Below are 112,640 nucleotides of genomic sequence, written 5' to 3'. Positions count from 1 at the left end.
ACCGACTCGGACCGCGACGGCACCGTCCTCGTCGCCGAGCGGATCGAGGAGCGGGAGCCGGAGGGGACCACGACCGCATGGACATGTGGCCCCCGGCTGTCCCGACCGTGAGGACCGGGCTCTGAAAACGCGTACAACTCGTCTCATAGTAAAAAGCTATAATCCCCGGTCCCGTTCTTCGGTACATGACTGACGATCTCCGGGACACGCTCGACCGCGTGGGGGACCGATTCAACCTCGGCGAGTACGAGATTGACGCGTACCTCGCGGTGTTGGAACACGGCGAACTGACGGCGAGCGACATCGCCGACCGGACCGAGATCCCGCAGCCGCGGGTGTATGACACGGTCCGGAGCCTCTCGGACCGCGGGCTCGTCGAGCTCCGCGAGTCGCGGCCGATGAAGATCGTCGCCGTCGACCCCGAGGACGCCTTCGGCGATCTGCGGTCGTCGTTCACGGAGATGGTCGACGAGCTGGAGGCGCGGTACACCGCGCCGACGCGGGAGACGGAGGCGGTGTCGCTTGTCAAGTCGCGCTCGACGATCCTCCGGTACCTCGAAGAGGTGATCGCGAACGCGGAGTACGAGCTCGCGCTGTCGCTCACCCCCGGCCTCCTGCGGCGGTTCCGGGACGAACTCGCCGCGAAGGTCGCCGAGGGCGTCACCGTCGAACTGCTCGTCACGCCGGCGTCGAACGCGCCCGACCCGACGGAGTTCGACTACTTGGAGGTCGCGACGATCGCCCGCGCGCGCCGCGGGATCACCACGCCGGTCCTCGCGGTCGGCGACGGCGAGTACTCCGTGTACGCAACGCAGGACGCGCTGCGCGACGACCGCGAGCGCTACGGTGTCATCTTCAACCGCTCCGCGCTCGGCTTCCTCGTCTCCGGCTTCTTCGGCACCGTCCTGTGGACGACCGCGGAATCGCTCGCCGCCGACGGCGAGGACCGGCCCTTCCCGCGCCGCTACGCCTCCATCCGTCGGGCCGTGAAGGACGTCCGCGAGTTCGGCGACGAGGAGTTCTACGCGACCGTCGAGGGCCGCGACATCGAGACCGGCGAGGAGGTCACTGTCCGCGGGAAAGTCGTCGACGTCGCGTTCGTCGACACGGAGGAGGTGGCGTCGCTGGTCGTCGAGACCGAGAACGGCCGCGTCGAGATCGGCGGCCGCGTCGCCGCCTTGGAGGACGTGGAGGGCCAGGAGATCGTGATCGGCCGCGGCGAGCCGCCGGCGCTGTGAGGTGCGCTCGGGTCGTCCCGGCGTCGCCGTTCAAGTGCGGGCGGACCGAAGCGGACCCGTGACCGACGACGCGCGTCCCGACGACGAGCGAGACGCACCGACCGTCGCGTGCGAGCGGTGCGACCGGGAGTGGGTGCTCGACCGCGAGGTCGACGACCTCGACCCCGGGAGCCACGCGATCGAGCAGTTCGCGCTCGACCACGAGCGCCACACCGGCCACTACCCGGACGGCGTGACCCCGTGGGTCGCCCGGTGCGACCGCTGCCCGGACGGGGAGCGCTTCCTCGCGGAGCGTCCGGCGCGGCGCTGGGCGGAGACGCACGCGCGCCACACGCGTCACACCGTCCGGCTCGAACCGCCAACGGGAGCGGTCGAAGCCGTCTCGCCGCGAGACGACGGGGACCGGTCGTAACACCGCAGCCGCTTCCCCTCCGCTACGGACCGAGCGCCGCGATATCGGCTCCGACCGCCGCGCGGGCGTCGGCCGGGTTCGGGTCGCTGTCGGCCAGATGCGTCCACTCGCAGGCGGGTAGCGCGGCGATGCGGTCCCGGATGGCCGGCCGGTACGGTGCGGCCGACGCGATCCCGTCACCGCTGCCCCAGATGTCGTCGATGACGGTCCGCGAGTCGATCCGGACCTCGACGGCCGCAGGGTCGCAGCGCGCGGCCAGCGCCTCCAGTCCGAGGTGGAGCGCCGCGTACTCCGCGGTGTTGTTCTCGGCGCGAGCCCCGACGGGTCGGCCCAGCCGAACGAGGGGGTCATCGTCGACCAGCAGCACGGCCCCCGCGCCGGCCGGTCCGGGGTTTCCGCGCGAGCTCCCGTCGACGTAGAGAACGATGTCGTCGGCGGACTCGCCGCGGTCGTCGCCCGATCGCGGCGGGTCGGCGGCGAGGACCGACTCGACCGCGGTCCGGATCTCGGCGTCGGTCGTCGTCGGGCCGAACAGCCCGCCGTACCCGGTCACCGCGTCGTCGATGGCGTCGATCGCCGGTCGTATCTCGTAGCCGTACAGGGCGAGGACGTCGTCGACGCGGCTCGCCAGCGGCGAGAGCCGGTCCGTGGGAAGTCGGTCCATGATGTCTCACGCGGCCGAACTGCGGTCCACAACGGTTCATTCGAGAGCGCAGGGAAAAATGCGCTGGCGGTGAGCGCGGTGAGCCGAGCCGCCGCCGATCGGCGGTCAGGACTGAGTGAGAGTGACGACTGCGACCGACCGAGAGCGAGGGCCACACCGACAGCGTATTTACGCCCCCAACCCCTCCGACCCGACATGACGCTCGTCGTCGTCCCGGTTCGATTCCCTCCCTCGTCGCACTCGGCGGCGACGCTCCGCGAGGCGGCCCGCGTCGCCGCGGAGCGCGACGCTGACCTCACGGTCCTCCACGTCGACTTATACCAGCGCTCGGGGGGCGTCTCGCGCAGCGACCTCAAGCGCGCCGTCGAGGAGCGGATCGGCCGGATCGACCGGGCGCGGTACGTCGTCCGTCGGGGCTTCCTCGTCGAGGAGACGATCCTCGAAGAGATCGTCGCCGAGGGGGCCGACGTGGTCGTCATCGGGTCGAAACAGGCGGGGCGGTGGCGCCGGATGGTCCAGAAGTTGCTCTCCGACCCCGACATCGACTCGTTCCTCCGCAGCCAACTCGACTGTACCGTGATCACCGTGGACGCGGACGGAGAGACCACGACGAACGACGCCGACGACGACGCCGCGCCGCTCCCGGACGACTAGTTCTCCCCGCGCCGCGACCCGTCCCGCGTCGCGACCTCGTACCGCCGCTCGTACTCGATGACGGTCGCCGCCCGGTCGGCGACCGACTCGCCGAACTCGCGCTCGACGACGTACAGCGCCAGATCGATCCCGGAGGTGACCCCGCCCGCGCTGAGCACGTCGCCGTCGTCGACGACCCGCGCGTCGACGACCTCCGCTCCCGACTCCCGGAGCTCCTCGACGGCGGAGGCGTGCGTGACGGCCCGGCGGCCGTCGGTGACGCCCGCCTCCGCGAGCAGCATCGACCCGGTACACACCGAGGCGATCCGGGTGTCCGCCGCGTGGTACGCGGCGAGCGCGCGCGGCACGTCGCCCTTCTGCGCCTCGGCCCACGCGCTCGCCTCCTGGTTGCGCGCGTTCCACCCGCCCCCGGGCACGACCAGCAGGTCCGGGGCGTCCTCTCCTCCCGGGCCGGGGAGCGTTCCGTCCACGCCGACGCGGGTCCCGTGGCTCGCGGTCACCGTCTCGCGCTCGTCGAGCGACACGTATCGGACGCGGCCGCCGTCGTCTCCTGACGCCCCGTCGTCCCCTGTCGTCCCGTCGTCCCCTATTGCCCCGTCGTCCCCTGTCGTCCCGTCGTCCTCCTCGGCGGCGTAGCCGAGCGCGTAGTCGAACACCTCGTACGGGCCGATACCGTCCAGTTCGTCGAACCCGTCGTACACCAGAATATCGACGTTCATGCCGGGCCGAACGAGCGGCGCGGGCTTGTGCGTTCCCCTCCGATCGGGCGACTCCCGGTGACCCGCAGCGCCGATCCGTCAGCCCCGGTCGCCGCGTCACTCGTCGGCGAACGCCGACGCAACCCGCTCGATGTCCGCGACGACGCGGTCCCGGTCGACCCGCTCGCCGCGGTAGGCGCGCTCGACGATCCCGTCGGGGTTGACGAGGAACGTCACCACCATGTGCGTGAAGTCGTACCCGGGGAGGCGCTCGCTCTCGGTCGTCCGCTCGAAGGCGATCCCCAGTCGGTCCTCGACCACCGTCTTCGCGCGGGCCGGCGTCTCGGGCCGGAGGTACAGCCAGTTGCCCGCGTCGAGGTCGGCGCCGACCGACGCGGCGTTCTCGCGGAGCGCGGCCGCGTCGTCGCGTTCGGGATCGAACGTGATCGGGAGGAAGTACACGTCCTCCGTCAGCCCCGCGTCCGCGACGCGGCCCTGAATCCGAGCCCACTGTCGGAGCAGGATCGAACACTCCGCGGGGCAGAAGGTGAACACGCCCGTCACGAGCGCGGTCCGGTCGAGCGCGTCGCTGTCGAACGTCTTCTCCGCGAGCGGGGCCGACAGCTCGAACGACGGCAGCGGCTGGCCGTACGCGGGGTACGCGAGGTCCTCGCTGTCCGCGATCTGGTCTTCCTGCGGGTCGAGCACGACGCCGTCCGGCGTCCCGCCGAACAGACGCGACGTACAGCCCGCGAGGGAGCCGGACGCGACCGTTCCGGCCCCGGCGAGCAGCGTGCGGCGATTCATACCCGTGTGAAGGGCCGAGCGGCGCATAACGCGTCTGGTGCGATCGACGAACGGGCGGCCGCGGCGGGTGGGAATTGGGATATTGGGTGCGCGGGCGCCCGGGGCGCTGTCGATCCCTCAAAACGGCGTGTAGTACGGGATCGGCGGATGCGGCAGCGGGACGCCGAGCGTCGCGAGCCCGTGCTGGAGCGGGAGGTAGCCGAGCGCGACGAACGCGACGCCGAGGACGCGGTGGAACCGGAGCCGGGTCTCGAGGCGCATCGACTGGAAGGCCGTCCCGAACAACAGGAGCGCCGGAACCGTCCCGAGGCCGAGGACGCCCAGCGAGACGGCGCCGCCGAGCGCGCTCCCCTGAACGAACGCGTACAGGAACGCCGGGTACAGCAGCGGGCACGGCAGGAATCCGTGTGCCGCCCCCAGCCCGAGGATGCGCCAGTCGCCGACCCACGCGTCGACGCGGGCGACGATCCGGTCGCTCACCGCCGCGGCCGCCCGGTCGAACCCCGGTATCGGGAGCGACTCGAACTCCAGCCGGAGCGCGTAGCGCGCGCCGAGGGCGACGATCACCCCGCCGACCGCGATTCCGGTGAGCGCGTGGACGTCGTCTGCGAGGGTCGTGACCGTCCGCCCCGTGACGAACGCGAGGCTCCCGGCGAGGCCGAAGAGACCGCCGAGCGTCGCGTAGCTCGCGGTCCGTCCGAGGTTGAACAGCGCGTGCTGCCGGACCTGCCGCACGGTGAGGTCGTCCCGCCCGTCGCGTCCGCCGGCCTCCGCGGACCGCATCCGGTCGGCGTAGGTGCCGACGAGCGGACCGCACATGCCGAGGCAGTGGGCTCCGCCGAGCAGCCCGATGAGGAGGAAGACGCCGAGGCCGAGCGAGTCGGTCGCGTACAGGGAGCCGGTCGGCTCGCACGTCGCGCCGCCGCCGGTGGCGACGAGCGCTCGGAGCGCGCCGAGGCTGGAGAGGTCCATATCGGACGGAGGTGCCGGAGACCGCTAACCGATCTGGTGCGATCGGCGAACGGGAGCGGTTCGCGCGCGGCGTCGGTCCGGGGGGAGCCGCCACCCGGTCGGCGGCGTCACCCGTCGGCGTCGAAGAGCGAGTCGACGGTGCGGACGAAGCGGTCGACGATGCGGTCGGGGAGCGACGGCGACACCTCGTCGAGGAGCGCGGCCGTGCGGTCCGGCCGGGCGAGCGAGACTGTCATCGGCCGGTCGGGGGACTTCTCGACGATCCCGTGGTCGGCGAGCGTCGAGACGTGCCACGACACCGTGCTCCGCGCGAGGTCGAGGTCGTCCGCGAGCGCCGACGGCCGCGTCGGTCCCGCGGCGTGGAGGCGGACGACGATCTCGCGGGCCGTCTCCCGCCGGAGGAACGCGAGGGTCCGTCGGTCCCACGGGTCGACCGTCGGGTCGAAGTAGTGTGCCCGCCCGCCGATCCGCTCGACCGCGAGCTCGCCGTCGCGGACGAGCCGGCGGAGGTGGTACTGCGCCTGCCCGGTCGCGATCTCGAGGTCGCGACCGATCCGGTTGAAGTGGACGCCGGGCGTGTCGCGGACGTGGCGTCGGATCCGGGCTCTGGTGTCCGACATTCCTGACTGTCCGTTCTACCCGCCTCTGGGATAAAAGGCGCTCGTGCGGTCCCCCCGTCTGGGAACGGCGAACGGGAACGTCTTCTTATCCGTCCCCTCCCAAGGGCGACCCGTGACGCAGTCGATCCCGGGGGAGGTGCCGGCGCTCGCCGGCTGGTCCGTGGAGGGATCGCTCCCGATCCTGGCGGTCGTGGTCGCCGCCGGACTCGGGACGAGCCTCCTCTTCGCCGTCAGCCTCGCCGCGTACCGCCGCCGCCGCCGAGCGCAGTACCGACTGATCTCCCTCGCCGTCGGCGCGCTCTTGGCCCGCTCGGTGGTGGGCGTCGGGACCGTCCTCGGGGTCGTGCCGATGCCGGTCCACCACCTCCTCGCGCACAGCCTCGACTTCCTGATCGCCGCGCTCGTCCTCTACGCGGTGTACGCCCACGCGCCCGGGGCGATCGGTGACGACGCGGCCTCGAAGTGAGTCGACCGGCCGGCTTGCTTCAAGTCGATTCGACCGACCGGCTCATCGGTCGAGCCGCGCGCGGAGGTGCTCGACCGCGACGTCGACGCGGGGACCGAGCGCGATGGCGGCGACGGCCGCGACGCCCCCGACGACGGTCCACCCGACGAGCGAGGCCACCGCCCGCCCGGTGTCGACGAACCCGCCCTCCGGCGCGAAGGAGACGCCGATGACGTGCTCGAAGACGAGTCCCCTGAACGCCCCGTTCGGCGAGAGGGCGAGCGAGCCGGCGATCCCGCTCGGCGACGCCCCGGCCGACAGCGACCGGAGCACCCCGAGGTCGCCGCCGAGGACGCCGGCGAGCAGCGCGAGGAGGCCGAGCGCGAACGCGCTCCGCCGGGTCGTCGCGATCGTCGACACCGCAGCCGACAGCGATAGGTACGCCGCGCCGAACGGGACGACGAGCGCGAGGAAGCGGAGGAACAGCACCGGCGAGTCGACGCCCGAGTGCGTCGCGAAGATCCCCGTGTCCGGCGCGGCGGTGAGCCACACGTACGCGCCGACGAGCGCGAACGGCCCGCCGACGAGGACGACGAGCGCGGCCGTCCGCGCGAGCAGCACGCCGACGACGTACCCGGCCGCGCTCACCGGGTACGTCCGGATCACGCCGAGCTCCCCGCTCGCCGCGTCGGCGAACAGCGCGCGGTAGCCGAGCACGACCGCCAGCAGCGGCACCAACACTTCGGTCGGTAAGAGGAGGTCGACGACCGCGGGCACGAACCCGGTCGCGCCGCCGCCGCCGACCGCGACGAGCCCGCCGAGGACGACGAGGAGGCCGACCGCGAGGACGGCGTACCCGGGCGTCCGCCGCACCGTGGCCAGTTCACGGCGGAAGACGACCCAGACCCCGCCAAGTCGCCGGTTCATCGCTCTGACACCCCCGTGACGTGGACCTCGCCGTCGTCCCGACCCCCCTCTCCGTCGTCCGCTAACTCGCTTTCGGCGGGCGAGGCCGGCGGTTCGGCGCCGCCCGCGACCGCGCGGTACAGCTCGGCGACGCCGTCGACCCCGTGGTCGTCGAGGAGCCGGTCGCGCGCCCCCGCCGCGGCGACCCGACCGCGACGGAGGACGACGACGGCGTCCGCGTGCGCGTCGACGAGGTCGAGGTCGTGCGAGCTGACGACGACGGCGGCGTCGTCGCCCGCGCGGGCCGCCGCCCGGAAGGCCCGCTCCCGCATCTCCGGGTCGAGCCCGCTCGTCGGCTCGTCGAGGACGACCACGTCCGGGTCGCCGAGCGTCGCCTGCGCGATCCCGAGCAGTCGCCGCATCCCGCCCGAGAGGGCTCCCACCCGCTTTCCGGCCGCGTCGGACAGCCCGACGCCGGCCAGCGCCGCGTCCGGGTCGCCGCCCGCCAGCGCCGCGTAGAACCCGAGCGTCTCCCGGGCGGTGAACCCGTCGCGGAACGGCACCCGCTGCGGCAGGTACCCGACGCGCTTCTCGGACCCGGCGCGCGGGCCGCCCTCGGGGTACCGGACGCTCCCCGCGGTGGGCTCGACGGCACCCGAGAGGATCCCGAGGAGCGTCGACTTGCCGGACCCGTTGGGGCCGACGACGGCGGTGACGCCGGCCTCGACCGACAGCGAGACGCCATCGAGGACCGGGACGCCGCCGTAGGTTCGGGTGACGCCGTCGACGGCCGCGAGCGTCGGCTCGCTCACGCCGACCCCTCCGCGGTCGCCGTGGCGTTTCCGGCGGGCTCGCCGGCGGCCCGCCAGTCCGCTCGGACCGGTCCGTCGGCGTCGGCGCCCGCACCGGTGACCGCGTCGACCCGCTCGGGGTGGTACGGCGCGGCCGCCGGCGCGGGGTCGATGATGCTCCCCGAGCGGGCGCCGGGGACGGTCCCCCGGAGGGCGTCGAGCAGCCGCGCCGCGGGCGACTCGCGCACCGCGGCCGCGCTCACGTGGCGGTGGAGCGCGGCGTCCACGGGCGAAGTCGGACGATACGCCCGGCTCCCGGGAGCGTGCGGGCCGACGCTCGCGCCGTCCCAGTAGTTCCCGCGGTCGCCGTCGGCCCACACGCGGAGCGCCCCGGCCCCGGCCGTGGCGTGGTCGCCGTTGCCGACGAAGTCGTTCGCGACGACCCGGCTGGAGGGGACCACGGTCGTCGCCCGCGCGCCGAGCTCGTTGTCGACGACGACGTTGTGTTCGTACAGCGACCCCCGGGCGCTCGTCGAGAAGCCGAGCTCGTTCCCGACCAGCGTGTTGTACCCGACGTACGTCCGCGTGCCGGACGCCTGGATCCCCGCGCTGGAGTTGCGGACGTCGTTGCCGACGATCGCGTTGCCGGCCGGCCGCGTCATCACGGTGACTCCGGCGAACAGCTCGTTCCGGAAGGCGTTGTCCGCGACCAGCGCGTCGCCGGTGTACATGAGGTGCGTCCCGTACCGGTTGTCGACGAACGTCGAGTTCCGCACGATCGAGCCGTCGGCGCGGTGGAGGTAGATCCCGTCGCGTCCGCCCTCGAACCGGCTGTTGGTGACGGTGACGCGCGACTTCATCCCGGCGACGCCCATGAACCCGTCCTGCCACTCGTCGGTCCCCTCGACGAGGAGTCCGCTCGCGGTCGCGTGCGACCCGTCGCGCAACAGGATCCCGCTCGCCTCCGTGTCGACGGCGACGTCGTCGACGACGAGCCCGGGCGCGCCGACCGCCTTGATCCCGGCGTCGCCGTAGCCGTAGCCGAGCTGGATGTTCGTGTCCCACGTCCCGCCCTCGCTCTCGCGGGACGCGCGGGCCGCCTCCGGGTCGCGGGTGCGGTTCCCCGTGCCCGCGATCTGCAGCCCCGTGACCGCCACGTCGCGCGCGTGAACGGTGATCACGGACCCGTTCCCGTCGCCGACGACGCGGGTCGCTCCGGGGCCGGTGCCGCTGCCCGCGCCGGCGATCGTCACGGACCGGTTCACCGTCACGGTCTCCTCGTAGGTCCCGGGCGGGACGCGGACCGTCGTGTTCGGCGGCGCGGCCGCGACCGCGGCGCCGATCGTGGGGGCGTCCTCGCCGACGACGACGGAGGCCGGGCGGTCCGCGCGCCGCTCCGCCGCGGCGATCCGGTCGTTCGCCGTCCGCCAGCGGTCCGGGGCGAGCGCCCGCACGGTCGCCGCGGAGTCGATGTCGAACGACCGACTTCGGACCGCCGCCCAGCCGACGACGGAGCCGCCGTGTTCGTCGGCGAACGCCGCCGCGGCGTCGCGGCTCGCGAATGGGACGACGACCGGCCCGGCCGGCGTCCGCGCGTCGCTGTCGACCACGTACCGCGCTTCTCCGACGGGCGTCCAGCCGCCCGCGCCGCCCGCGGCGAACAGCCCCGACTCGGTCGTGCCCGGGTCCCGATGGTCGAACGTCTCGACGTACGCGACGAGCGGATAGCCGAACTGGCGCTCCGTCCGCCCATCGCGGCGCGAGTCGACAAACGAGGCGATCCCGTTGTACCCGACGACGTACTGGAGCTGCGAGTAGAACACCTGGACGCGCGGGAGCGTCGCGTCGCCGGCCATCAGCGCGTCCGTCTCCGAGGAGAGCCCCAGCTCGACCGCGTCGTCGAACCGCACCGGCTCGGGTACCGACTCGCTCGGGTCCGCGGCGAACGCGCCCGCGGTCGCGACCGCGGCGAGCGCGACGAGCCCGAGGAGCGCGAGCCGGAGGCGACGCGACCGGGCGGTAGCGGGGTCGAAAACTGCCACGCGTCCGCTTCGATCGGCAGCGACTTAGAACGTCTGGTTCGTTCCTCGAACGAACCGTTGAACGCGTCCAGAGGGGCTAATAGCCCGGTATTCCAAATACAACTATGACGAGCAACAACCAGCCGACGAGCGCACCCGACCGACGCGAGAACATCCCGCGGCGACGCCTGCTCGCCGGACTCGCCGCCGGCGGCGCCGCCGCGGTCGCCGGCTGTGCCGGCGGAGGGTCGGAGTCCGTGTCCCCCGTCTCGATCGACGACGACCAAGCCTGCGACCAGTGCGGGATGATCGTCGCGGACCACCCCGGAACGGTCGGGCAGGTCCACTTCGAGGACGACGAGCCGGAGGGGGGGCGCCCGGCGCAGTTCTGTAGCGGCACCTGTACGTACACCTACCGGTTCGACGCGGCGGACGCGGGACGGACGCCGGTCGCGACCTTCCTCACCGACTACTCGGCGGTCGACCAGGAGGTGTTCGAGGAGGGCGGCGACACGATGTTTTCCTCGCACGTCGAAAGCGAGGCGTTCGCCCGCGAGACGACCCTCACGGTCGTCGCGCGCAGCGAGGTGATCGGCGCGATGGGGCCGGACTTGGTCCCGTTCACCGACGAGGACGACGTGGAGGACTTCGTCGCGGAGTACGGCGGCGAGGCGATGCCCGCCACCGAGGTGGACCGCGCGACGCTGGAAGCGTTATAAACAGCCAGCGGGAGCGGCCGCACTCGGGCTCGTTCCAACTACTCGCGGCCCCACTGCTCGACGCGCTTCGGCCGGTCGGAGACCGCCATCACGTCGAGGTCGTCGCCCGCGCGGTCGAGGGCTTCGAGCGCCGCCTTCGCGGAGGCGTGCGTCGAGAAGTAGGTGATCTCCTCCTCGACGGCGACCTCCAGCAGGTCACGCTGCCGCGAGACGATGAGGTCGAGCTCGCCGCGCTTGGCCGCCTCGATCAGGTCCGTCGCCTCGCTCAGCTCGAAGTGCGCCGCGTACCCGTCGACGAGCGCCTCGCCCGCCTCGGTGCCCGGGTCCGGGAACTCCTCGGCCGAGAGGTCGACGACGGCTGTGCCGGACTCGGGGATCGGCTTCCCGGTCGAGTCCTGCGCCTTGTCGTACGCCTTGCCGAAGGAGGTGGCCGTGCCCATCACCTCGCCGGTGGACTTCATCTCGGGGCCGAGCCGCGGGTCCGACCCCGGCAGCCGGTCGAACGGGAGGACGACCTCCTTCACGCTGCGGTGTTCGGGGATCTGCTCGGCGGCGTCGAGGTCGGCGAGCGTCAGGTCGTCGGTCATCACCTTCGCCGCGAGCTTGGCGATGGGGACGCCCGTCGCCTTCGAGACGAACGGGACGGTCCGCGAGGAGCGCGGGTTCGCCTCCAGCACGTACACCTCGCTCTCGGCGTCGGGGTCGTCGACCCCCGTCACCGCGAGTTGGACGTTGAGCAGTCCGACCGTGTCGAGCGCGCGGGCGATATCCTCGGTGACCTCGCGGACCCGGCCCAGCGTCTCGTCGCCGAGCGAGCGCGGCGGGATCATGCACGCGGAGTCGCCCGAGTGGACGCCGGCGCTCTCGACGTGTTCCATCACGCCGCCGAGGAGCACGTCCTCGCCGTCCGCGACCGCGTCGACGTCCAGCTCGACCGCGTCGTCGAGGAACTGGTCGACGAGGATCGGCTTGTCGGGGGAGACGCGGACCGCCTCCTCGATGTACTCCTCTAACTCCGCGTCGTCCTCGACGACGCGCATCGCGCGCCCGCCCAGCACGTAGGAGGGGCGAACGAGGACCGGGTAGCCGATCCCGTGGGCCAGTTCGAGCGCCTCCGCCTCGCTCGTCGCGGTGCCGCCCTCGGGCTGGGCGACGCCCAGTTCGTCCATCAGGACGTTGAACCGGTCGCGGTCCTCCGCTAAGTCCATCGCCTCGACGCTCGTCCCCAGGATCTCGCAGTCGAGCCCGCGGCGCTCGATCTCCGCCTGAAGGGGTTCGCCCACGTTCACCGAGGTCTGCCCGCCGAACTGGACCATCACGCCGTCGGCGCCGGTCGTCTCGATCACGTCGGCGACCTCCTCGGCGGAGATGGGCTCGAAGAACAGCCCGTCGGAGGTGTCGTAGTCCGTGGACACCGTCTCGGGGTTGTTGTTGATCACGTGCGCGTCGATGCCGAGCTCGCGGAGCGCGCGCACCGCGTGGACCGCGCAGTAGTCGAACTCCACGCCCTGTCCGATGCGGATCGGGCCGCCGCCGACGACCACGACGCTCTCCACGTCGGGGTCGACGCGGACCTCGTTCGCCGCGCCCGCGGTGTCGGCGCCCCGGAGGAACTCCGGCAGCCGCGCGGAGTAGTAGTACGGCGTCGAAGCCTCGAACTCGCCCGCGCAGGTGTCGACCTGCTTGTAAGTCCGGTCCGGCACCGCGCTCTCGACCTGCCCCACGTCGGCGTCGACGCCGGCGGCGGCGGCGGTCGCCGCGATCTCCGCGTCGGTGCGGCCGACCATCGCGGCCTCGGTGAAGTCGCCCTCGGCGGCCGCCGCGGTCCCGGCGGCGATGCGCTCGAAGCGCTCGACGTACCAGCGGTGGATGCCGGTGAGGTCGATCACGTCGTCGACGTCGTAGCCGCGGTCGAACGCCTCGAACATCGCGTACGGGCGGTCCGGGCTCGGACGTTCGAGGTACTCCGACTCTAGCTCGTCGTCGCTCACCGTCTCGAAGTCGACGGCGGGGTCGTACTCGGAGGAGCGCAGCGCCTTCACCATGCTCTCCTCGAACGTCCGCCCGATCGACATCGCCTCGCCGGTGGACTTCATCGCCGTGCCGAGCTCGAAGTCCACGTCGTCGAACTTGTCGATCGGCCAGCGCGGCACCTTCGTCACCACGTAGTCGATGGCGGGCTCGAAGGCGGCGGTCGTCTCGCCGGTGATCTCGTTGTCGATCTCGTGGAGCCGCTTTCCGAGCGCGACCTTCGCAGTGACGCGGGCGATCGGGTAGCCCGTCGCCTTGGACGCGAGCGCGGAGGACCGCGAGACGCGCGGGTTCACCTCGACGACGCGGTACTCGCCGCCCGGGGTGCCGTCGTCGTGCCACGCGAACTGGATGTTACAGCCGCCCTGAATGCCGAGGTCGCGGATCACTTCGAGCGCCGCGTCGCGCATCTCCTGGTGGCCGTCGTCGGGGATGACCTGCGAGGGGGTGACCACCGTCGACTCGCCGGTGTGGATCCCCATCGGGTCGATGTTCTCCATGTTACAGATGATGATACAGGAGTCGTCGGCGTCCCGCATCACCTCGTACTCCAACTCGACCCACCCCGAGATGGACTCGGTGACGAGGACCTCGCTGTTGCGCGAGAGGCGGAGCCCCTTGCGGACGCGCTCGACGAGCTCCTCGAACTCGTCGACGACCCCGGAGCCGGAGCCGCCGAGGGTGTAGGTGGTCCGGGCGATGACCGGGAGGCCGCCGACCGCGTCGACAGCCTCCTGGACGCGCCCCCGGAACGCCGCCTCGTCGAAGTCGGTGACCGACTCGCCCTCGTCTAAGGAGATGGTCGTCGACTTGGGGACCGGCTGGCCGAGGTCCTCCATCCGCCGGCGGAACAGGTCGCGGTCCTCCGTCGCGTAGATGGTGTCGAGCGGCGTCCCCATCACCTCGACGTCGTGTTCTTCCAGAATGCCCTCCTCGGCGAGCTCGGCGGTGACGTTGAGCCCCGTCTGCCCGCCGAGCCCGGCGATGACGCCGTCCGGCTCCTCGATCCGGATGACCTCCGCGATCGCCTCGGGCGTGATCGGCTCGATGTACACCCGGTCGGCCGTCTCGGGGTCGGTCATGATCGTCGCGGGGTTCGAGTTCACTAGGACGACGCGGGCGCCCTCCTCCTGTAGGGCGCGGCACGCCTGTGCGCCGGAGTAGTCGAACTCGGCCGCCTGTCCGATCTGGATCGGTCCGCTGCCGATAAGGAGAATCGTCCGGTCTTCGCTCATTACGCGGACGGAATACGGTCATCGTAATAAGGTCGGCGGTAGAGTACGAATCTCGCAGTAGATTTGCGATTTTCGCAAGCTATTCCGTATCACGGTGAGTGTTACGACATCTCACGATAGCCGACACCGCCGTCAGGAACCGAGTCACGACGCCCGGCTCGTACGACGCGTCACCGCCGGCGTAACGGCCTGAGCCGCCCATCGCAAGGAATTTACCGAGATGTCGGGAACTCCCGGACGACATGCCCTGTTCCCGCCGCCGTGCCCTCCAACTGCTCGGCACCGCCGGCGCGACCGCCGCGACGGCCGGGTGCCTGAGCCCCGGCAGCCTCGACTCGTACGCCCTCATCGGGGACGAACTGGACCTCTCGTCGATCGGACCCCCCTACCTGTGGCCCGATCCCACGGTCATCGACGCCACCACCCGCGTCGACTTCACGACCGAAGCCAAGACCGCGTCCCTCTCCGCGCTGTTCGAGACCGGGACGGTGACCGTTAGACAGTGGCCGCTGGTCGGTCGAGACGAGTGGGGGACCGAGACGCGCCCGCGGCCGACGTTCCTCCGCCGGGACGAGACCTTCTACGAGGTCCGGATCACCGACGAGCGCGTCCTCGAACGCGAGCGCTGGCACTTCGCGGTCGACCGGGTCGACGAGACGCCGCCCGACGGCGCGGCGGTCGCGGAACCGCCCTTCGACCTCTCCGACCAGGACGAGCGCGTGCTCGACGCGGCGCTCGACGCCGTGTACGCGGGCAACGACGGCTTCCTCGGGGACCCGGAGTTCGACGAGCTACAGACCGTCGAGTTCCATCACGGGTTCGACGCCGATGCGAGCGCCCTCGTCCCCTCGCCCCCGTTCGAGTTCGTCGAGTACGAGGACGAGTACTTCCGGGCCGTGACGGAGCGCCGGACCGTCGAAGTCCCGGAGTGGACGTACGCGATCGGCGAGGTCAGCGACTCGCGGGCCGATTTTATCGCGTACGCGCGCGACGCCATCGTCGAGCGCAATCTCACCGACGCCGGGCTCTCGCAGGCCGCTCAAGGGGTCTTTGACGGTGCGATCGCCGAGGAGCCCCGCCGCTACGAGGAGGGTGCGCCGCCCTCGGACGAACTCAGCGAGGCCCTCGGCGCGCTCGGTATCGCCGAGGACCTCGAACCGATCGACAGCTACGAGGAGCGCGTCGACTTCCGGAACGTCGTCGTCGAGTACCGTGACGGCGTCTATCGGTTCGATCTCATCGTGACGCCGTAGCACGCTCGCGGGCTCAGCCGAACGATCGCACGCCCGGCCGCAGACAGTTGCCTTCCGGGCCTCCGGCCGCCCCTCAGGTCTCCAGCCGGTACCGGTACGGTTGGCCCGCGATGACCTCGACCTCGCCGCGCTCGGCCCGTCGCCCTAACACGGTGGCGACCCTGTGCGGGCTGTCGATCGCCTCGCACTCGTCGCACTCCTCGACGAGCGCGAGGATCTCCCGGGCGGTCAGCGGCTCGTCGGCCTCGGCGAGCACGCCGCGAATTCGGTCGTACCGGTCGTATTCGCCGGCGCTCATACGTCTTACGTAGGGTCTCCGAACATATAGGGTTCAGTGAGACAGGAGTCGGACGACTGTCAGACGCAGGCATCGAAGCGGCCGCGTTCCGGGGGCTGAGCGATTCTCGCGGTCGTCACCGCGGTGGGTCCGACGCTCAGGCGTAGGGGTCTTCGGCTTCGAGGTCGCGCTCCGCGCGGTACTGCTCGACGAACTCGCTCACGTCGAACTCGACCATCTCTCGTTCGAACGCCGACAGCGCCTCGTCGTCGTCGGCGTGGCTCACGGCGTGCTCCATCAGCTCGACCACCAGTTCGACGACGACCTCGTGGAGCCGGCGGGAGTCGAACTCGGTCACCCACACCATCGCGTACCCCACGTCGGCGTTCTCGCTGGCGTCGTGCGCGACGACCGCCTCGGGGAACTCCTCCAAGACGACGCCGAGGAGGTGCGGCGTGTCGAACTCCGGCATCTCCTCGCTGGTCGTTTCGATCGCCTCCCGGAGCACCTCGACCAAGAAGTCGGGGAGGAACCGCTCCGGGGGATGGACGTCCATCACGACTGCGTGGGTCTCGCCGCAGTCGCACTCGTACTCGCGCATCCCGAGGTCCAGTTCGCCGACGCCGATCGTCTCCCCGCAGGGTAGCTCCAGCGCGTTCTCGTCGCCGCCGGGGACGCGGGGCTTGGACATAGCTCTCTTTGGTCGCTGGCGAGGTTAAAAGAAGCGGAACGGGTCGGTGCGCCGGGGGGAGCGGCGGCGACTCGACGCCCGCTACTCGGAGTCCTCGTAGCCGGATTCTCCGCCGCTCTCGGCGGATTCGTCCTCCTCTTCGGCGGACTCGCCGTCTCCGCCGTCCGTCTCCACCTCCGCTTCGACCTCGATCTCGATCCCGTTCGCCTCGTAGGTCGCCTCGATCGACTCGGCGTCGTCGCGCTCGATCTCCAGTTCGTCCCGGTCGACCTCCACCTCGACCTCCACGTCGACGGTCACGTCGTCGGACATGAGCATCGCTACGCGCGCGACACTCAAAACGTCCCCGCAGGAGATCGACCGCCGGCCGCGTTACTGGAACCCGATCCGACCGCCGGTGTCGCGCAGCGACTCGCCGCCGCCGCCCTTGAACTGCTCTCTGACGTCCTCGTAGTACGCGAGGATGTCGTCGTTTATCGTCGGCCGCACCGACTCCATGGCGCGCCGGAAGTGCTTCATCTCGACCTCCTCGGCGTCGTCGTCGTCGCGCAGGGCCTCGATGGCGGCCTCGCGGGCGATCCCCTCCAGGTCGGAGCCGACGTAGCCGTCAGTGATCTCGGCGACCTCACGCAGGCTCACGTCGGGCGCGAGCGGCGTGTTCTCGGTGTGGATGTCGAGGATCTGCTCGCGGCCCTCCTGATCGGGCTGGCCGATCATCACGAGCCGGTCGAACCGGCCGGAGCGGAGCAGCGCGGGGTCGATCATGTCCGGGCGGTTCGTGGCGCCGATCACCATCACGTCGCCCATGTCTTCGAGGCCGTCGAGCTCCGTCAGGAGCTGATTGACGACGCGCTCGGAGACGTTGTTCCCCATCTCCTGGCCGCGCGAGGGCGCGAGGCTGTCGAGCTCGTCGAAGAAGATGATCGTCGGGCTCACCTGCCGGGCCTTCCGGAAGGTCTGCCGGATCGCCTTCTCAGACTCGCCGACCCACTTCGAGAGCAGCTGCGGCCCCCGCACCGAGATGAAGTTCGCGTTCGTCTCGTTGGCGACCGCCTTCGCCATCAGGGTCTTCCCCGTCCCGGGCGGGCCGTACAGCAGCACGCCCTTCGGCGCGTCGACGCCCATCCGGTCGAACTTCTCGGGAGAGGTGAGCGGCCACTCGACCGACTCCTGGACCTGCTGTTTGGCCTCTTCGAGTCCGCCGACGTTGTCCCAAGATATCTTCGGGAGCTCGACGAGCACCTCTCGCATCGCCGACGGCTCCACCTCGTTCAGCGCGCCCGAGAAGTCGTCGCGCTTGACGATCATCCGGTCGATGAGGCTCGGCGGCACCTCCTCTTCGTCTAAGTCGATCTCGGGGAGGTAGCGCCGGAGCGCTTTCATCGCGGCCTCCTTCGTGAGGCTCTCGATGTCGGCGCCGACGAAGCCGTGCGTCTCGTCGGCGAGGTGGTCGAGGCTCACGTCGTCCGAGAGCGGCATCCCGCGGGTGTGGATCTGGAGGATCTCCTTGCGGCCGACCTCGTCCGGGACGCCGATCTCGATCTCGCGGTCGAAGCGCCCGGGGCGGCGGAGCGCGGGGTCGACGCTGTCGACACGGTTCGTCGCGCCGATGACGATCACCTGCCCGCGGGTCTCCAGCCCGTCCATCATCGTCAGCAGCTGCGCGACGACGCGGCGCTCGACCTCGCCGGTGACGTCCTCCCGTTTCGGCGCGATCGAGTCGAGCTCGTCGATGAAGATGATCGAGGGCGACTCCTCCTTCGCGTCCTCGAATATCTCCCTGAGCTGTTGTTCGGACTCGCCGTAGTACTTCGAGATGATCTCGGGGCCGGCGATCGAGAAGAACGACGCCGAAGTCTCGTTGGCGACCGCCTTCGCGAGCAGCGTCTTCCCGGTGCCGGGCGGGCCGTGGAGCAGGACGCCCTGCGGCGGCTCGATCCCGAGTTTCGAGAAGATCTGCGGGTGTTTCATCGGCAGCTCGACCATCTCGCGGACGCGCTGGATCTCCGACTGGAGCCCGCCGATGTCCTCGTACGTAATTCCGCCCCCGGTCTTCTCGAACCCGGAGATCGGCTCCTCGCGCAGCTCGACCTCGGTGTCCTCCGTGATGAGACAGACGCCATCGGGCTCCGTCTCGACTGCGATCAGCGGGATCGCCTGCCCGGGCGACCGCATGAACGGGTGGTTCGTCGACGACATCACGGGGACGATGTCGCGCTCGACGACCGGCCGCTTGAGGATCTGGCGTTTCACCATGCCGGCGGCGTCGGAGCCGAACTGGACGGACGCCTCCTCGGGCGGGGCCAAGACGAGCTTGTCGGCCTTCTCGGCCTCCGCCTTCCGGATGGTGACGCGCTCGCCGATGCCGACGTCCGCGTTCTGGCGGGTGAACCCGTCCACCCTGACGGTGTCGGTGTTCCAGTCCTGGCGGTCGGCGCGCCAGACCTTCGCCGCGGTGGTCTCCGCGCCCTCGATCTCGATGATGTCGCCGGGCGAGAGCTTCAGATGTAACAGGGTATCGGGGTCGAGTCGGGCGATGCCGCGCCCCGAGTCGTTCGGGTACGCCTTCGCCACTTCGAGTTGGACTTCGTTCATAGTTCCTCGCGGGGGATGGTCGTATCTGGACCCGGTCCGGGAATAAGCCTGTTGCCCGTGCCGCCGCTCCGCACCGATCTGTCGGCGGCCGCGGCAGGTTGTGTTATCATATGGCACGGTTAGGCGTCCGTTCTTAAAACCTCGTCGTAAGCGTGCGTTTTCGCCGTGGATCTGCGGCGGCCGCAACGGACGTTTTTTGCCCGTTCGAGGTGACTTTCGGCCGTGTTCGACTCCCTCTCCGGCCCAATGCGGTCCCTCCTCGCTCGGCTCGCCTTCCTCGTCGCCGGCGCGCTCGTCGGGGCGGCGCTGTACGCGCTCGGCGTCGCCGGGATTCTGGCCGTCCCGCTCGCGGTGGTGGCGCTGCTGGTGATCGGCGAACTGTACCTGTTCGCGGCCGGCCAGGGGGTGTAACTCGCCCGACGCTCGCCGCCCGCCCGCGATCGAATCCGGAGGTATTTGTCCGGCAGTCGCGTCGGAACCAGCATGCGAACGCTCGTCTTCGACGGTCGGACCGGGGCCGCCGGCGACATGATCTGCGCCGCGCTGATCGCCGCCGGGGCGGACCCCGACGCGCTCGCCCCCGTGAGCGACGCGCTTCCGGTCCGGTACGCCGTCGGCGAGGTCGAGAAGAACGGGATCCGCGCGACGACGGTCGATGTCCTCGTCGATGACAGGACGGTCGAGACCGACGGAGACCACGACCACGGCCACGACCACAGCCACGACCACGGCCACGACCACGACAACGATCCGAGCACCTCCGGATCTGACGAACCGGCCGAGGGGGCCGGCGTCCACCGGAGCTACCGCGAAGTGGTCGATCTGGTCGAGTCGATGGGCCTTCCGCCGGCCGTCGAGTCGACCGCGCTCGACGCCTTCGAGCTGCTCGGCCGCGCCGAGGCGTCGGTCCACGGCACCGACCTCGACGAGACGCACTTCCACGAGGTGGGCGCGGACGACGCGATCGCCGACGTGGTCGGCGCCGCGCTGCTGCTCGCCGACCTCGGTCCCGAGCGAGTCGTCACGACGCCGGTCGCAGCCGGCGGGGGGACGGTCGAGATGAGCCACGGGACGTACCCCGTCCCGGCCCCGGCGACGACCGAGATCGCGAGCCGGGCCGGGTTCCGGATCGCCGGCGGGCCGATCGACCGCGAACTGCTCACGCCGACCGGCGCGGCGATACTGGGAGCGGTCGCCGACGGCTTCGACGCGGTCCCGGACCTCGCGGTCGAACGCGCGGGCTACGGCGCGGGCGACGCCGACTTCGAGCGCCACCCGAACGTCCTCCGCGCGCTCGTCGGCGACGGGAGAGAACCCGGACCTGACGGCGACCGCGAGAAACGCGACGATGACCGAGCCCGAGCCGGGCAGCCCGTCGACGGACGGCTCGCACACGACGACATCGCCGTCCTGGAGACGAACCTCGACGACGCCGCGCCGGAGGTGCTCGGCGGGCTTCAGGAGACGCTCTCGCGGGCCGGGGCGCGGGACGTGACGATCGTCCCGACGGCGATGAAGAAGTCGCGCCCGGGACACCTCGTGAAGGTGATCTGTAAGCCGGCGGACGCCGAGGCCGTCGCCGAGCGCCTCGCCCGCGAGACGGGGACGCTCGGGGTGCGCCAGTCCGGCGCGAGCCACCGCTGGATCGCCGACCGCGCGTTCGAGACGGCGACGCTCCGGGTCGACGGCGAGGACCACGAGGTCGACGTGAAGGTCGCCTCGACGACCGACGGGGAGGTGTACGACGTCAGCGGGGAGTACGACGACGCGGCCGCGGTCGCGGAGGCGACCGGCCTCCCGATCCGCGAGGTGCTTCGCCGCGTCGAAGCCGAGGTGCGGGAGCAGCTCCCGCGAGAATAGGCCGGGAGGTGACGCCCCGGCACCCCCGTCAGTCGGGGGGGTCGACCCGCTCGACGCGCTCGGGGTCGACGCCGAAGCCGTCGGCGAGGCGCTCGCGGACGCGATCGACGACGAACTCCTCGGCGTCCTCGTTGAGGCCCGCCTCCTCGCCGACCGCGAGGGTGGCGACCGCCTCGACCGTGGTGTCGTTGAGGCCGGGACGGAGGCCGGCGATCTCGATCTCCTCGACGCGGAGGCCGTCGATTCGCTCGATCTGTGCTCGTGCGCCGGCGACGAGGTCGCCGGTGGCCGCCTGCGAGACGCGGACGGTCACCGTGGCCTCGACCGACGGCGTGTGGATGGCTGCCGCCATACGCCCCCGCCGCGAGTCGAACGCGGTGCGGTCGGTCGGCCGCCCGGGGTCGCAACCCGGAACGCGACCGGTCCGCGGCCTCGAACGCGCCGGCGGCGAGGTCGCCGGCGGCAGCGCTCGCGAGAGCAACGGTCGTCCGGTTCGACCCGCGCGACGAACGCGGCGGCTGGAGAGAACGGGTGTGGTCCGTCCCGCGGGGAAACCTCCCCAGCCGACGCGCGTCACGCGGTCGGGCGGACGGACCGTGAGTTCGGAGCCGAATACCCGACCCCGATCCACCCGAGGGACGCGACGCTCACGGACCGCACGAGCGTCGGGAGGGTGGAACGGGTCATGGTCGGTCTCCGAGGCGCTGAATGCGCCGTCGTCCAACCCCAGTACCGGTTTCGTATTAAAATTATGTTAGTTATGCTACCTCATGACATGGCTAATTCGGTCCGGAAGCCGCCGATAATCCGCCGGAGCGGCCGCGGGCGACCCGTTCAGTCGCCCCCGAGACGACAGGCCTATGCCGGCCGCCCGACCAGTTGCGCGTAAGCAGCCACCGCCATGATCGAGCGAATTCACACGTCGGACGTCGAACCGGACGCGGACGAGGTCGCCATCGCCGGCCACGTCCACGAGATCCGCGACCTGGGGGGCCTCGTGTTCCTCATCGTGCGGGACCGCGAGGGGCTCATCCAGATCGTCTTCAAAGAGGAGCGCGAGCCGGAGCTGTTCGAGGCCGTTCAGGACGTCGGCGCCGAGGACGTTGTCCGCGTCGTCGGCGAACCGCTGGAGAGCGATCAGGCGCCCGGGGGCGTCGAGATCGCGCCGACCGAGTACGAGGTCATCGACGAGGCGGAGTCCCCGCTCCCGCTGGAGATCTCGAAGGACATCGAAGTCGACCTCTCGACCCGGCTCGACAACCGCGCGCTCGACCTCCGGAAGCCGGAGACGCTGGCGGTGTTCACTCTGCGCTCCGAGCTGATCACCGCGATGGAGGAGTGGTTCGAAGCCGAGGGGTACGTCGACATCAAGACGCCGCTGATCTCGAAGGGCGGCGCTGAGGGCGGCGCCGAGCTGTTCCCGATCCTCTACTACAACCAGGACGCGTTCCTCTCGCAGAGCCCCCAGCTGTACAAGCAGATGCTGATGGCCTCGGGCTACGAGGCCGTCTACGAGACGGGGACCGCGTTCCGCGCCGAGGACTTCGCCACCTCTCGCCACGTCTCCGAGATCGCGATGTTCGACGTGGAGCTGGCCTACATCGACGACCACGACGACGTGATGGACGTCCAAGAGGAGTCGCTGCGCTACGCGCTCCGCGAGGTCGCCGAGAACGCCGAGCGCGAACTCGACCTTCTCGACGTGGACCTGGAGGTCCCCGAGGACGACTTCCCGCGGATCACCTTCGACGAGGCGCTCGACATCCTCGAAACCGAGTTCGGCCACTTCCCCGACGACCCGACGGACCTCGACACGAAGGGCGAGAAGCTGCTCGGCGAGCACTTCGAGGAGCAGGGGCATCCGGCGTTCTTCGTCGTCGGCTACCCCGACGAGAAGTTCTACTACATGCAGGACGTGCCGGACGACGAGATCGCCTCCCGGAAGTTCGACCTCATCTACAAGGGCCAAGAGCTCTCCTCGGGCGGCCAGCGCGAACACGACGTCGAGCGCATGGTGGAGGTCATGGAGGCGGAGGGCGTCGAGACCGCGAACTTCGAGTTCTACATCGAGGCGCTGAGCTACGGCACGCCCCCCCACGGCGGCTACGGGCTCGGTATCGACCGCCTCGTCCAGAAGGTCGCCGACCTCGACAACATCAAGGAGGCGATCATGTTCCCGCGCGACCCCAACCGGCTGGAGCCGTAGTCGGTTCGAACGACGCCCACCCTGCCCGCCGCGCCCGCCGACTACGGTCCACGGCCGCGCCCCCGGTTACGATCCGCGGGCGCGTCGCCGATCTCGGCTGCCGGAGTTATCCTTTTATATACCACTCGCTGTTCAGGTCGATCTCCCGGTTTAGGCCGTCTTCTGCCGATTAAACCGAATTAAATCGGGCGTAATTCGGCTGAACGGCTTGGGGCATTAAACCGTGTAGCGCTCCGAGGATGAGTCGCAATGAACGCACTCCGAACGACGCTGCTCGTGGCGCTCGCCACGGTGGTACTGATCGGGACCGGCGCGGCCGCCGGTGCCGTCGCGGCGACGCCCGGCCCGGACAACGCCTCGGGCGACGCGGGCCCGCCGAGCGACCTCCCGGACCAAGTGCCGGACTTCGTCGGCGGGATCCTCGACAGCGTGAACGAGTTCCTCGGCGGCGGGGTCGATGATCTCGGCGAGACCGTGAGCGATATCGCCGGGAACGGCGCCGGCGAGGGCGACGGAACCGACGCGGAGAACGGGACGACCGCCGACGGAGCGGGGGGTGCGTGACGTGACTGACCGCGCGCCCGACCTCGACGCGCTCGACAGGCGCACTTACCTCAAGGCGACCGGCGCCGCCGCCCTCGGGGCGACGGGCCTCGCCGGCTGTGTCGGTCGCGCGACGGGAACGCTCGCGACGCAGGTGACCGACCAGCCCGCCGACATCGGCGACTTCGAGTCGCTCGTCGTCACCGTCGAGGGGTTCTGGCTCGGCCCGGAGGGCGCCGATCCGGAGGAAGGTGACGCTGACGGCGCGAACGAGACCGACCCGGACGACGGGAGCGACGACACCGACGCCGGCGGGAACGAGACCACCGACGGCAACGGGACCGACGACGAGGGGGACGCCGCCGAGGGTCGCGAGTACTTCGAGTTCGACGAGTCACAGGAGGCTGACCTCGTCGAACTCCAGAACGGCGAGACGCAGCTGATCGACGAGCGGGAGCTCCAGACGGGCGAGTACCCGTACCTCCAGCTCGACGTGTCGTCGGCCGACGGGACCCTCACCGACGGGAGCGACGCGGCCGTCGATCTCCCGGGTAACGCGCCGCTGAAGTTCAACGAGCAGTTCGAGATCCGCGAGAACGCGCGGACGACGTTCACCGCGGACTTCGCGCCGGTGCTGCGCGGGAACGGCCGCTACCTCCTCCGCCCGGTGCCGAGCGGGATCGAGGTGGAGTACGAGTCCGAGGCGTCGGAGGACGGTTCGAGCGGCGAGAACTCGACCGACGGCGACTCGTAGCGACGCCGCGCTCTCCCGGTCCCCCGTTGGAGTCGCGGCCGCGTCCGGCGCTCGCAGGGGCGAGCGCGGACCGCACCGCGGCTTCGGGGTCAGGGCTGGGTCGGTTCCCGGGATTCGGGGACCGGGGGAATGCGCGCGTCGCTGCGAGCGGTTCCCGACGCAGAGCACCCGTCTGCTGTCAGAGGCACACGGCCCGCACGACCGCCCGAGCGACGACACGCCCGGGCGGTCTTTTCGCTTTCTGCGATCCGTCCGCCGTATCGGCGCCCAGTGTCCGCCGAGTCAGACCGTCGTCGCGTCCGACCGGAGGAACGTCCGGTAGAGCGGTCCGGCGAGTATCAGCACGCCGACGGCGGCCATGCCGAGGACCACGGCCGGGTCGACGAGCGACCCGCCGCTCGCCGCAAGGCGGTCGAGCGAGACGCCGACGGCGACCCCGGCGAGGACCCACGGGAGTTCGCCGAACGCGGTACCGGCGATGAACGGCCGGACGCCGACGCCGGCGGCCGCGGCCCCGACCGTCACCGCGTCCGACGGGAGCGGCAGCAGGCGGGTCCCGGTCACGGCGCGCACGCTCCCTGACTCGGCCGCGAAGCGCTCGCCGGCGCGACAGAACCTGTCGGCGATTCCCGACGCGTCGCCCGCGTTGGCGCCGTCTCGGAGGCGGAATCTCCCCGCCCGGGCGAGCGCGTACGGGGGGAGCGCGGTGCCGACGACGAGCGCGAGCGCGAGCGGCGTCCCGGCCCAGCCGTACCCGAAGCCGACGGCGACGGCAAGCAGGGTCGTGGGCCACGCGAGGAGCGGCCTGACCGCCGCGAGCGCGACGATCGCGGCGCCGAACCGCAGCGGGTCTGTCGCGAGCCACCGGAGCCGCGAGAGCGCCGCCTCGGGGGAGACCGCGAGGGTCACTGCCGCCACCGCCGCGACGAGGACCCCGGCGACCGCGTACCGTCCGAGCGCCGACCGGCGATTCACGCTCCGGCGTCCGCGGGCGTCCGGTAAACGCTTTGTGGGTGCGTCCGGCCGCCGCCGGGCAGCCGCCGGCTCAGGACAGCTTGCCGAGCGCCTCGAAGAAGTCGGAGGGGGGACCGGCGATCCGTATCGGTGGCGCGGCGCGTTCGACGGTCACTTCGGTCGGCCCGTCGAGCGCCGCGGTGTCGCGTCCGTCGCTGACGACGGTCGCCCCCGCGTCGTCCGCGACCGCGACGGTTATGCTCGCGTCGGCGTCGACGACGAGCGGTGGCATCCCGTCCTCGGCGACCATCTCGTTGACGATCAGCCCGTTCACCTCGGGGTGGACGAGGGGCCCGCGCTCGGAGAGGTTGTACGCGGTCGACCCGGTCGGCGTGGCCACGAGGACCCCGTCTGCGTGCCCCCCGGCGTACCGCGACCCGTCGACCCGCACCTCGTAGTCGATCCCGCCGCCGGGGCCGCGTCGGTCGCCCTGAATCACCACCTCGTTCGCGGCCGGCGTCGACGTCCAGCCGCCGGCGCTGGCGGCGAGCCGCGGGGCTTCCCGGACGTCCAGCCCCCCGTTCCGGAACGCCCGGACCTCGGCGCGGAGCGCCGCCGCCGCGTCGGCGGGCGGGACCGCGTTGAGGAACCCGACCTCGCCGAGGTTCACCCCGACGATGGGGGTGTCGCCGGCGTTGCGCGCGACGAACAGGAACGTGCCGTCGCCGCCGACGGCGACGACCAGGTCGCAGTCGTCGAACGCGTCGACCGCCCGGGCGTCGTCGCCCGCGTCGAGCGCGGCGGCGGTCTCCGCGTCGAGCCAGACGCTCTCTCCTTCTTCGGTGACGATGTCTCGGAGAGTCGCCGCGAGCGACGCCGCCCGCTCGCTGCCCTTTCGCGCGACGATGCCCACTTCCATGCGGAAGCCATCCCTGTCCCCGGATAAAAGCGTGCGGACATCGGGGAGCCCGATCGAGTTCTCAACGCGCGGGAGTTCGCCGGAAAGTTTCAAGCCGCTCGGTCGCGTTGCTCGGCTCATGCCGAACCCCCACGGGCGGCGGAAACGATGAGCGAGGAGGACGATTGGTTCGAGCGCGCGCTGCGCGAGACCGACGAGGAGTCCGACGAGCGGCCGGTGGGCGACGCGGAGCGCGGATCCGACGGCGGGCCCGGGGAGTCGGATGATGCGCAAGAGCGGGATGACGCGCCGGACGAGCCGGAGGACGCGACGGCCGGACAGGAGAACGCGGCGGGCGAGCCGGAGGACGCGACGGGAGTACTGGACGAGTCCGACGCTCCCGGCGACGGGGGTGCGGAGCGGGAGTTCGACGACCCGGCGGTCGAACTCGGCGCATCGAGTGACGACGCCGAGCCCGCGGACCCCTTCGGCGGGAACCGCGGGGAATCGGACGCCGACGCGGGCGACGGGGACCCGTTCGGCGGTGCGACCGATGACGGCGAGGCGCGCTCCTCCGGCGACACGGCCGACGACGGTGACCCGTTCGGAGGGACCGACGAGCCGAGCGGCGACCGGTCCGGGGGCGACCGGTCCGGTGACGACTCGACGGCAGACGGCGTACCGGCGGACGCGTTCGGCGATGTCGGCGGCGGCGGAGAGTTCGGGTCGTTCGGTGCGGACGACCCCTTCGGCGGCGGGAGCGACGCCGGCGCGAGCGAAGCGAGCGCTCCCGACCCGGACGCCGGTTCCGGGGGCGGGACGGACTCGTTCGGTGCTGACGACCCCTTCGGCGGGAGCCGCGGGGCAGCGGGAGTAGCGGCGGTGCGGACGGCAGCGCGGGGGTGACGGCGGGGCGGCGGGGGCGCCGACCCGTTCGGCGGCTACCGCGGCGCGCGAGCGCCGGCGACGACGACTTCGGGTTCGGGGACCTCGGCGGCGAGGCGGGCGGCGGCGGAACGACCGACTTCGACGTCGACCCGGAGGAGTTCGAGTCGGAGATCGAGCGGACCGACATCGGGATCGAGGGGCTCGACGACATGATCCTCGGGGGCGTCCCCAGCCGGTCGCTGCTGTCGGTCATCGGCGGCGCCGGAACCGGGAAGACGACGTTCGCGCTCCAGTTCCTCAACCACGCGCTCGAATCGGGGGAGAAGGGGATCTACATCACGCTCGAACAGACCCGGGAGTCGATCCTCGACACGGCGGCCGAGAAGGGGTGGTCGTTCCGCGAGCACGCGGCCGAGGACCGCCTCGCGGTCGTCGCCATCGACCCGATCGAGATGGCCAACTCGCTGTCGTCGATCCGGAACGACCTCGTCCGGCTCATCGCCGAGTTCGAGGCGGACCGGCTGGTGCTCGACTCCGTCTCGCTGCTGGAGATGATGTACGACCACCCCGCGAAGCGCCGCTCGGAAGTGTTCGGCTTCACGCGCTCGCTCAAGGAGGCGGGCGTGACGACCCTGCTCACATCGGAGGCGAGCGAGGAGACGCAGTACGCGTCCAGACACGGGATCGTGGAGTACCTGACGGACGCCGTCTTCGTCCTCCAGTACGTCCGCGCGTCGGACTTCCGCGAGACGCGGCTCGCAGTCGAGATCCAGAAGATCCGCGACGCGAACCACTCCCGCGAGACGAAGCCGTACGACATCACCGACACCGGCATCTCAGTGTACGACCAGGCGAACATCTTCTGAGCGGCCCGGGCGACGAGGTATCTAAACCGACACGCGTCGCCGCGGCGATTGCTTATACATGTCCGGAGTACCGCGGTAGCGCGCGCCTCCGAGTGGCCGCACCGGCGGCCGCGAGGAGCGCGTGCGAGGGAGTCACTCGCCCGGAGCAACGCGGAGGGCGACTGACGAGGTCGGCGAGGGGCGCGGTGCGGGGGATCTCATAGTGGTTACGATAAATCTTTACCAGTAAGATACGGCCAGATATTTGGTTCGGTGATTGCGCTCAATCCTCGTGTCATGTAGTCTTTCAGCGTTGAGAGATCTGGAACAAGGCGGTACTTGAACCACTCTTGGAGCTGATCCCAACATCCTTCGACGGCGTTCAATTCGGGAAGCTTTGACGGGAAGTACCACACTTCAAGGTCGTCTCCACGCACGCACGAGACCGAACTGTCTCCGACAGTTTCGGTCTCTCGCTCACCGCTGACGTGTTCCCAGAGATCCCTCGCGTAGAAGTAGCCCGCTCGGTCCAGAAACCCACTAATTCATCACCAAACTCGTCTTTCAATGCCTCTAACAGCGAATTCCGTGGATCTGGTCAGTTCTCTTCCGTCCAGCAAAAGAGGCTGTCACCGTCGTCGGTGACAGCGCCCAGCACTGTCACCGACTTCCAAGACGTTGCGTCTCTATCGTCGGATTTGACCCGATTGGGTACCAGCCACGCCGCTGGACAGTTCCGACGTTTTGGTGAACTGATCGACGACAACGACCTTTTTTCGCTCAATTCGGGCTGTTTTTTTCGACTGTCTCTTGGAACTCGGCCTTCTCCTCGGGTCAGCTTCGTGGTGTCGGAGCCGTGCTGTCCGCAAGGACAGTCCGGCCTCTCTCAACAACTCGTACGCGTATTCTCGTGGTATTCGACGCCATACTCTTTTTTGACGTGGTGGAGCAAGAGCTTCGCGACCACGCTTGCTGGTCGTAGCCGAGTTCAGTCGGTGGCTGTTGTAGCTGTTCGAAAGCTGTTCACGCTCTTCTCCTGGATTTTTGCTGGTCTTCCTGGTCGAGGTGTGTCGTAGGGAGCTTGCTCGATCGGTTCTTTTTCGAACCGATCGAGCCAGTTGCGGATCGTTTTCTCGACGACGCCATGGCGTTCAGCAACGTTCCAAGTGATCGCCCTGTTTGCGTCCGATCGCCGCGAGAACACGTTCTCGGGCTTCCCTTCGTCGATCTGCCCTTTGAGTTCGTAGAGTTCCTCAAGCGTGACCCCGTCGAGCCGACTCATTACCAGCTCTACTACGCATAAAGGTAAATATTTTCTTTAATCACTATCAAAGGGGCAGCCGGGAGGACGACGCAGGCGACGCAAGCGCCGCAGGAACGAGCGAAGCGAGCGTGCGTCGTCCTCCCGGTTGGGACTTTGGAGGTGTTCACCGCAGATCCGCGGTCGGTTATTTTTAAACGAACGTGTGTATAAATGCGCTATAACCCGGGATCAGTGCCCGGAGAGGAAGTGATCGTTCGGTACGGGGCCAAACAGGAGAGTATCGGTGTTACCGTACTGCTTCAGTGACCCATTTCACGCTGTAGCGCCGCGGGAAATGCGGAAGACAGCCGCGTAAGCGTCCGGATGCACCGTCCGGGAATTGAACCCGGGCTATTAGCTTGGGAAGCTAATGTCCTACCACTGGACCAACGGTGCTCAAATCGAGATACCCGACCGTCCCACTTGAACGTAGCGTTTCACCGGGCGGGGCTCACTTCGCCGCCGCCCAGTGCCGCGAGCCACAGTCTTAAGCCGTCACCGACGGAGGCACGCCCATGGCCGAGGACGCAGCAACCGAGAGGCGAACCGACGCGGTCGACCGTGTGCGCGACCGCGCCGCGGAACTCGCCCCCGCGTTCGGATCGACGTGGACCGACGACGAGCCGTGGCGGTTCCTCACCGACCTCACGGCGATCGGGAGCCGGATGGCCGGCAGCGAGGGCGAGGCCCGGGGCGCCGACCTCGTCGCCGACGCCTTCGAGCGCGCGGGGCTCGCGGACGTTCGCACGGAGCCGTTCGACCTCCCGGCGTGGGAGCGCGGGTCGGCGTCGCTCGACGTGACCGTCTCCGGTCGGGGCGGCGAGCCGACCACGCGGTCGTTCGAAGCCCTCGCGCTCCCGTACTCGCCGGGGGGCAGCGTCTCGGGCGAACTCGTCGACGTTGGGTACGGCACCCCGGCGGAGATCGACGAGCGCGACGTGGCGGGCCGGATCGCGGTCGCTTCGACGACCACCCCGGAGGGCGGGCGGTTCGTCCATCGCATGGAGAAGTTCGGCTACGCGGTCGACGCGGGCGCGGTCGGCTTCGTGTTCGTCAACCACCTCGACGGGCAGCTGCCGCCGACCGGGTCGCTCACGTTCGGCGAGGAGGCCGAGGCGGTCGCGGTCGGCGTTTCGAAGGAGACCGGCGCGTGGCTCCGCGAGTACGCGGTCGGTGGCGGGGGGGCCGGACCGAGCGGCTCCGGCGCCGTCGCGCAGGCCGAGCTGTCGGTCGAGGCGTCGACGACGCCGGGCGAGAGCCGCAACGTGATCGGTCGCGCCGGTCCGGACACCGACGAGCGCGTCCTCCTGCTCGCTCACTACGACGCCCACGACATCGCGGAGGGGGCGCTCGACAACGGCTGCGGCATCGCGACGGTCGCGACCGCGGCCGAGATCATCGCGGGCGCCGACCTCCCGCTCGGCGTCGATGTCGTCGCGGTCGGCGCCGAGGAGGTCGGCCTGCTCGGCGCGGAACACCTCGCCGAGCGCGTGGATCTGGACTCCGTGAAGGGCGTGGTCAACGTCGACGGCGCGGGACGGTTCCGCGACCTGATCGCGCTCGCACACGCCTCCACGGCGGCCGCGTCGGTGGCCGAAGCGGTGTCGGCCGCGACGCGCCAGCCGATCGAGGTCGACGCGCAGCCGCACCCGTTCTCCGACCAGTGGCCGTTCGTGCGCCGCGGCGTACCGGCGCTCCAGCTCCACAGCGACTCCGGCGACCGCGGGCGCGGGTGGGGCCACACCCACGCGGACACCCGCGACAAGGTCGACGACCGGAACGTCCGCGAACACGCGATGCTGACCGCCCTGCTCGTCGCCGAGTTCGCGGCGCCCGAGCGCGACCTCCCCCGCCTCGACCGCGACGAACTCGTGACCGCCTTCCGCGAGGCCGACTTCGAGACGGGGATGCGCGCGGCCGACCTCTGGCCGAGCGACTGGGACTGAACGGGGCGGCGTAGGCCGGTCCCGACCGCTCGGTCACTCCATGTCCCCGTCCGGCGTCGGCGGCGGGAGTCGCTTGTGCGCCGTCGCGCGGTGGCGGGCGAGCAGGTCCGCGACGAGGTCGCGGTCGATCCCGGCGAGTACGGCGGTGGCGGAGCCCTCGCCGCCGTCGTCGTCCGCAGTTCGGTCGACCTCGGCGACGGTCGCCGCGATTCGCTCGGCGACCGACTCGGAGTCCAGTCCGCGGTCGACGCCGAGGTGGAGGACGGGGTCCACGACCTCGTAGGGCGCCCCGAGGTCGTCGGCGTCCCGCTGGCCCGGGAGGAACCCGGCCGTCGGTGGCTTCTCGACGACGAACTCCGGCACGTCGAGTTCGGCCGCGAGGGCACGGACGCCAGACTTGTACAGGTGTCCCAGCGGGAACACGTCGGCCGCGCCGTCACCGTGTTTCGTCAGGTAGCCTAAGAGCAGTTCGCTCCGGTTGGCGGTGCCGCAGACGAGGCGGTTCGTCGCGTTGGCGGCGAGGTAGGCGACGGTCATCCGGAGCCGAGCGACCGCGTTCCCCGATCGGACCGGTTCGTCGTGGAGGTCGAAGCGATCGGGGGCGACCGCGCCGAACTGCGCGAACAGCGGCTGGAGGTGAACCGTGTCGTGTTCGATACCCAGCGCCGCCGCGAGCGCCTCGGCGTCCCGTGCGTGGGGCGCGCCGACCTTGTTACACGGGAGTATCAGCCCGTACACGCGCTCGGGACCGAGCGCCTCCACGGCGAGCGCGGCGGTCACCGTCGAGTCGAGCCCGCCGCTCATGTTCACCACGACGCCGTCGGCGGCCGCGGCGTCGACCCGCTCGGCGAGGAACGACCGGACGCGGTCGCGTTCGACCGCGGGGTCCCGGTCCGGGAGCAGCGCGCGAGGCAGCGACTCGGAGCTCGGATCGGACCGAGTCACTTGTCGGGCACCCGCCTCCGCCGACCGACCGGCCGAGACGGCCCCGTCGGACTCGAACGCCGACTCGCGGTCAGCCATCGACGCCCTCCGCTCGGTCCCTCGTCCGCGTTCTCTGCCGATTTACACCGCCGGTGAGCCGTCGCGGAGTGACGGGGTGTCCCTGCGAGCGGTGACAAACGTCGCGTTGATTCGTCATCAGTCGCCCGCCGCTTCCGGCTTCGGCGGTAAATACTTGCGGTGTAGATAGTATAAGGAATTAGTACAAAGTTACTCTGAACGGCGCACAATCGACCATAATTACAAAAATAAAGAACTTCAACTGGGACAAGAATTAAAAATATTCGAGAATAGTATCTAGCGAGAGGTTGTTTTTCTGTTACCGCATATCTGAGGTAGTAATCGCAGTACTTTCCAGAAATAACACGTTTTAGTGGGTCTCGTAAGCATATAATGACGTTATATGCCAACATTTATCAGGAAGTTGCGCATCGAATTGTGTATGTCAGAAATCGAGTTGAGTTCAAGTCAAAGCCGGGTGCTCACTGCGCTCGTGAACCTTGCGGAAGGAGGGGACGACCCAGTACAGGGGCGAGAGATCGCTGACGCGATCGACCGCAACCCGGGGACGGTCCGGAACCGGATGGGTAGCCTCCGGACCCTCGGACTCGTCGAGGGCGTCGCCGGGCCGGACGGCGGATACATCCCGACCGACGGGGCGTACGACGCCCTCGACATCGAGCGGCTAGACGACGCCGCGACGACCCCGGTGGAGCGCGAGGGCATCCCCGTCGAGGACGTCACCGTCGCTGAGATAGACCTGTCGAGCGTCGCCAATCCGGAACTGTGTCGCGCCGAACTCGTGATCCGCGGTCCCGTCGGCCCGTTCGACGCGGGAGACCGCGTGACCGTCGGGCCGACGCCCGCCACCGGGCTGCGGCTCTCTGGCGTGGTCGACGCGACGAACGTCGACGGCAACACCCTGCTGGTCCGCGTCGACGGCATGGAGACGCCGGCGGGCGGATCGGCGGCCTGACGGCCGCGGCCTCGGCGGTCCGGATCGTCTCTCCACGGCCGCCGAGCTCACTCTTCCTCGGCGGCCGAGGACAGCCTGTCGCGGACCGCGCCGGTGGCGGCGGCGGCGTGACGCGCGTCGCGGTGTCGCTCGCCGAACGCGACCCGCGCGCTCCGGGCGGCCTCGCGGTCGACCTCGAACGTCACGTCGGGATAGCGCACGTCCCACAGCACGAGCGGTTCGGGCGGCGCGGGGCCGACCCCCCGCTCGCCGGGGATCGGGTCGGCGGCGAGCAGCCGTTCGATCCATGCGGGGTCGGCCGTTCCGCGACCCACGGCCCGGACCGCGGCGACGACCCGCCTGACGAGCGCCCGCGGGAACCCGTCCGTCGAGAGTTCGACGACGAGCGCGTCGCCCGCGCGGGCCGCCCGCGCGTCGAGGTCGCGGACCGTGCCAGTCTCGTCTGTCGTCAGGTTGTGGAAGTCGTGTTCGCCGTCGAACCGCGCGAGCGCGTCCCGGAGTCGGTCGTCGTCGACCGCGTGTTCGGGATCCGATCGCGCGGCGTCGGTCGAACCGCCCCCGTCGACCGCGGGGGCGTAGAGGTGGTACCGGTAGGTCCGGCGGACCGCGTCGTGCGTCGCGTGGAACTCCTCTCCGACGTCGGCGGCGGCCCACACGCGGACGGATCCCGGTAAGTGCCCGTTGAACGCGCGGGGGGTGAGCCACGTCGGCGCCTCGAAGGCGACGGTCTGGGCCACCGCCGAGACGCCGGCGTCGGTCCGCCCGGCCGCGGCGTAGCCGGGGGGCGTGGCGTGGGTCGCCCCGTCGCCGCGCTGGACGACGCCGTGGTCCGCGAGCGCTTCGAGGAGCGCGTCCGCCACCGTCTCGGCGTGCGGCTGTCGCTGGAAGCCGGCGTACTCTCGCCCGTCGTACGCGACCCGGAAGGCGCGCATGACGGTCTCGCGGCCGTTCGACGCGTCCGTCATGGGCGTTCGCTCGGCGCGGCCGTCACTGCCCGTCCGACGCTCCGCGTCCGCCCGTCGCGTCGCCGTCGTCGGCCGGCTCTCGATCCGCCTGATCCGCCGGCTCCCGATCCCCTTCGTCCGTCGGCTCGGTCATCGGAACGGTCACCACCGGTACCGACGCGACGCGGACGACCTTCTCGGTGACGCTCCCGAGGAGCAGCCGTCGGATCCCCTGTCGAGTGTGGCTCGGCATGACGACGAGGTCGGCGCCGTCCTCGATCGCGTTCTCGATGACGTCCAGCGGCTCGCCGCGGACGACGTCGCCGACCGTCTCGACGCCGGCTTCCTCCAGCTCCGCGGTCACAGCTTCCACCCGCTCCTCGGCCGCGTCGACGAGGCGGTCGGAGAACGCGCCCGTCCGCGGCCCGGCGAGCGTGTCGACCGCGGTGTCGGCGGCCGAGACGACGTGGACGGTCGCGCCGTATCGCTCGGCGAGGCTGGCCGCGTGCGGGATCGCGTCGTTCGCCTCGCCGCCGGGTGCGACGGGGAGGAGGATCTGGTCGTACATACGCGGTACTGCTCGCGCCCGCCGGAAAACGATACCGGCCGTCGGTGGTCCGGGGCGGGGACGTCACAGCCCGAGCGCGTCCAGCAGGTCGAACCCGACGCCGGCGTAGCCGACGAGCTTGAAACCGAGGTAGATGCCGACGATCGCCATCACGCCCGGCAGCTCCGGGGGCGCGGGGATCGGAACGCGGAGGAATGCGAACAGCGCGCCGACCGTCACCCCGACGACGAGCGCGGCGACGGTCAGGACCGCGGTCGAACTCATGTCGACGCGTCCGCGGCGTTCGCTTATAACTGCGGTGTTCGCGGCCGGGGACGACCCGCGCGGATGGGCAGGGTTTTCCGACGGGCGCCCTTCTCTGCGGACATGGCACGAGAGGTTTCCGATCCCGACAACCCGCAGGTGACGCTTCAGACCAACCACGGCGATATCGTCGTCGAGCTCTTCGCCGATCGCGCGCCGAAGACGGTCGAGAACTTCCTCGGGCTGGCGCGTCACGACCCCGCGGCCGACGCGGAGCCCGCGCCCGAGACGAACACGTGGGAGGACCCCAAGAGCGGCGAGGTCCGCGGCGACTCGCTGTACGAGGGCATCGTCTTCCACCGCGTCATCGACGACTTCATGATCCAAGGCGGCGACCCGATGGAGAACGGCCGCGGCGGTCCCGGCTACGAGTTCGACGACGAGTTCCACGACGACCTCACCCACGACGGACCCGGGATCCTGTCGATGGCGAACTCCGGCCCGAACACGAACGGCTCGCAGTTCTTCATCACGCTCGACGCGACCCCGCACCTCGACGGCAAGCACGCCGTCTTCGGGCATGTCATCGACGGGATGGACGTCGTCGAGGAGATCGGCGGCGTGCCGACCGGGCCCAACGACGACCCCCGCGAGGCCGTCGAGATCGAGCGCGTCGACGTCGACGAGTAACGGTTTCGCCTCCGCACCGACTGCGTGCGTCACCGTCGCACGCTGCGGGGAGTTGAGAAGAGTTAAATTGTCCCCGACGTAAGCATCGTTCACGCTCGGTTGGTGTAGTCCGGCCAATCATGTTGGCCTTTCGGCGGACGCGGCGCCTCGGCGCCGGTTCGGAAGTCAGCCGACGACCAGGGTTCAAATCCCTGACCGAGCATCCATCATCACCGCGAGCGGCGCGTCTCCTTCTCTGAGCGGCGCGTCGCTACCTCCCCGGCCGCCCGAATGGGAAGAATCACTTTCCTCGGCGACGACGCGTATCCATGAGCGATACACCCGAGAACGGCGGCGACGGCGACGACGCCGGTAGCGACCCTGACGCCGGCGCCCCCGACGAGCACCGGTTCGAGACCCTCGCGATCCACGCCGGACAGGAGCCCGACCCGGAGACGGGGGCGTTGATGACCCCGATCCACGCGAACTCCACCTACGAGCAGGACAGGCCGGGCGACCACCGCGGCTACGAGTACAGCCGGACCGGGAACCCGACGCGGAGCGACCTGGAGGCGAACCTCGCCTCGCTGGAGTCGGGCAGCCACGCGCGCTGTTTCTCCTCCGGCATGGGGGCGATCAACACCGTCCTCAACCTGCTTTCGGCTGGCGACCACGTCGTCGCCGGCGACGACGTGTACGGGGGGACCCACCGCATCCTCACGCAGGTGTACGACGAGTACGACATCGACACCACGTTCGTCGACACGACCGATCACGACGCGGTCCGGGCGGCGATGCGCGAGGAGACCGAGCTGGTTTGGGTCGAGACGCCGACGAACCCCCTGATGAACGTCAACGACATCGGCGCGCTCGCCGACATCGCCCACGAGGGCGACGCGCTCTGCGCGGTCGACAACACGTTCGCGACGCCGTACCTCCAGCGCCCGCTCGAACACGGCGCCGACATCGTCTCCCAGTCGCTGACGAAGTACCTCGGCGGGCACTCGGACACCATCGGCGGCGCCCTGATCGTCGACGACGAGGAACTGGACGAGCGGCTCGGCTTCTACCAGAACTCCGTCGGCGCGACGCCCGGCCCGTTCGACGCGTTCCTCGTCCTCCGCGGGACGAAGACGCTCCCCGTCCGGATGGACCGACACTGCGAGAACGCGATGGCGCTCGCGGAGTGGCTGGAGAGACACGACGCGGTCGAGCGCGTCTACTACCCCGGGTTGGAGTCGCACCCCGACCACGAGCTGGCGGCCGCGCAGATGGACGACTTCGGCGGCATGCTGTCGTTCGAGCTGGACGGCACCCTCGAAGAGGCGTCGACGGTCGTAAGCGAGACGGAGGTGTTCACCCTCGCGGAGTCGCTCGGCGGCGTCGAGAGCCTGATCGAGCAGCCCGCCGCGATGACCCACGCTGCCATCCCGCGTGAGGAGCGGATCGCGGCCGGGCTCACCGACGGCCTCATCCGGGTGTCGGTGGGGATCGAACACGTCGACGACATGAAGGCGGACCTCCGGGCGGCGTTCGACGCGGCGCTGTCGTAGCCCGCCCCGACGGGGTTCGGCGCTCCGCCGGTCACCGAGCGACTGACACCATTTTTATCGGTCCCGGCGAGACAGCCCCCATGAGCGATCCAGACGTCTTGGTGCTTCGACAGACGATCCACGGGCTGGGCCCCGACGAACTGGCGTCGGCGATCCGCGAGCGGCTCCCCGACGCGACGGTCGCGCGAGCGCGAACGCCCGCGGAGGAACTGGAGCTGATCCGGACGGCGCGGGTCGCCGTCGGGCTCAACGTCGACGAGGAGCTGCTCGCCGCCGCGGAGGAGCTGGAGCTGTTCGCCTGCGTGTTCGCGGGGACGGGCCACCTGCCGCGCGACCTGCTCGCGGACCACGGAATCGCCGTGACGAACGCTTCGGGCGTCCACGGGCCGAACATCGCCGAACACGTCGTCGGGTCGATGATCGCGCACGCGCGACAGTTCCACCGGGCGTACCGGCAGCAGACCCGCCGGGAGTGGCGCACCTACGAGACGACGGAGTTGTACGGCTCGACCGTCTCCGTGGTCGGGCTCGGCGCCATCGGCCGGGCCGTCGTCGACCGCTTAGAGGCGTTCGACGTCGACACCGTCGGCGTCCGCTACTCTCCGGAGAAGGGCGGGCCGACCGACGAGGTGTACGGATTCGACGAGTTTCACGAGGCCGTCACCGGGGCGGAGTACGTCGTCTTGGCCTGTCCACTCACGGAGACGACGCGGGGGCTGGTCGACGCCGACGCGCTCAGGACGATGCGGGCCGACGCCGTCCTCGTCAACATCGCTCGGGGGCCAATCGTCGACACGGACGCCCTGGTGACGGAGCTCCGGAACAACCGTATCCGCGGCGCGGCGCTGGACGTCACCGACCCGGAGCCGCTGCCGGAGGACCACCCGCTGTGGGGGCTGTCGAACGCGACGATCACGCCGCACAACGCCGGCCACACCCCCGAGTACTACGAACGCGTCGCGGATATCCTCGCCGACAACGTCGCGCGGTTGAACGCCGGCGACGAACTCCGTAACCGCGTGGTCTGAGACGACACCGAGAAAACACGCCGGTCGTATCCATACTGAAGTGTAGGTATATATAGTAAAATTACTTCTCTATTTATCGGCCCTAGGCATTCTCCACTGCCGTTTTGCGGACTATTTGACGACAGACGTCTCGCTCGTTGTTCGGCAGTATATATTTTGATCAAAATTAAGGTGTTCCGCTCCGGAGGGTCGGGTATGGAAACGCGGAAGGTCCAAGTCACCGGCGGCTCGACGTACACCGTCTCGATTCCGAAGACGTGGGCGACTGAGAACGACGTCGAGGCCGGGACGGAGATCGAGTTCCACCCCGACGGCGACTCCCTGTTTCTCACCCCGCGGTCGGAGGACGAGCGGATGCGGGGGACGCTCGACATCGCGGACCTGTCCGGGCAGGCACTCCAGCGGGCGGTGACGACGATGTACGTCAGCGGCTTCGACGTCATCGAACTGGAGGCGGCCGAGATCACCACCGAGCAGCGCTCGACGATCCGCGACGCGGTCCAGAGTCTCGTCGGCCTAGAGGTGTTAGAGGAGACGCGGGACCGCGTCGTCGTCCAGGACCTCCTCGACTCCTCCGAGCTTTCGATCCACAACGCGGTCACGCGGATGCGGCTGATCTCGCTGTCGATGCTCGAAGACGCGATCACCGCGCTCGCCGACCGCGACCACGACCTCGCGCGCGACGTGATCGGCCGCGACGACGACCTCGACCGGCTGTGGCTCGTGGTCTCGCGGATCTTCCGCGCGACGCTGCGAACGCCGAAGGCGGCCGAGGAGCTCGGGCTCCCCCGCGAGGAGTGTTTCGACTACCACTCCAGCGCTCGCCAGTTAGAGCGGATCGGCGACCACGCGACGAAGATCGCGCACCTGACCCTGAACATCGAGGACCCGCTTCCCGACGACGTCGTGGAGGCGGTGAACGACCTCCACGGCGACGCGGTCGACGTGATCGACACCGCGATGGACGCGCTGTTCGACGACGACACCGAGGCGGCTACCCGACGAGCGAACGAGGCGAGAACCGGCGTCAGAGCGATCGACGAGCGCGTCAGGTCCATCGACGAGGTCCTCCGCGACCTCGACCCCACCCGCGCGCAACTGCTCGGGCTCGTCGTCGACTCGGTCCTCCGGTCAGCCGACTACGGCGGGAACATCGCCGAGACGGCCCTCCAGAAGGCCGCGCCGACGCCGTGAGGGAAGCGGAGGGGATCGCTCACCGACTCCCCGGACCCCGGCGGCTCGCGGTCGCCGGCGGTGCGATCGTCCTCTTCGTCGCGATCGTCGGCGGCAGCGCCGCCGCGTACTTCGCCGCCGGTATGGGACCGGACGCGGACGCGGTTGCGGCGGTCGAGGCGGACCCGGACATAACCGTCGACCGGACGGCGGTCGGGACCGCGGTCCGCGACGGACCGGTGACGGCGTCGACCGTCGGACTCGTTTACTACCCCGGCGCGCGGGTGGCTCACGAGAGCTACGTCCCCACCGCCGCCGAGATCGTCGCCGCGTCCGACCGGGTCGCGCTCGTCGTCGTGGTGGACGCTCCCCTCAACCTCGCCGTCCTCGCGCCGGACCGTGCCGATCGCGTGCGCGAGCGTCACCCGGAGGTCGGCGTCTGGGCCGTCGGCGGCCACTCGCTCGGCGGTGCCATGGCCTGCCGGCACGCCGCCGAGAACGCCGCGGCCTACGAGGCGCTCGTCCTCCACGCCGCGTACTGCGACCGCGACGTCTCCGACAGCGGCCTCGACGTGCTCTCGGTGCTCGGCGGCGCGGACGGCGTGATCGACGCCGAACGGGAGCGCGCGTCGCGGGCGAACCTCCCGGCGGACGCGCGGATCGTGAAACTCGACGGCGTCAACCACGCCGGGTTCGGGGCCTACGGCCCGCAGCGCGGCGACGGTCCCGCGTCGCTGTCGCCCGACGCCAGCCGGGAGGCGGTCGGGAACGCGACCGGGACGTGGCTCTCGGAAGGGGGCGCGGCGACCCGCAGTGTCGAGCCGCGACTAGTTCCGGACCGCGGCGCGTGGTCGGTCGCCGACCTTGGCCCGCGGTCGCCCGGTTCCGCCGTGCTCGTCGTTGCCGGGTGAGCGGGTTTTTTGAGCGCGCTCCCCCGAGGGGATCCCATGCCAGAGATCGAACTCGGCGTGCCGAGGGGCGTCATCGAGTCGCTTCCGGAGGAGGAGGGGACCGCCGAGCAGGACATGCGGCGCGCCATCGCGGGGATCCAGTCGCGACTGAACGAGGCGCTCGACGAGGCCGACCCCGACGAGGCAGCCGAGGTCGTCGCCGACGCGGTCGAGCGCATGGAGTCGCAGGCGAGCACCTACCACGAGTTCGTCCCGGAACTCCGCGCGTGGGGGCAGTCGCCGATCTACGCGATCGCGTGGCGGAACCTCTACCTCGAGCTCATCGGCCAGCTGTACGACCACGAGTGGCTTGCCGACGACCTCGACCGGGAGCGGAACTTCCGGCTGGTCGAGGACGGGATTCGCCTCTCCGACCTGTGACCAAGCGACCGTCGCCTTCCGTGGCCGACCGCTTTTAACCCGCCGCGACCCGACGTACGGGTATGGAACTGGAACTGCGGTTCTTCGCGACGTTTCGCGAGGCCGCCGGCGGGAAGACGGTGAACGCGGAGTTCGCCGACGCCGCGACCGTCGGCGACGTGCTGCGCGAACTGGAGTCGGAGTACGAGGGGATGGAGGGCCGACTGATCGCCGACGGGGACCTCGCCCCGCAGATCAACGTCCTGAAGAACGGCCGCGAGGTGCTCCACCTCGACGGGCTCGACACACCGATGGCGGACGGGGACCGGCTCTCCGTGTTCCCGCCCGTCGCGGGGGGCGCATGAGCGACGACGGCTCGGCGACCGCCGAGGACGTGGTCGACGACGCGGACGCTTCCGGCCTCCCGCCGGCCGAGGAGGGGTGGGAGCGCGAGACGGTCGCGTACCGCGGTATCTCTCGGCGGCTCGCCGCCCATTATCTCAGGAACTTGGGCGGGGAACTCGTCGGGACCGACGAGCCCGCGGAGGCGACCAGCGTGGCGGGCGACGGCTGGCGGGCGGCCCTCAGCGCCGAGAAGGTGACCGCCGCGGCCGCGATCGAGATCACGGAGGTGACCGCCGAGTTCGCGGGCGACCCGGACGCCCTCGGTGACCTCCTCCCGAAATACCGGCAGAAGGCCATGCGCGCCGGCGGGTGATGTCCGACGACGACAGCGAGTCCGGCGACCACGGAGAGGACGCCGACGGCCGCAAAGGGGACGCCGACGGCGAGGTCGACGGTCGTGGAGCGGACGCCGACCGGGACCCGGGGACGTACCCCATCGAGGGGACGGCGCTGGTGAAGACGACTGCGCTTGCGAGCGTGCCCGCTGCGCGCGTGCCGACGCTCCTCGCGCGCGTCCAAGCCGACCTCGGCCCCAGAATCGATGCGTATCGCCGGAGGTACGAGCAGATCGAGGCCGAGCCGGGGCGCGAGACGTTCCTTGTTGAGCCGGACCACTGGGACGAGGTGGCCGAGCGCGTCGGGCTCTCCGAGCGCGAGCGCGACGCCGTCGTCCGCGCGCACGAGGCCGCGGTCGAACGGCTCGGGGCCGGGAGCGGTCGCCGGGCGGAGTTCGACGCCGCCCTAGAAATCCGGTCGGCCGTTGTCATCGGTCTCGACGAAGATGGGGACGGCGGTCGTGAGGAGGATGCCGGTCGTGAGGCGGACGGTAGTCGTGAGGAGGATACCGGTCGTGAGGCGGACGGTAGTCGTGAGGAGGATACCGGTCGTGAGGCGGACGGTAGTCGTGAGGCGGACAGCGACGATTGATCCGGGCCGTGCCGCCACCGACGCCTTTTCGAACCGCAGCGCAGAGGTGCCTGTATGCGACTCGCTCGACTGCTCACGCCGGACGGTCCCGTGGTCGGCCGATACGACGACGGCACAGTCGTCGCCGACGACGGCCGGTACGAGGTCGGCCGCGACGGCCGACTGCTCCCGCCGTGTGACCCCACCGCGCTGTACTGCGTCGGCCGGAACTACGCCGAGACGCTCGACCAGATGGACTACGAACGGCCCGAGGTGCCGGATTTCTTCATCAAGCCCCCGACGAGCCTGCTCGCGCACGGCGAGGAAATCCGATATCCAGAGTGGACCGACGAGCTGACGTACGCCGGCGAACTTGTCGCCGTGCTCGACGAACGGTGCCGGGATCTCGCCCCCGAGGACGTCCCGGAGGTCGTCCGCGGCTACACGATACTGAACGATGTCGACGCGCTCGACCAGCAGGGCCGGACCGCGCGGAAGGCGTTCGACGGGTCGGCGCCGCTGGGCCCGTGGATCGAGACCGACGTGGACCCGACGGATATCGACATCGAGACTACCGTGGGCGGCGAGGTGCGACAGGACGCGACCACCGAACTGATGCTGTTCGGTCCCCGAGAGGTCGTCTCGTACCTCTCGAAGCGGTTCACGTTCGAGCCCGGCGACTGTGTCGCGTTCGGCAGTCCGGCGAATCCCGGGCTCGTCGAACCCGGCGAGCGGGTCGAAATCACCTACGAGGGGGTCGGGACGCTCTCGAACGCGGTGGTCGCGTCGGGCGGGGAGTGACGGCGCCGAGTTCGGCCGGGTGAACGCCGGGTGATCTCACCGATCCGCGGGGTCGAAGTCGTCGACGCTCGCGTCGTCGATCAGGCGGTTGGCGGTCGTCAGCGTCGTCTCGTCGCCGGTCCGCACGTAGGTTCCGAGCGCGTCGGCCGCCTTCACGAGCCCGTCCGCGGCCGCGGGCGGCACGTCGCCCCCGAGGGCGTCGGCGCGCGCGACGCGGTCGCGAAGGCGCTCGAACGCGTCGCGAGCGGGACCGATCCGAGAGCCGGGGCTCTCTCCTTCGACGGTAACCGCCGGGGAGTCGCCCTCGGCGTCGGCGGTGCGTTCCGCCCCGTCCGGTCCGGCGCCGGATTCGAGTTCGTCGAGGAAGTCGAGCGCGTCGCTGCGGTACGCCTCGACCGCGCGCACGGCGGCCATCCCTCGGGCCTCGCGGAGCGCGGTCGGTACCTCCCCCGCAGCCGGGCGCTCGCCGTCGTCGGCGCCGGCGAGCAGCCCGAGGAGGTACTCGCGATCGGCGTCGGTCGCGTCCCGGAGCCGTTCGAAGCAGTCCACCGCCTCCAGCAGCTCTCGGGCAGCGAGGTAGGTCTCGTCGAGCGGCACGAGACGCCCGCCGTCGATGAACCCGCGCTTCCGGCAGTACTCTCGGAGGTCCGACTGGAGCTCGTCGACGCCAGAGCGCGGGAGCGTCCCGGTCGCGTTCCCGAACCGCTCGCGGTGCGCCGCGAGGTCGAGCGCGACGGGCGCGTCGGTGTGTGCCGTCCGGGCGTCGACGCCGACGCTGCGCAGGTCGCCGCAGCTCGGACACGCGACGGAGCCCGTCTCGTAGTACGACCACCGCGTGCCACAGGACTGGCACTCGCGTTCGCCGCGGACCTTCATGCGTTCGGCTTCGTCGCGTCCGCCCTAAATGACTGCGGGTCGAACGTGTGGCCACGCGGGACACGGGCGAGCCGTGCGATCTCGCGAGACGGGCGGTCGCGGAACGGGCGGCCGCGGGACGGGCGGCCGCGGAACAGGCACCTCCCTACAGGCGGCTCGGGTACCAGCATATTTCATCCCTTCCGGCGAACGATCGGTATGAGCTGGCACGCCGTCGACGCGGTCGACCGCGCCGTCGACGCGACGCGACGGTTACTCTTTCCGTTCGAGGCGGTCCGATGGGCGAAGCTCGCCGCCCTCGCGGCCGGCATGGCGGGCGGCGGCGCCGCGGCGTCGCACGTCGGTGCCTCGTCGCTCGGCGCCTCGACGGCCGGGCTCGTGGGGTGGGCGACATCTACCTCGACGGGCGTCGGGGCGGGACCGGTGGGGATCGGACGCATCGTCGGTCCGGCAGCCGAGCGCGTCGCGGGACTCGACGACGCGCTGCTCGTCGCGGCCGCGGTCGGGGGGCTGGTCGCGGCGTTCGCGCTCGTCACGTGTTCGGTCGCATTCCGGCTCGCGTTCTACGACGCGCTCGCGACGACGGAAGTCGCGCTCTGGCGACCGTTTCGTACACGGTTTCGGCAGGCCCTCGGGCTGTCGGCCGTCGTGACGGCCGGCGCGGTCGTCGCCGCGATACCGGCGGCCGCGTTCGCGGTCGTTGCCGCAGACTCTGCTGTGTCGGGCGCGGCGGGCGTAGAGGTCGGCGGGGTGTCCGGTGCCTCCGAGGTCGCGGTCGTCGCGCTCGGAGTCACTGCTGGCGGCGTAGCGCTGATCGGGACCGTCGGCTCCCGGCTCACGCTGGAGCTCGTCGCGCCGGCGATGGTCGCCCGCGACGTCGGGGTGCTCGCCGGGTGGCGGACGGTTTGGGCCTCGCTCCGCGAGTCGCTGAGCGATGTCGCGGTCTACCTCGCGGTTCACGCCGTCGTCGCGGCGAGCGCCGGGATCGTCCGGGCCGTCGCAGTCGCCTCCGTCGGCGGGGTGGTCGCCGCGGTCGGCCTCGTCGTGCTGGTGCTCGCCGCGGTCCCGCTCGGCGGAGTGGCGGCGTTGGTCGAGACGACCGCGGGGGCGATCGTGCTCGCGACCGTCCTGCTGTGTGCGGTCGCCGCCGTCGCGGTGCTGACGCTCCCCGTCCTCATCGTGGCGCGAACGTACCTGACGGCGTACGAAGTCTCGACGCTCGCCGGGCTCGCTCCGGGGCTCGCTCCGCTGGCGCCGACGCTCGTCGCGAGCGACGACCCGGAGCCAGCCGACGGTGGGCCGGTCTGAGGACGCGCCGACGGGGCTCCGCGGTCGACGGACATCCAAGTTGTCGACGAGCATCGAAACGCCAACACACATCGAGATCTCGTTGAAGTACTTCGATGCCGTCGAAGGGCGCCGCAAGATCGTCGAACGTCGAATCACACACTCGACACCATCGCATACCTTTTTACTCCGTTCACGAATGGAGAAAGACATGGGACTAGACGACGACGCCCGGGAGTATCACCGGCAGGAGCCGCCCGGAAAGATCGAGATAGAGACGACGAAGCCGACGAACACCCAGCGAGACCTCTCGCTGGCGTACTCCCCCGGGGTCGCGGCGCCGTGCCGCGATATTGCGGCCGACCCGGAGTCCGTCTTCGAGTACACGGCGAAGGGGAACCTCGTCGCGGTCGTCTCGAACGGCTCGGCCGTCCTCGGGCTCGGTGACATCGGCGCGGCCGCCTCGAAGCCCGTGATGGAAGGGAAGGGGGTGCTGTTCAAGCGGTTCGCCGACATCGACGTGTTCGACATCGAGCTCGACATCGACGCCGTCGACCCGTTCTGCGAGGCCGTGAAGGCGATGGAGCCGACGTTCGGCGGCATCAACCTCGAGGACATCAAGGCCCCGGAGTGTTTCAAGATCGAGGAGCGGCTCCGCGAGGAGATGGAGATCCCGGTGTTCCACGACGACCAGCACGGCACCGCGATCATCTCCGGCGCGGCGCTGATGAACGCGGTCGACATCTCCGATAAGGACCTCTCGGAGCTCGACATCGTCTTCTCCGGCGCCGGCGCGTCGGCCATCGCGACGGCCCGGTTCTACGTCTCGCTGGGGGCGCGCGAAGAGAACATCACAATGTGCGACTCCTCCGGGATCATCACCGAAGAGCGGGTGGCGGCCGGCGACGTCAACGAGTACAAAAGCCAGTTCGCCACCCCCGTCGAAGACGGCGATCTCGCGGACGCCATGGACGGCGCAGACGTGTTCGTCGGGCTCTCCGTCGGGGGTATCGTCTCGCAGGAGATGGTCCGCTCGATGGCCGCGGACCCGATCATCTTCGCGATGGCGAACCCCGACCCGGAGATCACCTACGAGGACGCCAAGGACGCCCGGGACGACACAGTGATCATGGCGACTGGTCGGTCCGACTACCCGAACATGGTGAACAACGTCCTCGGGTTCCCCTTCCTGTTCCGCGGGGCGCTCGACGTGCGTGCGACCGAGATCAACGAGGAGATGAAGGCGGCCGCCGCGGAGGCGCTAGCCGACCTCGCGCGCAAGGACGTTCCGGACGCGGTCGTGAAGGCATACGGCGACGACCCGCTCCAGTTCGGTCCCGACTACGTCATTCCGAAGCCGCTCGATCCGCGGGTGCTGTTCGAGGTGGCGCCGCGCGTCGCGGAGGCGGCGATGGAGTCCGGATCGGCCAGGACGGAGATCGATCTGAACCAGTACCGCGAGCGCCTCGAGGCTCGCCTGGGGAAGTCCCGCGAGATGATGCGGGTCGTGTTGAACAAGGCGAAAAGCGACCCGAAGCGGATCGCGCTCGCGGAGGGCACCGACGAGAAGATGATCCGCGCGGCCTACCAGCTCTCCGAGCAGGGGATCGCGGAGCCGGTGTTGCTCGGCGACGCCGACACCATCTCCCGGACCGCGTCCGAGCTCGGGCTCTCGTTCCGCCCCGAGGTGGTCGACCCGGACGAGCGGGACGTCTCCGGATACGGCGAGCGGCTGTACGAGCTCCGAAAGCGCAAGGGGATCACCAAACGCGAGGCCGACGATTTGGTCAAACGGGACACCAACTACCTCGGGAGCGTGATGGTAGAAACCGGCGACGTCGACGCGATGCTCACCGGGCTCACGCACCACTACCCGTCCGCGCTCCGGCCGCCCCTCCAGATAGTCGGTTCGGCGGCCGACACGGACACCGTCGCCGGCGTGTACATGCTCACCTTCAAGAACCGGGTGATCTTCTGTGCGGACACGACCGTCAATCAGGACCCCGACGCGGAGACGCTGGCGGAGGTCACGCGACACACGGCGGACCTCGCGCGACGGTTCAACGTCGAACCGCGCGCCGCGATGCTATCGTACTCGAACTTCGGGAGCGTCGACAACGAGGGGACGCGGAAGCCGCGCGACGCGGTCGACATTCTTCAGTCCGACGACGTGGTCGACTTCCCGGTCGACGGGGAGATGCAGGCCGACACCGCGGTCGTCGACGACATCCTCAACGGGACCTACGAGTTCTCCGAACTTGACGAGGCGGCCAACGTCCTCGTGTTCCCGAACCTTGAGGCCGGGAACATCGGATACAAACTCCTTCAGCGGCTCGGGGGCGCCGAGGCCATCGGACCGATGCTCGTCGGCATGGACGAGCCGGTCCACGTCCTCCAGCGTGGCGACGAGGTGAAGGATATCGTCAACCTTGCGAGCGTCGCCGTCGTGGACGCCCAAGAGTAGCTCGCCGGGTGTACCGCGGGCGCCGGGACACCAATTTTACTTGTTTCCGACTACAACATCGGTGGTATGGGAACGAGCGAGGATCCGGACGAGCCGGCCGGGCCGCGAGTGCTGGATAACAGGCGCGACGCGACTCGTTACCGGGTTCTCGTCGAGATCGCCGCGCGACAGCCGGCGGTGAGCCAAGAGGAGATCGCGGACGTCATCGGTGTGACCTCGCAGGCGGTGAGCGACTACGTCCGCGACTTGGTCGACGGAGGGTTCGCGGAGAAACGCGGTCGAGGTCGGTACGAGGTGACCAAAGAGGGAGTCGACTGGATAATCACGCGAACCGACGCCCTCTCGGACTTCGTGTCTCGCGTGTCCGACGATGTTCTGGGAAGCGTCGACGTCGACGCCGCCGTGGCGACCGACGCGGTTGCGGAAGGTGACGACGTCGGGCTGGAGATGCGCGACGGCGTGCTACACGCCGTCCCGGAGGGGGGATCGGCGACAGCGGTCGTCGTCACCGGCGGTGAGGCCGGAGAGGCGGTCGGCGTCACCGACTTCGAGGGGGTCGTCGAGTACGACCCGGGCGTGGTGACGGTCGTGTCCGTCCCGGCGGTGACCGAAGGGAGTCCGCCGTCTCCCGAGGTCATCACGGATCGCGCCGCGGACGCGGATCTGATCGCGGTCGGTGGGACCGAAGCCTACGCGCTCGCGACGCGGACCGGGCTCCGGCCGGACATCCGATTCGGTTCGGCGACGGGCGTGTCTCAGGCCGCCCTCCGGGGCTTGGACGTGCTGTTGCTCGTTTCGACCGACGAGCTTTCTCGCCACACGACGCGACTCCGTGAAGACGGCGTTCGGTATGAGGTCCGCGACTCTCTCACACCGTAGGTCGGTACGTCGGTCGCTGTGGTTTCGTACGGTGAGACACACCGTGTTTCCGGTGAAATGGGGCTATCTTGGGTGGGAGCGACTTCGCTGTGGGCGGTTTAGTTATCTATCTGACCGATATAGAACAACAGGATTTATATCCTACATCAGAGTAAAGCTCGCCAAGCGAAATGAGCGACAGCTTGCCGCGCGATACATGCGTTTCACCGGAAACTACTATTCTACTGAGAGCTCGCACTTTGACGGAAGCCCGCACTTTGACGGAAGCCCGTACTTCGTTGGAAGCCCGCACCCCATCTGAAGCCTGAGTTTCACCGGAAACACGGTCTCCCCCCTGTTGGTCGACCCGCCTGAGGCACTCAGCGAACACCTCGTTTCCGGTGAAACAGTCTCCTCAGACAGTGTCCGTTGACCTCTCCACACCCGTATATTCGGATTTTCCAACGGTCATCTCTTCTCCGCTCACTCCTCCCAGCCGAATTACTCTATGAGCCCGATCACTCCATGCGTTGGAGCGCGTCACATGCCGGCTCACTCCGTGAGTACTTCCCCCGCCCGCCACCCCACGGCCGACCACCCTTTTCACCGGAAACACGGTGTGTGTCTCTCTCCACCGACCCGTCCCTCGCTCCGCTCCGAACGTAGCCGCGAAACAGAACGCATTTCACCGGAAACACGGTGTCTCCCTCATGGACGCAGCGGACGACCTCTTCACGAGGGAGGACCCTATCTTCGCGAACAAGGAACTCCTCGAGATCAGTCACTTGCCGGGCGAGGGACGCATCGTCGGCCGCGACGACGAGATCGCCGATCTGGCGACGGCGGTCAATCCGGCCATTTTCGGCCAGAGCCCGAGCAACGTCCTCATCTACGGGAAGACGGGCACCGGGAAGTCCCTGTGCGCGAAGTACGTCTCCAAGCGACTCGTCTCGACCGCGAGCGAGGAGGGTGTTACGGCGACGTTCGCCTACGTCGACTGCGCGCAGGACACCACCGAGACGCAAGCGGTCCAGACGATCGCCGAGGGTGTCAACGACCCCGAGGAAACCGGGATCAACGTCCCCGATAAGGGGCTCTCTACGTCCACGTACTACAAGCGACTCTGGCGGATCCTCGACCAGCGGTACGACGTCGTCTTGATCCTGCTCGACGAGATCGATAAGCTCGATGACGACGCCATCCTGATGCAGCTGTCCCGCGCTGGCGAGGCGGGAAAGATCACCGACTGTAAGTTGGGCGTCGTCGGCATCAGCAACAAGATCCAGTACAAAGACCGGATGGACGAGCGCGTCAAATCGAGCCTCTGTGAGCGCGAGTTCGTCTTCCCGCCGTACGACGCGAACCAACTCAGGGAAATCATGCAGGCGCGGGCGGACGCGTTCCACGACGCCGTTCTCGAACCCTCGACGATCCCGCGCGCCGCCGCGCTGGCGGCGCGCGAACACGGCGACGCGCGGAAGGCTATCGACATCCTCCGGTACGCGGGCGAGATCGCACAGGCGAACGGCGAACCCACTGTTCGTGAGGAGTTCGTCACGCAGGCGCGCGAGCGAGCCGAGACCGACCGATTCCGCGAACTCATTCGCGGGTCCACCCCGCACTCGAGGTACGTGCTTCAGGCGCTCGCGCTACTGTCGCTCTCGAACGGTCGTCAGGACGGATTCCGCACCAGCCGCGTGTACGAAATCTACGAGAATATCTGCCGGCAGGAGGGATCCGATAGCCTCTCGCTACGGCGCGTCCGCGACCTCCTGAAGGAGCACGCGTTCCTCGACATCATCGAACAGTCGAAACACAGCGGCGGTAGCGCCGAAGGAAGCTACACGAAGCACCAACTCCTCGAGGACCCGAGCGTCGTCAAAGAGGTCCTTACCGAGGATGATGCCGAGAGCTGATCGAGTCGGTTCGGCCACCCGACGGTCCCCCCGCCACCGCTCTACGACGAGCACCGTGCCGTCGCCGCGACGAGGCCCCGCACAGACCGATCGATTCGCCCGCGTCAGCCGAGCAGGCCGAGTCCTTCGATCCGCTCGACGATCTCCTCGACGGCTTCCTCGGCGTCGTCAGTCCGCTTACCGCCGGTGATGACGATCTTCCCGCTTCCGAAGAGGAGGATGACGACCTCGGGTTCGTCCATCCGGTAGACGAGCCCGGGGAACTGCTCCGGCTCGTACTCTACGTCTTCGAGACCGAGCCCGATCGCGAGGGCGTTGAGATTGAGGTTGTGCCCCAAGTCCGCGCTCGACACGATGTTCTGAACGGTGATCTCCGGATCATCCTCGACCGGGATCTGGAGGCCCCGAAGCTTCTCGAAGATGATCCCGAGCGCGTCGTGGACGTCGTCGATGCTCTTGGCACCCGTACAGACGATCTTCCCCGACCGGAAGATGAGCGCGGCCGCCTTCGGCTCTTGAGTCCTGTAGACGAGGCCGGGGAAGTTGTCGGGATTGAAATCTGCGCCCGGGAGATCCTCTGCGAGCGCCTCCAAGTCGAGCTCCTGACCGATACCCGTCGATGCAACAACGTTCTGAATCTCGATCGAGTCTGCAGGGTTCGTCATCGTTCGCTTTTATATGTGTCCCCCTCCCTTATAAACGCCCGTGGTATAAATGGCCAACTGCCCCACACCGCACATAGTGTCCTGTCCTGCGCGCGCGTGAGGCCGCCGCCGCAACCTGGATTCCATGATACACTTCTGATACGTTCGGCTCTCAGACGTTCCGATCGTATCGCCCAGTGTCGCGAGATCCTGCCGATACCAAATCTCCCTACTGGATCAGCTCGTTGTAAACTGCTCCATGAAACCGCATGACGTGGGGCCGACGCTTCGACGGGGTTAAATACAACCCGGGCATTCGAATGAATGCGAGGAGCCCCCGACGGGGGGGCACCGGCCGGCCGCCAACGCGGCCGGTCGAAGCGTTCCGACGTGCTTAAGTGTATAAGCCCGTTCGGTTGAAACGCGAAGAACGCACCGCGGACTCGGGCCGTTCAACTCGGCCCGGTTTCGCAGAGTCGGTTCATCCGACTCACCCGATGAGGATCGCGCCCCCTGCGCTCCGGCGTAAGCGGCGATCTGATGTGAGCCGTGGTCGTTCGGTGTCATCCAAGCCGCTGGATGGACCGGACACCACACAGACCAATGCAATGGTGTGTCAACCTTCGTCTCAACCGAAGTTGACACCCGCCAACACCCCCTTCGAGCCGGGAATCAGGCTCGAAGGATACTCATTCCGGTTGATCCTGCCGGAGGCCATTGCTATTGGGATCCGATTTAGCCATGCTAGTCGCACGAGTTCAGACTCGTGGCGAATAGCTCAGTAACACGTGGCCAAACTACCCTTCGGAACACAATACCCTCGGGAAACTGAGGTTAATAGTGTATACCATACCACCACTGGAATGAGTGGTATGCCAAACGCTCCGGCGCCGAAGGATGTGGCTGCGGCCGATTAGGTAGACGGTGGGGTAACGGCCCACCGTGCCAATAATCGGTATGGGTCATGAGAGTGAGAACCCAGAGACGGAATCTGAGACAAGATTCCGGGCCCTACGGGGCGCAGCAGGCGCGAAACCTTTACACTGCACGACAGTGCGATAGGGGGATCCCAAGTGCACAGGCATAGCGCCTGTGCTTTTCGGTACCCTAAGGCGGTACCAGAATAAGGGCTGGGCAAGACCGGTGCCAGCCGCCGCGGTAATACCGGCAGCCCAAGTGATGGCCGATCTTATTGGGCCTAAAGCGTCCGTAGCTGGCCGCGCAAGTCCATCGGGAAATCCACCTGCTCAACAGGTGGGCGCCCGGTAGAAACTGCGTGGCTTGGGACCGGAAGGCGCGACGGGTACGTCCGGGGTAGGAGTGAAATCCCGTAATCCTGGACGGACCGCCGATGGCGAAAGCACGTCGCGAGAACGGATCCGACAGTGAGGGACGAAAGCCAGGGTCTCGAACCGGATTAGATACCCGGGTAGTCCTGGCCGTAAACAATGTCTGCTAGGTGTGGCTCCCACTACGAGTGGGTGCTGTGCCGTAGGGAAGCCGCTAAGCAGACCGCCTGGGAAGTACGTCCGCAAGGATGAAACTTAAAGGAATTGGCGGGGGAGCACTACAACCGGAGGAGCCTGCGGTTTAATTGGACTCAACGCCGGACATCTCACCAGCATCGACTGTAGTAATGACGATCAGGTTGATGACCTTATCCGAGCTTCAGAGAGGAGGTGCATGGCCGCCGTCAGCTCGTACCGTGAGGCGTCCTGTTAAGTCAGGCAACGAGCGAGACCCGCACCCTTACTTGCCAGCAGTACCGCGAGGTAGCTGGGGACAGTAGGGGGACCGCCGTGGCTAACACGGAGGAAGGAACGGGCAACGGTAGGTCAGTATGCCCCGAATGTGCTGGGCAACACGCGGGCTACAATGGTCGAGACAAAGGGTTCCAACTCCGAAAGGAGACGGTAATCTCAGAAACTCGATCGTAGTTCGGATTGTGGGCTGCAACTCGCCCACATGAAGCTGGATTCGGTAGTAATCGCGTGTCACAAGCGCGCGGTGAATACGTCCCTGCTCCTTGCACACACCGCCCGTCAAAGCACCCGAGTGAGGTCCGGATGAGGCGTACCTCGTACGTCGAATCTGGGCTTCGCAAGGGGGCTTAAGTCGTAACAAGGTAGCCGTAGGGGAATCTGCGGCTGGATCACCTCCACCGACCCGAGACTCGCCCCCTGGGCGAGCTCACCTTAGACCGTCACCACGACGGTCACTACTCATTCGCACTGGTCTGTGTACCGTCCGCCCACCCACCGGCTTGGACACCGCAGAACGACCACGGCTCACACAACACGCGAGAACCTTCCCACCAGGGAAGGTGGGCTCATAGCTCAGCGGTAGAGTGCCTCCCTTGCAAGGAGGATGCCCTGGGTTCGAATCCCAGTGAGTCCATGTCCGTCCGAAGCGAATCCGTCCCCTTAAGTGGGAGACGCGATTCGATTCGGACACGACGACCGATGCACCATCCCGGGAAACCGCGGATGGGAAGGGTTCGACGAACGCCCCGTCACACCCGGAGCGATTCAATGACAACCGTGTATACGTGCGATCCAGACGTCCACTGAACTCATCCGAGTTCGTGGAACGTCAGTGAACCATATACAGTCGGGTGACACTATGTCACTTGACCGTCAGTGACTCTCCTTCGAGAGTCGACTGACACACTACTGGCTACTGTGCCAGCTGGTGAATGGCTCGGCTCGAGAGCCGACGACGGACGTGCCAAGCTGCGAAAAGCTCGTGGGACCCGCATGGAGGGAAAGAACACGAGATCTCCCAATCGGAATCCGTTCAACAATTGCCACGCGCAATAGGGAACGCCCTGAATTGAAACATCTCAGTAAGGGCAGGAAAAGAACGCAACAGCGATGTCGTCAGTAACCGCGAGTAAACGCGACACAGCCCAAACCGAAGGTCTTCGGACCAATGTGGTGTTCGGGTTGACAACCAAATCTCGACACTCTCTCAGAAGTCTCCTGGAACGGAGCGTGAAACAGGGTGACAACCCCGTATGAGAGAGCAGTACGGATGGCGTCAAATCCAGAGTAGTAGGGGTCGGATATCCTCTATGAACATCTCAGGCATCCCCTGAGAAGGCTAAACACTCCTCGAGACCGATAGCGAACAAGTAGCGTGAGCGAACGCTGAAAAGCACCCCGAGAAGGGCGGTGCAATAGGGCCTGAAATCAGTTGGCGATCGAGCGACAGGGCGTACAAGGCGTCTCTTGAAACGACCGAGGAGCGATCCTCTAGTAGGAAGAGAGACGAGCCGGCGTCGTGTCGTGCGTTTTGAAAAACGACCCAGGGAGTGCACTTGATTGGCGAGTCTAACCGGCGAACCCGGGAAGGCGCAGGGAAACCGATACGGCCGCAGCATTGCGAGGGCCACCGTGTTCAAGCGCGGGGAGTCAATCAGGTGCGACCCGAAACCAGGCGATCTACGCGCGAGCAAGGTGAAGCGTGGCGAAAGCCACGTGGAGGCCTGTTAGAGTTGGTGTTCTACAATACCCTCTCGTGACTCGTGTGTAGGGGTGAAAGGCCCATCGAGCCTGGCAACAGCTGGTTCCAACCGAAACATGTCGAAGCATGACCTCTTCAGAGGTAGCCCGCGGGGTAGAGCTACCGATTGGATGACCCGCCTCCGAGAGGAGTCGGCCATCCTGTCGAACTCCAAACCCGCAGGCGCTGTAGACGAAGGGAGTCCGGTGCGCGGGGTAAGCCTGTGTACCGTGAGGGGAACAACCCAGAGCCGGGTTAAGGTCCCAAAGTGTAGATTAAGTGCGATTCGAAGGTGGTCTCAAGCCCTAAACAGCCGGGAGGTGAGCTTAGAAGCAGCTACCCGCTAAGAAAAGCGTAACAGCTTACCGGCCGAGGTTTGAGGCGCCCAAAATGATCGGGGCTCAAATCTACCACCGAGACCTGGCCGTGCCCTTGACAGGGGCAACCGCGTAGGTTGGCGTACTGGTCGGACGGAAGCCCGGGCGAGAGCTCGTGTGGACCGTCCAGTAACGACAATCCTGGTCACAGTAGCAGCGATAGTCGGGTGAGAACCTCGACGGCCTGAAGAGCAAGGGTTCCTCGGCACTGCCGTTCAGCCGAGGGTTAGCCGGTCCTAAGGTGTACCACAACTTGACTACACCGACGGGAAGCTGGTTAATATTCCAGCGCCATCGTGCAGTAAACGCCGACGCCGTGTGGAACGCTGAGCCGGGCACTCGCCCGGTCGAATCGTGGAAACTCGTGGACGCCGTCACGGCACGAAGCGAGCGAAACGCGAAACAGCGAAAGTCAGCCGTACATAGGGCCCGTGAAAAGGCAAGCACGATGTCCGTACCGAGATCCGACACAGGTGCTCTGCCAGCGCAAGGCAAGGCCTGTCGGGAGAACCGACGTTAGGGAATTCGGCAAGTTAGTCCCGTACCTTCGGAAGAAGGGATGCCTGCTCTCTAAGGAGCAGGTCGCAGTGACTCGGGCGCTCCGACTGTCTAGTAACAACACAGGTGACCGCAAATCCGCAAGGACTCGTACGGTCACTGAATCCTGCCCAGTGCGGGTATCTGAACACCTCGTACAAGAGGACGAAGGACCCGTCAACGGCGGGGGTAACTATGACCCTCTTAAGGTAGCGTAGTACCTTGCCGCTTCAGTAGCGGCTTGCATGAATGGATAAACGAGAGCGCCACTGTCCCAACGTTGGACCCGGTGAACTGTACGTTCCAGTGCGGAGTCTGGAGACCCCCAAGGGGAAGCGAAGACCCTATAGAGCTTTACTGCAGGCTGTCGCTGAGACGTGGTCGCCGATGTGCAGCATAGGTAGGAGTCGTTACAGAGGTACGCGCGCCAGCGCGCCACCCAGACAGCATTGAAATACTACCCGTCGGTGACTGCGACTCTCACTCCGGGAGGAGTACACCGGTAGCCGGGCAGTTTGACTGGGGCGGTACGCGCTCGAAAAGATATCGAGCGCGCCCGAAGATCATCTCAGCCGGGTCGGGAATCCGGCGAAGAGCGCAAGAGCACAAGATGGTCTGACAGTGTTCTTCCCAACGAGGAACGCTGACGCGAAAGCGTGGTCTAGCGAACCTACGAGGTTCCGGAATGGGACCCGTAGATGACAGAAAAGCTACCTTAGGGATAACAGAGTCGTCACTCGCAAGAGCACATATCGACCGAGTGGCTTGCTACCTCGATGTCGGTTCCCTCCATCCTGCCCGTGCAGAAGCGGGCAAGGGTGAGGTTGTTCGCCTATTAAAGGAGGTCGTGAGCTGGGTTTAGACCGTCGTGAGACAGGTCGGCTGCTATCTATTGGGGGTGTGAGGTACCTGACGTGAACGAACGTATAGTACGAGAGGAACTACGTTTGGTCGCCACTGGTGTATCGGTTGTCCGGAAGGGCAGATGCCGAGTAGCCACGCGACACGGGGTAAGAGCTGAACGCATCTAAGCTCGAAACCCACATGGAAAAGAGGTACCACAGAGGTCACTCGTAGAAGACGAGTTCGATAGACTCGGGGTGTACGCACCGAGGCAACGAGGTGTTAAGCCCACGAGAACTAACAGACCGAGCCACATTCATTGGCGCTGACGCGCCACGACTCGCATGAGTTCAGGCGGTATCTGGATCGCACGTATACACGGTTGGTACCGAACCACGACCGACACAGGAGTCTCTGTAGAGAGTCTCGGTTCGACTCCGAGAGTCGGCATAAAGGCGGCCAGAGCGGTGGGGACACACCCGTACCCATTCCGAACACGGAAGTTAAGCCCACCAGCGTACCGTGAAGTACTGGAGTGAGCGATCCTCTGGGAACCACGGGTCGCCGCCTGCCCACTCATCCGGGAGAATACTCCCACCCAGCCCACGGACATACGTCCGTGGGCTTTTTTGATGTATAGCGAGCAGCGAGGGCGCTGACGCGCGACCGCTAGGCTTAAACGCTCCACAGCGACAGCTCCGGATCAGTCCGAGAAACCGCCGATATCGCCTGCCGGACAGCGTGAGAGGTCGCTTCGTACCGGTATCCGATCGACAGCAGCGGGTCGTCGGCCCGCCGCACCGAATGCGCGGACAGTGATCGTCTCGGCGCGAATCGTATCAGTACTAATAGTTTCGTCAGTAAGTTTATCAGTTCTGTCGCTGAACCCAAGTGTAATGGGCGGACCGAACGGCACGGTACGGCTGTTCTGTGGCGAGCAGCCGTCGGTTCGCGACGGAGTGGACTCGGACCGTGTCGTGTCCGTCCTGTTTGGGACCGACGTGGAAAGGTGGCGGAGCGGCTGGGATCGAGCGCGAGCGAGACCGCCCGACAGAGAGGCGGTAGTGGACGTGAACGACATCGCTCGGAGCGGGACCGCCGCGTCGACGCAGGTCGTACCGAACAACGGCCTCGCTTACACGGTCCTCGGCGGGACCGTGGAAAGCGAACGGGTTTTCGACGCCGTCGCCGACCACTTCGACGGCGTCCCCGATGGCGCGATCGATGTGGTGGTCGACGACCTCGCGCCCGTCGCCGCCCGGGAAGGCGTCGACTCGGCAGTCGCGTTCGTGGACCGTCTCCTCGAGCGGTTTGTGGGGAGAGTGGGTCGGATTTCGATGGGGTGCTCGTTCGAGATCCCCGTGGAGTTGCTGTCACGAGTCGGCGCCCGCGCCGATGTCGTCGTCGGGCCCGACGCGGAGGCGGTGACGGCGGTCGAACGGCTCTCCCGCGAGGATCCCACGACGTTCGGGTACGTCCGTCGCCACTGGGTGGAGGCCAAACGCGGCATCGAGACGTGCGACCGAAACTACCCGCAGTCGAAGCAGGTACACGCCGCGCTGGCGGACCCGGAGACGACGCCGCGAACGCTGGGGGCGACGCTGTCGGGGATGGTCACGCTCGGCGCGCTCGAAACGTGGGGAGACACCGTCGGCCCGACCCGGTACGATCTCACCGCGTACCGGCCGAAACGGACGTGGGCGCTCGGTGCGGCGATCGCGACGGGCGTCTCAGACGACTGAAGGCGGGGTCGTACCGCAGTAGACGCGCTACTCTTTTGATCCGTCCCGAGCGTCCGCCTCCGCGACGCGTTCGAGGTCGGCATTCACCACAGTCCCGTTCGGCTCCAGCGTCACGCTCCCGAGCGATGCGGTCTCGCCCGTGTCGTACCGCGCGGCGACGGCCTCCAGCGTCGCTTGTCGGTCGAGCCGCTCCCACACGGCCTCCGCGATGAGCGACTGGAACGCCTCTGGGTCGGTCCATCCGGCGTCGATATCTGATGGAACACCGACGACGACGCGCAGTTCCGTTTCGGTGACGCGGATGCCGACGCCGAACGTGTCCGCACACATGTGTGCCGGTTCGCGTCGCGGAGTGAAATCACCGTCGGCGTCGGTCGCTGACCGAGGATCACGGGAGTATCTGCGTCGCGTCGGTCGATCGGCTCTCGAAAGCCGTAAGCAGTCGCCGTTCGAAGCGTCGTGGAACCCGATGACCTCGAACCCGGCGGTGTCACCCAAGGCGGCGCTGGCGACGGCGGTCGCAGCCGTGAGCGCGGGCGCCATCCTCGTCCGTCTGAGCGAGGCGCCGAGTTCGGTCGCCGCCTTCTATCGGGTGTTGTTCACGACGGTGCCGCTGGGGGCGGTCGCTGCGTGGCGGTATCGAGCGGATCTCGCGCGGATCCGGCCCCGCGATCTCGCGTTCGCGGCCCTGTCCGGGGTCGCGCTCGCGGTTCACTTCGCGGCGTGGTTCGAGAGCCTCCGGTGGACGAGCGTCGCCGCGAGCGTGACCCTCGTTCAGGCGCAACCGGTGTTCGTCGCGCTCGGCGCCTGGCTGCTGTTGCGCGAGCGCGTTACCCGCCGCATGGCGGCGGGTATCGCCGTCGCGGTGGGCGGGATGGTGTCGATGTCGTTCGGTGACTTCCTCAGCGGCGTGGCGGTCGGCCCCCGTCCGCTGTACGGAAACGCGCTGGCGTTGACCGGGGCGGTCGCCGCCGCGGGCTACGTGTTGGCCGGGCGGTCGCTGCGGCAACGCATCTCGCTCGTCCCCTACGTCACGGTCGTGTACGGCGTCTGCGTGCTCGTCTTGCTCTCGTTCGTCCTCGCGGCGGGACATCCGCTTACGGGATACCCGCCTCGGGAATGGCTCCTGTTCGTCGGCCTCGCGGCCGGTCCGGGACTACTCGGCCACACCGTTCTCAACTGGGCGCTCGCACACCTCGAGTCGAGCGTCGTCTCCGTCTCGCTGCTCGGCGAACCGGTCGGGGCGACGCTGCTCGCCGTCGCGTTCCTGTCGGAGACTCCGACGCCGGCGACGGTCGTCGGCGGGTGCGTCGTTCTCTTGGGGATATACGTCACGGCGGCCGCTGACCGGTGACAGCGTTTTCAGCGTCGATATTTTGGGGTAAACGTTGAAACCGTCTGGCCGGTTGATTAAGATATGGACCGGCGAACGGTCGTCGCGTTTGTAGGAGAAAATGCCCGCGCGAGCGACCGCGTAACGCGCGCGGTCGACGCCGCTTGGAAGGGGCCCGACGGACCGACGGTTCGGACGTTCGCCCCGGCCGATCTGGGTGAGGAACGCGACGACGAGGGCCCGCTGAACGACACCTGCGGTGTCGTCGTCACCGCCGCGGCGGCGGCCGACGACGCGGTAACGGAGCGGCTCGCGGCGCTCCCGTCAAACGTGCCGGTGATCGCGCTCGTCGAGGACGCGACGACGGAGACGATCCGCGCCCTGCTGGCGGCCGGCGTCGACGACGTGGTCACCGTCGACGACTGGGCGCTGTCCCCCGACGAGAGCGACGCCGTCCGGTCGCTCGCCGAACGCCTCGCGGGACTGTTAGAGCCCGACCGCGTCCAGCTCGGAACCGACGATGTCGCTCGCCTCTCTGAGGTCTTGCTCGACGCCGGGACGACGCTGATGAGCACCCGCACCGACGAGGTCGGAACGAAGATCGAGTGGACGATGGAGAACGTCGGCGAGCACGCCGAGCTCGACCGGATAATCTGTTACCGAGAGGAGGACGGGCAGTTCGTGCCGGCGTACAGCTGGTGTCCCGACGGCTTCGACCCCGCCCCGAGGCGGTTCGATGACTTCCCAGACCCCGACCAGCTGTCGACGTTCGGCAACGTCGCTCGGGGGGCGGCTCCTCCGCGCGGTGAAGACGTCTCGACCGCTGACACTGACGAGGCGGGTCCGCCGGCGACGGTTCACGTACCGCTCGTCGTCGACTGGGAGCTGAGCGGAATCGTCGCTTTCGAGTCCGACGACTACCGGACGTGGACCGACGACGAGGTCGACCTGTACCGTACTCTCGGGGATCTGGTCGCGCACACGATCGCGCGCAACGACCGTCGGGCGGCGCTCCGCCGACAGGCGGAACAGCTCGAGCAGTTCAGTGCGGTCGTCTCACACGATCTCCGGAATCCGCTAAACGTGCTCTCGGGGTACCTGTCGCTCTCCGAGGACGAGCTGACGCCGTCGCGATACGATGCCATGAGCGGCGCGGTCGACCGCATGGAAACGCTGATCGACGATCTGCTCATGCTCGCGCGGCGCGGGGAGGCGATCGGCGAGACGGAGTCGGTTCCGATCGAGGCCGTCGCGAAAGACGCGTGGGCGTCCGTCCGGTCGCCCGAGGCGACGCTCACTATCGCGGATGAGGTCGGTCAGGTCGAGGCCGACCCGGGACGACTCCGGCAGGCGCTGGAGAACCTCTTCCGGAACGCGATCGATCACGCGGGCCGGGATGTGGCGATAGAGATCGGCCCGCTCACCACGGAGGACGGCCGCCGCGGGATGTACGTCGCGGACGACGGTCCGGGGATACCGGTCGAACTCGCCGACACGGTCTTCGACTCCGGCGTCTCGTCCGCCGACAGCTCAGGGATCGGGCTGGCGATCGTCGACCGGATCGTGGAGGCCCACGAGTGGGACATCGAGGCCCGAAACGACGACGGCGCGGTCTTCGAGCTCACGTTCGGCGTGAGCGCGACGCAGGTCGCGTCGGCGTAGCGGATTCGCTCGGTGTCGGCGGCGGCTCCGTGACGCCGTTATGCGTCGGAGAACCGGTCGACGGTGCGCCGGTGACGGTCTCGGAACATGCCCTCGAACCCGATTTTCGCCGCGGGTCCGACGAAGTCGCCGAGCGGGCCGAGCGGCAGTCGATACGCGACCGTATCGACGAGCAGGGTCTCGTCCCCGTCGGCGTAGAACGCGTGGGTGTGCTGCCACCGTCGGAACGGTCCGTCCTCCATCTCGTCGACGAACCGCGCGGAGCGCTCGGGTGGGGTCTCCCCGTCGGGGTCGCGCTCGACGATGCGCGAAGTCCACCGCTGACGCGGGCCCGCTCCGAACGGTCGGACCGACATCTCGATCGCCGATCCGGCGACGAGAACCCCCGGATCGGACTCGCCGTCCGGTCCCTCCACGCCGTCGATGTGGAGGCGCATCCAGTCGGGGGTGAGTTCGCGCAGTCCGTCGACCGTGGAGTGGAATGCCCACACGTCTTCGACCGGAGCGGGCACCCGAATCGTCCGCCTGTACGTCGGCATACGTCCGGTACGGTGCGGTCGGACAAAAAGCCGTCCACGGCGGGCCGCGACCGAAACTCGCATGCCTGCGCGCGCGCTGATCGAATACGATGGAACGCGGGGCGATCGACGTCGGCGATCTGGCTGGACCGTTCGACCTTCAGGCGACCCTCGAAAGCGGCCAGAGTTACCTCTGGAACCGGTCCGACGGCGACACGTATGACGAACTTCACGCGCACGGCGGCGACGCGTGGTACGAGACCGTCGTCGATCCGATCCCCGGGGTGACCGACGAGCGCGTCGCGGTGCGGGTCCGACAGGAGGGAGGCGTCCACGACGGCACCCTCCGCTGGGAGGCGTCGACGGACGTTGAGCCGCTGTTGACGCACCTGCTCCGGCTCGACGACGACCTCAACGCGATCCTCGACGCCACGCCAGATCTGCCCCTGCTGGAGCGCGCGTACGACGCCTACGAGGGAATGCGACTGACCCGCGACCCGGTCTTCCCGTGTCTGATCTCGTTCATCTGTTCGGCCCAGATGCGGGTTGCCCGGATCCACGGGATGCAGCGCCGGCTCCGAGAGACGTACGGGGACGCAGTTCGACTCGACGACGAGACGTATCGGGCGTTCCCGACGCCCGAGCAGCTGGCGGCGCGGACGGAGGACGAACTCCGTGATCTCTCCTTGGGCTACCGCGCGCCGTACGTCCAGCGGACCGCGGAGATGGTCGCGACGGGCGAGGCCGACCTCTCGGAAGCGGCCGATCTCCCCTACGAAGAGGCCCGCGAGTCGCTCACGCGGTTCGTCGGCGTCGGTGACAAGGTCGCCGACTGCGTACTGCTGTTCTCGCTGGGATTCCTGGAGGCGGTGCCGTTGGACACGTGGATCCGCACCACCATCGAGGAGTATTACCCCGACTGCGACCGCGGGAGCTACGCTGCGACCTCCCGCGCGATCCGCGAGCGCTTCGGGGGCGAGTTCGCCGGCTACGCCCAGACGTACGTGTTCTACTACCTCCGCGCCGGCGGCGAGTGACCGGCGCGGCGCCCGGAGTCCGGCGCGGCCGAAGTTTGATACTCGTTCGCGTGGTACGCACAATCGTGATGGACTGTCGAGTCGTCGTCGAGGCCGCGGTCCCGGTGTACGACGTGGAGACCGCCGACGAGGCGGTCCGGATCGCCATCTCGAAGACCGGTGAGATGCTCAACCCGGACCTCAACTACGTCGAGATCGACACCGGGACCCGGACGTCGCCGAGCGGCGAACCGCTCGATCCGGCGTTCGTCGCGGCCGACGAGGCGCTCGTCGCCTTGGAGCTCCGGATGGACGTGTTCAACGTCGACCGCGGCGAACACGCCAGCCGCGTCGCGCGAAAGGAGATCGGGAAGCGACTCCGCAACATCCCGCTGAAGGTCCTTACCGTCACCGAGATCGGTCCCGAAGAGAGCGACCGCGCCGACGACGCGTCGACCGCGACAGGGAAGTCAGCGTCGGGCGACGAGGAGTCGAGCCGCAGCGACGGATCGGCACTCAGCGGCGGCGAGGAGCATGAGGAGTTCTGAGCCGGTCGCCTCCGTGCTGCCGGCTCTCGACGGGAGCGGCCGCGACGCTGGTCGGCGTTTGGTGCGGTCGGCGAGGAGCGGTACGCGGTAAACGTCTCAGTCGGCCGTCGGGGCCAGCGGCTCCGATTCGGACGACTCCATCGGCTCAGTGATTCCCTCTGTCAGCTTGAAAACGGCCGCCTTGTGGTCGGTCTTCGATTTGTGGATCGACGTCGGTTTCACGCCCAGTTCCTCGTAGGCTTCGAGGTCAACGTCGTCGTCCCAGAACTCGCACTGTTTTCGTACCTCCGCGAGGAGACCGTGAAGATGGATGAGCTCCTGCTTCTTCATGAGTACCAGTCCTTTGCTACCGGAGGTTTATATTATTATCTTGAGTAACGTTACCACACTATCCGCGTATTTCGCGAGTAGCAACGCGGAGAAGTGGGTTCTCGATAGATCGTTCAGGATCGTTTCCCGCGATCCGTCGCTACCCGAGGTCGACGACGATCAAAAAGTCGTTCGCGAGACGCCGACCGTGTGCGGTCGGGGCTCCGGTCTCAGGGGTGGTCGAGCCCGCGACCCGGCACGGCGCTACTGGAACTGTCTGACGGCTTCGAGGTCGCGCTCGGTTCGCATGAACTCGGTCAGGCGCCGCGTCGCGTGACACGCCGGACAACTGAAGTTAGACCGCAGGTCCTGAAGCTCGGCCGGGTTGTCCTGCCACTCCTTGCCGCACTCCGGACAGACGAGTCTGACGAACGCATCAACCATGTCACCCTGTACAGTCGGCCGCGTTAAAAACGTGGGTGGCGATCGGGGGTCGAGTGTCGAGCCCGACGAGACCGACATCGAACCGAGTTCCTGACGGCGCCTCAGGCGCTCGCGGCGCCGCTCGCGTCGAGGAGCTCCTTGTATCGATTCCGGATGGTGACCTCGCTGATGTCGGCGACCTCCGAGACCTGACTCTGCGTCACCTTCTCGTTCGACAGGAGCGCGGCGGCGTAGACGGCGGCGGCGGCCAGTCCGACCGGCGACTTACCGCTCGTGATCCCGGCGTTCGCGGCGTCGTCGAGCAGTTCGCGTGCGCGCCGCTCCGTCTCCTCCGAGAGGCCGAGCCGCGAGACGAACCGCGGGACGTAGCTCGTCGGGTCCGCCGGCTGGACGCGCAGTCCGAGCTCGCGGATGACGTACCGGTACGTCCGCGTGAGCTCCATCTTCTCGACACGGGAGACCGTCGTGAACTCGTCGAGGCTCCGCGGGTTCCCCACCTGCCGGGCTGCGGCGTACAGCGAGGCCGTCGCGACGCCCTCGATGGAGCGGCCGGGAAGCAGGTCCTCGTCGAGCGCGCGGCGGTAGATGACGCTCGCGGTCTCGCGGACGTTGTCGGGGAGGCCGAGGGCGCTGGCCATGCGGTCGATCTCGCCGAGCGCCTGCTTGAGGTTGCGCTCCTTGGAGTCGCGGGTGCGGAACCGCTCGTTCCACGTCCGCAGCCGCTGCATGCGGCGTCGCTGCCGGCCCGAGAGCGACTTGCCGTAGGCGTCCTTATCCTGCCAGCCGATGTTCGTCGAGAGCCCCTTGTCGTGCATCATGTTCGTCGTCGGAGCGCCGACCCGCGACTTGCTGTCTCGCTCGTTCGAGTTGAACGCGCGCCACTCCGGCCCGCGGTCGACCGAGTCCGCCTCGACGACGAGCCCGCAGTCGTCACACACCGTCTCGCCGTGCTCCGTGTCGGTCGCGAGCCGACCGCCGCACTCGGGGCAGGTCGTGGTGGGCTCGCGCTCGCTCTCCGTCGGCTCCGCGACGGCCGCCAACTCCGACGCCCTCGTTCGCGTGCGCTCGCCGCCCGCGGACGCGTCCGCGGAGTCCGCCCGTCCTTCCCGTTCCGTGCCGCCGTCGCTGTAGGTATGTGTCTCTGTCATGGGTGTGCTCCGACGATCCCCCGACGAAAATACAGCGAGGTCCGCGAATCGCCAGCTCGTTAACGTATAGTTAGTCGCAAAAGTATATAAATATATCTATAATTGAGCGCGGCGTTGCGACCGGAAGCGGCTTCATACGTCGGTGTACGCGGATATGTGACCTCGACCTCGTCCTATCCGCGATCGGTGATGTCCCGGAGCGGAGTCGTGCGACCGTATTTATACTTCACTCTCAGTGACCGCCCCCACGCAGCGAGGCCGGTCCTCGACTCAAGGGGCCGGTCGGCGCCCCACCCGAGGTCCGTGTGCCTGAGAGGCCACCGGGTACAGCGCCGACCTCGCTCGCACCGTCGACCGTCACCGCTCGTCGACCGCGGCGCGCGCGAGCGCGCCCGCCAGCACCTCGGTCGCCGCGGCGCAGTCGTCCCAGTCGGTCCACTCTCGGGGGTTGTGCGAAATCCCGTCGCGGGACGGAGCGAACAGCAGCGACGCGTCCGTGACGCGCGCGACCCGCATCGCGTCGTGCGCCGCGCCCGAGTGGAGGTCGATCGCCTCCCGCCCGGCGGCGTCGGCGGCGCCGTGTGCGGCCCCGCGGAGCCGGTCGCTCATCGGCGTGGGCGCAACGTCGAACGGTCGCTCGAACGCGGTCTCGACGCCCCGCTCGCGCTCCAGCCGCGCGAGCGAGTCGCGCGCGGCCTCGACGATCGCCTCCATGGATCCGGCCTCGACGTCGCGGATATCCACGCCGGCCTCGACGCGGCCGGGAACCACGTTCGTCGCGTTCGGCGCGACCGACAGCGACCCGACGGTGCCCACCGCCGAGGGCGACGAGGACGCCACGACCTCGTTCGCGGCGGCTTCGACGTCCAACACGAACTCGCTCGCGGCCGCGAGCGCGTCGGTCCGCTCGTCCATCGGGGTCGCGCCCGCGTGGTTCGCCTCGCCTTCGATCGCTGCCTCGCAATGGGTGATCCCGGTGATCGTCGTCACGACACCGACCGCCGCGCCCGCTTCCTCCAGCGTCGTGTCCTGCTCGATGTGGAGCTCGTAGAACGCCGCCCACGACGCGGGATCGAGCGTCGTCGGGTCGCCGTCGTCGTCGGTCGGCGTGGCGGCGTCGACGGCGTCGCCCCCGCGGTAGCCGATCCGGTCGAGCGCCTCGCCGAGCGTCTCTCCGCCAGCGTTCGACAGCGCGAGCGCGTCGTCGAGCGCCGTCTCGCTGGTCGCGACTGACGAACCGAGGAGCCCGTTGCCGAAGCTGCCTCCCTCCTCCTCGGTGAAGCTGACGACGGCGACCGGTCGGTCCGGCTCGGCCCCTGCGTCACGCATCGCGCGGACCGCCTCCAACGCGGCGTACACCCCGAGCGGGCCGTCGAAGATCCCGCCCTCCGGCACGCTGTCGAGGTGGCTCCCCGAAACGACCGGAGCCGCCTCGGGATCGGCGCTCGCCGGGACCCACGTCCCGAGGACGTTTCCGACCGCGTCGACCGCGACGTCGAGACCGGCGGCTCGAAGCCGTTCGACCAGCCGGTCCCTGGCGCGACGGTTCGCCTCGGATCCAGTGCGATTCGTTCGCGCGTGCGCGTCCGGATCGCCCGTTTCGACGCGGCCGAACGCCGCATTCGCCTCGATGTCCGCGCGGAGCCGGTCCGCGTCGACTGGGAGCGTCATACCTGAGCCGGGCGCTCCGCGATCAAAACGGTTCGGGCTCCGGCGGTCGCGTCGAGGCGGGTGTCTGGGCGGTCACCTCCCGAGTGGCCTTCACTCCCCGCGCCGCGCGAGCCAGTAGCCGGCCGAGCCCAGCCCGAGTCCGGCCGCGAACGCGCGGCTCGCCGCCTTCCCGTCGATCGACCGCTCGGCGGCGACGCCGAGCGCCGCCCACGCCAGCGCGATCCCGAGGCTTCGTGCCGGGCCGCCGCGGAACCGCCGACAGCCCGCGGTCGCCCGCGCGTGACGGTAGAGGTAGCCGACCGCGAAGCCGGTCGCGAACGGTGCCGCCGGAACCCCCTCGGTGTCGGTCCGCGACAGCGCGAGCAGCGCGAGGCCGCAGCAGAGCTCGGTCGTGGCACCCGCTGCGCGCACGACACCGACCATGCGTACCGTTCACATCCGTCACCCATAGCCGTTTCGCCGGGAGCGCCTTCCGATCCCGAAGACACTTTGCGCGCGGCGTCGTGGTGTCAGCCGACATGTCCCCGTTGCTCCTCCAAGGCGCGGCGGCCGGTATCGCCCTCTTAGTCAGTCTCGGGTTCCTCGTCGTCCACCTCGCGATGATCGTGTGGACGTACTCTGACGCGCAGAGCCGCAGCGAGCACCCGCCGATCCTGTGGGCGCTCGTCGTGTTCTTCGCGCCGCTTCTCGGGATCCTGCTGTACCTCATCATCGGGCGGGACTCCTACTGAGCCGCCGTCTCACGCACCGGGGCCGACGAGTGGTTCCCGGCGCCGATCCCGCCGGAGGACTCACACGCCCTTGAGCACGCTCGTCACGCCGACGCTCTCGGCGACGACCCACGCGACGAACAGCCCGTAGGCCGCGAGCAGCGCGTACGACTCGCGCTCGTTGAGCGCGAGGCTCGTCCGGAGCGTCACGAACAGCAGGACGGTCGCGACCGTCAACACGCCGAGCATCGGCACCGCCGTCGAGAAGTTGACGGCGACCTCGCCGACGATCAGCACGCCGAGCGGGATAGCGACGAGCAGGTCGAACGTGTTCGATCCGAGGACGTTTCCGAGGCTCGTCGTCCCCCGGTTCTCGCGCGCCGTCCGGACGCTGACCAGCGTGTCCGGGAGGCTCGTCGCTGCCGCGACGACCGTGACGCCGGCGAGGAACTCCGGGACTCCGAAAGTGACGCCGAGCGACTCCACCGACGCCACGAGCCGCTCGACGGTGACGACGATGACCGCGAGCCCGCCGCCGAGCTTCGCCCACTCGCGCCGAATGTCGATCCCCTCACGGACGCGGTCTATCGCCGCGTCGTCGACGTCCTGATACTGGATGAAGAGGTAGAGACCGTACAGCGCGAGCGGGATGACCGCGAGCGAGCGCGGCAACGTCCCGACGATCGGGTCCGTCGACACCGGGAAGTAGATGACCGCGAGCGCGAACGTCACGACCAGCGCGGAGACCGCCAGCATGTAGAACTGCGCCTCCTTGTACACGATCGCCCGGTTGGCTTCCAGCTCGTCCTCGCCTCCGAGTCCGGCGGCCGCGGGAATCACGAGAACGTTGAAGATGGCCGACCCGACGAGCGCGCCCACGCCCATGTCGAAGACGCCGGTGAGAGCGGTGACCAGCACGCTCACGAGCTCCGGGAAGCTCGATCCGACCGCGACGACGATCGACCCTTGAACCACCTCCGGGAGCCCGTAGTACCCGGACAGCGTCTCGGCGGCCTCCTCCAACCAGCCGCTCCCGAGCCAGATGAACGCGGTCGCCGCGGCGATCACGAGGACGTGGACGAGTGGCGAGTCGGGGAGGGCGCCCGTCACGGCGCTAGCGCACGTGCTTCCCGGCCAGCTCCCACAGCCGGTCCGCGATCGCGTCGTCGAGGTCGTCGCGGGCGACGCGCCACTCCCAGTTGCCGTCCAGCGTCCCGGGCTCGTTGAACCGGGACTCGCTGCCGAGCCCGAGCAGGTCCTGAATCGTCGCCACGGCGAGGATCGCGTCCGAACTCCACACCTCGTCGATGATCGCCCACTCGGGCGGCTCGTCGGGGTCGCTCCCGACGTTGTACCGGAAGCAGTCGCGCTGCTCGGCGGGGAGGTCCTCGAAGTAGCCGGCCCACGTGTCGGTGTCGTGCGTCGAGGTGTAGCCGACGACCCCCTCGCCGTAGTGCATCGGCTGGTACTCGTTCCCCTCCGCGCACCAGTCGGCGTACTGCGGGACGCGCATCCCCGGGAAGCCGAACTCGGCCATCAGCTCGTCCATCGCCGGGTCCTCGAAGCCGAGGTCCTCGGCGATGAACGGAGCCGCGCCGAGCTCGCGCTCGACGGCCTCGAACAGGTCGCGGCCCGGCCCGTCGCGCCACTCGCCGTCCGCGGGGTCGTCGCTGTCGGCGGGGATCGCCCAGTACTTCACGAAGCCGAGGAAGTGGTCGAGCCGCGCCACGTCCGCGAGGTCGAACAGCCGACGGAACCGGTCGAGCCACCAGTCGTACCCCGACTCGGCGAGCCGCTCCCAGTCGTACAGCGGGTTCCCCCACCGTTGGCCGGAATCGCCGGCGTTCGGCGGCACGCCCGCGACCGCAGTCGGACGGTTCCCCTCGTCGAGCCGGAACGCCTCCGGGCTCGCCCACACGTCGGCGGAGTCGAGTGCGACGTAGATGGGCACGTCGCCGACGATCGATACGCCCTCATCGGCGGCGACCGCGCGCAGTTCGTGCCACTGGCGGTCGAACGTCCACTGGACGAACGCGCGGAACCGGACCTCCGCGGCGTGTTCCTCGCGCGCCTCGGCCAGCGCGTCCGGGTCTCGCGTGCGCAGCGGCGCCGGCCACTCCGTCCACACGTCCTCAGGGCGGGCGTCGGAGAGCGCCCTGAACAGCGCGTAGTCGGCCAGCCACGGCTCGCGCTCGCGAAACGCGCCCAGCGCGGCGCGGTCCTCCTTGGTCGCCCGCTCCTCGAACTGCTCGAACGCGGTCCGCAACAGCGGGAGCTTGTACTCGCGGACCGCCTCGTAGTCGACGCGGTCGGTCGGGAAGTCGGGGACCGGCCGCAGGTCCCCCTCGTCGAGCCAGCCGTCGTCGACGAGCCCCTCGGGGTCGACGAACAGCGGGTTGCCGGCGAACGCGGACGGCGACTGGTACGGCGACTCCCCGGCCACGGAGAGCGTCGGCCCGATCGGACAGATCTGCCAGTGGTCGACGTCGGCGTCGCCGAGGAACGAGAGGAAGTCGCGCGCGCCCTCGCCGAGGTCGCCGATCCCGTACGCCCCCGGTAGCGAGGTGACGTGACAGAAGACGCCGTCGGAGCGGTCGAATCGCATAGGCCACCCTGCGCCCCCCACTGACTTCAAACGTTGCGTCCGGGGATCGCGTCGCGGCGGCGGAGATCGTCACGACTGGCCGCTCACTCGTCCGCGACCGGACGGCCACTCTCCGGCCCGCCGTTCACTCCTCTGCGACCGGCACCACCGCCACGTCGTCGACGCGGACCCGCTCGGTGCCCTCGCCGTCTTCGACCACGCACCGCTCGCCCGTGACCAGGTCGCGCTCGCCGTGAGCGACATCGATCGCGACGCTCGCGTCCGCGGGCGCGAAGTTGAGAACGGCGATCAGGTCCTCGTCGCCGTCGTGCCGGCGGAACGCGACCACGTCGTCCGGGTGGACGTCGCCGCTCGCGACGATCGGCCGCTCGGAGAGGTCGCCGCTCGCGACGTGGTAGCCGACGCGCGACACGTCGCCCTCCGGCCCGAGCGCCGGGTGGTCCCGTCGGGTCGCGAGCAGTCGCTCGTAGCGGTCGCGGACCTCCTCGCGCGCGTGGTCCCACGCGATCGCGTCGCGCCGGCCGCGCTGACCGATCTCCTGGCCGGCGTACACCATCGGGACGCCGGGCAGCGTCATGATCGCCGCGCCCGCGGCCGCCGCGGCGGCGTCGCCGCACTCGACGCGGTAGCGCGTCTCGTCGTGGTTCTCGATGTACTGGAGGAACTCGGCGTGGTCGGGGAACCCGATCTCCGCGCGCTGGTCGACCGCGTCGAGGACGCTCGAAGCGGGTTCCGCGCCGCGACCGACCTGGCGGAGCTGGAAGTACAGCGTCGCGTCGAAGTGGACGTCGAACATCCCCTCGTGGAAGCCGGGGATGTACGGGATCGTCTCGTCCATCAGGAGGAACTCGCGGTCGATGTCCTTCACGCGGTCGCGGAGTTCGCGCCAGAACGAGTCCGGGACCGCCCACGCCATGTCGCAGCGGAACCCGTCGACCAGCGGGGCCCACTCGTCGATCACGTCGAGGAGGAACCGCCGCACGTCGAGGTTCGCGTGGTTCAGGTTCGCGATAAGCTCCCAGTCGAAGTAGGTCCCCGGCTCGCCGGACTCCTGCCACTCGTAGCGGTCGCGGTACGGCGACTCCGGATTCTGGTAGGCGTCGCGGAACCACTCGTGGTCGCGGGCCGTGTGGTTGGCGACGAAGTCGAACAGCACGCGCATCCCGTGGTCGTGGGCCGTCTCGACGAGCGCTTCGAAGTCCTCGCGCTCGCCGAGGTCGTCGGCGGTGTCGAAGAAGTCGACGATGTTGTAGCCGTGTGGCTTCCCGTCGTGCCCGAGGACCGGCGTGAGCCAGAGCGTGTCGGCGCCGAGCTCCGCGATCCGGGGGATCCGCTCCGCGATGGCGTCGAACGCCGCGCCCTCGTCGGCGTCCGCGAAGGTGCGGACGAACACCTCGTAGACGGAGGCGCTGCGAGTCCACGCCGGCGGGTCGTTGAGTCGGAGCGTCTCGAAGTCGGGCGCGTCAGGGGTCAGAACGGCCTCGCCGCCGGCGTCGGTCGCTCCCGGCGGACCGTCCCCGGCGCGCTCGACCGCGGCCGCGTCGGCGACGCTCACGCGCGGATCCTCTCCCGAGTCCCGCGCGACCGCGACGGCGTGAACGCGGAGGCGGTCAGGAACCGCGTCGAGGGGGACGCGGAGTTCGCGGCCGCCGTTGCTCACCCGGAGCGCGTCTCGCGGGCTCGTGCGGCCGTCGGCCACCGCGGTCTCGACGTCCCGGTCGTCGACGACGAAGGTCACCGAGAGGTCGTCGGCGTCGAACGCGGACTCCGGGTTCGGCGTCGGCGTCGCGGTGAACACCGCCTCTCCGATGCCCGCGCGTGCCTCCTCCCCTCCGGTCTCGCCGCCGGTCGACTCGGCGTCGTCGCCGAACGCGACGCTCGCGTCCACCCTGACCCGCGGCCGACCCACGCCCTCGTGCCGCTCCCGCGCGGCGTAGTCCACCGGCGCGTCGTCCGCGTCGCGGTCCCGTATCGCGGTCCCGCTGCCGCCGGCGACGTCGACGCCCTCGTAGCTCGCGGGGAACGCGCGGACCGTGAGCAGGTGGTCGCCGTCCGGCGCGTCGAGCCCGAGCAGGTAACGGCCCGGAACGTCGGGCGTGAACGCCGTTACGGCGTCGTCGCCGACGGTCGCCTCGCTGCCGGGCGGGGCGTCGGCGACGCGCCAGGCGTACGTCGCGTCGGGGTTCGGGTCTCGCGGAGCCAGTTCGGTCTGCTCGCCGGTCGCGAGGAAGCGCGGGGGTCCGGGGTGGTGCATGTGACGCCAATTAACGCCCGGGGCCTTCGGTGTTGCTCTTGTTTCGGTGAGATCTGCGCCGCGCAGCGTCCGTTCGGATACCGGCCGCGGTCGTCAAGGCTTTTACTCCGGCAGTCGCAGAGCGGGTATGCGACTGCGTACCGCCCTTACGGAGCACGAACGTCGGCGCGGGGAGCGCTACCCGGCGGAACACTCGATGACCGCCGGCGCGTTCACCGGCGACGACGGCCGACTGGTCCACGTGGGGCCGGACGGGACCGTCCACGACTGTTCGTACTCCCTCTCCGAAGTCGGCGGCGCGGACCGGCTCCGGATGGGGATCACCGCCGGGCGCGGCGTCCGCTGGTTCGACGACCTCGAGACGACCCGCCAGCACTACGACGGCGACACCCCGCTCGTCGAGACCGAGTACGACGCCGGCCGCTACACCATCCACCAGTTCGACCTCGTCGTGAGCGACACCCACCTCACGCACGTCGAGCTCCGCGGCTCGCCCCCCGCCGACGCGGAGATCGTGGCCGCCTACGCGTTCTCGCCCGACATGGTCGAGGGTCGCGTCGGTAACATGGTCCACGACGGGGCCGGCCCCGAGGACGGCGGCGTCGTCGAGGTGTACCACCGCACCGAGCACGACTTCCTCACCGCCTCGACCGGGCTCTCGAACGCCCACGGCCAGCGCCTGCGGACGATTCCGGAGCTGCTCGGCGAGGCCGACGACGGCTTCCCGCACCGCGGTGAGATCGACCGACGAGAGGACTCGCGGCTCACTCCCGACGTGGTCGTCCGCGCCCCCTTCGAGCGCGACGGCCGCACGGAGCGCGTCACGCTCGCCGGGCGAGCGGTCGTCGACCGCCGGGCCGCCCGCGACACCGGCGACGACGCGAAGGACGCGCTCACCGACGGGGTCGACCGCCAGCGCCGCATCGAGACGGTCTCGAACATCGCCACCGCGTACCCCGACGCGGACGACCTCCGCGAGGCCGCGGACGGGCGCGGACCGGACGTGCCCGCCGACGCCCCGCGACGGTCGGTGATCGCGAGCGACCTCCGCGCGCTCGACCTGCTCACCGCGGAGTCCGGGGGCCGGATCGCCGCCCCCGAGTTCGACCCGTTTTACTCCACCTCCGGCGGCTACGGCTACACGTGGTTCCGTGACGAGGCGACCGTCTCGACCGCGCTGCTCGACGCGAGCGAGGAGCTCGGCCTCGACGCCGACGAGGAGCTGCTCGCGGCCGCGAGCTTCTTCTGTCGGACGCAGGACGCCGACGGCTCGTGGCCCCACCGCGTGTGGGCCGACTCCGGGAAGGTGGCCCCCGGCTGGGCGAACGCCCGGATCGAGGGCGCGAACGCGACCCCCGGCCCGAACGATCAGCTCGACCAGCCCGCCACGGTCGTCGCGTTCCTCGCGACCCTCCGCCGCGAGGCCGACCTCCCCGAAGAGTGGCGCGACCGGATCGACGAGACGATCGCCGACGCCGTCGACTTCCTCTTCGAGACGACCGAGGACGACGGGCTCCCCCGCCGCTGTCAGAACTGCTGGGAGAACGCGCTCGGCCGGTTCACCCACACCGGCGCCGAGTACCTCCGGGCGTTCGCCGCGGTGGCGCGCGCGCCGGTCGACGAGGCACTCCGGGCCGACGCGGCCGACGCCGCTGACACCGCGCTCTCCGGGCTCGACGCGCGCTGGAACCCCGACACGGAGCGGTTCCTCCAGCGCGCGAGCGAGGAGGACCAAGACAGCCGCGCCGACGCCAGCACCTTCGCGCTCGCGACCGCGGCCGCCGAGTACGCCGCCCTGCTCGACGAGACGCCGGCGGCCGACGACGACGCGCCCGACGACGCCGCGGCCACCGACGGCTCCGGCTCGGTCGACACTGTCGCGGCGAGCGAGTTCGACCGCTTCCTCGACCGCGTCAACACCCACGTCCGGCAGTCGATCGACGCGCTCCGGCGCGAGACGTCCGCCGTGGAGGGGCTCGTGCGGTTCACCGGCGACGACTGGCGCACCGCCGAGCAGGGCGCCGCGAAGGTGTGGTCGATCGCGACGCTGTGGGGCGCGACCGCGGCGGCGACGCTCGCGGGCGTCGTCGAGGACCGCGGCGGGACCGCGGAGCCGCTGTTCGCCGACGCGCGCGACCTCTACGCCCTCTGCGAGCCGGACGGTCCCTTCGTCAACGAGGCCGGGCTGTTCGCGGAGCAGGTGTTCGACGACGGGGACCTCGACAGCGCGACGCCGATCGCGTGGTCCCACGCGCTCCGCATCGACGCCACGGTGACGCTGGCGAGCCGCGGCGAACTCCCGGTCCCGCACGACCGCGAGACCGGCCCGGAGGCGGCGCCGCACTGGACCACGGGCCGCAAGTTCGGCGTCGGTACGCCCGCCGACTACGACGCCGACGATCCGGTCCCGGTGTGGTTCACGCTCACCGAGGGGGCCCTCACCGAGGCGCGGTTCCCCCGGATCGACGTGATGAACGTCCGGACGTTCGACTTCCTCGTGGCCGACCCCGACTCCGAGTACGCGATACGGACCTTCGCCGAGACGGGCCACGTCTCGGCGACGGAGACGATCGAGCGGACGACCGAGCCGGCGGCCGACGACGCGCTGGCGTACGTCCAGACGATCCGCGAGACCGGCGACGGCCACGGCCACGGCTGGACGCTCACCGTCGAGTACGCGGTCGACACCGACGGCACCGCGATCCTCGCCGACGTCCGGTTCGAGGGGTCCCGCGAGTACGACGTGTACGCTCTCGTCGACGCCACCATCGCGAACGTCGGCACCGACGACCGCGCCGAGCGGGTCGCGGGCGACGCGGGGGCGCACCTCCTCGCGCGCAAGGACGACCCGGACCGCGACCCCGGGAAGCTCGTCGACGACGAGGGCGAGCCGTTCGCCCCCGCGCTCGCGCTGGCGAGCGGCGACGGGTTCGACTGGGCGAGCGCGCTCGCGGCCGACGGCGACGCCACCGACGCGCTGTTCGGCGACGGCGAGCGCGTCGAGGAATCGCCCGAGGCGGTCGGCAACGTCGTGCTCGCCGGTCTCGTCGGCAGCGGCGAGTCGCTGCGAGACACGGTCGCGCTCGGGTTCGCCGAGGACTCGGACACGGCGGGCGCGCTCGGCGAGGCGGAGGGCGCGCTCGCTCGCGGGTTCGACGACGCCGCGGCGGCGTACGCGCAGACGTGGCGCGCGTGGCTCGCCGACCGTGAGCTTCCCGACTCGGTCGCCGGCGACCCCGGCCTCGCGGCGCAGTATCGGTTCGCGCTGATGACGCTGGCGGCCGTCGAGGACAAGGCCCACGACGGCGCGGGGATCGCCAGCCCGTCGGTGCCGTGGGGCGAGACCGAGTACGCCGCCGAGAACCGCGGCTACGGCTACAACTTCGTCTGGTCGCGCGACCTCTATCAGGTGTTCACGGCCCTGATCGAGATGGACGAGCTCGAACGCGGCGCGGACGCCTTGGCCTACCTCTACAACACCCAGCAGGACGACGACGGGTTCCTCCCGCAGAACACCTACATCGACGGCCGGACCCGGTGGGGCGGCGAGCAGATGGACAACATCGGGTTCCCCTCGGTGATGGCGTGGCAGCTGTACGAGCGCGGCGTGACGCTCGACGACGCCGGCTACACGTACGACCAGGTCGCCCGCTCGCTCGATTACATCGCCGAGAACGGCCCCGAGACGGCACAGGAGCGCTGGGAGGAGGAGGCCGGCTACTCGCCGTCGAGCATCGCGGCCGAGATAGCGGGCCTCGTCTGCGGCGCGGCGCTCGCGCTCGCCGAGGCCGACCGGCGCGAGGAGGCGGACGGCGACGGCGCCGAATCGCCCGACTCCCTCCGCGCGGACGCGCTGGCGTGGCTCGCGCTCGCCGACGACTGGACCGCGCGCGTCGAGGAGTGGTGCGCGACCTCGACGGGGACCGACCGCCACGATCGGACCCCGTACTACATCCGGATCACGGCCGACGGGAACCCCGACTCCGGCCGACCGCGCACCATCGCCAACGACGGGCCGACGTACGACGAGCGGGAGATAATCGACGGCGGCTTCCTCGAACTCGTCCGGCTGGGGATCAAGCCCGCCGACGACCCGGTCGTCCGCAACTCCGTCTCGGTCGTCGACGACTCGATCCGGGTGGACACGCCGCACGGCGCCGCCTGGTACCGCTACGTCGGCGACGCGTACGGCGAGATCGCGGTCGGTGACCCCGGCGCGCCGTGGGCCGGGACCGGCGACGGCCGCGGGCGTCTCTGGCCGATCTTCACCGGCGAGCGCGGCGAGTACGAGCTGCGCGCCCGCGCCGACGGCCCCGACGCCTTCGGCGGGACCGACGAGGATGCGCTCGAACCCGAGGCCCTGCTCGAGACGATGGCCGGGTTCGGCAACTCCGGGCTGATGCTCCCCGAGCAGGTGTGGGACCGCGAACACCCGACGAAGTACGGCTGGGAGTTCGGCGAGGGCACCGGGGGGGCGACCCCCCTCGCGTGGTCGATGGCCGGCTTCGTCCGGTTGGCGCACGGCGTCGACGCGGACGAACCGGTCGAGACGCCGGCGGTCGTCCGGGATCGGTACGTCGAGCGCGACCGCCCCGCAGGCCCCGACCTGACCGCCACGGCCGAGTTCGTCGAGGACGCGGTCGTCGTCGCGGGCGAGACGGACGCCGAGTCCGTCGCCGTCCACACCCGAAAGACCTCGCGGCTCGTGACGCCCGACGACGACGGTGCCTTCGAGGTCGACCTCGACGCCGCGACCGACGCGGACACCGTCGTGGTCGCGGCCGCGACGGACGAGGCGTTCGAGGCGGCCGGCACGTCGGTGGAACGGCTTCGGCTCTAGGTCGGGCGGTTCCGGTCTCCGGCTCGGCTCACCCGAGCGCGTTCACGTCGACGCTGCGGACCCCGCCGTCGACCTCGATCTCGACCGTCGAACCGACGCGCTCGCGCACGGTCTCGCGCCACGCCTCGACGCTCTCGGCGTGTCGCTCGCGACGCGTTTCGAGGTCGGCGTCAGGGAGTTCGGCGGCCGTGTCGTCGACTTCGGGGTACGGGGGCACGTCCGCGACGAGGTCCCTGGGGTCGATGTGGAGCGGCGCGGGTGCGTCGTCGGAACCACCGTTCCCGTTATGGCCTCCATTCCCGCCGGCGTCGAGCGCGTGGAGCCGTGCGCGCATCCGCCCGGAGAACGGCGGCGTCGCGCGGAGGACGACCTCGCGGTCGCTCCGGAGCGTGGCCTCGAGCGCGTTCGCCACGTCCTCGCGGTGGACCGCGATCGACCGGATCCGGTCGGGACCGGCCGCGTCGTCCGCCGACTCTTCAGTCATCGTTCGCCGCCCACTCGGCGTCCGAGAGCGTTCGCTGGACGGCCTCTTCGCCGACCGCGCCCGCGAGGTGTTCGAAGCCGGCGCGGACGCCGCGGTCGCCCGCGTTCGCGACCAGCCGCGAGACGATGAACTCCGGCGTGGACTTCCCGACCGTCTCGAACCGCGGCTGGTAGTCGACGCGGAGCTCCAGGTCGTTCGTCAGCCCCTCCGCGAAGATGCCGTCGATCCGTGCGGCCTCGGGCAGCGGACTCAGGTCCTCGGCGAGGTGCGTGACGTAGACGCCGAGCGCGCCGCGGTCGACGGTGAGCGTCACCAGCCCGTTCAGCAGGTCGGCGGCCCGGCCCGGCTCCGTGATCGCCTCGAACTCGTCGACGAGCATGAGCGTCCGGCCGTCCGCGACCAGCGGCGGCACGACCGACTTCAACGTCGACTCCAGCACGCCGGTGTTGAACGACGCGTGTCGGCGGTGGAAGACGATCCGGTCGAACGTCCCGACCTCGGCCGCGTCGGCGGGCACGGGCAGCCCCATCGATGCGAGCAGCGCCACCGCGCACAGCGTTTCGAGGAGGGTCGTCTTCCCGCCGGAGTTCGCCCCGGTGAGGACGCTCACGCGGTCGCCGGTCGGCGGCGCGTCGGCGCTCGCGACGCCCGACGCGTCAGCGAGCGAGTGCGAGCCGACGCCGTACGAGACCGGCTGGACGTCGCCCCCGAGGAACGGGTTCCGCGCGCCGCGCACGGCGATGCCGTCGTCGACGAGCGTCGGGCGGACGTGCCCGTTCTCCGCCGCGAACCGCCCGAGCGACAGCAGGAAGGCGGCGTCCGACACGGCGGACGCGGCGCGGGCGACGGCGGTGTCGCCGCCGTCGTCCGCTCCGTCGCCGCCGGCGGCGGTCGCGTCGTCTCTCCCCGCGGACTCGTCGCCCAGCCGCTCGCGGATGTCGGCCGCGACGGCGGCCTCACGCTCCTCGACGGCCGCTTCGAGTTCGACGACGAGGTCCCGCAGCGTCCCGGAGACGAAGTCGGCGGCGTCGAGCGCCTCGTCGGGCGACGCGGCCCGGACCGTCGCGGGCTCGACGCCCGTCTCGCTCGCGACGTGGTCGATCGTCGCCGCCTCCAGCGCCTCGAAGTCGCGGAGGCTCCCGTCGCGGACCGATTCCAGCACGTCGAACGCGGAGTCGGCGAGGTCGCGCGCCGCGGACAGCTGCTCGCGGAGCCGGTCCAGCTCCGCGTCCGCGCCCGCCGCGATCTCGATATCGTCACCGTCGAGCCCGCCGGCGGGGTCGATCGACCCCCGGACGTCGGCGAGCGCGTCGGCCGCGTCGCGCAGGCGGTCCCCGTCCAGCGCGCCGATGTCGGCGAACGGTCCCGCCGTCAACCCCGCCTCGCGGAGCGCGACGGCGGTCTCGACCGCGGCCAGGTCGGAGCCGGCGGCCTCGTCGTACGCGTCGAACGCGTCCGCGACCGACTCCCGGTCCGCCTCGTCGAGGTCGGTCCACGCGTCGCGGGCGGCGACGACCCGGTCTAGTCGTGCCTCGACGGCGTCGCGGTCGAGGAGCGGGGTCAACACCCGAATGCGGTCCGCCGCGTGCGCGGTCAGCGCCGCGTCGGCCGCGAGCCCGAGGAGGTCGTCGTACACCGAGCGCGCGTCGCCAGTCGCGAGCACGTCCATCCCGGCCTCCCCGTTCGCCCGGCGGAGGATGCGGGTCGCGCGGCCGCGGTGGAGCCCGGCGTCGACGAGCGCGCGGACGTCGGCCGACTCGATTGCCTCGACCGCCCGCTCGGTCCCGAGGGCCTCGGCGAGCCGCTCGCTCGTCTTCGGCCCGATCCCCCAGTAGTCCTGGAGTCGCATACCCCGTGGTGTGGCCCCGGCATCTTGGCGCTTTCGTCGCTCGCGTCGCCGACGGCGACCCCGCGAGAGCGTCGGCGCGAGTTCCGTCCCCTCGCCGTCGGTTCCGCCACGGCAGCGTTCATACCGCGCTGACTCCTACTCGCGGCCATGGCCACGGAGATCGCGGACGGCGTCTGGCGACTCGACTGCGGCGGAGTCAACGCGTACCTCGTCTTCGACGACGTGCCGACGCTCGTCGACGCCGGGACGCCGTGGGACGAGGGCGCGATCCGAGAGGGCCTCGGCGACGCCGGCGTCGATCTCTCGGCGATCGGGCGCGTCCTCCTCACCCACTACGACCTCGATCACGTCGGGACGCTGGCGGCGCTGACGCCGGAACTCGACGCGCCGGTCCACGCCTACGGCTTCGACGCGCAACTGCTGCGGGGCTATCGGACCCCCCCGCTCGGGAATCATAAAGGGCTGATACAGCGGCTCGGCGGACTCGTCACCGATCTCCCGGAACTCGAAATCGTCGGCGTCCGCGACGGCGACGCGATCGGCTCGTTCACGGCGTACCACACGCCGGGCCACACGCCCGGCCACGTCGCCTACGTCAGCGAGGAACTGGGCGTCGCGCTGCTCGGCGACCTCGTCTCGGAGTCCGACGGCGAGTTGACGGAGTCCGGCTGGGTGATAAGCTACGACACGGGCGCGGTCGCGGCGAGCGTCCGGTCGCTCGCGGAGCGCGCCCCCGCGTTCGACGTCGCCTGCGTCGGGCACGGCGACCCGCTCGCCTCGGGGGGCGACGAGGCGCTGCGCCGGCTGGCGGCGACGCTCTGAACGCCGCCTAGCGCGACTGCCGGTAGATGAGGTTGCGCTGGATGTCGTTGGCGCCCTCGTAGATCACCGGGATGCGCACGTCGCGGTAGACGCGGGCGATCCGGCGCTCGGTGAGGTTCGACCGGCCGCCGTGGAGCTTCATCCCCTTCTCGGCGCAGTCGGTGGCGACCTCGGTGGACTTGGTCTTCGCCAGCGCGGCCCAGTAGCCGGCGTCCTCGCTGTTCGCGACCTTCTCGCAGGCGCGCCAGTTGAGCGCGCGCGCCGACTCGAAGCCGATCCGCATGTCCGAGACCGTGTGCTGGACGGCCTGGAAGTCGTCGATGGTGCGGCCGAACGCCTCGCGCTCGTCGATGAACGCCTCGGCCTCCTCGATGGCCGCGGCCGCGAGGCCCAGTCCGTGGCCCCCGACGATGACGCGGCCGTGGTTGAAGAAGTCCGCGAGGGCGTAGAACCCGCCGCCCTCGCTGCCGACGACGTTCTCCTCGGGGACGAAGCAGTCCTCGAAGACGATGTGGCCCTGCTTCGACGCGCGCATCCCCATCTTCTCGGGGATGTGCTCGGCCTCGTAGCCGTCGGAGTCCGTCTCGACGATGAACAGTGTGTAGTTCGAGTAACGGTCGTCGCTCTCGCCAGTCTTGGCGTAGACGGTGAGCCAGTCGGCCTCGACCGCGTTGCCGACCCAGTACTTCTCGCCGGTGAGCTCGTAGCCCCCCTCGACCTTCTCGGCCTTCGTCGTCATGCCCGCCAGGTCGGAGCCGGTCTGCGGCTCCGACACCGCGAGCCCCGAGAGCTGTTCGTTCTCGGCCACCGGCCGGAGGTACTTCTCCTTCTGCTCCTCCGTGCCGTAGTCCTCGACCATCTCCGCGCCGAAGCTGGCGAGCTGGAGGGTGAGCGCGATGCCCGCGTCCGCGCGGTAGAACTCCTCCGCGATGGCGAGCACCTGCGCGAGGTCGAACCCTTTCCCGCCGTACTCCTCGCCGATGTCCTGCGCGACGAGCCCGGCGTCCATCCCGGCTTCGAGCACCTCCCACGGGTACTCGCCGGTGTCGTAGTACGACTCGGCGTTCGGTGCGATGTACTCGTCGGCGAACTCGCGGGCCTCCTGTTTGACGTCTCGCGCGCGCTCCGGCACGATGCTGTCGTCGAGCAACTCCATACCGACCCTGTGGACCCCGTGGACAAAACCTTCGTGGAACAACGAAGAACTCCGGGCGAGTTCACGCGTCGTCGACCGCGTCCGTGTCGCTACGTTCTCCGTCAGCGCCCGCCCTCGCGTCGCCGTCCTCGTCGCCGCTTGTCTCCACGTCGCCGTCCTCGTCGCCGCCCACCTCCGCGTCGCGTCGCGTGACTCCCTCCGATCCGGCCGCGACCTCGTCTCCCTCGGTCGCATCCGACGAAGGCTCTCCGTCGGCCACCGTGCCGCCTTCGAGCGCGCCCGCGTCGTTCGCTCCTCCCGCAGCGTCGTCCGCCTCGCCGCCCCCCGCTGGCCGGTCGTCCGAGTCAGGCTCCGCGGCGTCCGACTCGTTCCCCGCCGCGTCCGACTCCGCGGGCGGTTCCGCGGGGTCGGCTGGCTCGAACCCCGCGGTCTCGAGGTCGGGGTTCCCGCGCGGGTCCGCCCCGTGTTCGCGGAGGAGCGCGCGCGTCGCCTCCCTGTCGACCGTCCCCGAGACCGTCCGCGGCAGCTCCGCAGTGTACGCGATCGTCTTGGGGATCTTGAACCGCGCCAACCGCTCGCGGGCGAACTCGACGAACGCCGCCTCGTCGATCGGCGCGGGACCGACGGATCCGGCCCCGGTGGCCGACATCGCGGCCTCGCTCTCCGCGTCGCCCCCGTCCGCGCCGTCGCCTTCCCCGTCGGTCACCGAGGGATCGATCTCTGGGACCGCGTCGTCGACGGCCGGGTCGGCGGCCGCCGACCGGAACTGGTCGCCGACGGCGACGAGCGCGGCGACGCGCTCGCCCCACACCTCGTCGTCGAGCCCGACCACCGCCACGTCGTCGACGTCGTCGTACTCCCGGAGCACGTCCGCGACCTCCCCGGGTTCGACGTTCTCGCCGCCGCTGATGATCCGGTCGTCGACGCGGTTGAGCACGTGGAGGTAGCCGTCCTCGTCGAACCGCCCGACGTCGCCGGTTCGGAGTCCGTACGGGCCGAAATCGGAGCGGTCGAGGTCCGCTGTTTCGATCCCGTTCACGCCGACCGACCCGGTGGAGGACGCGTCGCCCCCCTCGACCGCATCGGCGGTTGACGCGCCCGCACCGTCGACCGCGTCCGGGTCGCCGCCGTCCTCGACGAGGTACCCCGGAGTGATCGTCGGCCCGCTGACGACGATCTCGCCGGTCTCGCCGGGGTCGACCGGGTCGCCGCCGTCGACGACGGTCACGTCGGTGCCGAACAGGGGTTTTCCCACCGTGCCGATCCGGTCTCTGGTCTGTCTGGGCGTCGCGGTCGTGATCTGCGACGCGGCCTCCGTCATTCCGTACGTCGGGTAAACGGGGATCGAGTAGTCGCGGCACCGTTCCAACAGCTCCGCCGGCGCTGGCGCGCCCCCGAGCAGGACCACCCGAAGCGAGTCCGACAGCGTCCCCCGCCGGTTGAGCATCCGCCGGAGCATCGTCGGGACGAGCGAGACGCCGGTCACGTCGTAGGCGTCGATGTCGTCGGCGGTGCCGCCCGCGTCGAACCCCTCGCGTAACACGAGGGTCGTCCCGTACAGCACCGACCGGTACACCGGCGCGAGCCCGCCCATGTGGTGGAGCGACAGCGACACCAGCCAGCGGTCGTCGGCCTCGACCCCGAGGCGGAACGCGGAGGCGACCGCGGAGCTGTACACGTTGCCCGCGGTCAGCGGGACAGGCTTGGGTTCGCCGGTGGTCCCCGAGGTGAACAGCACGCAGAGCGGGTCCTCGAACGACCACTCCGGGGGATCGAGCGACGCCGGATCGACGTCGTGGATCCCAGTTACGTCCGCGTCCGCCGGGTCGTCCACGGAGTAAACGGGGACGCCCTCGATCTCGGACACCGCGGCGGTCGCGGTCGATTCGGTCGGCTCGGCGCAGACGACGGCGTCGAGGTCGGTCCGGTCGATCCGCGCGGCGATCTCGCGGGCGGTCAGCTCCTCGCCGAGCGGGACGAACGTGGCGCCGATCCGCATCGTCGCGTGGACGAGGCCGACGGTGCCCACGTACGGGGGCGTGAGCACGCCGACCCGGTCGCCCTCGCCCAGTCCGTGCGCGACGAGTCGCCCCGCCGTCTCGGCGACGAGCCGGTCGAGGTCTGTGTAGCTCCACGCCTCGCCGTCCTCGGCGCGGACGAGGGCGGTCCCGTCCGGCGACGAGACCACGCGGTGAGAGAGCCAGTCGCGCATCGGTGTCACCCCCGTTCGCCCGAGGCCGTGCGGCTACTCATCCGCCGGCTGTCGCACGGTCAACACCGGAACGTCCGAGGTGCGGACGACCCGCTCGGTGACGCTCCCGAGCAGGTAACGGTCGAGCCCCTTCCGGCCGTGGGTCCCCATCACCACCACGTCGATGTCGTTCTCGTCGACGTAGTCGTGGATCGACTGGTAGGCGGTGCCGGACGCGACGGTGGTGACGCACTCCACGCCCGCGTCCGCGGCGGCGTCCGCCACGCGTCCCGTCGCCTCCTCGCCCTCCGATTCGAGCGCCTCGACGACGATCTCCGCGCCCGCTTCCAGGCTGGAGTACGCCGCGCCGTCGACGACGTACAGCGCGTGGAGGCGAGCGTCGTACCGGTCTGCGAGGTCGATCGCGTGTTCGATCGCGGCGTCCGACGCCGGGCTGCCGTCGGTCGGAACGAGGACATCCGAGTACATCACACTCCCCGCTACAGCGGGTAGCGATTAAAAACCCGATCCAACTGTTCAGATCCCGAGACGGGACGAACTCCGGGGTCTCGACCGGCCGACCGCCTAACGGAAGCCCATCGCTTCGATCTGCTCTTGGTACCGATTTCGGATGGTGACCTCGGTGACCTGCGCCACGTCGGCGACCTCGCGTTGGGTCTTCTTCTCGTTACAGAGCAGCGACGCGGCGTAGATGGCGGCGGCCGCGAAACCGGTGGGGGACTTCCCGGAGAGCAGCCCCTGCTCGGCTGAGACATCGATGATCTCGGTCGCCTTCGACTGGACCTCCTCGGAGAGCTGGAGCGCGGACGCGAACCGGGGGACGAACTGTTTGGGATCGACCGGCTTCAGCTCTAGGCCGAGCTCCTGGGAGATGTAGCGGTACGTCCGGCCGATCTCCTTCTGCGGAACCCGCGACACGTCTGCGACCTCGTCGAGGCTCCGGGGAATCCCCTCCTGCCGGCAGGCGGCGTAGAGGGCGGCGGTGGAGACGCCCTCGATGGAGCGGCCGCGGATGAGGTCCTCGTTGAGCGCGCGTCGATAGATGACCGAGGCGACCTCCCGTACCGACCGGGGAACGCCGAGCGCGCTCGCCATGCGGTCGATCTCAGAGAGCGCGAACTGGAGGTTGCGCTCGCCCGCGTCCTTGGTCCGGATCCGCTCCTGCCACTTCCGCAGTCGGTGCATCTGCGAGCGCTTCTCGGAGGAGAGCGACCGCCCGTACGCGTCCTTGTCCTTCCAGTCGATCGTCGTCGTCAGCCCCTTATCGTGCATCGTCTCCGTGATCGGCGCGCCGACCCGGGACTTCGACTGCCGCTCGTTGTGGTTGAACGCGCGCCACTCCGGCCCGCGGTCGATGTTCCGCTCGTCCAAGACGAGCCCGCAGTCCTCGCAGACGAGCTCTTGATCGGCGTCGGTGACGATGTTCTCCGAGTCACACTCCGGACAGGAGACCGTCGATTCGTCCGTTTCCTGCTCCGTGTCCCGCTCCTGTTGCCGCTGGCGACTCGGACGTTCCATTAAAAGGTTTCTGGTCAGTCGCGCATTTAAGCCTTGTCCACCCCTATCATCGATCCTGACGGTTCTCGAACCAACGTAAAATCGCGTTTTCGGACGTTAGAGAGGGATCAATAGCAGATTAGCGAACAGAATACACATCGTTGGCTGCCCTACCGTCGCCCGACCACCCGCACCGAGACGCACGAAACGTGACCGTGGACGGAGCCCCGGTCGAGCCTCGGGCGTCGTTTGACGCCCACCTCTCGCCAGTTCCGTCGGTCTTACCCCCGGTGCCCAAGTTTATTACTCCTAAACATTCAAGAAGATTTTTGTATAACCTATACCAATAGGCGTGTATGAGTACGACTTCCCCGCCCGGCGTCGAACGCACGCTTCGCGGCTGTCGCCCGGCCGACGTCGATCCCGTCGTCATCGACGCGGCGGACCTCGACAGCACCGCGCCCGAGCACCTCCGCGACCTCAAGCGGGGGCTCGCGGCCCGCGGCTACCAGCCCGCCGCGGTCGCCGCCGAAGCCGAGTTCGACGCCGAGAGCACCCTCGAGCGACAGCGCGAGGTCGACCGACTGCGCGGGCTCCTCCGCGCCGCGGCGTTCCTCGGCGCCGGCCGGATCGAGGTCAGCGTCACCGGCGAAGTCCGCGAAGAGGCCCGCACGGCGCTCGCGGCGCTCGCCGAGCGGGCCGACCGCGAGGGCGTCGAACTCGTCCGGGTGGGCGCGGACGCCGGCGGCGCCTGACCGATGGCGACGAAGCGCTCGCTCGCGACCAAGCTCGGCGTCGTCGCCGGCTTCGAGCGCCCCGACGCCGCCCTCGAACAGTACCCGACGCCGCCGGAGCTGGCCGCCCACGTCGTCCACCTGGCGGACCTCCACGGCGACGTCGAGGGGCGGACCGTGCTCGACCTCGGCGCCGGCACGGGGATGCTCGCGCTGGCGGCGGCGCTTCGCGGCCCCGCCCGCGTCGTCGGCCTCGAACTCGACGGGGGCGCGCTCGCGACCGCCCGAGGGAACGAGCGCCGCGTCGCCGCCAGCGCGCCGGTCCACTGGGTTCGTGGCGACGCGACCCGCCCGCCGCTCGCAGTCTCCGAGCCCGCGACCGTCGTCATGAACCCGCCGTTCGGCGCACAGGACGGAAACCGCAACGCAGATCGGGAGTTCCTCGCGGTCGCGAGCGACCTCGCCGAAGTCTCTTACTCGGTCCACAACGCCGGTAGCCGGAAGTTCGTCGAGGCGTTCGCCGCCGACGAGGGCGGCGAGGTGACGCACGCGTTCGCGGCCGAGTTCCGGATTGACGCACAGTTTGATCACCACACCGACGAGGCGCGCGACATCGACACCGAAGTGTACCGGATCGAGTGGTCGTAGGGGGCCGGACGCTCTCTTCCCGGCCCGCCGGCGCGGGCTACCGCTGTCCCTCGTACCGCTCCCGCTGTGCGATCCGCACTCGCGTCTCGCCGCGCTGCGCGAACACGGCGTTGCCCTCGCGAACGAACGTGATCCCGCGGACGGTCTCGGTCTCGTTCGCGGCCGGGAGCGGCGCCGTGACGTTGTTCCCGCTGCCGCCGGCAACCGTCAGTTCGAACCCGTCGGGCGTGGCCGCGATGACGACGTTCCGCCCGTCGATCCGGGGCTCAGCCCGGGCGGGGTCGCTCGTGAACAGCGTCCGTCTCGTCTCGTTCCTGACCACGTCGACCCGGTACGCCGGACCGCCGTTCGCGGCGACCCAGCCGACCCGCTGAACCCAGACGGTCTCCCGCCAGCCGGTGCCCCCCACGTCGACCGCGCGGTACCCCCAGAACGCGAGGTTCCCCTTCGAGACGGCGGTCGTCCATATCTCGCGGTCGGGGTCGCTGACGATCACCCCCGACGTGTTGACCGACGTCGAGCGCCCGAACGCTTCCACGTCGACGACGCCCACGAGTCGGTCCTCGACGTTCTCCGCGTAGGTCACCTGATACCCCTCGACCTCGATCGGGTCGCCCGGGAGGTCGCCGTCCTCGACCGTGACGAGGTTCGGCACGACGGCCGGCCCCGCGACGGCCGCCAGCGCCGCCGTGAGCAGGACCAGTCCGACCGCCGCCGGCGTCGACGACCGGATCCCGTCTCTGAGCGTCTCGGGCTTCGGCACCGCTCGGGACGGCCAGAGCGGGTCGTCGCGCGAGGCGGCCGCGACGGCGACGATCGCGGCCAGCAGGGCGAGCAGCCCAACGCCGACCGCGCGGTACAGCTGGTACCGCTCGTTGCCGAGGTACCAGTACACCGCCCACAGCCGACGCGAGGCGCCGAACAGCAGGAGCGCCCCGAAGACGACGAGCGCGGTGCGCTCCGACGCGTCCGCGCGCGACCCGTCGTGGTCCGGCGCGGCATTCGGATGGAACCGCCACCGACCGGGGGTCGCGCCCGCGTCGCGGTCCTCGCTGCGTTTTCCGTCGTCCCGCCCTCGAGTCCGCCGCCGCCGCAGGAGTACGACGGCGACGAGGGCGCCGCCGATGAGCCCGAGCGCATGCCCTTGGATCGCGACGTTCGCCCACCCCGGGGCGCCGTAGGATGGGGACGCCTCGGCGAACGCCACCGGCGTCCGGAGGGCGTCGTAGACGACGCCGACGAGCGCCGTTCCCGTCGTGGCGACGACCGCGGCGACGGGACGCGTGACGAGCGCGAACCCCCAGTACGCGAACACGACGACGGAGAAGCCGATCACGGGCCCCAACGCGAACAGCGCGGAGACGAGGCCGAACGCGACCGCCGCGCCGGGGACGATCAGGAACGCACGGACGTAGGGGTTCTCGCCGGGGGATTCGACGGCGCGGATCCGGCTCGGCAGCCGTCGGGCTCGACTCGGCATCTCACGGACTCGACCCGGGAGACCTCGCAGGCGATCCGGGAGTCGGCGGGACCGGACGGCGGCCCGCTCCCGGTCGCCGACCTCGCGTCCCTCGGGGAAGTGGCCGTACGCGTACTCCGCGAGGCTCCCCGCGACGAGCGCGGAGAGGAGGTTCCCGGTGATGTGTCCGCGGCCCGCGTGCGCGAAGCTGGACCAGACGAGCCCCTCCGGGTAGAAGTATGACCACGACCGGAACGGGATCACGACCGGTCGGTTCGGGTCGTCGATTCCGGACTGGACGAACAGGTACACTCCGATCACGCCGGCGACAACGAGGAGCGTCCCCCACGGGACACCGAGCAGGAGCCGCGAGCGGAGCGTCCGCGTCCAGTCGGCCCCTCGTCGATCCGCGAGGAACACCGCGGCGAGCGCGACGGCGACGGCGACGCCGCCGGCGGCGAGGTGGACGGTGTCCGACGCCAGCGCGTCCGCGACCATGTCAGGTTCGACGGGGCCGCGCACACATCAATAACGGGGGTCGAACGCGGTACGGGGTCGGGCGTAATGCGAGGTCGAGCAGGCGGGCGAAAGCGTCCGACGAGTCAGATCTTGTTCTCGGCGTCGTCGGCCAGCTCCTCCATCCGCTTGCCGACGCGGCCGGCGGGCGAGAACTCGTCTTCGCTCATCGCGTTCGCCAAGGCGTTACCGAGGACGAACACGGCGTGTTTGTGTTCGCTCTTCGATTTGTGGACGTGGGAGGGGTCGACTTCGAGCTCGTCGTAGGGGTCGAACAGCGACCCGTCGACCGTCTCCTGCGCGCGGAAGTGCTCCATGATCGTCACCATCTGTTCGTGAAGCTCAAGCAGCTCGTCCTTGTGCATACCCACGGATACGGGTCGTAGGCCCTTTAAGCGTTGTTGAGGGCGGTACGCACGGTTCTGCGCCGCGGAGACCTCGACCGAGGGAGCCGCGCGGTCAGAAGACGTACTCGTCTTCGTGGCCCATCATCCCCTCGTCCTCGAACCCGTTGGAGTCGTCGTCGTCTCGCGGGCCGCTCGTCTTGTACGCCTTGATGCCGGTCGACAACAGCTCCTCGACCGCCTCCTCGCGGTTGAGGAACTCTCCTTCCTCGACCATCTGGGCGATCTGCATCTCCAGATGCTCCGGCACGGTTATCTTCACTTGTGGCATTTGCTGTCCGGGTCTTGTGGCATGGCGTATATAAAATTGGCGTCGCAGATCCGGAGATATGAAAACTCAAAGCAGAGACTCGAAAGTTCATTTTTGTTCTTCTGAAGGTCGGTTAGGTTTGTACGAATCCCCCGCCGAGCGGTACCGGCGTCTCGCCGCCGGGCGTCCGTGCCGTTCGAGGGCGACACTCGCGGGTCCCCAGCGCGTCCTCTGAGAGCGACATTCATACGTCGGTCCGGGCCGAACGGCGGTTCATGACCGATTCCGGCGTCGACGCGGCCGAGGACCTCACCGACCTCTACCGCGAGTACGGCGACGACAGACTCCCTCCGGGCCAGCGCGAGACGGACGGCTTCCCGGTCCTCTCGAAGAGCGGGACGCCCTCGTGGGACCCGGTGACGTTCGAGTTCGAGGTGTGGGGCGCGGTCGAGGAGCCGCTCTCCCTCTCGCTCGACGAGTTCCGCGACCTCCCGTCGGTCACCCAGCGACAGGACTTCCACTGCGTGACCGGCTGGAGTAAGTTCGACTGCGAGTTCACGGGCGTCTCCTTCGCCGACCTCGCCGAGCGCGCCGGCGTCCGCGACGACGCCGAACACGTCATGTTCCACGCGCTCGACGGCTACACGACCGACCTCCCGCTCGACGAGTGTACGAAGCCGGGCGTCCAGCTCACCTACGGCTACGACGGCGACGACCTCCCGGCCGACCACGGCGGCCCCATCCGCGTCGTCACGCCGCACAAGTACGCGTACAAGGGCGCGAAGTGGGTCTCGGGCGTCGAGTTCCTCACCGAGCCCGAACTCGGCTACTGGGAGAAGCGGGGGTACAGCGACACGGCGAACCCTTGGAACGAGGAGCGCTACAGCTGAGCGCCCCCCGGGGTCGCGCTCGGCCCGTCCGCGTCGTCGCCCGAGTTCCCCCGGTCCTCCGCCCCGATAGTCAGGATAAAGGGTCCACGTCCCCGACTCGATACGCATGGAACAGGCGCGTTCGCGGTCGTCGTCGCCGCTGGTCAGCCGGACCACCGAGGTCGTCGAGCCGGCGTTCGCGGCGGCGTTCGAGGCGCTTCCCACCCCGCGCACGACGTGGAGCGCGCCGGACGACGCGCTGGTGATCGGCGGCGGCGAGGCCGCGACGCTGACCGCGTCCGGGGGCGACCGGTTCGCGGCGATCCGCGAGTCGGCGACGGAGCTGTTCGAGTCCGGCGACGTCCACGCCGGCACCGAGGCGGCCCGCCCCCGCGTGTTCGGCGGGTTCGCCTTCCACGAGGGCGCCTGCGACGGCGAGCCGTGGGCGCCGTTTCCGGAGGCCCGGTTCGTCCTGCCGCGGGTCCAGCTGACCTACGCCGACAACGGTGCGTGGCTCACGGTCAACGCGGTCGGGCCGGACGCCGGCGTCGACGGCGTCGAGGACCGGCTCGCCCGCGAGGTCGACCGGTTCGCCGCCCTCGACGCCGTCGACGCCGGGTCGCCGACCGCGGCCGCCGGCTCCCGGCCCCCTCGCCCGGGGATCCGCGAGAGCCGCCGGACGACGAGCCGCGACGCGTGGCGCGAGAGCGTCGGCGCCGCGGTCGACAGGATCGCCGACGGCGACCTTCAGAAGGTGGTGTTGGCGCAGGCGCTGGAGGCCGACCTCGCGGCCGACTTCCCGCGGGCGGCCACCCTCGAACGCCTCGCCGAGAAGTACCCCGACTGCCACCGCTACTGGTTCGAGCCCGCCGCGGGGGAGAGCGCCTTCTTCGGCGCCACGCCGGAGCGACTCGTCTCGCTGCGGGGGCGGACCGTCGAGACCGACGCGCTCGCCGGGACGACCGGCCGCGGCGAGACGCCGAGCGAAGACGAGTGGCTCGCGCGCGAGCTCCTTGACGACGAGAAGAACGTTCACGAGCACGAGCTGGTCGCGGAGACGGTCCGCGACCAGCTTGAGCCGTTCGCCGCGTCGGTCTCCGCGGGCGAGCGTCGGGTTCGACGACTCGCGACCGTCCAACACCTCCACACGCCGATCACCGCCGAGCTCGACGCGGACCGACACGTCCTCGAACTCGTTGAGGCGCTCCACCCCACCCCGGCGGTCGGCGGGCTCCCGCCGGACCGCGCGCTGACGACGATCCGCGAGACGGAGCCGTTCGACCGCGGCTGGTACGCCGCGCCGGTGGGCTGGATCGACGCCGCCGGCAACGGCGCGTTCGCGGTCGCGATCCGGTCCGCGGTCGGAACCCGCCGTCGAGCCACGCTGTTCGCCGGCGTCGGCGTCGTCTCCGACTCCGACCCCGACCGCGAGTGGGACGAGGTCCAGCTGAAGTACCGGCCGATCCTCGACGAGCTGGAGGGCGACGCAGCGGATTGACCCCGCCTACTGGAACATCTTCAGCGGCTCGGCCTGCGTGCTTTCCTCGGTCGCCTGTCGCATCTGCTCTGCGAGCTGGCGCTTCGCGTTCCGGATCTCCGTCGCCTGCTCCACGAGCCCGTCGGTCGGCGTCTCGATCCCCGCGATCGGGTCGATGCCGTCGACGATGAGCGCCCGCGCCGCCTCGGGGTCGGGGAACTGCGGGTCGGACTCGACGACGAGCCCGACCGCGTCGCGGTCGTCCTCCAGCGCGGCCGCCAGCATCGCGCCCGTTGGCCCGGAGACGAGCCCGGACTCCGACGGCTCCGACACCTCGGCGCGGTCCAGCGCCTCGGCGCCGTTCCCGGTCGCGATCCCGTACAGCTCCGGGGGCTCCTCGTCCTTCTCGCGGCCGAGGCCGGAGAGGAACTCCGGGAACAGGTCGATCTCGTCGAACCACGAGCCGAGGCAGGCCGCGACCTCCGTCGCCGCCCCCGGGTTCACGGGGACGTCGCTGCGCAGCGCGACGAGATCCAGCTCGGAGTCGGCGTACAGCCGGACCGGGGTCGTCGCGGCCGTCTCGGACTCGCGGTAGACGGTCACCGGCGGGAGCCCGTCGCAGTGGACGTTCGCGTAGTGGGTCATCCCGTGGGCGTCGATCAGGTGGTCCGTCGCGATTTTCCCGACGAGCCCGACGCCGGGGAACCCCTCTATCAGCGTCGGCTCGTCCAGCGAGACGCCGTCGTCGAGGACGGAGATGCGTGCCATGTGCGGCCGTACGCCCGGGGTCGACCTAAAGGTGCGGCGGCGGGAGGCACCTCGCGCGTCCCGAAACGGTCTAACGGCCCGACGCGAAAGGGGGGCCATGAATCCGCTCGACCGATACGAGTCGCTCGTCGACGACGTCGACGCGTTCCGGGCGGCGTGCGACCGGCCCCTCCCCTCGGTCGTGCGCACGAACGGGATCGCGGCGACGCCGGCCCGCGTCCGCGAGGCGTTCGACGAGTCGGGCGTCGCTTACGAGCCCGTCGACTGGCACGACGGCCTCTTCCGGCTCCCCGACGGCAACCCCGGCGGCAACTGGCCGTACGTCCACGGCTGGACTCACGGGCAGGAGGAGGTGTCCGTGCTGCCGACGCTCGCCCTCGACCCGCGACCCGGCGAGCGCGTCTGGGACGCCTGCGCGGCGCCCGGCAGCAAGACCACCCAGATCGCCGACGCGATGGACGACGAGGGGACCGTCGTCGCCAACGACAACAACCTCGGGCGCCTCTCCGCGCTCCGGCACAACGCCGAGCGCCTCGGGATCACGAACGCGATCGTCACGAACCAGGACGCCCGCAACTTCTCGACGAAGCCGCTGGCGTTCGACGAGTTCGACCGCGCGTTGGTCGACGCGCCCTGCTCCTGTGAGGGCACGTGCCGGAAGAACCCGGACGTCCTCGACCAGTGGACGCTCGACCACGTCCACGCGGTCGCCGGCATCCAGAAGGGCGTCCTGGCGAGGGCCGTCCAGGCGACCCGCCCCGGCGGCGTCGTCGTCTACTCCACGTGTACGTTCGCGCCCGAGGAGAACGAGGCCGTCCTCGACCACGTCCTCGCGAACGAGGACTGCGAACTGGTCGAGTTCGACCTGCCGCTCGACGCCGACCCCGGCGTGACCGAGTGGGAGGGGGAGACGTACGACGAGTCGGTGACGCGCGCGCAGCGGATCTACCCCCACCGCAACGACACGGGCGGCTTCTTCTGCGCGAAGCTTCGAGTCGGCGGCGCGGCGGGCGATGAGACCGATAGCGCGGCCGCCGCCGACGGGGTGGTGGACGCGTGAGCGACGAGACCGGCGGAGAGGCGGGCGACGCCCCCACCAACGACGGCCAGCGGTTCGACCGGCTCCCCGCGACCCCTGCGGACCGCGAGGTCGAGGGCCGTGCGAGCCGCGCGGAGGTCCTCGACTGGTGGGAGGAGCGGTTCGGGATCGACCCCGAGGTGTTCGCGGAGTACTCCTTCTGGGAGAAGGGCGCGGGGAAGATCTGGATCTTCAACGGCGAGGCGACCGACCCCAGCGAGGTCGAGGCGATCGGGATGACCTTCCTGCGCACGCGACAGGACCACTGGAAGCCGACCGGCCGGGCGGTCTCGCGGTTCGGTCGCCTCGCGACCAAGAACGCGATCGAACTGGACCCGGCGCAGGCGTCCCGGTTCGCGGCGGGTGACGACCAAGACCTCCCCGAGTGGGACGGCGACTGGGGCTACCTGATCGCGACCCACGAGGTCGCGGGCGAGTCGGTCCCGATCGGGGTTGGGCTGTACCTCTACGACGAGCTGCGCTCCGTGGTCCCGAAGGGGAGCCGGGCGGACCTGCCGGTCGTGGAGTGAGCGGTCCTCCCGGCGTTCGGTAAAAAGTCAGTCGTCGGAGCGCCGCGGTTCGACGGCGCTCCAGCGGGTCGTGCGGGTCAGATCGACGTGTCCTCCGGCGGTTTGGTGGCGAGGTTGGTGATTCCGTACGCCGCCAGTAGCAGCAGCCCCAGCAGGATGGTGTACGACCGGACGCTGAGGCTTATCAGCGTCTCGTGGACGACCTGTCCCTCTCCCGACACCGGGTGCGGCGCTCCCGCGACTATCTCGAGCAGCCCCATCCCGACCGTGCCGATCAGGATGAGCGCGCCGCCGCCGTACAGTCCGACTCGTTCCATGGTAGTGAGTTGGCTCATGCGTCGTCACCTCGTTAGCCGATTAAGTACCGCAGCCGCGGGTGGTCCCTGACGAACGACGTCTTCGCGAGGTAGGCGTCGACGCCGAGCACGCGCCCGGCCCCGAGCGTGGCGATCATCGCGAAGATCAGCAGCCCGAGCAGGTCGCCGGTGATCACGCCGTGAGCCCAGCCGCCGGTCTCGCCGTTGATGAAGTAGAAGAACGTCATCAGGAACGCGCCGAAGAACGCCGCCAGCCGCGTCAGCGCGCCGACGATCAGCCCCAACCCGATCAGCGTCTGTCCCAAGGGGACCATGATGTTCGTGAACGACAACAGGATCCCGTCGGAGAACAGCGTGACCACCGGGCCGAGGCTCGTCTGCGCCGCCGCGCCGCCAACGAACCAGCTCGCGTCGAACGGCCACGCGAGGAACTTGTCGAGTCCCGCGTGGAGGAACCACCACCCGACGATCAGACGCAAGACGACGAGCCAGTAGGCGAAGCGCGACTCCTCGACCGGGAACGATACGTCTCTGCCCAGCAGCTGCGTTTGGATGTTCGTGACCATGCGTAACCTCGGTTGCGAAAATGTTCGGTTAGGATATATAAACCTATCTCCAATGTCACCGACGAGTAATTCGCGAACCGCGGACTACTCCTTCCGTCTCACCGTTCCGCCGCCGAGCCCCTCCCACTCAACTCGGTAGCCGAGCGTCGAGAGGGTTGCGCTCGCGTCGTCGACGCCGTACTCGTCCAGCGTCGCCTCCACCGTGGACAGCGCCGCCCCGTCGTCGATATCGTCGTCGATTCGCTCCAACACCGCCGGTCTGACCAGCGTGCGGCCGACGAGCTCGTGGGCGGGGAACGGCCCGCCCTCCACCGCCGCCTCGCTCACGCCGTGTCGGTCGGCGAGGTCCCGCAGGGGGAGCACGTCGTCCGCCGGTTCGAAGGCGTCCGGGAGGGCGGCGGCGGCGTCCGCGACGAACTCGGCCTCGTACTCGCGGAGCACGTCGACCACGTCCTTCACGCGGACCGCGCCCGAGTAGGTGACGACGCGGTGGTCGCGTGCGGCTACCTCCTCGCCGACGCCAAGGCTCTCGTCGACCGCGACGAGCAGGTCCACGTCCTCCACGTCAGCGAGTTGGCCGAGCTTCTTCTCGACGTACTCGGGGGTCCAGAAGCCCATGACCTCGAAGAACAGCCGGAAGTCGGCGTGGTCGTAGTAGAACGCGAAGTCCGGGATCATGACGCTCGCGCCGGTTTCGAGGGGTTCCGGCTCGCGGACGAGGGTCCAGTCGAGGTCGAGCCCGCGGAACCGACCGGCGAAGTCCGCTTCGACCCCGCTGTCGAAGTCGGGCTCCGCCACCGGCTCCACGTCGGGCACGGTCACGTCGCCGTCCGAGAGCCGCATCGTTCGCTCGCGGCCGCGGTCGTCGATCGTCGCCTCCAGCGACCACTCGGCGGACTCCGCGGCGGTCCGGAGCAGTCTCGCGAAGGCGGTCCCGTACCGTCGGGTGCGCGAGAACAGCGCGTCAGGCCCGGTGACGACGAGCTCCCGGCCCTCGGGAGTCTGCTCCAGTTCGTACATCAGCCGCAGGCGCTTCACCGCCGAGACGAGCCGCTTCGGGTCGTTCGACCGCACTCTGACCTCGGTGGCGTCGAACAGCGTAGTCTGGGCCAGAGAGAGGTTGTACTGCTCCAGCAGCGTGTCGGGGTCCCAGCGCACGTCGGCGTCGACGAGTACCCGATTCACGTCGCGGTCGGCATACAGCGACGCCGACACGTCCCTCGAGTCGATCCCAAGCGCGTCGGCCGCGCGGTCGACCGCGGTCTCTCGCTCCGCCTCGCTCGCGACGCCGACCGCCTCCGCGGCCTCGAACGCGGCCCGCCGGACGCGACGCGGCGGGACGGCCGCGCGCGTCTCGAACTCGCACTCGCGCTCGACGAGCGCCGCCAGCCCGCGGACGAGCTTGAAGTCGCCGTTCCGCGCGGCCGCGTCGGCCTCCAAGTCCGCCAGCGCGTCGTCGAGGTCGCCGCGGCGCTCGCCGACGTGCGACTCGAACGCCCCGAGCACGCGCGCCGCGAGCGGCCGATGTTCCCGCCCGGTGAACTGCGGGCGGTAGCCGCCGCCCGCCCGGGAGACGCGCAGGAGGTCCTTCCGTAGCACGGCGGCGGCTACGGGCGTGGCGGCCTAAAACCGGCCGGGTTCGACGCTCCCGCGCCGACGCGCGCTTGTGGCCGCGGCTCGCCCGCATCGGCCCCTCCGCCCGCATCAGTCGTCGTCCGTGGTCTCCGGGGTGAACGTCACTCCCTCGACCTCGATCCGCTCCGGCACGCGGCTCGTGTCGTGGGTCCCGACCGGCGGGAGGTTCACGCTCGCGGCCGGCGACGCGTCGAGGTCCGTCCCCTCTGATCCCGCTATCGACGCCATCTCGCCGTCCGCGTCTCGGGCGTCCTGATCGATCCGCATCGAGCAGAACTCCGCGCCGCACATCGAGCAGAAGCGGGCCTCCTTGTAGTTGTCTCCCGGAAGCGTCTGGTCGTGGTACGACCGCGCGCGCTCGGGGTCGAGCGCGAGGTCGAACTGGCGCCGCCAGTCGAACTCGTACCGCGCCTCAGAGAGCGCGTCGTCCCAGTCGCGCGCGCCGGGGAGGTCGTTCGCCACGTCGGCCGCGTGCGCCGCGATACGATACGCGGCGAGACCGTCCCGCACGTCCTCGGGCTCCGGCAGTCCGAGGTGCTCCTTCGGCGTCACATAGCACAGCATGGCCGCGCCGGCCCGCGCGGCCTCGGTCGCGCCGATCGCGCTCGTGATGTGGTCGTACCCCGGCGCCACGTCCGTCACCAGCGGGCCGAGGACGTAGAACGGCGCTCCGTCGCACACCGCCTGCTGCCGCTCGACGTTCTCCGCGATATCGTCCAGCGGGACGTGGCCGGGGCCCTCCACCATTACCTGGACGCCGTGGTCCCACGCGGTCCGCGTGAGGTCTCCGAGGGTGTCGAGCTCGGCGAACTGCGCCTCGTCGCTCGCGTCGGCCACACAGCCCGGCCGGAGGCCGTCCCCGAGCGAGACCGTCACGTCGTGTTCGGCGAATATCTCACATATTGCCTCGAAATTCGCGTACAGCGGGTTCTGCGACCCGTTCTCCTCCATCCACTGCGCGAGGATCGACCCCCCTCGCGAGACGATCCCCGTCTTCCGGCCGTCGGTCAGCGGGAGGTGTTCCATCAGTATCCCCGCGTGGACCGTCATGTAGTCGACGCCCTGCCGCGCCTGTTTCTCGATGACGTCGAGCAGGAGCTCGCGGGTGATCGCCTCGGCGGACTCGGCCCGCTTGACCGCCTCGTAGATCGGGACCGTCCCGACCGGCACCGGCGAGTGCGCGACGTTGGCCTCGCGGGTCGCGTCCAGCTCGTCGCCCGTCGAGAGGTCCATCACCGTGTCGGCGCCGTAGTGGACCGCCGCGTGGAGCTTTTCGAGCTCCTCCTCCCGGCCGCTCGTCGTCTCGCTGTTTCCGATGTTCGCGTTGACCTTCGTGGCGAACGCCCGGCCGATGACCATCGGGTCGAGCGCGTCGTGCGCGTGGTTGTTCGGAATCACCGCGCGCCCCTCGGCGACCGCCTCGCGGACGAACTCCGGGTCGCGGTTCTCGCGTGCCGCCGCGCGTTCGATCGCGGAGGTGACCTCGCCGCGTCGCGCCCGCTCCATCTGTGTCGCTGGCATAATCACTCGGTAATACCACTAACTAATATATTCTGTGGTAAACGGCTCGGCGCACCGAGTCGGCGCCCGGGTGCGACACGCTTAACCCCGAAACTCGCGGATCGGAGAGTAATGAGTACCGACGCGGCGGGCGACGCCGAGTCCGACGACGCCGCTTCCGGGGACCCCACCGACTCCGAGGCGTTCGTCCGCACCTGCGAACACCTCGTCGACAGGATCCTCGACGGCGAGATCGAGCGCGACGACCTCGAACGCGCCAAGCTCGACGCCTGCTCGGAGTTCGGCTCCCCCAAGGTGCCGAAGAACACCGAGATCCTCGACCACGCACCGACGGAGCACCGCGACGACGTGATCGAGGTGGTCCAGCGCAAGCCCGTCCGGACCGCGTCCGGGGTCTCCCCCGTGGCGATCATGACTTCCCCCGAACTGTGCCCGCACGGGAAGTGCCTCTACTGCCCGGGCGGCCCGGCCTCAGAGTTCTCCTCCGCGCAGTCGTACACGGGCCACGAGCCCGCGGCGGCCCGCGGCGAGCAGAACGACTACGACCCGTACGGGCAGGTCACGCTCCGGCTCGAACAGCTCCGCAAGATCGGCCACCCCGTCGACAAGGTGGAGCTCATCCTCATGGGCGGGACGATGACCGCGCGCTCGCACGACTACCAGGAGTGGTTCGTCAAGCGCGCGCTCCAGGCGATGAACGACTACGACCTCGACAAGGAGCCGGAGCCCGCGGAGGGCGAGTCGTTCGCGCCCGCGCCCGAGGAGACCGAGTTCGAGTACCTCGAAGACGTGATCGCCGAGAACGAGACGAATCCGATCCGCAACATCGGCACCACCTTCGAGACGAAGCCCGACTGGTGCGACCCGGAGCAGATCGACCGGATGCTCGACCTCGGCGGCACGAAGGTCGAGGTCGGCGTCCAGACCACCTACGAGCGGATCAACCGCGAGATGCACCGCGGCCACGGCAACGAGGCGAGCCGGAACGCCAACCGCCGCCTGCGCGACGCCGCGTTCAAAGTCGGCTTCCACATGATGCCGGGCCAGCCCGGGATGACCCGCGAGATGTGTCTGGAGGACTTCCGGCAGCTGTTCGAGAACCCCGACTGGCGCCCCGACTACCTGAAGATCTACCCCACGCTCGTCGTCGAGGGGACGCGGGTGTACGACCGGTGGCGGCGCGACGACTTCGACCCGCTCACGAGCGAGGAGGCGGCCGACCTCGTCGCCGACGTGATGGACCTGATCCCGAAGTACACGCGGCTCCAGCGCGTCCAGCGCGACATCCCGGCCGACTTCATCGACGCGGGCGTCCAGAAGTCGAACCTCCGACAGCTCGCCGCCCAGCGCGCCGAGGAGAAGGGGATCGTCCAGCGCGACATCCGCGCCCGCGAAGTCGGCCACAACGACGCCGACCCGGACCCGGACGACGTGGAACTCTCGGTCACCACCTACGAGGCCGGCGGCGGCACGGAACACTTCATCGCCTTCGAGGACCCCGTCCGCGATCTCCTGGTCGGCTTCTGTCGACTACGGTTCCCCTCGTTCGCCCCCGACCAGCCGGGCGCGCCGGGAACCGAGAGCGACCCGATCCGGCCGGAGCTCGAAGACGCCGCGCTGATCCGCGAGCTCCACGTGTACGGCACCGAGGTCGGCATCGGCGGCGACGGCGACTGGCAGCATAAGGGGTACGGGACGAAGCTGCTCGAACGCGCCGAGGAGCTCTCTCGCGACGCGGGCTACGACAAGGTCGCGGTCATCTCCGGCATCGGCGCCCGCGAGTACTACCGCAACAAGCTCGGTTACCGGCAGGACGGGCCGTACGTGTCGAAGCGGCTGTAGGCCCTCGGCCGACCGAACCCACGCCCGCTTCCGTCGGGAGTCGCTCCCCCGTCGCGTACCGTCGTCGACTGACGTTTCTGGCGACCACCGCCTTTCTGTTTACTTGGATTTAGATTAGTACAGAGTCATTCATTGATGAAAATTTATACTCTATCAGGATACAATATCGGTACCTCGTCACACGAGGACTACTCACATGAACTTCGAACGACGAACTTTCGTGAAGGGGGTCGCCGGCCTCGCTGCACTCGTCCGCGAACTCGAACCGAACGCGAATGCGAGCCGGATCGAGCAGGCGATCCAGAAGGGCGCCGAGGGGGCGAACGGCAAGAGCGACTCGGAGTTCGGTGCCGGGATCATCAACGCGCTCAACACCGTCGAGCGCCTCGGCAGCGGCAAGGGGAAAGGCAACGGTAACTGACGCGCGGGGAGCCGACCGTCGCGCTGAATCCCACAACGACACGCCTTTTTCCGCCCCGGCGGTCTCTATCACGTATGGACCAGAAGCGGGAGCTGTCGAGCATCGACCTCGCGGCCCTCGTCACCGAGCTGAACCGGTACGAGGGCGCGAAGGTCGACAAGGCGTACCTCTACGACGACGACCTGCTCCGGCTGAAGCTGCGCGACTTCGACCGCGGTCGCGTCGAGCTCATGATCGAGGTCGGAGAGATCAAACGCGCGCACGCCGCCGACCCAGACCACGTCGCGGACGCGCCGGGCCGCCCGCCGAACTTCGCGAAGATGCTCCGGAACCGGCTGTCCGGCGCGGACTTCGCGGGCGTCGAGCAGTACGAGTTCGACCGCATCCTCACCTTCGAGTTTGAGCGCGAGGACCAGAACACGACGCTCGTCGCCGAGCTGTTCGGGCAGGGCAACGTCGCCGCGCTCGACGAGACGGGCGAGGTGATCGGGGCGCTGTCGACGGTCCGGCTGAAGTCCCGGACGGTGGCGCCCGGCTCGCAGTACGAGTACCCTGCCTCGCGGCTCAACCCCCTTGACGTGAGCCGCGGCGGGTTCGACCGGCACATGCGCGAGTCGGACAGCGACGTGGTGCGCACCCTCGCCACCCAGTTGAACCTCGGCGGCCTCTACGCCGAGGAGGTGTGTACCCGCGCCGGCGTGCCGAAGGAGACGCCCATCGAGGAGGCGACGGACGACCAACTCGGGGCGCTCCACGACGCCCTCTCCCGGATCGACGAACGGCTTCGCTCGGGCGACATCGACCCCCGAGTGTACGAGGAATCGATCGACGGCGACGGGAGCGACGGCGGCGCCGATGACGCCGACCCCCGCGTGGTCGACGTGACCCCCTTCCCGCTCGCGGAGCACGAGGACCTGCCGAGCGTGGGGTTCGACTCCTTCAACGCCGCCGTCGACGAGTACTTCCACCGGCTGGGGAGCGAGGAGACCGGCGACGGCGAAGCCCCCGCCGACGCGAGCGCCTCCCGCCCGGACTTCGAGGAGGAGATCGCCAAACAGGAGCGGATCATCGAACAGCAGCGCGGCGCGATCGAGGGGTTCGAGGAACAGGCGCAGGCGGAGCGCGAGCGCGCGGAGCTGCTGTACGCGAACTACGACCTCGTCGACGAGGTGATCTCGACGGTGCGGGAGGCCCGCGAGAACGAGGTGCCGTGGGACGAGATCGCGGAGACGCTCGACGCCGGCGCGGAGCGGGGAATTCCGGCCGCGGAGGCCGTCGTCGACGTCGACGGCGGCGAGGGGACGGTAACGGTGGAACTCGAGGACGATGACGGCGACCCCGTCCGCGTCGAGGTCGACGCGAGCGAGGGCGTCGAGGTCAACGCCGACCGCCTCTACCGGGAGGCGAAACGCGTCGAGGAGAAGAAGGAGGGGGCGATGGCGGCGATCGAGTCCACCCGCGAGGAGCTGGAGGCGGTCAAGGAACGGAAGGCGGAGTGGGAGGAACAGCAGGCGGCCGACGACGGCGGCGAGGAAGAGGGCGACGACGAGGACGACGACGAGGCGTACGAGACCGACTGGCTCTCCCGCTCTTCGATCCCGATCCGCAGCCCGGACGACTGGTTCGAGCGGTTCCGCTGGTTCCGCACCTCGACCGGCTACCTCGTCATCGGCGGGCGCAACGCCGACCAGAACGAGGAGTTGGTGAAGAAGTACATGGGTAAACACGATCGGTTCTTCCACACGCAGGCGCACGGGGGGCCGGTGACGATCCTCAAGGCCTCGGGCCCGTCGGAGTCGGCCGATCCGGTCGACTTCTCGGAGGAGACCCTGCGGGAGGCCGCGCAGTTCGCCGTCTCCTACTCGTCTGACTGGAAGGACGGCCGCGGCGCGGGCGAAGCGTACATGGTCGACCCCGACCAGGTGTCGAAGACCCCCGAGAGCGGCGAGTACATCGAGAAGGGGAGCTTCGTGATCCGCGGCGACCGGACGTACTTCGAGGACGTCCCCTGCCGGATCGCCGTCGGCGTCCAGTGCGAGCCGGTCACCCGCGCCATCGGCGGCCCGCCGTCGGCCGTCGTCGACCGCGCGGCCGCGCACCTCACCTTCGAACCGGGGATGTACGCGCAGAACGACGCCGCGATGATGGCGTACCGGAATCTGAAAGAGCGGTTCGCGGACCAGTCGTTCGTGCGGAAGGTCGCGAGCGCGGACCAGCTACAGGAGTTCCTCCCGCCGGGCGGATCGGACATCGTCGACTGAGGCCCCCCGTCGACCGCGGAACGATTCTTCTCCCCGAGCGCGACGTTTTCAAGCCTCCGCGACCGAGGCGAGGCTATGACCTTCGAATCGCTGCCGGAGGGGTGGCGGGTGTGGAACGAGGAGCCCAGCGGCCGGGCGATCCTCGTCTACCGCCCCGACGTCTTCGGGAGCGGCGACCTCCCGGACGAGTGTCTCCCGACGATCTACCTGACGAACGGCTCCCGCAACGCGCGGCCCGGCTCGGGCCAGTACGCGACTGACGAGTGGCACGTCGTCCTCTTCTTGGAGCCCGAAATCGAGGCGGTCGCGGAGACGCACGAGAGCCGCGAGGCGGGCGCGGCCGGCGCGGTCGATGTCGCGGAACGGTTCGTCGGGGGCGAGATCGATTACCGGGACGCGTATCAGGTGCCCCGCGAGGCGTACTTCGCGCGCCTCGACGAGTTCGTCGGTGCTGAAGAGGGGGCGTAACGACGCGCCGGCGAGCCGAGCTTTATCCACGATCGCGTATATCATCGCACGATTAGCGGAGCGATACGCCACGAACACGAGGATTTTTATCGCCGCCCGCCTCACCCTCGCGTACATGAACGCCGGTGGGGACTACGGCGGCGACGAACCGCGAGAGAAGTGCGGCGTCGTCGGCGTCTCGCTCGAGGACCGGGAGGCCGCGCGACCGCTGTACTACGCGCTGTACGCGCTCCAACACCGCGGCCAGGAGTCGGCCGGCATCGTCACGCACGACGGGTTCCAGCAGCACAGCCACGTCGAGCGCGGCCTCGTCGGCGACGCCTTCGAGGAGGGGGACCTCGCGTCGCTGTCGGGCGGCACGGGCATCGGCCACGTCCGCTACCCGACCGCCGGGAGCCTTGACAAGAGCTGCGCGCAGCCCTTCTCGGTGTCGTTCAAGTCCGGCTCGCTCGGGCTCTCCCACAACGGGAACCTCGTCAACGCCGACGAAGTGCGCGAGGAGCTCGCGGCCGCGGGCCACGCGTTCACCTCCGACGGCGACACCGAGGTGATCGCCCACGACCTCGCGCGGAACCTCCTCGAAGAGGACCTCGTGCGGGCGGTCAAACACACGATGAACCGCATCCACGGCTCCTACTCGCTGGCGATCACCCACGACGACACCGTGCTGGGCGTCCGCGACCCGCTTGGCAACCGCCCGCTGTGTCTCGGGAAGATCGACGGCGGCTACGTCCTCGCCAGCGAGTCGGCCGCCATCGACACGCTCGACGGGGAGCTGATCCGCGACGTCCGACCCGGCGAGCTCGTCGTCCTCGACCCCGACGGCACCGGCTACGACACGTATCAGTTGGTCGAGCGCGACGCGACCGCCCACTGTTTCTTCGAACACGTCTACTTCGCGCGCCCCGACTCCGTCATCGACGAGAGCCTCGTGTACGAGGTGCGCCGGAAGCTCGGCCGGAAGCTCTGGGAGGAGTCCGGTGTCGAGTCCGACGTGGTGATGCCCGTCCCCGACTCCGGGCGCGCCTTCGCCTCCGGCTACGCGGACGCGGCGGGCGAGACCACGGCCGCCGGCGAACCGCGGCCGGCGGACGACGGCGGCGTGGAGTTCGCCGAAGGGCTGATGAAGAACCGGTACGTGGGCCGGACGTTCATCATGCCGACGCAGGACGAGCGCGAGCGCGCCGTCCGGCTGAAGCTGAACCCGATTCGGTCGACCGTGGAGGGGAAGTCGGTCACCATCATCGACGACTCCATCGTCCGCGGGACGACATCGACGCAGCTCGTCGAGCTGGTCCGCGAGGCCGGCGCCGAGGAGGTCCACCTCCGGATCGGCGCGCCGCCGATCCTCGCCCCCTGCTACTTCGGCATCGACATGGCCACGCGCGACGAACTCATCGCCGCCGACGCCTCGACCGAGGAGATCCGCGAGGAGGTGGGCGCCGACTCGCTCTCGTACCTCTCCATCGACGCGGTCGCGGAGGCGCTCGGCGAGAGCCGCGCGGACCTCTGTCTCGGCTGTGTCACCGGCGAGTACCCCTTCGATGTCGAGGGCGAGGCGACCGACCGTGATGTCGACGCGCCGGTATCGGACCCGACGCCGGCGGACGACTGACCCTTCCGACTCGGCGCCGGCCCCGCACACGTTCGCCGCCGGGCCGCCCGCTCGGAACGTATCGGGGGCTTAAATACGATCACGGTCAGAGGTGCGAGCATGACAGGGAACACCGACGCCGCCGAGGGCGACGCCGCGTCGATGAGCCGCCGCGGATTCTTCCGCGCCGGGGCCGCCGGAGCGGCGGTCGCGGCGGGGGTCGCGGCCGGAAGCGGGACCGCCGCCGCCCAGTACGACGGGTGGCTCGAGGGCGTCAGCAACTACGACGGTACTCACGACTACCGCGGGCAGGACGAGGTCACCGTCTCGGTCGGCGCGGGCGAGAACGGGCTCCGCTTCGGCCCCGCCGCCATCCTCATCGACCCGGGCGCGACCGTCGTCTGGGAGTGGACCGGACAGGGCGGCGGTCACAACGTCGTCGCGGACGATGGCACGTTCGACAGCGGCTCGCCCGTCTCGGAGGAGGGCACGACCTTCGAGTACACCTTCGAGGACGCGAGCGACGGTGACACGTTCAATTACCTCTGTGAACCCCACCGGGCGGTCGGAATGAAGGGCGTCGTGGCTGTCGGGTCCGTCGACGACGACCTCGTCGACCCGCAGGCCGAGGGCGGCTCCGGCAGCGGCGGTGGCTCTGGCGGCGACGGTGGCTCCGGGAGCGGCGACTCGGGCGGGTCCGACGGCGGTCTCTCCGCGAGCGACATCGGAACGCTGGCGCTCGGGTTCGGCTTCGCCGGCGCGCTGCTCGTCCCGCTGTTCTACGCGGCACACAAGAAGGCAGAGCGGAACGCGTAGTCCTCTTCTCGCGTCTTTCCTCAGTAGATGTGGTACAGCAGCAGATACACGCCGATCCCCATCGTGAAGGAGATCAGCCAGAGGACGGCGCCGACGAACCCGACCTGCGAGTGCCGCGTCTGATAGAGGTCCGCGTACGGGCGCGTCGCCGCGAGGAATAGCGCGTGGAAGACGAAGGGGACGCAGACGATCGCGAGCAGGATGTGGATCGCGAGGAAGGGGAGGTACACGTACGAGTAGACGAGTTCCGGCCCGGGGAACTCGGTGGTGCCGACGTGGATCAGTCGGTAGAGGTACGCCCCGAGGAACGCGGCGAACAGCGCGAACGAGGTCACCATGAAGTTCCGATGACGCGTCACGTTCCCGCGGGAGATCGCCCGCCAGCCGAGCAGGATCGTTGCGATCGCCGTCGCGGAGACGGCGGCGTTGAAGTGCGGGATCGCGGCGAGGACGGCGTCGCTCGCGCGCGGGAGCAGCGAACTCGGGATCACGCCGCCCACCGCGCCGAAGACGAGCGCGAGCGCGACGCCGGAGGCGACGGCGGTCAACACGGAGACGTTCTCGCGGGCCCAGTCGGACATGCCAGGACGGAGGGACGCGACCCCCAAACGCGTGCCGGTTGCGGTCGACGCGTTCCGGTCGCGGTCGCCGGATCGGGACGGCGGCGCGCCGCCCGCCGGTCTGCGAAACCCCGGCACGGCTCCCTCGAATGGAAGGGCTTTTAATTGGGGACAGGGTACGTGGAGACGCGACAGAACACCGCGAGCGTGGGTAGCCAAGCCAGGCCAACGGCGCAGCGTTGAGGGCGCTGTCCTGTAGAGGTCCGCCGGTTCAAATCCGGTCCCACGCATCGCTCGGGGCACACCCCCACCGATGCCGGTGTTGTCTCTACGACAGCACCCACGCATAATTCCTTTCGATGCTACGTAAGAAGTGACGACTACGATCGGAATGCTACGGTGGTGAACTGCCCCACAGCCCCGGCCGCTCGGTTATAAATCGTTACTCGTGGACCGGCGGCGACCACCTCCAAAGCCCCAGTCGCGAGGGCGGCGCACGCTCGCTGCGCTCCTCGTTCGCTCGCTTTGCTCACTCACTACGGTGTTTACGTCGCCTGCGCCGCCCTCGCGACTGCCCCTTTGAGTCCCGCCCAGCACAGCACCGCGCCTCACGCCCCCCCAGCCTCGTCACCGGACGACGTCCGGTTGTAAGCGAGAGCGGGGCTCTCGCCCTGTCGGTGGTCCGGAGCGAAGCGGAGGACCACCGACTCCCTCGCGCGTGCTGGCTTCGCGGCCGCCGGGGGCGGTCGATCGCAGGCACGCGCCACCGCATCGGCTGTTTGTTGCTGATTGTCGCCTCGCCCGCGCGAACTGCCACCCTTTTAGTCGCGCGCCGTCGGAGTGTGGCGTAATGAGTACGGACGCGACCCCCGAGTACGACTACGAGGAACTGGGGCTCGTCGCCGGGCTGGAGATCCACCAGCAGCTCGACACCGAGACCAAGCTGTTCTGCGACTCCCCGACCGTCGAGCGCGACCCCGACGAGTCCGACCGGTCGATCACCCGACAGCTCCACCCGACGAAGAGCGAACTGGGCGAGCTGGACGACGCCGCGATGGAAGAGAGCCGCGTCGACCGCGAGTTCACCTATCTCGCGTACGACACGACCTGCCTCGTCGAGGAGGACGACGAACCGCCCCGCCGCGTCGACGGCGAGGCGCTCTCCGTGGCGCTCCAGATCGCCGACCTACTCGACCTCTCGGTCGTCGACCAGGCGCACGTCATGCGGAAGCTCGTCATCGACGGCTCGAACACCTCCGGCTTCCAGCGCTCGATCCTCCTCGGGCAGGACGGCGAGATCGAGACGGAGTCCGGGTCGGTGTCGGTCGTCGACCTCATGCTCGAAGAGGAGTCCGCGAAGCGCGTCGAAGAGACGGACGACGGCGTCGTCTACTCGCTCGACCGGCTCGGCGTCCCCCTCGTCGAGATCGGGACGGGCCCGGACATCCGCAGCCCGGAGGGCGCGCGGCAGGCCGCCGAGCGCATCGGGATGCTGCTTCGCTCGACGGGTGCGGTCAAGCGCGGGCTCGGCACCATCCGGCAGGACGTGAACGTCTCCATCGCCGACGGCGCGCGCGTCGAGGTGAAGGGCGTTCAGGACCTCCAAGGGATCGAGGACATCGTCCGCGGCGAGGTGAGCCGACAGGCGGAGCTGCTCGAAATCCGCGACGAACTCCGCGAACGCGACGCGAGCGTCGGCGACGTGACGGACGCGACCGATGTCTTCGCCGACACCGAGTCGGGCGTCATCCGCGGCGCGCTCGACTCTGGCGGGAAGGTCACCGCGGTCCCGCTGTTCGGGTTCGACGGCCTCGTTGGCCGCGAACTCCAGCCCGACCGCCGGCTCGGCACGGAGCTGTCGGACCACGCGAAGCGCCACGGCGCGGGCGGCATCTTCCACACCGACGAACTGCCGGCGTACGGCGTCACCGAGGCGGAGGTCGACGCGCTACGCGATGCGGTCGGCGCGGGCGAGGCGGACGCGGTCGCCATCGTCGCGGCCGACCCGGAGACCGCCGACCTCGCGATCGAGGCGGCCGCGGAGCGCGCCGAGGCCGCGATGGAGGGCGTCCCCGAGGAGACCCGCGGCGCGAACGACGACGGCACGACCCGCTACCTCCGCCCGCTCCCGGGCGCCGCGCGGATGTACCCCGAGACGGACGTGCCGCCGGTGGAACCGGACCCCTCGGACGTGGAGGCGCCGGAACTCCTCGACGAGAAGGCCGAACGGTACGCCGACGAGTTCGGCCTCGACGCCGGGCTCGCCGAGCAGGTCGCGTTCGGCCAGCGGTTCCCGCTGTTCGAGGCGGCGGTCGACCGCGGCGTCGACCCCACCTTCGCTGCGACGACGCTGGAGTCGACGACGACGGAGATCCGGCGCGACGGCGCGCCCGTCGAGCACCTCACCGACGACCACTTCCTCGCGCTGTTCGACCTCGTCGAGTCGGGCGACCTCGCGAAGGAGGGCGTCCCCGAGGTGCTGACGACGCTCGCCGAGGACCCCGATCTGACGGCGAGCGAGGCCGTCGAGGCGGCGGGCCTCTCGGGCGTGAGCGAGGCGGAGGTCCGCGAGGCGGTCGTCGAGGTCGTCGAGCGCAATACGGACCAGATCGAGGCCGAGGGGATGGGGGCGTTCTCCGGGCTGATGGGCGAGGCGATGGGCGCGCTCCGCGGGAAGGCCGACGGGGAGGTCGTCTCCGACGTGCTTCGCGAGGAGATCGGCAAGCGCTCGTAACGCGTTCCGCGCGTCCCACACCGGTTAGGCCCCCTCTTTACGTGGCGCGAGTCCGTTATCGGAATTGAGGGTCATCTGATGGCAGACTCGCCTGTGGTCGACCAGTCGGACGATTCGTCCGCGTCGGACCGCGCGCCCGACCCGGCCGAGACGCAGACGGTCAGCGGCCGCGTCTCGGAGGTGACGAACCGCTTCGTTCACGCCGTCGAACTCGCCGCCGCGGCGCTGTTCGCGCTCCTGTTCGGTATCGGCGTCGTCGACCTCGCGATCCAGATCGTTGAGTCCGTCCCGACGGGAGAGATCACGAACCCGGAAGTGGTCATCGGCTTCATCGAGACGGGCCTCCTGCTGCTCATCATCGTCGAGGTGTACCAGACGGTCGTCGCGTACATCGAACAGAGCGACACCAGGCGGATCGTCAGGCTGGTGATCTACACCGGCGTCATCGCGATGGTCCGGAAGGTGATCATCTTCCGCACCACCGAGTACCCCTCGACGCAGGACGCGCTGTTCGCCGCCGTCTCCTACGGGACCGTAATGCTCGGGCTCGTGCTGCTGTTGTACGTCGAGCGCTCTGTCGGCGCCTCGCTGACGCCCGAGTGAGCCGCCGTCACTCGGTCAGCTCCTCGATCAACGTGTCGAGGTCGTACGTCGCCGGCGCGCGCGGCTCGTCGCGCAGCGCCGCGATGGTGAACGTCGAGTTCGTGCGCTCGACCTCGGGGATCGCCTCGAAGTCGCTGATGAGCCGCTCGACGGTGTCCGACGAGGAGAGTCGCGCGAGGACGACGAAGTCCGTCTCGCCCATCGTGAAGAACGCCTCCGTGACGCCCTCCACCGCCAGCAGCTCGTCCGCGAACTCCTCGTACGGACCCTCGTAGCTCGCGAGCACCTCGACGATGACGGTGACGCCGAGCCCGAGCGCCTCGTGGTCGAGGTCGTACAGGTCGTTCTCGATGACGCCGTCCTCCCGGAGGTTGTTCAGTCGGTAGTGGATCGTCGACACCGGAATCCCGGTCTCCTCGTGGAGCCGCTCCGGGCTCCCGGTACCGAGATCGGATATCGCCTTCAACAGCCGCACGTCGCGCTCGTCCATACCCCCGGATCGACCCCCGACCGGTTGTATATGTCGACCGACAGGGTTGGAGGATACTCCAAGATGTCGGCGCCGTTCGGGGCTCGAATCGGATCTAATTCGTATGTCTGATTCTTCGTTTCGAATAACGCACTATCCGAGAGAATAGTTTAACTACGTCTACGTCTTTCGAATTCATAACCAGTGAATCTCAGAAACCTCCTCTCTACTCCGGAAGCGGTCGTCGCCGCGTTCCTGCTGCTCGCAACGCTCTGGGGCACGTCCTTCGTCGCGATCGAGGCCGGCCTCCACTACTTCCCGCCGCTGTTGTTCGCCGGCGTCAGGTACGTCGTCGCCGGCGCGGTCGTGCTGGGCTACGCCGCGGTCGCCGCGGACCGGTGGATCCCGCGGGGCCGCGACGAGTGGCTCGGCGTCGCCGTCGCGGGCACGTTCGTGATCGCGGCGTATCACGGGTTCCTCTACCTCGGCGAGATCCGGATCTCCGGCGCGGTCGCCGCGGTCGTCGTGAGCCTCTCGCCGGTGTTGACTGCCGTCTTCGCGGCCGCGCTCCTCCCGAACGAACGCCTCGGCCCCGTCGAAATCGGCGGGTTCGCGCTCGGCGTCATCGGCGTGGCCGTGATCGCCGACCCGGCCGCGGCCGGGCTGGGCAGCGCGGCGGTCGTCGGCGTCGCGCTCGCGTTCGCCGGCGCGGCCGCCTTCTCTCTGGGCGCCGTCCTGCTGCGCCCGCTCCGCACCGACCTCCCGATCGCCGCGCTTCAGGGCTGGGCGATGGTGATCGGAGCCGGGCAGCTGCTCGTCGCGGCCGCCGCGATCGGCGAGTCGCCCGCCGCGATCGCCTGGAACCAGACGGCGATCGCCTCGCTCGCGTATCTGACGCTGCTCTCCGGCGTGGTCGCGTTCCTCCTGTACTTCGCGCTGCTCGACGCGGTCGGCCCGTCGCAGCTCCACCTCGTCGGCTACGCCGAGCCCGTCGTCGCCGCGGTCGGTAGCTGGGCCCTGCTCGGTCACCTCGTCGACGCCGAGGCGCTGATCGGGTTCGTCGCGATCCTCGCCGGCTTCCTCGTCTTAGAGCGCCGCGAGATCGCCGACTACGTCGGCGTCGACCGGTTGCGAGAGTAGCGGCTCACGGAGACGCCTCTCGCGGGTTCCGGTCGTTCACCCCTCGCGGATTTCGGCGGCTCACCCCTCCACGTCTCGGCTCAGTCCCGCGCGGAGGTCGCGGCCGAAGTAGTGGCCGAGCAGCGCGAGCACCAGCCCGACGCCCCCGCCGACCGCGACGAGCGGGAGCCCCCACTGCGAGAGGTAGTCGATCCCGATCGGGAGGAAGCCGACGCCGAGGACGCTCGTCACCGCGCTCGCCGCGCCCGCGGCGGCGCCGGCGGTCCCGGTCTCGACGTAGCGGCGCGCCGACAGCACAAGGCCGAGCAGGAACGCGGCGACGAACACGCCGCCCGCGGTCCCGATCGTCCCGCCGATGAGCGGGATCAGGCCGCCGACGAACACGCCGACCGCGACCGCGACGAGCGCGAGACCGAACGCCTTCGCCGAGAACCACCGCCCCGAGACGCCGACCCGGCCGGCGTCCCCGGAGCCGGCCTCGCTCCCCGCCGTCGGCTCGGCGCTCGCGGCCCCGCCGGCGTCGGCCTCTGACTCTCCCTCGCCGCCCGCGAGGTCGTCGTCGAGGAGGTCGTCGAGGTCGTCCATCGGGTCGTCGGACGACTCGCGCTCCTTGGAGGGTTGCATACCGGACCGTTCGGGCCCGCGGACTTGGCTTTTGTGCCGCGAGCGGTGTCGTCACGCTTTCCCCGCGCGGTCGCGTGCCACGCGCTACCGTTCGCCGTTTCACCGGAAACGCGGTGTGGCCCGGCGCGGTCGCGGCCGCTACCCGTCGCCGCTCGACCGCCGCCCGCCCCACACGCGCTTGTCGACGAGCGCGACCGTCATCGGGCGGTCGACCGCGATCTGACAGGAGAGCCGCGGGTAGCCGAACCGGTCGGCGAGGCGGTCGTGCCACTGGTCGGCCGGCGGCCCCTCTCGGACGCGGACGCCGCAGGTGGCGCAGATCCCCCGCCCCCCGCAGTTGAGCCGGCGCATCGCGGACGCGTACGGCGACAGGCCGGCGTCGAGCATGACCCGCCGGAGGTTGCGACCGCGCTCCACGGCGAGTTCGACGCGGTCGTCGCCGTCGACGACGACGAGCGGGACCGTCTCGGACCCGCCCCCTGACCGTCCGCCGGCGTCCTCGTCGGGTTCGTCCTCGGTCATCGGCGTTCCTTCGCGCGCCGCACACAAAGCGTCCCGGACCCGGAACGGCTTTCGGCCCGGGCGTCGGAACGGGCGACATGGACACGCGGCGCGCGCTGCTCGACGCCCTCGCTGCCGACGACGGCCCCGTCTCCGGGCCCGCCCTCGCCGAGTCGCTCGGCGTCTCTCGGGCGGCCGTCTGGAAGGCGGTCGAGGGGCTCCGCGAGGACGGGTTCGCGGTCAAGTCGACCGCGGCGGGGTACGTCGCCCCCGACGAGCCGGGGTACTCCGGACCAGGGATCGCGTTCGGCCTCGACGCACCCTACTCCGTGGAGTATCACGACCGGATCGCGTCGACGAACGAGCGGGCCCGGGAGCTCGCGGCGGAAGGGGAGACCGACGTCGCCGTAGTCGCCGACGAACAGACCGGGAGCCGCGGCCGACTCGACCGCGAGTGGGTCGCGCCGAGCGGCGGGGTCTGGCTGTCGGTCCTCACCCGGCCGGACGTGCCGACCGCGCGGGCGCCGCTCTTCACCCTCGCGGCCGCGGTGGCGACGACCGACGCCGCCCGCGAGGCCGGCGTGGACGCGCGGATCAAGTGGCCGAACGACGTGCTCGTCGGGGGCGACGGAAGCGGCTCCGAAGTGCCAGATCCCGCCGCCCCCGGCCGCGGCGGCCCGAAGCTGGCGGGGATCTTGACGGAGATGGAGGGGGAGGCCGACCGGGTCGGCTGGCTCGTCGTCGGCGTCGGCGTCAACGCCAACCTCGACCCCGAGACGCTGCCCGCGGGCGCGACGTCGCTTTCGGCGGAGCGCGGCGGCCCGATCGACCGGCGGCGGTTCGCCGCGACGTTGCTCGAACGTTACGCGGAACTGACCGCCTCGCCCGGCGCGCTCGACGAGGTC

101 protein-coding genes, 4 tRNA genes, 3 rRNA genes and 5 pseudogenes (2 of these 113 cut by a window edge) are annotated in these 112,640 nt (G+C 69.6%); 59 read left to right on the top strand and 54 right to left on the bottom strand.

Annotated elements, in window-relative coordinates; genetic code table 11:
• The 3 genes from EO776_RS19770 to EO776_RS09185 form a co-directional block, all read left to right on the top strand.
• A protein-coding gene (locus EO776_RS19770; protein WP_246041419.1) for a hypothetical protein crosses the window boundary here: on the top strand, nt 1-111 show its 3' portion. Its footprint begins 39 nt before the window's first position; only the last 111 of its 150 coding nucleotides appear in the window; the start codon falls outside the window, past its left edge; it ends in the stop codon at nt 109-111.
• Between the two features lie 74 nt (nt 112-185).
• Nucleotides 186-1,238: an HTH-type sugar sensing transcriptional regulator TrmB gene (gene trmB / locus EO776_RS09190; protein WP_049932559.1), complete on the top strand. Its 1,053-nt coding sequence runs from the start codon at nt 186-188 to the stop codon at nt 1,236-1,238.
• 58 nt (nt 1,239-1,296) lie between these two features.
• On the top strand, nt 1,297-1,650 hold the full coding sequence (locus tag EO776_RS09185) for a hypothetical protein (protein WP_086216669.1): 354 nt from the start codon (nt 1,297-1,299) through the stop codon (nt 1,648-1,650).
• Between the two features lie 22 nt (nt 1,651-1,672).
• Here EO776_RS09185 and EO776_RS09180 read toward each other — a convergent pair whose 3' ends face one another.
• A complete protein-coding gene (locus tag EO776_RS09180) occupies nt 1,673-2,314 on the bottom strand; it encodes a ribonuclease HI family protein (RefSeq protein ID WP_049932562.1) in 642 nt (213 codons plus the stop codon).
• Nucleotides 2,315-2,509: 195 nt separating this feature from the next.
• Here EO776_RS09180 and EO776_RS09175 point away from each other — a divergent pair, with 195 nt between their 5' ends.
• Nucleotides 2,510-2,968: a universal stress protein gene (locus EO776_RS09175; protein WP_086220364.1), complete on the top strand. Its 459-nt coding sequence runs from the start codon at nt 2,510-2,512 to the stop codon at nt 2,966-2,968.
• On the opposite strand, the gene EO776_RS09170 is transcribed toward EO776_RS09175, so the two are convergent.
• From EO776_RS09170 to EO776_RS09155, 4 genes are all read right to left on the bottom strand, one after another.
• A complete protein-coding gene (locus EO776_RS09170) occupies nt 2,965-3,687 on the bottom strand; it encodes a DJ-1/PfpI family protein (RefSeq protein WP_094520486.1) in 723 nt (240 codons plus the stop codon). The two genes, EO776_RS09175 and EO776_RS09170, sit on opposite strands and share 4 nt — an antisense overlap.
• A 96-nt stretch (nt 3,688-3,783) precedes the next feature.
• The gene (locus EO776_RS09165) at nt 3,784-4,473 is read right to left on the bottom strand and encodes an SCO family protein (RefSeq protein WP_049932567.1); all 690 of its coding nucleotides are present in this window, start codon (nt 4,471-4,473) and stop codon (nt 3,784-3,786) included.
• A 117-nt stretch (nt 4,474-4,590) separates the two neighbouring features.
• Nucleotides 4,591-5,445 (bottom strand): sulfite exporter TauE/SafE family protein, encoded by an 855-nt coding sequence (locus EO776_RS09160; RefSeq protein ID WP_089308781.1) that lies wholly within the window; start codon nt 5,443-5,445, stop codon nt 4,591-4,593.
• Between the two features lie 107 nt (nt 5,446-5,552).
• Nucleotides 5,553-6,065: a winged helix-turn-helix transcriptional regulator gene (locus EO776_RS09155; protein ID WP_094520487.1), complete on the bottom strand. Its 513-nt coding sequence runs from the start codon at nt 6,063-6,065 to the stop codon at nt 5,553-5,555.
• 112 nt (nt 6,066-6,177) lie between these two features.
• Between EO776_RS09155 and EO776_RS09150 the strand changes: the two genes are divergently transcribed.
• Nucleotides 6,178-6,531: a DUF7471 family protein gene (locus EO776_RS09150; RefSeq protein ID WP_086216664.1), complete on the top strand. Its 354-nt coding sequence runs from the start codon at nt 6,178-6,180 to the stop codon at nt 6,529-6,531.
• A 42-nt stretch (nt 6,532-6,573) separates the two neighbouring features.
• Here the strand turns inward: EO776_RS09150 and EO776_RS09145 are convergent, their stop codons facing one another.
• The 4 genes and pseudogenes from EO776_RS09145 to EO776_RS19890 form a co-directional block, all read right to left on the bottom strand.
• Nucleotides 6,574-7,437: an ABC transporter permease subunit gene (locus EO776_RS09145; RefSeq protein WP_094495328.1), complete on the bottom strand. Its 864-nt coding sequence runs from the start codon at nt 7,435-7,437 to the stop codon at nt 6,574-6,576.
• Nucleotides 7,434-8,228 (bottom strand): ABC transporter ATP-binding protein, encoded by a 795-nt coding sequence (locus EO776_RS09140; protein ID WP_094520488.1) that lies wholly within the window; start codon nt 8,226-8,228, stop codon nt 7,434-7,436. Before EO776_RS09140 ends, EO776_RS09145 begins: the two co-directional genes overlap by 4 nt.
• Nucleotides 8,225-9,133 (bottom strand): annotated as a pseudogene (locus EO776_RS19895) (right-handed parallel beta-helix repeat-containing protein); the annotation flags it as partial. The gene EO776_RS09140 and the pseudogene EO776_RS19895, both read right to left, overlap by 4 nt.
• 618 nt (nt 9,134-9,751) lie before the next feature.
• Nucleotides 9,752-10,063: pseudogene (locus tag EO776_RS19890) on the bottom strand (copper-binding protein); the annotation flags it as partial.
• A 290-nt stretch (nt 10,064-10,353) separates the two neighbouring features.
• Here EO776_RS19890 and EO776_RS09130 point away from each other — a divergent pair.
• On the top strand, nt 10,354-10,947 hold the full coding sequence (locus EO776_RS09130) for a nitrous oxide reductase accessory protein NosL (protein ID WP_094520489.1): 594 nt from the start codon (nt 10,354-10,356) through the stop codon (nt 10,945-10,947).
• A gap of 38 nt (nt 10,948-10,985) precedes the next feature.
• Here the strand turns inward: EO776_RS09130 and carB are convergent, their stop codons facing one another.
• Nucleotides 10,986-14,213 carry a carbamoyl-phosphate synthase large subunit gene (gene carB / locus EO776_RS09125; protein ID WP_094520490.1) on the bottom strand — a complete coding sequence of 1,076 codons (3,228 nt, stop codon included), beginning with the start codon at nt 14,211-14,213 and terminating at the stop codon, nt 10,986-10,988.
• 242 nt (nt 14,214-14,455) lie between these two features.
• Here carB and EO776_RS09120 point away from each other — a divergent pair, with 242 nt between their 5' ends.
• Complete coding sequence (locus EO776_RS09120; protein WP_094520491.1) at nt 14,456-15,466, top strand: hypothetical protein; 1,011 nt, start codon at nt 14,456-14,458, stop codon at nt 15,464-15,466.
• Nucleotides 15,467-15,539: 73 nt separating this feature from the next.
• On the opposite strand, the gene EO776_RS09115 is transcribed toward EO776_RS09120, so the two are convergent.
• The 4 genes from EO776_RS09115 to EO776_RS09100 all read right to left on the bottom strand — a co-directional run bounded on the left by EO776_RS09115 (nt 15,540) and on the right by EO776_RS09100 (nt 19,029).
• Nucleotides 15,540-15,764 (bottom strand): hypothetical protein, encoded by a 225-nt coding sequence (locus tag EO776_RS09115; protein WP_049932592.1) that lies wholly within the window; start codon nt 15,762-15,764, stop codon nt 15,540-15,542.
• Between the two features lie 136 nt (nt 15,765-15,900).
• Nucleotides 15,901-16,434, bottom strand: coding sequence for a DUF5815 family protein (locus EO776_RS09110; RefSeq protein ID WP_094520492.1), 534 nt, complete (start codon nt 16,432-16,434; stop codon nt 15,901-15,903).
• 81 nt (nt 16,435-16,515) lie between these two features.
• Nucleotides 16,516-16,746 (bottom strand): hypothetical protein, encoded by a 231-nt coding sequence (locus tag EO776_RS09105; protein WP_049932596.1) that lies wholly within the window; start codon nt 16,744-16,746, stop codon nt 16,516-16,518.
• 60 nt (nt 16,747-16,806) lie between these two features.
• Complete coding sequence (locus tag EO776_RS09100; protein WP_049932597.1) at nt 16,807-19,029, bottom strand: CDC48 family AAA ATPase; 2,223 nt, start codon at nt 19,027-19,029, stop codon at nt 16,807-16,809.
• Between the two features lie 222 nt (nt 19,030-19,251).
• Here EO776_RS09100 and EO776_RS09095 point away from each other — a divergent pair, with 222 nt between their 5' ends.
• A complete protein-coding gene (locus tag EO776_RS09095; RefSeq protein WP_049932599.1) occupies nt 19,252-19,440 on the top strand; it encodes a hypothetical protein in 189 nt (62 codons plus the stop codon).
• 72 nt (nt 19,441-19,512) lie between these two features.
• Nucleotides 19,513-20,889, top strand: coding sequence for a nickel pincer cofactor biosynthesis protein LarC (gene larC / locus EO776_RS09090; protein ID WP_094520493.1), 1,377 nt, complete (start codon nt 19,513-19,515; stop codon nt 20,887-20,889).
• A 28-nt stretch (nt 20,890-20,917) separates the two neighbouring features.
• Here the strand turns inward: larC and EO776_RS09085 are convergent, their stop codons facing one another.
• On the bottom strand, nt 20,918-21,241 hold the full coding sequence (locus EO776_RS09085) for a hypothetical protein (protein WP_086216685.1): 324 nt from the start codon (nt 21,239-21,241) through the stop codon (nt 20,918-20,920).
• Nucleotides 21,242-21,790: 549 nt separating this feature from the next.
• Here EO776_RS09085 and aspS point away from each other — a divergent pair.
• The 3 genes from aspS to EO776_RS09070 all read left to right on the top strand — a co-directional run bounded on the left by aspS (nt 21,791) and on the right by EO776_RS09070 (nt 24,392).
• The gene (gene aspS / locus EO776_RS09080) at nt 21,791-23,095 is read left to right on the top strand and encodes an aspartate--tRNA(Asn) ligase (RefSeq protein ID WP_089308792.1); all 1,305 of its coding nucleotides are present in this window, start codon (nt 21,791-21,793) and stop codon (nt 23,093-23,095) included.
• 249 nt (nt 23,096-23,344) lie between these two features.
• Nucleotides 23,345-23,659 (top strand): hypothetical protein, encoded by a 315-nt coding sequence (locus EO776_RS09075; protein ID WP_129452394.1) that lies wholly within the window; start codon nt 23,345-23,347, stop codon nt 23,657-23,659.
• A 1-nt stretch (nt 23,660) separates the two neighbouring features.
• Nucleotides 23,661-24,392, top strand: coding sequence for a DUF4382 domain-containing protein (locus EO776_RS09070; RefSeq protein WP_049932651.1), 732 nt, complete (start codon nt 23,661-23,663; stop codon nt 24,390-24,392).
• A gap of 282 nt (nt 24,393-24,674) precedes the next feature.
• Here EO776_RS09070 and EO776_RS09065 read toward each other — a convergent pair whose 3' ends face one another.
• Entirely contained in the window at nt 24,675-25,367 is a 693-nt protein-coding gene (locus EO776_RS09065; protein WP_094520618.1) for a VTT domain-containing protein, read from the bottom strand.
• Between the two features lie 70 nt (nt 25,368-25,437).
• On the bottom strand, nt 25,438-26,265 hold the full coding sequence (locus EO776_RS09060) for an NAD(+)/NADH kinase (RefSeq protein ID WP_049932608.1): 828 nt from the start codon (nt 26,263-26,265) through the stop codon (nt 25,438-25,440).
• 147 nt (nt 26,266-26,412) lie between these two features.
• Between EO776_RS09060 and EO776_RS09055 the strand changes: the two are divergent.
• Nucleotides 26,413-27,998 (top strand): annotated as a pseudogene (locus EO776_RS09055) (KaiC domain-containing protein).
• A gap of 206 nt (nt 27,999-28,204) precedes the next feature.
• Here the strand turns inward: EO776_RS09055 and EO776_RS19765 are convergent.
• The 3 genes from EO776_RS19765 to EO776_RS09040 form a co-directional block, all read right to left on the bottom strand.
• A complete protein-coding gene (locus tag EO776_RS19765; RefSeq protein WP_394346129.1) occupies nt 28,205-28,510 on the bottom strand; it encodes a transposase in 306 nt (101 codons plus the stop codon).
• Nucleotides 28,511-28,965: 455 nt separating this feature from the next.
• Nucleotides 28,966-29,259 (bottom strand): helix-turn-helix domain-containing protein, encoded by a 294-nt coding sequence (locus tag EO776_RS09045; RefSeq protein WP_222104437.1) that lies wholly within the window; start codon nt 29,257-29,259, stop codon nt 28,966-28,968.
• 346 nt (nt 29,260-29,605) lie between these two features.
• Nucleotides 29,606-29,676: transfer RNA gene (locus EO776_RS09040), tRNA-Gly, on the bottom strand.
• 119 nt (nt 29,677-29,795) lie between these two features.
• Between EO776_RS09040 and EO776_RS09035 the strand changes: the two genes are divergently transcribed.
• Nucleotides 29,796-31,226, top strand: coding sequence for a M28 family metallopeptidase (locus EO776_RS09035; protein ID WP_049932611.1), 1,431 nt, complete (start codon nt 29,796-29,798; stop codon nt 31,224-31,226).
• 33 nt (nt 31,227-31,259) lie between these two features.
• Here the strand turns inward: EO776_RS09035 and nadE are convergent, their stop codons facing one another.
• A complete protein-coding gene (gene nadE, locus EO776_RS09030) occupies nt 31,260-32,249 on the bottom strand; it encodes an NAD(+) synthase (protein WP_094519829.1) in 990 nt (329 codons plus the stop codon).
• Nucleotides 32,250-32,670: 421 nt separating this feature from the next.
• Here nadE and EO776_RS09025 point away from each other — a divergent pair, with 421 nt between their 5' ends.
• Complete coding sequence (locus tag EO776_RS09025; protein ID WP_094519828.1) at nt 32,671-33,204, top strand: Rrf2 family transcriptional regulator; 534 nt, start codon at nt 32,671-32,673, stop codon at nt 33,202-33,204.
• A 47-nt stretch (nt 33,205-33,251) separates the two neighbouring features.
• Here EO776_RS09025 and truA read toward each other — a convergent pair whose 3' ends face one another.
• The 3 genes from truA to EO776_RS09010 all read right to left on the bottom strand — a co-directional run bounded on the left by truA (nt 33,252) and on the right by EO776_RS09010 (nt 34,980).
• On the bottom strand, nt 33,252-34,169 hold the full coding sequence (truA, locus tag EO776_RS09020; RefSeq protein ID WP_094519827.1) for a tRNA pseudouridine(38-40) synthase TruA: 918 nt from the start codon (nt 34,167-34,169) through the stop codon (nt 33,252-33,254).
• A gap of 22 nt (nt 34,170-34,191) precedes the next feature.
• Nucleotides 34,192-34,716 carry a universal stress protein gene (locus EO776_RS09015; protein ID WP_049932617.1) on the bottom strand — a complete coding sequence of 175 codons (525 nt, stop codon included), beginning with the start codon at nt 34,714-34,716 and terminating at the stop codon, nt 34,192-34,194.
• 63 nt (nt 34,717-34,779) lie between these two features.
• Nucleotides 34,780-34,980, bottom strand: coding sequence for a XapX domain-containing protein (locus EO776_RS09010; RefSeq protein WP_086216656.1), 201 nt, complete (start codon nt 34,978-34,980; stop codon nt 34,780-34,782).
• Nucleotides 34,981-35,082: 102 nt separating this feature from the next.
• Between EO776_RS09010 and EO776_RS09005 the strand changes: the two genes are divergently transcribed.
• The 11 genes and pseudogenes from EO776_RS09005 to EO776_RS08955 all read left to right on the top strand — a co-directional run bounded on the left by EO776_RS09005 (nt 35,083) and on the right by EO776_RS08955 (nt 42,804).
• The gene (locus EO776_RS09005; RefSeq protein WP_129452393.1) at nt 35,083-35,649 is read left to right on the top strand and encodes a peptidylprolyl isomerase; all 567 of its coding nucleotides are present in this window, start codon (nt 35,083-35,085) and stop codon (nt 35,647-35,649) included.
• A 93-nt stretch (nt 35,650-35,742) separates the two neighbouring features.
• Nucleotides 35,743-35,851, top strand: a tRNA-Glu gene (locus tag EO776_RS09000).
• A 106-nt stretch (nt 35,852-35,957) separates the two neighbouring features.
• Nucleotides 35,958-37,181: a cystathionine gamma-synthase gene (locus EO776_RS08995; RefSeq protein ID WP_049932623.1), complete on the top strand. Its 1,224-nt coding sequence runs from the start codon at nt 35,958-35,960 to the stop codon at nt 37,179-37,181.
• A gap of 80 nt (nt 37,182-37,261) precedes the next feature.
• Nucleotides 37,262-38,209 (top strand): D-2-hydroxyacid dehydrogenase, encoded by a 948-nt coding sequence (locus tag EO776_RS08990; RefSeq protein ID WP_094519826.1) that lies wholly within the window; start codon nt 37,262-37,264, stop codon nt 38,207-38,209.
• A 195-nt stretch (nt 38,210-38,404) separates the two neighbouring features.
• Nucleotides 38,405-39,403 (top strand): phosphate signaling complex PhoU family protein, encoded by a 999-nt coding sequence (locus EO776_RS08985; protein ID WP_049932625.1) that lies wholly within the window; start codon nt 38,405-38,407, stop codon nt 39,401-39,403.
• Nucleotides 39,400-40,293, top strand: a complete 894-nt coding sequence (locus EO776_RS08980) for an alpha/beta hydrolase (protein ID WP_094519825.1) — start codon at nt 39,400-39,402, stop codon at nt 40,291-40,293. Before EO776_RS08985 ends, EO776_RS08980 begins: the two co-directional genes overlap by 4 nt.
• A 36-nt stretch (nt 40,294-40,329) precedes the next feature.
• On the top strand, nt 40,330-40,713 hold the full coding sequence (locus EO776_RS08975; RefSeq protein WP_094495131.1) for a hypothetical protein: 384 nt from the start codon (nt 40,330-40,332) through the stop codon (nt 40,711-40,713).
• Between the two features lie 62 nt (nt 40,714-40,775).
• A complete protein-coding gene (locus EO776_RS08970; RefSeq protein ID WP_049932629.1) occupies nt 40,776-41,057 on the top strand; it encodes a ubiquitin-like small modifier protein 1 in 282 nt (93 codons plus the stop codon).
• On the top strand, nt 41,054-41,410 hold the full coding sequence (locus EO776_RS08965) for a hypothetical protein (protein ID WP_049932631.1): 357 nt from the start codon (nt 41,054-41,056) through the stop codon (nt 41,408-41,410). Before EO776_RS08970 ends, EO776_RS08965 begins: the two co-directional genes overlap by 4 nt.
• Nucleotides 41,410-41,925: pseudogene (locus EO776_RS08960) on the top strand (hypothetical protein); the annotation flags it as partial. The gene EO776_RS08965 and the pseudogene EO776_RS08960, both read left to right, overlap by 1 nt.
• Nucleotides 41,926-42,078: 153 nt before the next feature.
• A complete protein-coding gene (locus tag EO776_RS08955) occupies nt 42,079-42,804 on the top strand; it encodes a fumarylacetoacetate hydrolase family protein (protein ID WP_094519824.1) in 726 nt (241 codons plus the stop codon).
• Nucleotides 42,805-42,840: 36 nt separating this feature from the next.
• Here EO776_RS08955 and EO776_RS08950 read toward each other — a convergent pair whose 3' ends face one another.
• Complete coding sequence (locus EO776_RS08950; RefSeq protein WP_094519823.1) at nt 42,841-43,680, bottom strand: DUF7117 family protein; 840 nt, start codon at nt 43,678-43,680, stop codon at nt 42,841-42,843.
• A gap of 198 nt (nt 43,681-43,878) precedes the next feature.
• Here EO776_RS08950 and EO776_RS08945 point away from each other — a divergent pair, with 198 nt between their 5' ends.
• The 4 genes from EO776_RS08945 (at nt 43,879) to EO776_RS08930 (ending at nt 50,205) form a co-directional block, all read left to right on the top strand.
• A complete protein-coding gene (locus EO776_RS08945; protein ID WP_094519822.1) occupies nt 43,879-44,988 on the top strand; it encodes a DUF7544 domain-containing protein in 1,110 nt (369 codons plus the stop codon).
• A gap of 190 nt (nt 44,989-45,178) precedes the next feature.
• On the top strand, nt 45,179-47,431 hold the full coding sequence (locus EO776_RS08940) for an NADP-dependent malic enzyme (protein WP_089308805.1): 2,253 nt from the start codon (nt 45,179-45,181) through the stop codon (nt 47,429-47,431).
• Nucleotides 47,432-47,497: 66 nt separating this feature from the next.
• Nucleotides 47,498-48,310: a DUF7839 domain-containing protein gene (locus EO776_RS08935; RefSeq protein WP_094579848.1), complete on the top strand. Its 813-nt coding sequence runs from the start codon at nt 47,498-47,500 to the stop codon at nt 48,308-48,310.
• A 689-nt stretch (nt 48,311-48,999) separates the two neighbouring features.
• Nucleotides 49,000-50,205 carry a Cdc6/Cdc18 family protein gene (locus tag EO776_RS08930; protein ID WP_094580380.1) on the top strand — a complete coding sequence of 402 codons (1,206 nt, stop codon included), beginning with the start codon at nt 49,000-49,002 and terminating at the stop codon, nt 50,203-50,205.
• A gap of 104 nt (nt 50,206-50,309) precedes the next feature.
• Here the strand turns inward: EO776_RS08930 and EO776_RS08925 are convergent, their stop codons facing one another.
• Entirely contained in the window at nt 50,310-50,870 is a 561-nt protein-coding gene (locus tag EO776_RS08925; protein ID WP_049932645.1) for a TATA-box-binding protein, read from the bottom strand.
• A gap of 670 nt (nt 50,871-51,540) precedes the next feature.
• Here EO776_RS08925 and EO776_RS08920 point away from each other — a divergent pair.
• The 5 genes from EO776_RS08920 (at nt 51,541) to EO776_RS08900 (ending at nt 57,852) form a co-directional block, all read left to right on the top strand.
• Nucleotides 51,541-53,010 (top strand): 16S ribosomal RNA (locus EO776_RS08920).
• A 164-nt stretch (nt 53,011-53,174) separates the two neighbouring features.
• Nucleotides 53,175-53,246: transfer RNA gene (locus EO776_RS08915), tRNA-Ala, on the top strand.
• 270 nt (nt 53,247-53,516) lie between these two features.
• Nucleotides 53,517-56,429: ribosomal RNA gene (locus EO776_RS08910) — 23S ribosomal RNA — on the top strand.
• 132 nt (nt 56,430-56,561) lie between these two features.
• Nucleotides 56,562-56,683, top strand: a 5S ribosomal RNA gene (gene rrf, locus EO776_RS08905).
• Together the 16S, 23S and 5S rRNA genes with 1 tRNA gene alongside form the textbook arrangement of a ribosomal RNA operon.
• A gap of 497 nt (nt 56,684-57,180) precedes the next feature.
• Nucleotides 57,181-57,852, top strand: coding sequence for a hypothetical protein (locus tag EO776_RS08900; RefSeq protein WP_094521363.1), 672 nt, complete (start codon nt 57,181-57,183; stop codon nt 57,850-57,852).
• 27 nt (nt 57,853-57,879) lie between these two features.
• Here EO776_RS08900 and EO776_RS08895 read toward each other — a convergent pair whose 3' ends face one another.
• Nucleotides 57,880-58,182 carry a hypothetical protein gene (locus EO776_RS08895; protein WP_049929308.1) on the bottom strand — a complete coding sequence of 101 codons (303 nt, stop codon included), beginning with the start codon at nt 58,180-58,182 and terminating at the stop codon, nt 57,880-57,882.
• 139 nt (nt 58,183-58,321) lie between these two features.
• On the opposite strand from EO776_RS08895, the gene EO776_RS08890 reads away from it, so the two are divergent.
• Entirely contained in the window at nt 58,322-59,206 is an 885-nt protein-coding gene (locus EO776_RS08890) for a DMT family transporter (protein ID WP_086219116.1), read from the top strand.
• Nucleotides 59,207-59,269: 63 nt separating this feature from the next.
• Nucleotides 59,270-60,847 (top strand): sensor histidine kinase, encoded by a 1,578-nt coding sequence (locus tag EO776_RS08885; RefSeq protein ID WP_100050357.1) that lies wholly within the window; start codon nt 59,270-59,272, stop codon nt 60,845-60,847.
• A 38-nt stretch (nt 60,848-60,885) separates the two neighbouring features.
• Here EO776_RS08885 and EO776_RS08880 read toward each other — a convergent pair whose 3' ends face one another.
• Complete coding sequence (locus tag EO776_RS08880; RefSeq protein ID WP_049929311.1) at nt 60,886-61,386, bottom strand: SRPBCC family protein; 501 nt, start codon at nt 61,384-61,386, stop codon at nt 60,886-60,888.
• A gap of 89 nt (nt 61,387-61,475) precedes the next feature.
• Between EO776_RS08880 and EO776_RS08875 the strand changes: the two genes are divergently transcribed.
• Together EO776_RS08875 and EO776_RS08870 are read left to right on the top strand one after the other, a co-directional pair.
• Nucleotides 61,476-62,402: a DNA-3-methyladenine glycosylase family protein gene (locus tag EO776_RS08875; RefSeq protein ID WP_049929312.1), complete on the top strand. Its 927-nt coding sequence runs from the start codon at nt 61,476-61,478 to the stop codon at nt 62,400-62,402.
• A gap of 68 nt (nt 62,403-62,470) precedes the next feature.
• Entirely contained in the window at nt 62,471-62,929 is a 459-nt protein-coding gene (locus EO776_RS08870) for a DUF555 domain-containing protein (protein ID WP_086216559.1), read from the top strand.
• Between the two features lie 96 nt (nt 62,930-63,025).
• Here EO776_RS08870 and EO776_RS08865 read toward each other — a convergent pair whose 3' ends face one another.
• The 5 genes from EO776_RS08865 to EO776_RS08845 all read right to left on the bottom strand — a co-directional run bounded on the left by EO776_RS08865 (nt 63,026) and on the right by EO776_RS08845 (nt 66,924).
• Entirely contained in the window at nt 63,026-63,259 is a 234-nt protein-coding gene (locus EO776_RS08865) for a UPF0058 family protein (protein WP_004598519.1), read from the bottom strand.
• A 243-nt stretch (nt 63,260-63,502) separates the two neighbouring features.
• Nucleotides 63,503-63,682 carry a DUF7836 family putative zinc-binding protein gene (locus tag EO776_RS08860; protein WP_049929314.1) on the bottom strand — a complete coding sequence of 60 codons (180 nt, stop codon included), beginning with the start codon at nt 63,680-63,682 and terminating at the stop codon, nt 63,503-63,505.
• Nucleotides 63,683-63,783: 101 nt separating this feature from the next.
• Nucleotides 63,784-64,830: a transcription initiation factor IIB gene (locus EO776_RS08855; protein ID WP_129452392.1), complete on the bottom strand. Its 1,047-nt coding sequence runs from the start codon at nt 64,828-64,830 to the stop codon at nt 63,784-63,786.
• Between the two features lie 357 nt (nt 64,831-65,187).
• On the bottom strand, nt 65,188-66,501 hold the full coding sequence (locus EO776_RS08850) for a Zn-dependent hydrolase (RefSeq protein ID WP_086216560.1): 1,314 nt from the start codon (nt 66,499-66,501) through the stop codon (nt 65,188-65,190).
• Nucleotides 66,502-66,591: 90 nt separating this feature from the next.
• Entirely contained in the window at nt 66,592-66,924 is a 333-nt protein-coding gene (locus EO776_RS08845; RefSeq protein ID WP_049929317.1) for a hypothetical protein, read from the bottom strand.
• A gap of 95 nt (nt 66,925-67,019) precedes the next feature.
• On the opposite strand from EO776_RS08845, the gene EO776_RS08840 reads away from it, so the two are divergent.
• Nucleotides 67,020-67,232: a PLDc N-terminal domain-containing protein gene (locus tag EO776_RS08840; protein WP_049929318.1), complete on the top strand. Its 213-nt coding sequence runs from the start codon at nt 67,020-67,022 to the stop codon at nt 67,230-67,232.
• Nucleotides 67,233-67,292: 60 nt separating this feature from the next.
• Here EO776_RS08840 and EO776_RS08835 read toward each other — a convergent pair whose 3' ends face one another.
• The 3 genes from EO776_RS08835 to malA all read right to left on the bottom strand — a co-directional run bounded on the left by EO776_RS08835 (nt 67,293) and on the right by malA (nt 72,070).
• A complete protein-coding gene (locus tag EO776_RS08835; RefSeq protein WP_089307541.1) occupies nt 67,293-68,321 on the bottom strand; it encodes a sodium:calcium antiporter in 1,029 nt (342 codons plus the stop codon).
• A gap of 4 nt (nt 68,322-68,325) precedes the next feature.
• Complete coding sequence (gene malQ, locus EO776_RS08830) at nt 68,326-69,816, bottom strand: 4-alpha-glucanotransferase (RefSeq protein WP_129452391.1); 1,491 nt, start codon at nt 69,814-69,816, stop codon at nt 68,326-68,328.
• Nucleotides 69,817-69,940: 124 nt separating this feature from the next.
• A complete protein-coding gene (malA, locus tag EO776_RS08825) occupies nt 69,941-72,070 on the bottom strand; it encodes an alpha-amylase MalA (protein ID WP_129452390.1) in 2,130 nt (709 codons plus the stop codon).
• A 127-nt stretch (nt 72,071-72,197) separates the two neighbouring features.
• Between malA and EO776_RS08820 the strand changes: the two genes are divergently transcribed.
• On the top strand, nt 72,198-76,910 hold the full coding sequence (locus EO776_RS08820) for a glycoside hydrolase family 15 protein (protein WP_179235198.1): 4,713 nt from the start codon (nt 72,198-72,200) through the stop codon (nt 76,908-76,910).
• 28 nt (nt 76,911-76,938) lie between these two features.
• On the opposite strand, the gene EO776_RS08815 is transcribed toward EO776_RS08820, so the two are convergent.
• A complete protein-coding gene (locus tag EO776_RS08815; protein WP_049929323.1) occupies nt 76,939-77,394 on the bottom strand; it encodes a hypothetical protein in 456 nt (151 codons plus the stop codon).
• Nucleotides 77,387-79,243, bottom strand: a complete 1,857-nt coding sequence (locus tag EO776_RS08810; protein WP_129452389.1) for a MutS-related protein — start codon at nt 79,241-79,243, stop codon at nt 77,387-77,389. The genes EO776_RS08815 and EO776_RS08810 overlap by 8 nt, the downstream gene beginning before the upstream one ends.
• Before the next feature lie 147 nt (nt 79,244-79,390).
• Between EO776_RS08810 and EO776_RS08805 the strand changes: the two genes are divergently transcribed.
• Nucleotides 79,391-80,065: an MBL fold metallo-hydrolase gene (locus tag EO776_RS08805; protein WP_049929325.1), complete on the top strand. Its 675-nt coding sequence runs from the start codon at nt 79,391-79,393 to the stop codon at nt 80,063-80,065.
• Nucleotides 80,066-80,072: 7 nt separating this feature from the next.
• On the opposite strand, the gene EO776_RS08800 is transcribed toward EO776_RS08805, so the two are convergent.
• The 4 genes from EO776_RS08800 to EO776_RS08785 form a co-directional block, all read right to left on the bottom strand.
• Nucleotides 80,073-81,221, bottom strand: coding sequence for an acyl-CoA dehydrogenase family protein (locus EO776_RS08800; protein WP_049929326.1), 1,149 nt, complete (start codon nt 81,219-81,221; stop codon nt 80,073-80,075).
• Between the two features lie 61 nt (nt 81,222-81,282).
• Entirely contained in the window at nt 81,283-83,433 is a 2,151-nt protein-coding gene (locus EO776_RS08795; protein WP_094521361.1) for an AMP-binding protein, read from the bottom strand.
• Between the two features lie 33 nt (nt 83,434-83,466).
• Nucleotides 83,467-83,901 (bottom strand): universal stress protein, encoded by a 435-nt coding sequence (locus EO776_RS08790; RefSeq protein WP_049930070.1) that lies wholly within the window; start codon nt 83,899-83,901, stop codon nt 83,467-83,469.
• Nucleotides 83,902-83,997: 96 nt separating this feature from the next.
• A complete protein-coding gene (locus tag EO776_RS08785; RefSeq protein ID WP_006113981.1) occupies nt 83,998-84,951 on the bottom strand; it encodes a transcription initiation factor IIB in 954 nt (317 codons plus the stop codon).
• A 335-nt stretch (nt 84,952-85,286) separates the two neighbouring features.
• Between EO776_RS08785 and EO776_RS08780 the strand changes: the two genes are divergently transcribed.
• Together EO776_RS08780 and EO776_RS08775 are read left to right on the top strand one after the other, a co-directional pair.
• Nucleotides 85,287-85,685 carry an apurinic/apyrimidinic endonuclease family protein gene (locus EO776_RS08780; RefSeq protein ID WP_086219128.1) on the top strand — a complete coding sequence of 133 codons (399 nt, stop codon included), beginning with the start codon at nt 85,287-85,289 and terminating at the stop codon, nt 85,683-85,685.
• Nucleotides 85,686-85,688: 3 nt separating this feature from the next.
• Nucleotides 85,689-86,312, top strand: coding sequence for an METTL5 family protein (locus EO776_RS08775; protein WP_049929329.1), 624 nt, complete (start codon nt 85,689-85,691; stop codon nt 86,310-86,312).
• Nucleotides 86,313-86,349: 37 nt separating this feature from the next.
• Here EO776_RS08775 and EO776_RS08770 read toward each other — a convergent pair whose 3' ends face one another.
• The 3 genes from EO776_RS08770 to EO776_RS08760 form a co-directional block, all read right to left on the bottom strand.
• Nucleotides 86,350-88,269: a rhomboid family intramembrane serine protease gene (locus EO776_RS08770; protein WP_094521353.1), complete on the bottom strand. Its 1,920-nt coding sequence runs from the start codon at nt 88,267-88,269 to the stop codon at nt 86,350-86,352.
• 104 nt (nt 88,270-88,373) lie between these two features.
• Complete coding sequence (locus EO776_RS08765; RefSeq protein ID WP_008442749.1) at nt 88,374-88,652, bottom strand: UPF0058 family protein; 279 nt, start codon at nt 88,650-88,652, stop codon at nt 88,374-88,376.
• Nucleotides 88,653-88,746: 94 nt separating this feature from the next.
• On the bottom strand, nt 88,747-88,962 hold the full coding sequence (locus tag EO776_RS08760) for a DUF7120 family protein (RefSeq protein WP_049929331.1): 216 nt from the start codon (nt 88,960-88,962) through the stop codon (nt 88,747-88,749).
• Between the two features lie 254 nt (nt 88,963-89,216).
• On the opposite strand from EO776_RS08760, the gene EO776_RS08755 reads away from it, so the two are divergent.
• Together EO776_RS08755 and EO776_RS08750 are read left to right on the top strand one after the other, a co-directional pair.
• Complete coding sequence (locus EO776_RS08755; protein WP_094521352.1) at nt 89,217-89,831, top strand: sulfite oxidase-like oxidoreductase; 615 nt, start codon at nt 89,217-89,219, stop codon at nt 89,829-89,831.
• 106 nt (nt 89,832-89,937) lie between these two features.
• Nucleotides 89,938-91,308: an isochorismate synthase gene (locus EO776_RS08750; protein WP_099288881.1), complete on the top strand. Its 1,371-nt coding sequence runs from the start codon at nt 89,938-89,940 to the stop codon at nt 91,306-91,308.
• A gap of 6 nt (nt 91,309-91,314) precedes the next feature.
• On the opposite strand, the gene EO776_RS08745 is transcribed toward EO776_RS08750, so the two are convergent.
• Nucleotides 91,315-92,055 (bottom strand): proteasome assembly chaperone family protein, encoded by a 741-nt coding sequence (locus EO776_RS08745; RefSeq protein WP_094521350.1) that lies wholly within the window; start codon nt 92,053-92,055, stop codon nt 91,315-91,317.
• Between the two features lie 97 nt (nt 92,056-92,152).
• Here EO776_RS08745 and EO776_RS08740 point away from each other — a divergent pair, with 97 nt between their 5' ends.
• The gene (locus EO776_RS08740; RefSeq protein ID WP_049929337.1) at nt 92,153-93,115 is read left to right on the top strand and encodes an RsmB/NOP family class I SAM-dependent RNA methyltransferase; all 963 of its coding nucleotides are present in this window, start codon (nt 92,153-92,155) and stop codon (nt 93,113-93,115) included.
• Nucleotides 93,112-93,663, top strand: coding sequence for a DUF7122 family protein (locus tag EO776_RS08735; protein WP_049929338.1), 552 nt, complete (start codon nt 93,112-93,114; stop codon nt 93,661-93,663). Before EO776_RS08740 ends, EO776_RS08735 begins: the two co-directional genes overlap by 4 nt.
• Nucleotides 93,664-93,740: 77 nt before the next feature.
• Here the strand turns inward: EO776_RS08735 and EO776_RS08730 are convergent, their stop codons facing one another.
• The 4 genes from EO776_RS08730 to thiC form a co-directional block, all read right to left on the bottom strand.
• Nucleotides 93,741-93,998, bottom strand: a complete 258-nt coding sequence (locus EO776_RS08730; RefSeq protein WP_241897902.1) for a hypothetical protein — start codon at nt 93,996-93,998, stop codon at nt 93,741-93,743.
• 14 nt (nt 93,999-94,012) lie between these two features.
• On the bottom strand, nt 94,013-94,546 hold the full coding sequence (locus tag EO776_RS08725; protein WP_049929340.1) for a DoxX family protein: 534 nt from the start codon (nt 94,544-94,546) through the stop codon (nt 94,013-94,015).
• 84 nt (nt 94,547-94,630) lie between these two features.
• Nucleotides 94,631-96,145: a DUF790 family protein gene (locus tag EO776_RS08720; protein ID WP_094521349.1), complete on the bottom strand. Its 1,515-nt coding sequence runs from the start codon at nt 96,143-96,145 to the stop codon at nt 94,631-94,633.
• Nucleotides 96,146-96,250: 105 nt separating this feature from the next.
• Nucleotides 96,251-97,687, bottom strand: coding sequence for a phosphomethylpyrimidine synthase ThiC (gene thiC / locus EO776_RS08715; RefSeq protein WP_094521348.1), 1,437 nt, complete (start codon nt 97,685-97,687; stop codon nt 96,251-96,253).
• 126 nt (nt 97,688-97,813) lie between these two features.
• Here thiC and EO776_RS08710 point away from each other — a divergent pair, with 126 nt between their 5' ends.
• From EO776_RS08710 to EO776_RS08685, 6 genes and pseudogenes are all read left to right on the top strand, one after another.
• Nucleotides 97,814-99,544 (top strand): tRNA uridine(34) 5-carboxymethylaminomethyl modification radical SAM/GNAT enzyme Elp3, encoded by a 1,731-nt coding sequence (locus tag EO776_RS08710; protein ID WP_089307548.1) that lies wholly within the window; start codon nt 97,814-97,816, stop codon nt 99,542-99,544.
• Between the two features lie 229 nt (nt 99,545-99,773).
• Nucleotides 99,774-99,965: pseudogene (locus EO776_RS08705) on the top strand (S8 family peptidase); the annotation flags it as partial.
• Between the two features lie 74 nt (nt 99,966-100,039).
• The gene (gene rqcH, locus EO776_RS08700) at nt 100,040-102,226 is read left to right on the top strand and encodes a ribosome rescue protein RqcH (RefSeq protein ID WP_129452388.1); all 2,187 of its coding nucleotides are present in this window, start codon (nt 100,040-100,042) and stop codon (nt 102,224-102,226) included.
• 75 nt (nt 102,227-102,301) lie between these two features.
• Nucleotides 102,302-102,694 carry a DUF5820 family protein gene (locus EO776_RS08695; RefSeq protein ID WP_086219139.1) on the top strand — a complete coding sequence of 131 codons (393 nt, stop codon included), beginning with the start codon at nt 102,302-102,304 and terminating at the stop codon, nt 102,692-102,694.
• Nucleotides 102,695-102,809: 115 nt separating this feature from the next.
• Nucleotides 102,810-104,309, top strand: coding sequence for an amidophosphoribosyltransferase (purF, locus tag EO776_RS08690; RefSeq protein WP_049929348.1), 1,500 nt, complete (start codon nt 102,810-102,812; stop codon nt 104,307-104,309).
• A 99-nt stretch (nt 104,310-104,408) separates the two neighbouring features.
• Nucleotides 104,409-105,104 carry a halocyanin domain-containing protein gene (locus EO776_RS08685; RefSeq protein WP_094521346.1) on the top strand — a complete coding sequence of 232 codons (696 nt, stop codon included), beginning with the start codon at nt 104,409-104,411 and terminating at the stop codon, nt 105,102-105,104.
• Between the two features lie 20 nt (nt 105,105-105,124).
• Here EO776_RS08685 and EO776_RS08680 read toward each other — a convergent pair whose 3' ends face one another.
• The gene (locus tag EO776_RS08680; RefSeq protein ID WP_086215564.1) at nt 105,125-105,685 is read right to left on the bottom strand and encodes a DUF420 domain-containing protein; all 561 of its coding nucleotides are present in this window, start codon (nt 105,683-105,685) and stop codon (nt 105,125-105,127) included.
• Nucleotides 105,686-105,869: 184 nt separating this feature from the next.
• Between EO776_RS08680 and EO776_RS08675 the strand changes: the two genes are divergently transcribed.
• From EO776_RS08675 to EO776_RS08665, 3 genes are all read left to right on the top strand, one after another.
• Nucleotides 105,870-105,954, top strand: a tRNA-Leu gene (locus EO776_RS08675).
• A gap of 560 nt (nt 105,955-106,514) precedes the next feature.
• Nucleotides 106,515-108,398, top strand: a complete 1,884-nt coding sequence (gene gatE, locus EO776_RS08670; protein WP_094521345.1) for a Glu-tRNA(Gln) amidotransferase subunit GatE — start codon at nt 106,515-106,517, stop codon at nt 108,396-108,398.
• Between the two features lie 78 nt (nt 108,399-108,476).
• Nucleotides 108,477-109,001 carry a phosphate-starvation-inducible PsiE family protein gene (locus tag EO776_RS08665; RefSeq protein WP_049929353.1) on the top strand — a complete coding sequence of 175 codons (525 nt, stop codon included), beginning with the start codon at nt 108,477-108,479 and terminating at the stop codon, nt 108,999-109,001.
• Nucleotides 109,002-109,008: 7 nt separating this feature from the next.
• Here EO776_RS08665 and EO776_RS08660 read toward each other — a convergent pair whose 3' ends face one another.
• Nucleotides 109,009-109,491, bottom strand: a complete 483-nt coding sequence (locus tag EO776_RS08660) for an Lrp/AsnC family transcriptional regulator (protein ID WP_049929354.1) — start codon at nt 109,489-109,491, stop codon at nt 109,009-109,011.
• Nucleotides 109,492-109,674: 183 nt separating this feature from the next.
• Here EO776_RS08660 and EO776_RS08655 point away from each other — a divergent pair, with 183 nt between their 5' ends.
• Nucleotides 109,675-110,610, top strand: coding sequence for a DMT family transporter (locus EO776_RS08655; protein ID WP_049929356.1), 936 nt, complete (start codon nt 109,675-109,677; stop codon nt 110,608-110,610).
• A gap of 60 nt (nt 110,611-110,670) precedes the next feature.
• Here EO776_RS08655 and EO776_RS08650 read toward each other — a convergent pair whose 3' ends face one another.
• Together EO776_RS08650 and EO776_RS08645 are read right to left on the bottom strand one after the other, a co-directional pair.
• Nucleotides 110,671-111,234: a hypothetical protein gene (locus tag EO776_RS08650; RefSeq protein ID WP_086215568.1), complete on the bottom strand. Its 564-nt coding sequence runs from the start codon at nt 111,232-111,234 to the stop codon at nt 110,671-110,673.
• Nucleotides 111,235-111,372: 138 nt separating this feature from the next.
• A complete protein-coding gene (locus EO776_RS08645) occupies nt 111,373-111,756 on the bottom strand; it encodes a 2Fe-2S iron-sulfur cluster-binding protein (RefSeq protein WP_094495295.1) in 384 nt (127 codons plus the stop codon).
• Nucleotides 111,757-111,833: 77 nt separating this feature from the next.
• Here EO776_RS08645 and EO776_RS08640 point away from each other — a divergent pair, with 77 nt between their 5' ends.
• Nucleotides 111,834-112,640, top strand: the 5' portion of a protein-coding gene (locus EO776_RS08640; RefSeq protein ID WP_086215570.1) for a biotin--[acetyl-CoA-carboxylase] ligase. Its footprint extends 183 nt past the window's final position; the window shows 807 of its 990 coding nt (coding positions 1-807); it begins with the start codon at nt 111,834-111,836; its stop codon lies off the right edge, out of view.

Source organism: Halorubrum ezzemoulense (assembly GCF_004126515.1).
Taxonomy (GTDB): Archaea; Halobacteriota; Halobacteria; order Halobacteriales; family Haloferacaceae; genus Halorubrum; species Halorubrum ezzemoulense.
Note: the sequence above shows the minus strand (reverse complement) of the source record. Positions and strands in the feature narration are given on the sequence as shown.

Excerpts from the sequence above, each read along its gene's own strand:
- trmB (WP_049932559.1), top strand. The coding sequence starts at position 186 with ATGACTGACGATCTCCGGGACACGCTCGACCGCGTGGGGGACCGATTC.
- EO776_RS09180 (WP_049932562.1), bottom strand. The coding sequence starts at position 2,314 with ATGGACCGACTTCCCACGGACCGGCTCTCGCCGCTGGCGAGCCGCGTC.
- EO776_RS09175 (WP_086220364.1), top strand. The coding sequence starts at position 2,510 with ATGACGCTCGTCGTCGTCCCGGTTCGATTCCCTCCCTCGTCGCACTCG.
- EO776_RS09170 (WP_094520486.1), bottom strand. The coding sequence starts at position 3,687 with ATGAACGTCGATATTCTGGTGTACGACGGGTTCGACGAACTGGACGGT.
- EO776_RS09165 (WP_049932567.1), bottom strand. The coding sequence starts at position 4,473 with ATGAATCGCCGCACGCTGCTCGCCGGGGCCGGAACGGTCGCGTCCGGC.
- EO776_RS09160 (WP_089308781.1), bottom strand. The coding sequence starts at position 5,445 with ATGGACCTCTCCAGCCTCGGCGCGCTCCGAGCGCTCGTCGCCACCGGC.
- EO776_RS09155 (WP_094520487.1), bottom strand. The coding sequence starts at position 6,065 with ATGTCGGACACCAGAGCCCGGATCCGACGCCACGTCCGCGACACGCCC.
- EO776_RS09145 (WP_094495328.1), bottom strand. The coding sequence starts at position 7,437 with ATGAACCGGCGACTTGGCGGGGTCTGGGTCGTCTTCCGCCGTGAACTG.
- EO776_RS09130 (WP_094520489.1), top strand. The coding sequence starts at position 10,354 with ATGACGAGCAACAACCAGCCGACGAGCGCACCCGACCGACGCGAGAAC.
- carB (WP_094520490.1), bottom strand. The coding sequence starts at position 14,213 with ATGAGCGAAGACCGGACGATTCTCCTTATCGGCAGCGGACCGATCCAG.
- EO776_RS09120 (WP_094520491.1), top strand. The coding sequence starts at position 14,456 with ATGCCCTGTTCCCGCCGCCGTGCCCTCCAACTGCTCGGCACCGCCGGC.
- EO776_RS09115 (WP_049932592.1), bottom strand. The coding sequence starts at position 15,764 with ATGAGCGCCGGCGAATACGACCGGTACGACCGAATTCGCGGCGTGCTC.
- EO776_RS09110 (WP_094520492.1), bottom strand. The coding sequence starts at position 16,434 with ATGTCCAAGCCCCGCGTCCCCGGCGGCGACGAGAACGCGCTGGAGCTA.
- EO776_RS09105 (WP_049932596.1), bottom strand. The coding sequence starts at position 16,746 with ATGTCCGACGACGTGACCGTCGACGTGGAGGTCGAGGTGGAGGTCGAC.
- EO776_RS09100 (WP_049932597.1), bottom strand. The coding sequence starts at position 19,029 with ATGAACGAAGTCCAACTCGAAGTGGCGAAGGCGTACCCGAACGACTCG.
- larC (WP_094520493.1), top strand. The coding sequence starts at position 19,513 with ATGCGAACGCTCGTCTTCGACGGTCGGACCGGGGCCGCCGGCGACATG.
- EO776_RS09085 (WP_086216685.1), bottom strand. The coding sequence starts at position 21,241 with ATGGCGGCAGCCATCCACACGCCGTCGGTCGAGGCCACGGTGACCGTC.
- aspS (WP_089308792.1), top strand. The coding sequence starts at position 21,791 with ATGATCGAGCGAATTCACACGTCGGACGTCGAACCGGACGCGGACGAG.
- EO776_RS09075 (WP_129452394.1), top strand. The coding sequence starts at position 23,345 with ATGAACGCACTCCGAACGACGCTGCTCGTGGCGCTCGCCACGGTGGTA.
- EO776_RS09060 (WP_049932608.1), bottom strand. The coding sequence starts at position 26,265 with ATGGAAGTGGGCATCGTCGCGCGAAAGGGCAGCGAGCGGGCGGCGTCG.
- EO776_RS09045 (WP_222104437.1), bottom strand. The coding sequence starts at position 29,259 with ATGAGTCGGCTCGACGGGGTCACGCTTGAGGAACTCTACGAACTCAAA.
- EO776_RS09035 (WP_049932611.1), top strand. The coding sequence starts at position 29,796 with ATGGCCGAGGACGCAGCAACCGAGAGGCGAACCGACGCGGTCGACCGT.
- nadE (WP_094519829.1), bottom strand. The coding sequence starts at position 32,249 with ATGGCTGACCGCGAGTCGGCGTTCGAGTCCGACGGGGCCGTCTCGGCC.
- EO776_RS09025 (WP_094519828.1), top strand. The coding sequence starts at position 32,671 with ATGTCAGAAATCGAGTTGAGTTCAAGTCAAAGCCGGGTGCTCACTGCG.
- truA (WP_094519827.1), bottom strand. The coding sequence starts at position 34,169 with ATGACGGACGCGTCGAACGGCCGCGAGACCGTCATGCGCGCCTTCCGG.
- EO776_RS09015 (WP_049932617.1), bottom strand. The coding sequence starts at position 34,716 with ATGTACGACCAGATCCTCCTCCCCGTCGCACCCGGCGGCGAGGCGAAC.
- EO776_RS09010 (WP_086216656.1), bottom strand. The coding sequence starts at position 34,980 with ATGAGTTCGACCGCGGTCCTGACCGTCGCCGCGCTCGTCGTCGGGGTG.
- EO776_RS09005 (WP_129452393.1), top strand. The coding sequence starts at position 35,083 with ATGGCACGAGAGGTTTCCGATCCCGACAACCCGCAGGTGACGCTTCAG.
- EO776_RS08995 (WP_049932623.1), top strand. The coding sequence starts at position 35,958 with ATGAGCGATACACCCGAGAACGGCGGCGACGGCGACGACGCCGGTAGC.
- EO776_RS08990 (WP_094519826.1), top strand. The coding sequence starts at position 37,262 with ATGAGCGATCCAGACGTCTTGGTGCTTCGACAGACGATCCACGGGCTG.
- EO776_RS08985 (WP_049932625.1), top strand. The coding sequence starts at position 38,405 with ATGGAAACGCGGAAGGTCCAAGTCACCGGCGGCTCGACGTACACCGTC.
- EO776_RS08975 (WP_094495131.1), top strand. The coding sequence starts at position 40,330 with ATGCCAGAGATCGAACTCGGCGTGCCGAGGGGCGTCATCGAGTCGCTT.
- EO776_RS08970 (WP_049932629.1), top strand. The coding sequence starts at position 40,776 with ATGGAACTGGAACTGCGGTTCTTCGCGACGTTTCGCGAGGCCGCCGGC.
- EO776_RS08965 (WP_049932631.1), top strand. The coding sequence starts at position 41,054 with ATGAGCGACGACGGCTCGGCGACCGCCGAGGACGTGGTCGACGACGCG.
- EO776_RS08955 (WP_094519824.1), top strand. The coding sequence starts at position 42,079 with ATGCGACTCGCTCGACTGCTCACGCCGGACGGTCCCGTGGTCGGCCGA.
- EO776_RS08950 (WP_094519823.1), bottom strand. The coding sequence starts at position 43,680 with ATGAAGGTCCGCGGCGAACGCGAGTGCCAGTCCTGTGGCACGCGGTGG.
- EO776_RS08945 (WP_094519822.1), top strand. The coding sequence starts at position 43,879 with ATGAGCTGGCACGCCGTCGACGCGGTCGACCGCGCCGTCGACGCGACG.
- EO776_RS08940 (WP_089308805.1), top strand. The coding sequence starts at position 45,179 with ATGGGACTAGACGACGACGCCCGGGAGTATCACCGGCAGGAGCCGCCC.
- EO776_RS08935 (WP_094579848.1), top strand. The coding sequence starts at position 47,498 with ATGGGAACGAGCGAGGATCCGGACGAGCCGGCCGGGCCGCGAGTGCTG.
- EO776_RS08930 (WP_094580380.1), top strand. The coding sequence starts at position 49,000 with ATGGACGCAGCGGACGACCTCTTCACGAGGGAGGACCCTATCTTCGCG.
- EO776_RS08925 (WP_049932645.1), bottom strand. The coding sequence starts at position 50,870 with ATGACGAACCCTGCAGACTCGATCGAGATTCAGAACGTTGTTGCATCG.
- EO776_RS08895 (WP_049929308.1), bottom strand. The coding sequence starts at position 58,182 with ATGTGTGCGGACACGTTCGGCGTCGGCATCCGCGTCACCGAAACGGAA.
- EO776_RS08890 (WP_086219116.1), top strand. The coding sequence starts at position 58,322 with ATGACCTCGAACCCGGCGGTGTCACCCAAGGCGGCGCTGGCGACGGCG.
- EO776_RS08885 (WP_100050357.1), top strand. The coding sequence starts at position 59,270 with ATGGACCGGCGAACGGTCGTCGCGTTTGTAGGAGAAAATGCCCGCGCG.
- EO776_RS08880 (WP_049929311.1), bottom strand. The coding sequence starts at position 61,386 with ATGCCGACGTACAGGCGGACGATTCGGGTGCCCGCTCCGGTCGAAGAC.
- EO776_RS08875 (WP_049929312.1), top strand. The coding sequence starts at position 61,476 with ATGGAACGCGGGGCGATCGACGTCGGCGATCTGGCTGGACCGTTCGAC.
- EO776_RS08870 (WP_086216559.1), top strand. The coding sequence starts at position 62,471 with ATGGACTGTCGAGTCGTCGTCGAGGCCGCGGTCCCGGTGTACGACGTG.
- EO776_RS08865 (WP_004598519.1), bottom strand. The coding sequence starts at position 63,259 with ATGAAGAAGCAGGAGCTCATCCATCTTCACGGTCTCCTCGCGGAGGTA.
- EO776_RS08860 (WP_049929314.1), bottom strand. The coding sequence starts at position 63,682 with ATGGTTGATGCGTTCGTCAGACTCGTCTGTCCGGAGTGCGGCAAGGAG.
- EO776_RS08855 (WP_129452392.1), bottom strand. The coding sequence starts at position 64,830 with ATGACAGAGACACATACCTACAGCGACGGCGGCACGGAACGGGAAGGA.
- EO776_RS08850 (WP_086216560.1), bottom strand. The coding sequence starts at position 66,501 with ATGACGCTCCCAGTCGACGCGGACCGGCTCCGCGCGGACATCGAGGCG.
- EO776_RS08845 (WP_049929317.1), bottom strand. The coding sequence starts at position 66,924 with ATGGTCGGTGTCGTGCGCGCAGCGGGTGCCACGACCGAGCTCTGCTGC.
- EO776_RS08840 (WP_049929318.1), top strand. The coding sequence starts at position 67,020 with ATGTCCCCGTTGCTCCTCCAAGGCGCGGCGGCCGGTATCGCCCTCTTA.
- malQ (WP_129452391.1), bottom strand. The coding sequence starts at position 69,816 with ATGCGATTCGACCGCTCCGACGGCGTCTTCTGTCACGTCACCTCGCTA.
- malA (WP_129452390.1), bottom strand. The coding sequence starts at position 72,070 with ATGCACCACCCCGGACCCCCGCGCTTCCTCGCGACCGGCGAGCAGACC.
- EO776_RS08820 (WP_179235198.1), top strand. The coding sequence starts at position 72,198 with ATGCGACTGCGTACCGCCCTTACGGAGCACGAACGTCGGCGCGGGGAG.
- EO776_RS08815 (WP_049929323.1), bottom strand. The coding sequence starts at position 77,394 with ATGACTGAAGAGTCGGCGGACGACGCGGCCGGTCCCGACCGGATCCGG.
- EO776_RS08810 (WP_129452389.1), bottom strand. The coding sequence starts at position 79,243 with ATGCGACTCCAGGACTACTGGGGGATCGGGCCGAAGACGAGCGAGCGG.
- EO776_RS08805 (WP_049929325.1), top strand. The coding sequence starts at position 79,391 with ATGGCCACGGAGATCGCGGACGGCGTCTGGCGACTCGACTGCGGCGGA.
- EO776_RS08800 (WP_049929326.1), bottom strand. The coding sequence starts at position 81,221 with ATGGAGTTGCTCGACGACAGCATCGTGCCGGAGCGCGCGCGAGACGTC.
- EO776_RS08795 (WP_094521361.1), bottom strand. The coding sequence starts at position 83,433 with ATGCGCGACTGGCTCTCTCACCGCGTGGTCTCGTCGCCGGACGGGACC.
- EO776_RS08790 (WP_049930070.1), bottom strand. The coding sequence starts at position 83,901 with ATGTACTCGGATGTCCTCGTTCCGACCGACGGCAGCCCGGCGTCGGAC.
- EO776_RS08785 (WP_006113981.1), bottom strand. The coding sequence starts at position 84,951 with ATGGAACGTCCGAGTCGCCAGCGGCAACAGGAGCGGGACACGGAGCAG.
- EO776_RS08780 (WP_086219128.1), top strand. The coding sequence starts at position 85,287 with ATGAGTACGACTTCCCCGCCCGGCGTCGAACGCACGCTTCGCGGCTGT.
- EO776_RS08775 (WP_049929329.1), top strand. The coding sequence starts at position 85,689 with ATGGCGACGAAGCGCTCGCTCGCGACCAAGCTCGGCGTCGTCGCCGGC.
- EO776_RS08770 (WP_094521353.1), bottom strand. The coding sequence starts at position 88,269 with ATGGTCGCGGACGCGCTGGCGTCGGACACCGTCCACCTCGCCGCCGGC.
- EO776_RS08765 (WP_008442749.1), bottom strand. The coding sequence starts at position 88,652 with ATGCACAAGGACGAGCTGCTTGAGCTTCACGAACAGATGGTGACGATC.
- EO776_RS08760 (WP_049929331.1), bottom strand. The coding sequence starts at position 88,962 with ATGCCACAAGTGAAGATAACCGTGCCGGAGCATCTGGAGATGCAGATC.
- EO776_RS08755 (WP_094521352.1), top strand. The coding sequence starts at position 89,217 with ATGACCGATTCCGGCGTCGACGCGGCCGAGGACCTCACCGACCTCTAC.
- EO776_RS08750 (WP_099288881.1), top strand. The coding sequence starts at position 89,938 with ATGGAACAGGCGCGTTCGCGGTCGTCGTCGCCGCTGGTCAGCCGGACC.
- EO776_RS08745 (WP_094521350.1), bottom strand. The coding sequence starts at position 92,055 with ATGGCACGCATCTCCGTCCTCGACGACGGCGTCTCGCTGGACGAGCCG.
- EO776_RS08740 (WP_049929337.1), top strand. The coding sequence starts at position 92,153 with ATGAATCCGCTCGACCGATACGAGTCGCTCGTCGACGACGTCGACGCG.
- EO776_RS08730 (WP_241897902.1), bottom strand. The coding sequence starts at position 93,998 with ATGAGCCAACTCACTACCATGGAACGAGTCGGACTGTACGGCGGCGGC.
- EO776_RS08725 (WP_049929340.1), bottom strand. The coding sequence starts at position 94,546 with ATGGTCACGAACATCCAAACGCAGCTGCTGGGCAGAGACGTATCGTTC.
- thiC (WP_094521348.1), bottom strand. The coding sequence starts at position 97,687 with ATGGAGCGGGCGCGACGCGGCGAGGTCACCTCCGCGATCGAACGCGCG.
- EO776_RS08710 (WP_089307548.1), top strand. The coding sequence starts at position 97,814 with ATGAGTACCGACGCGGCGGGCGACGCCGAGTCCGACGACGCCGCTTCC.
- rqcH (WP_129452388.1), top strand. The coding sequence starts at position 100,040 with ATGGACCAGAAGCGGGAGCTGTCGAGCATCGACCTCGCGGCCCTCGTC.
- EO776_RS08695 (WP_086219139.1), top strand. The coding sequence starts at position 102,302 with ATGACCTTCGAATCGCTGCCGGAGGGGTGGCGGGTGTGGAACGAGGAG.
- purF (WP_049929348.1), top strand. The coding sequence starts at position 102,810 with ATGAACGCCGGTGGGGACTACGGCGGCGACGAACCGCGAGAGAAGTGC.
- EO776_RS08685 (WP_094521346.1), top strand. The coding sequence starts at position 104,409 with ATGACAGGGAACACCGACGCCGCCGAGGGCGACGCCGCGTCGATGAGC.
- EO776_RS08680 (WP_086215564.1), bottom strand. The coding sequence starts at position 105,685 with ATGTCCGACTGGGCCCGCGAGAACGTCTCCGTGTTGACCGCCGTCGCC.
- gatE (WP_094521345.1), top strand. The coding sequence starts at position 106,515 with ATGAGTACGGACGCGACCCCCGAGTACGACTACGAGGAACTGGGGCTC.
- EO776_RS08665 (WP_049929353.1), top strand. The coding sequence starts at position 108,477 with ATGGCAGACTCGCCTGTGGTCGACCAGTCGGACGATTCGTCCGCGTCG.
- EO776_RS08660 (WP_049929354.1), bottom strand. The coding sequence starts at position 109,491 with ATGGACGAGCGCGACGTGCGGCTGTTGAAGGCGATATCCGATCTCGGT.
- EO776_RS08650 (WP_086215568.1), bottom strand. The coding sequence starts at position 111,234 with ATGCAACCCTCCAAGGAGCGCGAGTCGTCCGACGACCCGATGGACGAC.
- EO776_RS08645 (WP_094495295.1), bottom strand. The coding sequence starts at position 111,756 with ATGACCGAGGACGAACCCGACGAGGACGCCGGCGGACGGTCAGGGGGC.